Origin of the sequence: Aquimarina hainanensis, from assembly GCF_042684685.1 — a bacterium.
Classification (GTDB): domain Bacteria; phylum Bacteroidota; class Bacteroidia; order Flavobacteriales; family Flavobacteriaceae; genus Aquimarina; species Aquimarina hainanensis.
On sequence record NZ_JBHULX010000004.1, the window covers coordinates 585,086 to 674,910 of the forward strand.

The 89,825-nt window shown below is 35.5% G+C and carries 72 protein-coding genes and 2 tRNA genes (1 of these 74 cut by a window edge); 45 read left to right on the forward strand and 29 right to left on the reverse strand.

All coding sequences use genetic code 11. The features are described 5' to 3' along the window. The 11 genes from ACFSTE_RS07815 to ACFSTE_RS07865 all read left to right on the forward strand — a co-directional run. Positions 1-1,600 carry the 3' portion of a cytochrome c oxidase subunit I gene (locus tag ACFSTE_RS07815; RefSeq protein ID WP_176028649.1) on the forward strand. 227 nt of this gene lie to the left of the window's left edge, so the window shows 1,600 of its 1,827 coding nt (coding positions 228-1,827); its start codon lies beyond the left edge, outside the window; it ends in the stop codon at positions 1,598-1,600. Positions 1,601-1,728: 128 nt separating this feature from the next. After that, positions 1,729-2,751, forward strand: a complete 1,023-nt coding sequence (ruvB, locus tag ACFSTE_RS07820) for a Holliday junction branch migration DNA helicase RuvB (RefSeq protein WP_176028650.1) — start codon at positions 1,729-1,731, stop codon at positions 2,749-2,751. Between the two features lie 53 nt (positions 2,752-2,804). Beyond that, positions 2,805-4,136, forward strand: coding sequence for a cytochrome P450 (locus ACFSTE_RS07825; RefSeq protein ID WP_378257204.1), 1,332 nt, complete (start codon positions 2,805-2,807; stop codon positions 4,134-4,136). Between the two features lie 24 nt (positions 4,137-4,160). After that, entirely contained in the window at positions 4,161-5,087 is a 927-nt protein-coding gene (gene queG / locus ACFSTE_RS07830) for a tRNA epoxyqueuosine(34) reductase QueG (protein WP_378257202.1), read from the forward strand. Positions 5,088-5,271: 184 nt separating this feature from the next. Continuing rightward, the gene (locus ACFSTE_RS07835; protein WP_176028653.1) at positions 5,272-7,578 is read left to right on the forward strand and encodes an NADP-dependent malic enzyme; all 2,307 of its coding nucleotides are present in this window, start codon (positions 5,272-5,274) and stop codon (positions 7,576-7,578) included. A 127-nt stretch (positions 7,579-7,705) separates the two neighbouring features. Then, positions 7,706-8,287, forward strand: a complete 582-nt coding sequence (gene ruvA, locus ACFSTE_RS07840; protein WP_176028654.1) for a Holliday junction branch migration protein RuvA — start codon at positions 7,706-7,708, stop codon at positions 8,285-8,287. A 45-nt stretch (positions 8,288-8,332) separates the two neighbouring features. Continuing rightward, on the forward strand, positions 8,333-15,364 hold the full coding sequence (sov, locus tag ACFSTE_RS07845) for a T9SS outer membrane translocon Sov/SprA (protein ID WP_449224261.1): 7,032 nt from the start codon (positions 8,333-8,335) through the stop codon (positions 15,362-15,364). A gap of 141 nt (positions 15,365-15,505) precedes the next feature. After that, entirely contained in the window at positions 15,506-15,886 is a 381-nt protein-coding gene (gene gcvH, locus ACFSTE_RS07850) for a glycine cleavage system protein GcvH (RefSeq protein ID WP_378257199.1), read from the forward strand. Continuing rightward, positions 15,858-16,265 (forward strand): VanZ family protein, encoded by a 408-nt coding sequence (locus tag ACFSTE_RS07855; RefSeq protein WP_378257197.1) that lies wholly within the window; start codon positions 15,858-15,860, stop codon positions 16,263-16,265. The genes gcvH and ACFSTE_RS07855 overlap by 29 nt, the downstream gene beginning before the upstream one ends. A gap of 151 nt (positions 16,266-16,416) precedes the next feature. Next, a complete protein-coding gene (locus ACFSTE_RS07860) occupies positions 16,417-17,142 on the forward strand; it encodes an energy transducer TonB (protein ID WP_176028657.1) in 726 nt (241 codons plus the stop codon). Positions 17,143-17,303: 161 nt separating this feature from the next. Next, the gene (locus ACFSTE_RS07865) at positions 17,304-18,038 is read left to right on the forward strand and encodes an energy transducer TonB (protein ID WP_176028658.1); all 735 of its coding nucleotides are present in this window, start codon (positions 17,304-17,306) and stop codon (positions 18,036-18,038) included. Positions 18,039-18,087: 49 nt separating this feature from the next. Here ACFSTE_RS07865 and ACFSTE_RS07870 read toward each other — a convergent pair whose 3' ends face one another. Continuing rightward, on the reverse strand, positions 18,088-18,966 hold the full coding sequence (locus tag ACFSTE_RS07870; protein ID WP_378257194.1) for an MBL fold metallo-hydrolase: 879 nt from the start codon (positions 18,964-18,966) through the stop codon (positions 18,088-18,090). 227 nt (positions 18,967-19,193) lie between these two features. On the opposite strand from ACFSTE_RS07870, the gene cyoE reads away from it, so the two are divergent. The 15 genes from cyoE (at position 19,194) to tsaB (ending at position 32,650) form a co-directional block, all read left to right on the forward strand. Continuing rightward, on the forward strand, positions 19,194-20,096 hold the full coding sequence (gene cyoE, locus ACFSTE_RS07875; protein WP_378257192.1) for a heme o synthase: 903 nt from the start codon (positions 19,194-19,196) through the stop codon (positions 20,094-20,096). Next, positions 20,087-20,668: a cytochrome c oxidase subunit 3 gene (locus ACFSTE_RS07880; protein WP_176028661.1), complete on the forward strand. Its 582-nt coding sequence runs from the start codon at positions 20,087-20,089 to the stop codon at positions 20,666-20,668. Before cyoE ends, ACFSTE_RS07880 begins: the two co-directional genes overlap by 10 nt. Positions 20,669-20,716: 48 nt before the next feature. Then, positions 20,717-21,808 (forward strand): cytochrome c oxidase subunit 3, encoded by a 1,092-nt coding sequence (locus ACFSTE_RS07885; protein ID WP_176028662.1) that lies wholly within the window; start codon positions 20,717-20,719, stop codon positions 21,806-21,808. 18 nt (positions 21,809-21,826) lie between these two features. Continuing rightward, entirely contained in the window at positions 21,827-22,186 is a 360-nt protein-coding gene (locus ACFSTE_RS07890) for a cytochrome C oxidase subunit IV family protein (protein ID WP_176028663.1), read from the forward strand. Positions 22,187-22,327: 141 nt separating this feature from the next. Then, positions 22,328-22,981, forward strand: coding sequence for a hypothetical protein (locus ACFSTE_RS07895; protein ID WP_176028664.1), 654 nt, complete (start codon positions 22,328-22,330; stop codon positions 22,979-22,981). Between the two features lie 6 nt (positions 22,982-22,987). After that, positions 22,988-23,719: an SCO family protein gene (locus ACFSTE_RS07900; protein WP_176028665.1), complete on the forward strand. Its 732-nt coding sequence runs from the start codon at positions 22,988-22,990 to the stop codon at positions 23,717-23,719. 1 nt (position 23,720) lies between these two features. Then, positions 23,721-24,263, forward strand: coding sequence for a DUF420 domain-containing protein (locus tag ACFSTE_RS07905; protein WP_176028666.1), 543 nt, complete (start codon positions 23,721-23,723; stop codon positions 24,261-24,263). 36 nt (positions 24,264-24,299) lie between these two features. Then, complete coding sequence (locus ACFSTE_RS07910; protein ID WP_378298053.1) at positions 24,300-24,503, forward strand: hypothetical protein; 204 nt, start codon at positions 24,300-24,302, stop codon at positions 24,501-24,503. A 236-nt stretch (positions 24,504-24,739) separates the two neighbouring features. After that, entirely contained in the window at positions 24,740-25,441 is a 702-nt protein-coding gene (locus ACFSTE_RS07915; RefSeq protein ID WP_176028668.1) for an ABC transporter ATP-binding protein, read from the forward strand. After that, the gene (locus ACFSTE_RS07920) at positions 25,434-26,681 is read left to right on the forward strand and encodes an ABC transporter permease (RefSeq protein WP_176028669.1); all 1,248 of its coding nucleotides are present in this window, start codon (positions 25,434-25,436) and stop codon (positions 26,679-26,681) included. Before ACFSTE_RS07915 ends, ACFSTE_RS07920 begins: the two co-directional genes overlap by 8 nt. Position 26,682: 1 nt before the next feature. Continuing rightward, positions 26,683-27,948, forward strand: coding sequence for an ABC transporter permease (locus ACFSTE_RS07925; protein WP_378257187.1), 1,266 nt, complete (start codon positions 26,683-26,685; stop codon positions 27,946-27,948). A 37-nt stretch (positions 27,949-27,985) separates the two neighbouring features. Further along, on the forward strand, positions 27,986-29,098 hold the full coding sequence (locus ACFSTE_RS07930) for an efflux RND transporter periplasmic adaptor subunit (RefSeq protein WP_176028671.1): 1,113 nt from the start codon (positions 27,986-27,988) through the stop codon (positions 29,096-29,098). Between the two features lie 53 nt (positions 29,099-29,151). Further along, entirely contained in the window at positions 29,152-30,600 is a 1,449-nt protein-coding gene (locus ACFSTE_RS07935) for a TolC family protein (protein WP_176028672.1), read from the forward strand. 54 nt (positions 30,601-30,654) lie between these two features. Beyond that, positions 30,655-31,932, forward strand: coding sequence for an efflux RND transporter periplasmic adaptor subunit (locus tag ACFSTE_RS07940; RefSeq protein ID WP_378257184.1), 1,278 nt, complete (start codon positions 30,655-30,657; stop codon positions 31,930-31,932). 52 nt (positions 31,933-31,984) lie between these two features. Next, a complete protein-coding gene (tsaB, locus tag ACFSTE_RS07945; RefSeq protein WP_378257182.1) occupies positions 31,985-32,650 on the forward strand; it encodes a tRNA (adenosine(37)-N6)-threonylcarbamoyltransferase complex dimerization subunit type 1 TsaB in 666 nt (221 codons plus the stop codon). Here the strand turns inward: tsaB and ACFSTE_RS07950 are convergent, their stop codons facing one another. The 5 genes from ACFSTE_RS07950 to ACFSTE_RS07970 form a co-directional block, all read right to left on the reverse strand. Further along, complete coding sequence (locus tag ACFSTE_RS07950) at positions 32,651-33,352, reverse strand: hypothetical protein (RefSeq protein WP_378257180.1); 702 nt, start codon at positions 33,350-33,352, stop codon at positions 32,651-32,653. It lies immediately after the preceding gene. A gap of 130 nt (positions 33,353-33,482) precedes the next feature. Next, on the reverse strand, positions 33,483-34,181 hold the full coding sequence (locus tag ACFSTE_RS07955) for a hypothetical protein (RefSeq protein ID WP_378257178.1): 699 nt from the start codon (positions 34,179-34,181) through the stop codon (positions 33,483-33,485). Positions 34,182-34,222: 41 nt separating this feature from the next. Further along, entirely contained in the window at positions 34,223-36,355 is a 2,133-nt protein-coding gene (locus ACFSTE_RS07960) for a thioredoxin domain-containing protein (RefSeq protein WP_378257176.1), read from the reverse strand. A gap of 93 nt (positions 36,356-36,448) precedes the next feature. Continuing rightward, complete coding sequence (locus ACFSTE_RS07965; protein ID WP_176028678.1) at positions 36,449-36,649, reverse strand: dodecin family protein; 201 nt, start codon at positions 36,647-36,649, stop codon at positions 36,449-36,451. A gap of 129 nt (positions 36,650-36,778) precedes the next feature. Then, positions 36,779-37,690: a NifU family protein gene (locus ACFSTE_RS07970; protein ID WP_176028679.1), complete on the reverse strand. Its 912-nt coding sequence runs from the start codon at positions 37,688-37,690 to the stop codon at positions 36,779-36,781. A gap of 374 nt (positions 37,691-38,064) precedes the next feature. On the opposite strand from ACFSTE_RS07970, the gene ACFSTE_RS07975 reads away from it, so the two are divergent. After that, positions 38,065-39,075: a PorP/SprF family type IX secretion system membrane protein gene (locus ACFSTE_RS07975; RefSeq protein ID WP_176028680.1), complete on the forward strand. Its 1,011-nt coding sequence runs from the start codon at positions 38,065-38,067 to the stop codon at positions 39,073-39,075. Between the two features lie 44 nt (positions 39,076-39,119). Here ACFSTE_RS07975 and ACFSTE_RS07980 read toward each other — a convergent pair whose 3' ends face one another. Further along, positions 39,120-40,274, reverse strand: coding sequence for a vWA domain-containing protein (locus ACFSTE_RS07980; protein WP_378257173.1), 1,155 nt, complete (start codon positions 40,272-40,274; stop codon positions 39,120-39,122). A 224-nt stretch (positions 40,275-40,498) separates the two neighbouring features. Between ACFSTE_RS07980 and ACFSTE_RS07985 the strand changes: the two genes are divergently transcribed. Both ACFSTE_RS07985 and ACFSTE_RS07990 read left to right on the forward strand, forming a co-directional pair. After that, positions 40,499-42,679: a histidine kinase gene (locus ACFSTE_RS07985; protein WP_378257171.1), complete on the forward strand. Its 2,181-nt coding sequence runs from the start codon at positions 40,499-40,501 to the stop codon at positions 42,677-42,679. Continuing rightward, positions 42,676-43,407: a LytR/AlgR family response regulator transcription factor gene (locus ACFSTE_RS07990; RefSeq protein WP_176028683.1), complete on the forward strand. Its 732-nt coding sequence runs from the start codon at positions 42,676-42,678 to the stop codon at positions 43,405-43,407. The genes ACFSTE_RS07985 and ACFSTE_RS07990 overlap by 4 nt, the downstream gene beginning before the upstream one ends. 15 nt (positions 43,408-43,422) lie before the next feature. Here ACFSTE_RS07990 and murI read toward each other — a convergent pair whose 3' ends face one another. The 8 genes from murI to ACFSTE_RS08030 all read right to left on the reverse strand — a co-directional run bounded on the left by murI (position 43,423) and on the right by ACFSTE_RS08030 (position 51,512). Continuing rightward, entirely contained in the window at positions 43,423-44,211 is a 789-nt protein-coding gene (murI, locus tag ACFSTE_RS07995; RefSeq protein ID WP_378257169.1) for a glutamate racemase, read from the reverse strand. Between the two features lie 126 nt (positions 44,212-44,337). Then, on the reverse strand, positions 44,338-44,847 hold the full coding sequence (locus ACFSTE_RS08000; RefSeq protein ID WP_176028685.1) for an OmpH family outer membrane protein: 510 nt from the start codon (positions 44,845-44,847) through the stop codon (positions 44,338-44,340). A 79-nt stretch (positions 44,848-44,926) separates the two neighbouring features. After that, entirely contained in the window at positions 44,927-45,748 is an 822-nt protein-coding gene (locus ACFSTE_RS08005) for an OmpH family outer membrane protein (protein ID WP_176028686.1), read from the reverse strand. A 36-nt stretch (positions 45,749-45,784) separates the two neighbouring features. Further along, positions 45,785-48,421: a BamA/OMP85 family outer membrane protein gene (locus ACFSTE_RS08010; RefSeq protein ID WP_378257166.1), complete on the reverse strand. Its 2,637-nt coding sequence runs from the start codon at positions 48,419-48,421 to the stop codon at positions 45,785-45,787. A 4-nt stretch (positions 48,422-48,425) separates the two neighbouring features. Then, positions 48,426-49,163: an isoprenyl transferase gene (locus tag ACFSTE_RS08015; protein ID WP_176028688.1), complete on the reverse strand. Its 738-nt coding sequence runs from the start codon at positions 49,161-49,163 to the stop codon at positions 48,426-48,428. Positions 49,164-49,166: 3 nt separating this feature from the next. Next, positions 49,167-49,844, reverse strand: a complete 678-nt coding sequence (gene porG, locus ACFSTE_RS08020; RefSeq protein ID WP_176028689.1) for a type IX secretion system protein PorG — start codon at positions 49,842-49,844, stop codon at positions 49,167-49,169. 100 nt (positions 49,845-49,944) lie between these two features. Continuing rightward, the gene (locus tag ACFSTE_RS08025; protein WP_176028690.1) at positions 49,945-50,829 is read right to left on the reverse strand and encodes an NAD kinase; all 885 of its coding nucleotides are present in this window, start codon (positions 50,827-50,829) and stop codon (positions 49,945-49,947) included. Between the two features lie 26 nt (positions 50,830-50,855). Beyond that, positions 50,856-51,512, reverse strand: a complete 657-nt coding sequence (locus ACFSTE_RS08030; protein ID WP_176028691.1) for a CBS domain-containing protein — start codon at positions 51,510-51,512, stop codon at positions 50,856-50,858. Positions 51,513-51,606: 94 nt separating this feature from the next. Here ACFSTE_RS08030 and ACFSTE_RS08035 point away from each other — a divergent pair, with 94 nt between their 5' ends. From ACFSTE_RS08035 to clpX, 8 genes are all read left to right on the forward strand, one after another. Then, positions 51,607-52,320, forward strand: coding sequence for a pyridoxine 5'-phosphate synthase (locus ACFSTE_RS08035; RefSeq protein WP_378257162.1), 714 nt, complete (start codon positions 51,607-51,609; stop codon positions 52,318-52,320). Between the two features lie 8 nt (positions 52,321-52,328). After that, positions 52,329-53,096, forward strand: a complete 768-nt coding sequence (locus ACFSTE_RS08040) for an alpha/beta fold hydrolase (protein ID WP_378257160.1) — start codon at positions 52,329-52,331, stop codon at positions 53,094-53,096. Positions 53,097-53,218: 122 nt separating this feature from the next. Further along, positions 53,219-54,481 (forward strand): OmpP1/FadL family transporter, encoded by a 1,263-nt coding sequence (locus ACFSTE_RS08045; RefSeq protein WP_378257158.1) that lies wholly within the window; start codon positions 53,219-53,221, stop codon positions 54,479-54,481. A gap of 46 nt (positions 54,482-54,527) precedes the next feature. Next, positions 54,528-56,054, forward strand: a complete 1,527-nt coding sequence (locus tag ACFSTE_RS08050) for a G-D-S-L family lipolytic protein (protein WP_378257156.1) — start codon at positions 54,528-54,530, stop codon at positions 56,052-56,054. 199 nt (positions 56,055-56,253) lie between these two features. Further along, on the forward strand, positions 56,254-56,595 hold the full coding sequence (locus tag ACFSTE_RS08055) for a phage holin family protein (RefSeq protein ID WP_176028696.1): 342 nt from the start codon (positions 56,254-56,256) through the stop codon (positions 56,593-56,595). Positions 56,596-56,687: 92 nt separating this feature from the next. Next, positions 56,688-58,010: a trigger factor gene (tig, locus tag ACFSTE_RS08060; RefSeq protein ID WP_176028697.1), complete on the forward strand. Its 1,323-nt coding sequence runs from the start codon at positions 56,688-56,690 to the stop codon at positions 58,008-58,010. A 103-nt stretch (positions 58,011-58,113) separates the two neighbouring features. Then, positions 58,114-58,788 carry an ATP-dependent Clp endopeptidase proteolytic subunit ClpP gene (gene clpP / locus ACFSTE_RS08065; protein WP_176028698.1) on the forward strand — a complete coding sequence of 225 codons (675 nt, stop codon included), beginning with the start codon at positions 58,114-58,116 and terminating at the stop codon, positions 58,786-58,788. 81 nt (positions 58,789-58,869) lie between these two features. After that, a complete protein-coding gene (clpX, locus tag ACFSTE_RS08070; protein WP_176028699.1) occupies positions 58,870-60,102 on the forward strand; it encodes an ATP-dependent Clp protease ATP-binding subunit ClpX in 1,233 nt (410 codons plus the stop codon). Between the two features lie 325 nt (positions 60,103-60,427). On the opposite strand, the gene ACFSTE_RS08075 is transcribed toward clpX, so the two are convergent. Both ACFSTE_RS08075 and ACFSTE_RS08080 read right to left on the reverse strand, forming a co-directional pair. Continuing rightward, a complete protein-coding gene (locus tag ACFSTE_RS08075) occupies positions 60,428-60,781 on the reverse strand; it encodes a hypothetical protein (protein WP_176028700.1) in 354 nt (117 codons plus the stop codon). Between the two features lie 254 nt (positions 60,782-61,035). Further along, positions 61,036-62,556 carry a GH3 auxin-responsive promoter family protein gene (locus ACFSTE_RS08080; RefSeq protein WP_176028701.1) on the reverse strand — a complete coding sequence of 507 codons (1,521 nt, stop codon included), beginning with the start codon at positions 62,554-62,556 and terminating at the stop codon, positions 61,036-61,038. A 128-nt stretch (positions 62,557-62,684) separates the two neighbouring features. Here ACFSTE_RS08080 and ACFSTE_RS08085 point away from each other — a divergent pair, with 128 nt between their 5' ends. Continuing rightward, positions 62,685-63,479, forward strand: a complete 795-nt coding sequence (locus ACFSTE_RS08085) for a DUF2797 domain-containing protein (protein ID WP_176028702.1) — start codon at positions 62,685-62,687, stop codon at positions 63,477-63,479. Positions 63,480-63,557: 78 nt separating this feature from the next. On the opposite strand, the gene ACFSTE_RS08090 is transcribed toward ACFSTE_RS08085, so the two are convergent. Then, complete coding sequence (locus tag ACFSTE_RS08090; protein ID WP_378257151.1) at positions 63,558-65,876, reverse strand: trypsin-like peptidase domain-containing protein; 2,319 nt, start codon at positions 65,874-65,876, stop codon at positions 63,558-63,560. Between the two features lie 606 nt (positions 65,877-66,482). Here ACFSTE_RS08090 and ACFSTE_RS08095 point away from each other — a divergent pair. Then, the gene (locus ACFSTE_RS08095; protein ID WP_176028704.1) at positions 66,483-67,277 is read left to right on the forward strand and encodes a hypothetical protein; all 795 of its coding nucleotides are present in this window, start codon (positions 66,483-66,485) and stop codon (positions 67,275-67,277) included. A 197-nt stretch (positions 67,278-67,474) separates the two neighbouring features. On the opposite strand, the gene ACFSTE_RS08100 is transcribed toward ACFSTE_RS08095, so the two are convergent. The 11 genes from ACFSTE_RS08100 to ACFSTE_RS08150 form a co-directional block, all read right to left on the reverse strand. After that, on the reverse strand, positions 67,475-68,779 hold the full coding sequence (locus tag ACFSTE_RS08100; RefSeq protein ID WP_176028705.1) for a hypothetical protein: 1,305 nt from the start codon (positions 68,777-68,779) through the stop codon (positions 67,475-67,477). A gap of 2 nt (positions 68,780-68,781) precedes the next feature. Further along, on the reverse strand, positions 68,782-70,230 hold the full coding sequence (locus ACFSTE_RS08105) for a glutamate-cysteine ligase family protein (RefSeq protein ID WP_378257148.1): 1,449 nt from the start codon (positions 70,228-70,230) through the stop codon (positions 68,782-68,784). A gap of 348 nt (positions 70,231-70,578) precedes the next feature. Further along, positions 70,579-71,940: a hypothetical protein gene (locus tag ACFSTE_RS08110; RefSeq protein ID WP_378298055.1), complete on the reverse strand. Its 1,362-nt coding sequence runs from the start codon at positions 71,938-71,940 to the stop codon at positions 70,579-70,581. Positions 71,941-72,136: 196 nt separating this feature from the next. Continuing rightward, complete coding sequence (locus ACFSTE_RS08115) at positions 72,137-73,261, reverse strand: hypothetical protein (protein WP_176028708.1); 1,125 nt, start codon at positions 73,259-73,261, stop codon at positions 72,137-72,139. A 496-nt stretch (positions 73,262-73,757) separates the two neighbouring features. Continuing rightward, a complete protein-coding gene (locus tag ACFSTE_RS08120) occupies positions 73,758-74,354 on the reverse strand; it encodes a collagen-like triple helix repeat-containing protein (protein WP_378257144.1) in 597 nt (198 codons plus the stop codon). A 222-nt stretch (positions 74,355-74,576) separates the two neighbouring features. Then, positions 74,577-76,031 (reverse strand): pyridoxal phosphate-dependent decarboxylase family protein, encoded by a 1,455-nt coding sequence (locus ACFSTE_RS08125; protein ID WP_176028710.1) that lies wholly within the window; start codon positions 76,029-76,031, stop codon positions 74,577-74,579. 601 nt (positions 76,032-76,632) lie between these two features. Further along, positions 76,633-77,904, reverse strand: coding sequence for a hypothetical protein (locus ACFSTE_RS08130; protein WP_176028711.1), 1,272 nt, complete (start codon positions 77,902-77,904; stop codon positions 76,633-76,635). A gap of 679 nt (positions 77,905-78,583) precedes the next feature. Next, positions 78,584-79,021, reverse strand: coding sequence for a hypothetical protein (locus ACFSTE_RS08135; protein WP_176028712.1), 438 nt, complete (start codon positions 79,019-79,021; stop codon positions 78,584-78,586). Between the two features lie 42 nt (positions 79,022-79,063). Continuing rightward, positions 79,064-80,338: a hypothetical protein gene (locus tag ACFSTE_RS08140; protein ID WP_176028713.1), complete on the reverse strand. Its 1,275-nt coding sequence runs from the start codon at positions 80,336-80,338 to the stop codon at positions 79,064-79,066. A 261-nt stretch (positions 80,339-80,599) separates the two neighbouring features. After that, positions 80,600-83,230 (reverse strand): AsmA-like C-terminal region-containing protein, encoded by a 2,631-nt coding sequence (locus ACFSTE_RS08145; protein ID WP_378257140.1) that lies wholly within the window; start codon positions 83,228-83,230, stop codon positions 80,600-80,602. A 153-nt stretch (positions 83,231-83,383) separates the two neighbouring features. Then, positions 83,384-84,091 carry a queuosine precursor transporter gene (locus ACFSTE_RS08150; RefSeq protein WP_176031075.1) on the reverse strand — a complete coding sequence of 236 codons (708 nt, stop codon included), beginning with the start codon at positions 84,089-84,091 and terminating at the stop codon, positions 83,384-83,386. 205 nt (positions 84,092-84,296) lie between these two features. On the opposite strand from ACFSTE_RS08150, the gene folK reads away from it, so the two are divergent. The 6 genes from folK to ACFSTE_RS08180 all read left to right on the forward strand — a co-directional run. Then, positions 84,297-85,430 carry a 2-amino-4-hydroxy-6-hydroxymethyldihydropteridine diphosphokinase gene (gene folK, locus ACFSTE_RS08155; RefSeq protein ID WP_378257138.1) on the forward strand — a complete coding sequence of 378 codons (1,134 nt, stop codon included), beginning with the start codon at positions 84,297-84,299 and terminating at the stop codon, positions 85,428-85,430. Between the two features lie 215 nt (positions 85,431-85,645). Further along, complete coding sequence (locus tag ACFSTE_RS08160; RefSeq protein ID WP_176028716.1) at positions 85,646-86,188, forward strand: TrmH family RNA methyltransferase; 543 nt, start codon at positions 85,646-85,648, stop codon at positions 86,186-86,188. Positions 86,189-86,346: 158 nt separating this feature from the next. Continuing rightward, complete coding sequence (mutS, locus tag ACFSTE_RS08165) at positions 86,347-88,938, forward strand: DNA mismatch repair protein MutS (protein WP_378258948.1); 2,592 nt, start codon at positions 86,347-86,349, stop codon at positions 88,936-88,938. A gap of 100 nt (positions 88,939-89,038) precedes the next feature. Next, positions 89,039-89,110, forward strand: a tRNA-Gly gene (locus ACFSTE_RS08170). 25 nt (positions 89,111-89,135) lie between these two features. After that, positions 89,136-89,221 (forward strand) — tRNA-Leu (locus tag ACFSTE_RS08175). Between the two features lie 355 nt (positions 89,222-89,576). Continuing rightward, positions 89,577-89,825 (forward strand): hypothetical protein (locus tag ACFSTE_RS08180; protein WP_378298057.1); only part of this gene is annotated, 249 nt, incomplete at its 3' end.

Consider the following 89,825-nt stretch of genomic DNA (forward strand, 5'->3'; position numbering starts at 1 on the left):
AATTTTCTTAGGAAAATTTGGTGTGGATGGAGTGATGGATCCTAGTATGTACCTGTCATTGGTTACGATACACGGTACGATCATGGTATTCTTTGTTCTTACTGCAGGGTTGAGTGGTACTTTTAGTAACTTATTGATTCCGTTGCAAATTGGAGCTAGAGATATGGCTTCTGGTTTTCTGAACATGGTTTCATACTGGTTGTTCTTTTTAAGTGCTGTGATCATGGTGTTATCTCTTTTTGCAGAGGCTGGACCAGCAAATGCAGGATGGACAATTTATCCTCCTTTAAGTGCATTGCCTCAAGCGATCGGTGGTTCTGGAACAGGAATGACGTTATGGCTGGCTTCTATGGCTATTTTTATCGCGTCTTCATTGATCGGTTCTCTGAACTATGTGGTAACAGTAATAAACTTAAGAACTAAAGGGATGTCTATGACTAGACTTCCATTGACAATCTGGGCATTTTTTGTTACAGCAATTATTGGTATTATTTCATTCCCGGTTTTATTATCAGCAGCATTGTTGTTGATTATGGATAGAAGCTTTGGAACATCTTTCTTTTTAAGTGATATTTATATTCAGGGAGAGGTATTGCATAACCAGGGTGGTTCACCGGTATTGTTTGAGCACTTATTCTGGTTCTTAGGACACCCAGAGGTATATATTGTATTATTACCTGCACTGGGAATAACATCAGAAATTATAGCAACAAATGCAAGAAAGCCAATTTTCGGGTATCGAGCGATGGTTGCATCAATTCTTGCAATTGCATTCCTTTCTACAATCGTATGGGGACACCATATGTTCGTATCAGGGATGAATCCTTTCTTAGGATCTGTGTTTACATTTACAACCTTATTAATTGCAATTCCTTCAGCGGTAAAATCGTTTAACTATATTACCACTTTATGGAAAGGAAACTTGCAATTTAATCCGGCTATGTTGTTCTCTATAGGTCTGGTATCTACCTTTATTACAGGAGGACTTACAGGAATTATCTTAGGAGATAGTACCTTGGATATTAACGTTCATGATACGTATTTCGTAGTAGCTCACTTCCACCTGGTAATGGGTATTTCAGCACTGTACGGTTTATTTGCCGGAGTATATCACTGGTTCCCTAAGATGTACGGTAGAATGATGAATAAGAATTTAGGATATGCGCATTTCTGGATTACAGCAATCGGAGCATATGGAGTATTCTTCCCTATGCACTTTGTTGGAATGGCGGGATTACCTAGAAGATATTATACAAATTCTAATTTCCCATATTTTGATGATTTACAAGATACAAATGTGTTGATTACTGTATTTGCTATTATCACAGCAGCAGCGCAATTCATTTTCTTGTATAACTTTATCTCTTCTATGTATTATGGTAAAAAGGCAGAAAAGAACCCTTGGAATTCTAATACATTAGAATGGACTACACCTGTAGAACATATTCATGGTAACTGGCCAGGAGAATTACCAACAGTATACAGATGGGCATATGACTATAGTAAGACAGATGAGAATGGAGAGTATGTGATTCCTGGACAGGATTTTGCGCCACAAACACATCCAATGCAGGACGGAGAAGAAGTATTACATCATTAATTTGGTGATAAAACAATATAAAGAAAGCCTTTTCATTATGTGAAAAGGCTTTTTCTTTTGAACTATCTTTGTGATAGCAAAATTAATTGCTTATACTAGTCTATATAAAATAAGAAGTTTGGTAGCTTATGAATGATAATTTGAATCCGTCCAATGAACATTTTACTCCAGAGGAGATGGATGTAGAAAAAGCCTTACGCCCCTTATCCTTTGAGGATTTTGCAGGGCAAGATCAGGTGTTGGAGAACTTGAAAATTTTCGTTAAAGCAGCTAATCTTAGAGATGAAGCTTTGGATCATACATTGTTTCACGGTCCTCCTGGTTTGGGGAAAACAACTTTGGCACATATTGTAGCAAATGAGTTAGGTGTAGGTATAAAAGTAACATCCGGACCTGTACTAGATAAGCCAGGAGATTTAGCAGGGTTACTTACAAATTTAGATGATAGGGATGTGCTGTTTATAGATGAGATCCATCGTTTAAGCCCTATAGTAGAAGAGTATTTGTATTCTGCCATGGAAGATTATAAAATAGACATTATGATTGAAAGTGGTCCAAATGCTAGGACAGTTCAGATTAATCTAAATCCATTCACCTTAGTTGGAGCAACAACGAGATCGGGATTGTTAACCTCTCCAATGAGAGCCCGTTTTGGAATACAATCCAGATTACAATACTACACAACAGAATTATTAGCCTCTATAATAGAAAGAAGTGCTTTTATCTTAAAAGTGCCGATTAATTTAGAAGCGGCTATTGAAATTGCAGGGAGGAGTAGAGGAACTCCTAGAATTGCGAATGCATTATTGCGTAGAGTACGTGATTTTGCCCAGATAAAAGGAAATGGACGAATTGATATAGAAATTGCAAAATATGCTCTAAAGGCGCTAAATGTTGATGCACATGGCTTAGATGAAATGGATAATAAAATTTTGACTACGCTAATAGATAAATTCAAAGGAGGTCCTGTCGGGATTACCACTTTGGCAACAGCAGTTAGTGAAAGTGCAGAAACTATTGAAGAGGTATATGAACCTTTTCTGATTCAACAAGGGTTTATAATGAGGACCCCTAGAGGGAGAGAAGTTACAGAATTAGCGTATAAGCATCTTGGGAAAACTAAAGGAGGTATTCAGGGAGGATTGTTTTAGACGTCAGTATGCATGTGAGCTAGTTCAGATTATTACAGAAAATTAGGAAACAGATGAAGTATAATGTCCTTGGAGAAGTATCTTTTCTCGAGCTGATAAAGAATGCTAGAAATATCCTGCTAAATCCATTGCCTTTTCATAGACGTAATTTTGCTAAACATGGAGATGTATTTAGAGTCCATTTAGGAGGTGGAAAAAAAGTACTTTTTACCAGAGATCCGAATATGGCACGTCACATGCTTCAAAAGCAACATAGGAAATATCACAAATCATCACTGCAAACTAAAGATTTAGCTAAGTATATAGGAGAAGGGCTTTTGACATCAAATGGGGAGAAATGGCTACAACAACGACGACTCATTCAGCCAGCTTTTCATAGGAAAAAACTAAAGATTTTGGTGGATACGATGCGGGACGTTATAGAAAGTAGCGTTATGTCTTTTCCGAAAAATAAAGAAATAGATGTATTGCCATTGATGAGTGATCTGGCATTTGAAGTAGTAGCAAAATCTTTGTTTGGATACGAGGACCCGGATACCATTTCACGATTGCAATATATAACGGAAAAAGCTCAACATACACTGATAAAAGAGGTACGGCAACCATACAAAAAATGGTGGTTTTATTTGACAGGAGTAACACAAAGAACATTGCGTTTGACAAAGGATGCTAGGAAATTGCTAGAAAAGATTATTCAAGATAGAAGAGCTTCCGGAGAAAAAAAAGATGATTTATTAGGGATGTTGCTGGAGTCGAGGTATGACAATGGGAACGCTATGAGTATGGATCAGCTGATTGATGAAATTTTGATTTTGTTTGTCGCAGGGCATGAAACTACGGCCAATGCCTTGGCATTTTCACTTTTTCTGTTAGCTAAAGACCAGAAAATACAACAAAAAGTATTTGAAGAGGTGAGTAAGGTAGATCCAAAAGGTGCAATTTTTGAAAGCCTGAATGAACTATCTTATACCAGGCAGTGTATTGAAGAAACGATGCGACTGTACCCCCCGGCGTATTTTTCAGATAGAGTGTCAATAGCAGATGATACATTCGAAGGAATGGAGCTCCCGGCAGGAACTCAGGTTTTGATTTCATTTTATGAAATTCATAGGAATTCGCAATTTTGGGAACAAGCAGAAATCTTTAATCCAGATCGCTTTGATCCAGTAGCTAAAAAAGACTTTTCTAATTGTTATTTTCCTTTTGGTTCCGGTCCGAGAATGTGTATCGGAAATAATTTTGCGATGTATGAAATGGTAATTGCCTTATACTCGATTGTTAGAAGTTATAAAATAACAACTAATGAAACTAGTATTGAAGTAACTCCATTGATAACGTTGAAGCCTAAAAATGCACGATTGACTTTTGATAAAAGAACGAATTGAAACCTGGGGAAGATAATAATAACGGTGAATAATAAAGCAAAATATAGTGCCCTGATTAAAGAAGAAGCAAAACGACTTGGTTTTTTATCATGTGGTATTAGCAAAGCCGGTTTTTTAGAGGAAGAAGCACCGCGCCTGGAGAAATGGTTGACTAAAAATATGAATGGAGAAATGTCATATATGGAAAACCATTTTGATAAACGACTCGACCCTACAAAACTGGTAGATGATGCAAAAAGTGTTATCTCTTTATTGCTGAACTATTATCCTTCCGAAACCCAAAAAGATGATACGGCTCCTAAATTATCAAAATATGCATACGGTAGAGATTACCATTTTGTAATTAAAGATAAACTAAAGCAGTTGTATGAATATATAACAGAAACCATAGGGGAGGTTTCCGGAAGAGCATTTGTGGATTCTGCTCCTGTGTTGGATAAGGCATGGGCAGCAAAAAGTGGATTAGGGTGGATCGGGAAAAACAGCAACTTGATCACCAGGAAAGTAGGTTCTTTTTATTTTATAGCTGAGTTGATCATAGACTTGGATCTGGAGTATGATACAATTGTTTCTGATCATTGCGGAACTTGTACGGCTTGTATCGATGCTTGTCCTACTCAGGCAATTGTAGAACCGTATGTGGTTGATGGGAGCAAATGTATATCGTATTTTACGATAGAATTAAAAGACGAAATACCATCTGGTTTCAAAGGACAGTTTGATCAATGGATGTTTGGATGTGATGTGTGCCAGGATGTGTGTCCGTGGAATCGCTTTTCAAAACCGCATAATGAACCATTATTTAATCCTAAACCAGAATTGCTGGAGATGACCAAAAAAGATTGGGAAGAGATTACCCAGGAGGTGTTTTCCAAAGTCTTTCAGAAATCGGCAGTAAAAAGAACAAAATTTTCTGGTTTAAAACGAAATATTGACTTTTTAAGCTCTTAATGTGTTAAAAAATAATTGGAGACTATTTAGTGAATGAGCTTGAAATTGCTCTTAGCTATAGAGAAAGAGTCGTTTGGAGAGCTTATAGCAACAAAAATGGGGAAGCTCTTCTTTTATACCTTTAAATTTTTCTATCTCAACCAGACTTGTACCTTTGTAATGTACATTTATATCATGATTACAGATGAGTATAGAAAGTAAAAGAAGAGAGGCCTTAGTGTATCACGCTAAACCTACACCAGGAAAAATCAAGGTAGTTCCCACAAAAAAATATGCAACACAAAGAGATTTGTCATTAGCATATTCCCCTGGAGTTGCAGAGCCTTGCTTAGAAATAGAAAAAAACACCTCGAATGTTTATAAATATACAGCAAAAGGAAATTTAGTTGCTGTTATCTCTAATGGAACGGCAGTATTAGGGTTAGGAGATATAGGTCCTGAAGCATCAAAACCAGTAATGGAAGGAAAAGGGCTGTTATTTAAAATTTTTGCAGATATCGATGTTTTTGATATAGAAGTGGATACTAAAGATGTAGATGCTTTTGTAGAGACCGTAAAAAACATAGCTCCTACATTTGGAGGGATAAATCTTGAGGACATTAAAGCTCCTGAAGCTTTTGAGATAGAAAGAAGGCTCAAAGAAGAACTGGATATTCCGGTAATGCACGATGATCAACACGGAACAGCGATAATCTCTGCGGCAGCATTATTGAATGCCTGTGAATTGGCAGGAAAAGAGATTAGCCAAGTGAAGATAGTGGTAAGCGGAGCAGGAGCAGCAGCTGTTTCCTGTACGAGACTGTATAAAGCATTTGGAGCAAAATCGGAAAATATCGTTATGACCGATAGTAAAGGGGTAATTCGAAAAAGCAGAACAAATCTTACCCCCGAAAAAGCCGAGTTTGCTACAGATAGAGAATTAGATACTTTAGAAGATGCACTAAAAGGAGCTGATGTTTTTATCGGTTTGTCAATGGCTAATCTGGTTTCTCCAGACATGCTTTTGTCAATGGCTGATAATCCAATTGTTTTTGCGATGGCAAATCCTGATCCTGAAATAAACTATAACTTGGCAATAGAGACAAGAGATGATATTATCATGGCTACAGGCCGAAGTGATAACCCTAATCAGGTAAATAACGTTTTAGGATTCCCTTTTATATTTAGAGGTGCATTAGACGTACGGGCAACTGGGATTAATGAAGAAATGAAGATGGCGGCAGTAAAAGCATTGGCAGAACTAGCAAAAGAACCTGTGCCAGAGCAAGTGAATATTGCATATGGAGAAACGCGTCTTAACTTTGGGAAGGATTATATTATTCCCAAACCATTTGATCCTAGGTTAATGAGTAAAGTACCTCCTGCAGTGGCAAAAGCCGCAATGGAATCAGGAGTTGCGACAGCTCCGATTACCGATTGGAAGAAGTATGAAAATGAGCTGTTAGAGAGAATGGGGAATGATAATAAGTTAGTACGCTTATTGGCTGATAGGGCAAAAACAAATCCTAAAAGAGTTGTATTTGCAGAAGCAGATCACTTGGATGTTCTGAAAGCAGCCCAAACAGTAAAAGAAGACGGAATAGGGTATCCAATACTTTTGGGAAGAAAAGATGTGATCGCCGAGTTAATGGCTGAGATAGACTTTGATAAAGAAGGAGTAACCATTATCGATCCTAAATCAGATGATGAAATTGAAAGGAAAAATCATTACGCAAAGAAATATTGGGAAGTAAATAGTCGAAAAGGAATTACACTGTTTGATGCCCAGAAATTGATGAGGGAGCGAAACTACTTTGCTGCAATGATGGTTAATGAAGGTGACGCAGATGCTTTGTTGTCCGGATATTCCAGAAGTTATCCTACTGTTGTAAAACCGATGCTAGACCTGATAGGGTTGGCAAAAGGAGCTACTAGGATTGCTACCATGAATGTAATGATGACAGCAAAAGGACCTTTGTTTATAAGTGATACTTCGATTAATATAGAGCCATCTGCAGAGGATTTGGCAACCATTGCTCAGATGACAGCAAGAACAGTAGAGATGTTCGGTGTGGATCCGGTAATAGGTATGATCTCATATGCGAATTTTGGGTCGTCTAAACACCCGAATGCTTCTAAGGTTAGAGAAGCGGTAAATTACCTTCACCAGCATCACCCAAATATTGTAGTAGATGGAGAGTTGCAAATGGACTTTGCTCTTAATAGAGAAATGAGAAAAGATAAATTTCCATTCTCTAAGCTTAACGGGAAAAAAGTAAACACATTAGTGTTCCCTAGTTTAGATTCAGCGAATAGTACCTATAAGTTGTTAAAAGAATTAAATGAATCAGAATCGATAGGTCCTATTATGATGGGAATGCGCAAACCGGTCCATATTTTACAATTAGGAGCTAGTGTAGAAGAAATGATAAATATGGCTGCAGTCGCAGTTATTGATGCTCAACAGAAAGAAAAGAAAGAACGAGAAGGCGCATCTTTTGTAACTGCTTAAGAAAGCTTTTCTGGTTTTGGAATGCATTATACAGCTTGGAAAACATGTTGTTTTTCAGGCTGTTTTTTTTAAAATCATTTACTAATATAAATTTAGTACTTTTGATGGTTTAATATCTGAGCATATAATGATCACACATATCAAAGGGCGATTGGTAGAGAAAAATCCTACCGATGTTATTATTGACTGTAATGGAGTAGGATACTTTTTACATATTTCATTACATACTTTCTCATTACTCCCGGAAGGAGAAGTTATTCAGCTGTATACCCACTTACAGGTAAAAGAAGATTCACATACTTTATTTGGCTTTGCTCAGAAGTCCGAACGAGAGATTTTTAGGCTATTGATCTCAGTTTCAGGAATTGGTGCCAGTATTGCAAGAACGATGTTATCCTCTATGGATCCCAATCAAATTAAAGAGGCGATTGCTTCTGGAGATGTAGCAGCGATTCAGTCGATCAAAGGAATTGGAGCAAAAACCGCTCAACGGGTAATTTTGGATTTAAAAGATAAGATATTAAAAGTTTACGATATTGGAGAAGTTTCTATTCCTCAGAGCAATACTAATGGAGAAGAAGCGTTATCTGCTTTAGAAACCTTAGGTTTTAATCGAAAACTAGCCAAAAAAGTGGTCGATAAAATCTTGAAAGAGTGCCCCACAGAAACAGTTGAAAATATAATAAAGCAAGCCTTAAAAAATTTATAAAAGTTGAAATTATCAAAGTGTTTACAGGTTGATTTTTTAAAAAAAATTATTTGTTTGATTGCACTTTATAGTGGCGTACTATATGGGCAGGAAACTGAAAAAGTAAGAGATTCTACTAGTACGACCTATTCGCTGGGAACAATTGCCTTGCCGGATCCTACTAGTATTATTTCTAAATACGAATACGACCCTGTAACCAATCGATATATTTATAGTCAGAAATTGGGAGAATTTAATGTGAATTACCCTCTTTTTCTGACGCCAAAAGAGTTTGAAGAATTAGTCGCTAAGGAACAACGAAAAGCATATTTTAGAGAAAAAATAGATGCATTTAGCGGGAAAAAGGATGGAAGTGAAGAAAAACGTAAAAATTTACTGCCGGTCTTTTATGTCAAATCAGGTCTTTTTGAATCTATTTTTGGAGGGAATGAAATAGAGGTAATTCCACAAGGTTCTGTAGAAATGGACCTGGGGATGTTATATACAAAACAAGATAATCCGGCTTTTTCTCCACGTAACAGGAGTAATTTTACTTTTGATTTTGATCAGCGAATCAGCCTTAGTCTGATCGGTAAAGTTGGGAAACGGTTACAAATTACTGCCAATTACGATACGGAATCAACGTTTGATTTCCAGAACCAAATCAAACTGGAATATACACCTACAGAAGATGACATCATACGTAGTATTGAAGTAGGTAATGTGAGTATGCCTCTGAATAGTTCTCTTATTCAGGGAGCCCAGAGTTTATTCGGTGTTAAAATGGGACTGCAGTTCGGAAGAACTTCTGTGACCGGTGTTTTTTCAGAGCAACGATCAGAGACAAGATCTGTACAAGTTGAAGGAGGAGGAACTATCGAAGATTTTGAGTTCTTTGCATTAGATTATGATGAAAACAGACACTATTTTTTGAGTCACTATTTTAGAGATAATTATGATCAGGCATTAGAGAATTATCCTTTTATCAATACAAATGTTCAGGTCACTAGAATAGAAGTTTGGGTAACTAACAGAGCGACAAGTGCACAGACGATTACTGGAGCCAGAAATATTGTTGCATTAGAAGACTTGGGAGAATCTCCGGTTGCTGGAAATTTTAATATCCCGGCATCATTGTTTAATACTGGAGCAGGAGCTTTTCCTGATAATGGAAATAATGATTTAGATCCTAGAGCAATTAGTGCGGCAGGACCTGTTACAGAAGCAGTTCGTCAGATATCAACAGTAAAACAGGGATTTATAGGTCCGATCGCTTCCTTTGCAGAAGGGACAGACTATTCTGTTCTGGAGAATGCACGTCAATTAACTCAAAATGAATTTACATTACACCAACAATTGGGATATATATCCCTAAATCAGCGATTAAATAATGACGAAGTGCTGGCGGTAGCTTTTCAGTTTACTGTAGGGGGTGAGGTTTATCAGGTTGGAGAGTTTGCTAATGATGGAGTAGAAGCGACGATTGGAGAAAACTCAGGAACTGATGTAGAAGCAGGTTCTAGTCAGAATTTGGTAGTGAAAATGCTAAAAAGCTCCATTACTAATGTGGGGCGACCTAACTGGGATTTGATGATGAAAAACATCTATAATACCGGAGCTTACCGATTAGAACAAAATGACTTTAGACTAAATATTTTGTATACCAATCCTTCACCGGTGAACTATATTTCTGAGGTAGAAGGATCTCCATTACCAGCGGATGTAGAACAAACAACCTTGTTGAAGGTGTTTAATATGGATCGACTGAATGTGAATAATGACCCGGTTGTAGGAGGAGACGGTTTCTTTGATTATGTTCCGGGAATTACAGTTGATTCGGAAAATGGGCGAATTCAGTTTACGACTGTGGAGCCATTTGGTAGATATCTCTTTGATAAATTGAGTGGTGGTACAGCAGGAGATTATAACAATCCAACAAGTTATAATCCTAATCAGGCGAAATATGTATTCCGGCAATTGTATACAGAAACCAAAGTGCGAGCAGAACAAGAAGCTGCTGATAAGAATTATTTTCAGTTAAAAGGGCGGTATAAATCTTCAGGGCAAGATGGGATCCCTTTAGGGGCATTTAACGTTCCTCAAGGTTCTGTGACTGTTACAGCAGGAGGAAGAGTATTACAAGAAGGGGTAGATTACACAGTAAATTATCAGTTGGGAAGAGTAACGATTCTGGATGAAGGATTAAAGGCTTCTAATACCCCTATAGAAGTTTCTACAGAAAATAATGCTGTGTTCGGGCAGCAAACCAAAAGATATACAGGATTAAATATAGAACATAAATTCAGTGATGATTTTATTATCGGGGGAACTTATCTTAATCTAAGAGAACGACCGGTAACCCAAAAATCAAGCTATAATTATGAGCCGATTAATAATACAATACTAGGATTTAACCTTAGCTATGCTACAGAAGTTCCGTTTTTGACAAGAATGGTTAATAAGTTGCCTAATATTGATACGGATGTTCCTTCTAATGTGTCAGTGAGAACTGAAGTAGCTAAGTTATTTGCAGGTGCTCCTAAAGGAGCAGATTTTGATGGAAAAGTTACTACTTATATTGATGATTTTGAAGGAGCGCAAACAGCTATTGATGTAAGTTCTCCGTTGTCATGGGAACTATCGAGTACTCCCGTAGGATTTGGAGATACTCAGGGAATTGAAGCAGGATATCGAAGAGCAAAATTATCATGGTATTCTATTGATCCTATTTTTTATAGTAGTGGAAGACCAAGTGGAATTTCTGTAGACGATTTATCGCAAAACGCGACCAGAAGAGTGTATAATGATGAGATTTTTCCAGAAACAGATATTGTATCAGGACAATCATTGGCTCTGTTTACATTAGACCTTAATTATGATCCGTTGACAAGAGGAGCGTATAATTTTAATCCAGAAGTATCTGCATCAGGGAGTGGATTTACCAGCCCACAAGATAATTTCGGTGGGATTATGAGACCATTAACCTCCACGAATTTTGAACAATCTAATGTAGAGTTTATTGAGTTTTGGTTGATGGATCCATTTGCATATGATGATGTAGATAATCCGGGAGGAACGATAGTGTTTAACTTAGGGAATATCAGTGAAGATGTCCTTAAGGATGGGAAAAAGCAATACGAAAATGGATTGCCTAAGATTGCAGATCCTAATTTTACGCCATCGACAGGAACTATCGGACAGGTTCCTGTAAAACAATCACTGATTTACGCATTTGATTCAGAAGGACAGGAACGAGTGGTTCAGGATGCTGGATTTGATGGATTAAACGATGCGCAGGAAGCTATTGCATTTCCAGGATTTGGAACAGAGGATCCGTCTGCGGATAATTATGAGTATTATCTTCAGGGAACCGGAGGGATTTTAGAACGATATAAGAAATATAATGGTACTCAGGGGAATTCCCCAACAGATGTATCAAATGATGATAGAGGGAATACCACATATCCAACGGTAGAGGATATCAACAGAGATAATACGATGAATACCATTGATAGTTATTACGTCTATGAAGTTCCTGTTTTCAAAGGGATGGATGTAGGAAACGATAGTGGTACCGGGTATATATCAGATGTACAGGAAATAGAAACAGAAGCGTTGAACGGAGGAGTGTTAAGAACCCGATGGGTACGATTTAAGATTCCTATTTATGAGCCAACTGATGCTCATAATATAAGTGATTTTCGTTCAATTCGATTTATGAGAATGTTTCTGACCAATTTTACTCAGCCAACGTTATTGCGTTTCGGAACATTAGATTTGGTTAGAGGAGATTATAGACGTTATGTCTTAGAAGGAAACTTTACCAATAACCCTACAGAAGGGATTAATATGTTTGGGCAGTCAGAAGTAGTTGTAACTTCCGTGAGTGAGGAGTTGACCCCTACATATGTAAGCCCTCCGGGAGTGGTTAGAGAAGAGTTGATCAACAATAACTCCACTATTAGAGAAGATGAGCAAGCATTGGCTTTAACAGTTAATAACTTGCGTCCGGAAGATGCGAGAGCAGTATATAAAAACTTTAATGTAGATATGCGTCAGTATGAGAATCTGGAGTTGTTTTTACATGCAGAAAGTCTTCCGAATCAAACATTGAATGATGGAGAGTTTGCTGCATTCGTAAGAATGGGGAATGATTTTACTGATAACTTTTATCAGGTAGAAATACCATTAGAAGTTACAGCGACAGGGGATAGAAGTCAGACAGGGGTTTGGCCGGATGCCAACCGCTTGGAACTTCCATTATCGATTCTTCAAGAAATAAAAGCTCGTGTTTTTGGTTCAGGAGGTCAGTTTGATGTGACACAACTGAATGAGTTTACAGAAGGAGGTTATAGAGTTGGGATTAAAGGAAACCCTAGTCTTGGTAATATCAGAGTATTAATGTTAGGGATAAAGAATAAAAGTAATTCTGCACAATCAGGAACCGTTTGGTTTAATGAAATGCGATTAAGTGACCTGAAAAATGGAGGAGGGATGGCAGTGGTCGGGAATGTCGATGCAAATTTGGCAGATTTTGCTACAGTGAGTGCTTCTGGTAGAATTAGTACTATTGGATTTGGAGGAATAGAGCAAGGACCTAATGAACGAAGTAGGGAAGACCTAAAGCAATACGATATGACTACTAATGTGAATTTGGGTCAGTTACTGCCTAAAAAATGGGGAATTCAAATACCATTTAACTATAGTAGAGGAGAAGAATTGATAACGCCTCAATACGATCCTTTCTTCGAAGATATTGAATTGCAGACCACATTGGATAATGCGGTAAACGAAACAGAAAGAAAAGCTATAGAACAACGATCTACTGATTATACAAAACGAGAGAGTTTTAATGTGATCGGATTGCGAAAAGAAAGAACCGGAGATTCTAGACCACAGCCTTATGATGTAGAAAACTTCTCTTTTTCTACTTCGTATAATGTTAAAAAACATAGAGATTATGAGATTAAGAGTTCACTGGATCAAAACGTGAGAGTTGGAGCTACTTATGACTTTAGTTTTCAACCAGTAGAAGTGGAACCATTTAAGAAAATGAAGCTGTTAAAGAAAAGTAAGTATTTTGATCTGGTAAAAGATTTTAATGTAAACTTGCTTCCTACTAGTGTTTCTGTAAATACGGATATTAACAGACAATACAATGAGCAGATATTTAGAGATGTTACACTAACTGAGGGGAGTATTGATGTAGAGCCTTTATATCAGCGAAATTTCTTGTTTAACTGGGGATATGGAATAAATTATAATTTGACAAAATCGTTGAATTTTAACTATACGTCGGCTAGTAATAGAATTGTTAGAAACTATATTGATGAAAACAATGTGGTGGATAATACCATAGGAGTATGGGATGAATTTTTTGATATAGGGGATGCGAACACCTTAAATCAAAAGTTACAGGTCAACTATGAGCTTCCTTTCTCTAAGATTCCTGTACTTAAGTTTATTAGAACAACGTATTCCTATACTTCGGATTTTCAATGGACAAAAGGAAGTGAAGTGTTTAGTACATTAGAAAATATTCCAGACTTGGGGAATACTGTTCAAAACTCAGGAGTACATAGTATTAATGGATCCTTGGATATGAATACGTTGTATAAATATGTGGGATTGACCAAGAGAAGAACCAGTAAGAAGCGGAAGTCTAAAAAGAAATCAAAAGCAGTTGCCGGAACACCTCCCGGGACTAAAAACTCGAGAACGAAAAAGAAACCAGGAGGGAGAAAACTAAAAGCCGGAGATAAAGCTTATAATACTTTGGTAGGGTTGCTTACGATGCTCAAGAAAGTAAATGTGAGTTATCAGGAGGATGGAGGAACTATGTTGCCAGGGTATCTGAGGGATCCGGGATTTGTCGGGACACTTAAACCAACCGCTGGTTTTACATTCGGATTCCAGGAAGATGTTAGACAGTTAGCGGCAAGAAAAGGATGGTTAACGATATTTGACAACTTTAATCAGCAATATACAGAGAAACAGGGTAAACAACTTAATGTACAGGCATCTTTGGGGCTTATCAAAGGGTTGAAAATTGATATTTCTGCCAATAGAAATTATCTGGAAACCTATACAGAAAACTATAGAGTAGATGAAGATGATTTAGATTATAATTCGTTAACACCAAATACTTTTGGGAATTATTCTACTTCTGCTTTATTGATTAAAACTGCTTTTAAGAAAAGTGATGCCTTGTCTTCTGAGACTTTTGATAAGTTTAGAGAGAATCGATTGGTCGTAGCAAGAAGACTGGCTCGGGATAGAGGTTTGGATCCTTCTAATGTAGACGATGATGGATTTCCTGTAGGGTACGGTAAAAATAATCAAGCGGTATTGTTGCCTGCCTTTTTAGCAGCTTATACCGGTACGAGTGCAGAATCAATTCAGAAAGGAGCATTTAGAGATGTGCCTATGCCGAACTGGGATTTGAAATATACAGGTTTAATGAAGTTAAAATGGTTTAGAAAGCGTTTCAAAAGATTTTCTGTAGCCCATGGATATAGAGCTAATTACACCATTAATCAATTCCAGACGAATTTGGATTTTAATGAAGAATTGGATCAGGCAGGAAACTTTAAAAACCCAATATTATATGCGAATGTGAATTTGACAGAGCAATTTAGCCCATTGGTGAAGTTTGATTTTGAAACCAAAAGCTATGTGAAACTTTTATTGGAATGGAAAAAAGATAGAGCATTGTCGCTTAACTTTGATAATAATCTATTGACAGATATCCAGGGGAATGAATATATCATAGGGTTAGGATATCGTCTAAAAGATATTTCGTTTGTAACCAGAATTAGTGGTAAGAAACAAGTGATAAAAAGTGATTTGAATTTTAGAGCGGATTTGTCTTTACGTCAAAATGAAACAGTGATCAGGTATTTGGATTTACAAGATACGCAGGTAACTGAAGGACAAGATATATACGGGATCAAGTTTACAGCAGATTATGCACTAAGTAAGAATTTGACAGCTTTGTTCTTCTACGATCATACGTTTTCTACATATTCAGTGTCAACCGCTTTCCCACAAACAACAATTCGTGGAGGTTTCACTTTGCGATATAACTTCGGGAATTAATGATCAAAATGTAGTCGCAAAATGAGGATAATAATGCTTTTGTAACAAATTATCGTTTTTTTTTAGTTGCATTTTTAATTAATTAGTAAAATAAATTTATTTTCGTCATCAAAATAATAACAAATTAAAATATTTTTTCGGATGAATGTTCCTGTAGAATTAAAATACACTAAAGACCACGAGTGGGTTAAAGTAGAAGGCGATATCGCTACTGTTGGGATAACTGATTTTGCACAAGGAGAATTAGGGGATATAGTATATGTAGAAGTAGAGACTGTCGATGAAACACTTGATAAAGATGAAGTGTTTGGAACGGTAGAAGCTGTGAAAACCGTTTCGGATTTATTTATCCCGATAACAGGGGAGATAGTGGAGTTTAATGAAGCGTTAGAAGATGAACCGGAAACTGTAAATAACGATCCTTATGGAGAAGGTTGGATGGTAAAAATAAAAGTAAGCGATGCTTCAGAATTAGACGGGTTATTATCTGCAGATGATTATAAAGCACTTATTGGCGCATAAATATATAATTGCGCTGGTGTTTTTATATACTAGCGCAATTACTTGGCTTTCTTTGACCAAATTTATCCTTCCTGAGCCAATAAGAGTTGAAGGAAGTGATAAACTAGGGCATTTTTTAGCCTATTTTTTATTCGGTTGCATTTGGTTTTCTCTTTTCTTTTTTTCAGAAAAGTTGTCTAAAACTTTTATATATAGTGTAACCATCGCTTCAGTGATTGGAATAGCGTATGGAGCTCTTATGGAAATTCTTCAGGGAGTATTAACTGATTATCGCTCTCCAGACTGGTATGATATCGCAGCAAACACCACTGGCATTATTCTTGCTGCCTTATTCTTGAATTTAATCAAAAAAAAACTAACTAAATTGAGAACTGAATAGCTGTTTAAAGATCTTTAATTCAGTTGTTTGGTTGTTGTTGTGTAATCAGGAAAACGTTAAAAAAATTAATTTTTGTTTTACATTTTCATGTTTAATTGGAAATTACAAAAGAAATTAGCTATTTTAGCAGTCCTTATAATAATAATGTAATATGGAACCAAAGAAAAACCCTAAAGCAGACTTAAGTAAGAAAAGTGTCTTCTTCTTACAATTAGGTCTTATTTTAGTTCTTTTACTTACTTGGAGAGGTATAGAATGGAAATCTTATAAAGATGATAATATCGATATTGGTCAGGTTAACCTTGATGAATTAGAGGAAGAGGATGTTCCAATTACTCAAAACCTTAATACGCCTCCACCTCCACCACCTCCACCACCAGCTCCGGAGATTATCGACGTAGTTGAAGATGAAGAAGAAGTAGAAGAGACAATTATCGAATCTACAGAGACTAATCAGGAAGAAGAGATTGTCGAAGTAGAAGAGGTAGAAGATGTTGAAGAAGAAGAAGAGATTGCTGATGTACCTTTTGCTGTAATTGAAAATGTACCAGTTTTTCCAGGATGTGAAAAAGCAGGTGGAAATGCAGCAAAGAAACAATGTATGAGTGATAAGGTTAAGAAATTTATTAACCGTAAGTTTAATACAGAATTAGGAAGTGAACTTGGACTTAGTGGAATCAATAGAATTTTTGTTCGATTTAAAATTGACAAAAAAGGAAATATTGTAGGAGTTCAGGCAAGGGGACCACACCCAAAACTAGAAAAAGAGGCACAACGTGTCGTGAAGCTACTTCCTAAAATGACTCCAGGAAAACAAAGAGGAAAAGCAGTTGGGGTATTGTACTCTCTGCCAATTGTATTCCAGGTGCAAGACTAAGAAGATTAATATTTAATATATAGAAAAGCCTTCCTTATTTGGGAAGGCTTTTTTGTTACGGTAATTTTTTAAATATATAGGGTTCTGAATCAGGATAGATGCAGAACCCTTTTGGTATGCTTGTTGATTTAATTTTAGTTGTAACGTTAAAATTAAATATTATGAGTAACAAGCACGATGCTAATGTACGAAAAAGTACATTTCTGAATTTTCAAATTGGGCTTATAGCAAGTCTTTTATTTGTGTATGTAATGTTTGAGGTTTATACAGCTAAACCTGTGATAAAAGAGCGAGTTGACTATGGGGATCTTTACGAAGAAACGGTGTTTACTATGGGAGATATCATTGTAGAGAAAGTTCCTGTAAAGAAAGTAGAAGTCAGGTCAAAACCGCAGAAAGTGGTAGATGTGTCTAAGGCTAAAGTAATAGATGATGATACCGCTAAAGAAATTGAGGAGTATGTAAATAAAGCTCCTGTAGAAGAAGAAGTGAAACCTGGGGATATTGTCGAAATACCAGAAGAGCCCGTAATTGAGAAAGTTCCGTTTTCAGCTGTTGAATTTGCCCCAGTGTATCCCGGGTGTGAAATACTCGTTACCAATGAAGAAAGAGCTGCTTGTTTTTCTGAAAAAATCAGTAAACTGGTGTCTAGAAAGTTTAATGGAGATTTGGGAGAGAAGTATGGGTTGTCTGGAATTCAGAAAATTTATGTGCAATTTGAGGTAGGAGCCGATGGAGAAATTCGCAATATAAAAGCGAGAGCGCCTCATAAAGCCTTGGCTGAAGAAGCAAAAAGAGTGGCTGGGCTATTGCCTAAGATGAAACCAGGAATGCAGCGAGATATTCCTGTTAAGGTGGTGTACAATCTTCCGATTACCTTTAGAGTTCAGGATTGAGACACTGTTGAAAAAAAGAAGAAAGAGCCTCGTTTGTGAGGCTCTTTTGTTATAATTGCTTTTGAGTTAAACTACTATAAATGGTTTCTCTGAATTTTTCTGAAGAGATGAAGCCATTTCCATATCCCAAGATGTCATACTTCTCAGTTAGTATGGAATTACTAATGATGTCTTTTTTCGGAACTCCATTTTTTATTTCGTTTTCAATGGAAGAGGTGATTGTTTCTAACATATTTAGGTAGGATTTGAGATCATTTTGAGATGCAATTTTTCCATGCCCGGGGATGATATGAGTGTCTTCATTACTAATGAAGATGCCTTTTTGAACAGCTTCAATGTATCCTTTAATATTTCCCCCTGCCGTAAGATCTATATAGGGGTATCTGCCGTTAAAAAATGTATCTCCCATATGTAGTACGTTTCCTTGATTAAAATACACTAAGGCGTCTCCGTCAGTATGAGCATTGTGTACATGAAATGCTTGAATGTCTTCATTGTCAAAATACAATTGTAAACCTTCATCAAATGTGATTACAGGAAGAGATGAAGTGGTGGGGCTGTTTGTTTTCTTTTGATTGTTTTTCATTCTTTTTCGAACATTTGCATGTGCAAAAATAGTGGCGCCCTGTTTGGTCATATTTGCATTTCCTCCGGTATGGTCTCTGTGGTAGTGTGTATTGATAACCATTGTTACTGTTTGATCACTTATGGTACTGAGCCGGGATAGGATTTTATCTGATAGTCTGGCGAATTGATCGTCTATAATAAAAAGACCTTTTTCATTTTTGAAAACACCTATGTTTCCCCCTTGTCCGGTAAGTAGATATATGTTATCAGTTATCGGAGTGATATCAATAGTGATTTCTTTTTTTTGAGCCGTGAGTATAGAAGAAAAAATAAAAAGAGGTAAAAGGAATATTGTTTTCATGAATGTTGTTTTGAAATTGGTCGAAATCAGTGGTGAATCATTACTGATCACTGTCTTTAGAGGTGAAATTAGAAATGTTATTGTGTCAAAAATTGAAGGTTTCTTGTTTGGTTTTAAGTGCTTTGGTGTTAAAAGTTGGATTATAAGTAGTTATAAGTTGTCTAAAAAGCATTTTAGGTATATCTTTGCACAACTTTTTAAAAAGATAGTCAGAAAACGTGCAAGATTTGAGTATTGATTCCGTAAATATTTCTAAAACATCCATTATTCAGGATTTTAAAGAAATTACTAAAATGCGATTAGCATTAAGTGTTGTTTTTTCTTCTGTCGCTGGGTATCTTTTGGGAGTAGAAACAATCTCTTGGTCTACATTAGTGCTGTTAGCTATAGGAGGATATTTAATGGTAGGAGCATCGAATGCTTTTAATCAGATAATTGAACGCGATTTAGATCAGTTGATGGATCGAACCAAGAATCGTCCGATCCCTTCTGGTAGAATGTCTGTCAATACAGCATTTATTATTGCGAGTATCTTTACGATTTTAGGGCTTACAGTTTTGTATATAATAAATCCTAAGACAGCGATGTTTGGAGCGATCTCCATATTTGTTTATGTGAGTTTGTATACACCGCTAAAAACCAAAACACCTTTGGCTGTATTTGTAGGGGCAATACCTGGTGCAATTCCCTTTATGTTAGGGTGGGTGGCAGCTACAAATGATTTTGGGATTGAGCCGGGGACGCTGTTTATGATTCAGTTTTTTTGGCAGTTTCCACATTTTTGGGCTATAGGTTGGTTTTTATTTGACGATTATAAAAAGGGAGGTTTTTTTATGCTTCCTACCGGAAAGAGAAATAAGGCAACGGCTACTCAGGTAGTGATGTATACTGTGTGGACCATAGCTACATCTTTGATTCCGGTATTTGGAGTAACAGGAAGTCTATATATAACACCTGTTTCAGGAATTCTGGTGTTTTTATCAGGGTTATTCTTGTTGAAATACGCAATACGATTATATAAAAATAAAGATACAAAAAGTGCTAGGCAGCTGATGCTGGTTAGTGTTTCTTATATAACATTACTACAGATAATCTACGTAGCAGATAAATATATTCGAATATGGATTTAACACAAGGTACGGTAGCTGAAAAAACAGCTAGAGCCAAAAAGACGATGATGTGGTTTGCAATGGCAAGTATGGTGATGACTTTTGCAGGGTTAACCAGTGCTTATGTGGTGAGTAAAAACAGAAAAGACTGGTTGTCAGACTTGGAGTTTCCTGTTGCTTTTGTGGTTAGTGTGCTGGTTATTGTAGCAAGTAGTATCACATTGTTTTTAGTAAAAAAAGCAATTTTGAATAATAATAGGAAGTTGGCAACAAGCTTGTTGATCGTAACACTAGCTCTTTCCATACTTTTTATTTTTTTACAATTCAGAGGGTTTGATCAGATTATTTCGCAAGGGTATTTCTTTACCGGAAGTGAATCAACTGTAATGACTTCTTTCATTTATGCAATTGTAGTAACGCATTTAGCACACGTAATAGGCGGTGTTATAGTGCTTTTAGTGCTAATTTATAATCATTTTAAACAAAGATATAAAACAGGGCAAACCCTTGGTTTAGAACTGGGTGCTATGTATTGGCATTTCGTAGATTTTTTATGGGTCTACCTCTTTTTGTTTTTATATTTCGTGAGATGATAAAATTGATTATTTTTGTAGAAATTTTAACAATACCAAATACTTTTTATGGAGACAACTGTTATTAAAACAGGTACAGAAGGTAAAGTCTGGGGAGGTAATAATAAGCCACTCAACGCGAGTTATGGTAAGATGATGATGTGGTTTTTTATCCTGTCAGATGCCCTTACTTTTTCAGGTTTTCTTGCAGCTTATGGTTTCTCAAGATATAAATTTATAGACTCTTGGCCTATAGCAGATGAAGTGTTCAATCACTTTCCGTTTTTACATGGGGTAGATGCTCCGATGTATTATGTAGCATTAATGACTTTTATTCTGATTTTTTCATCGGTAACGATGGTATTGGCAGTGGATGCCGGACATCAGCTTAAGAAAAATAAGGTTATTATCTACATGTTTTTGACCATCATAGGAGGATTTATCTTCGTAGGGTCGCAAGCCTGGGAATGGAAAAACTTTATAAAAGGTGAATATGGTGCTGTAGAGACAGCAGGAGGAAACATCCTTCAGTTTGTAGCGCCTGTTACATTAGAAGACGGTACAAAAAAGTTTCATAGAGTTGCCTTAAAAGATATTGCTGTAGTAAATACGCATAACGAAAGAGCACAACATCAGAGAAAAAACGGAATTTGGTACGATAAAGAAGGAGCACTTCCTTCGTTTACTGTTGCAGAGATAGCTGAAGGTTTTAAAGGGAATAAAGATCTTTATATCCGAACGCAGGAATTAGTACCGGATATTCAGGCGCTTAAGGCTTCTGGAAACCCTAAGGATATAGCGTTGGCGAATCGATTGGAAAAACAATTGGCGAACCCTACAGAAAGAGGGCATAAAGCAATTTATAAAAGAGAATTCTCTTTAGAAAGAATGAATACTGCTACAGGAGTAGTAGAAGGAGCAAATCTTCGTCATAATGAATATGGTGTTCCATTGTTTGCTGATTTCTTTTTCTTTATTACAGGATTCCACGGATTCCACGTATTTTCTGGAGTTATCATTAACATTATTATCTTCATAAACGTGATTCTTGGAACTTATGAAAGAAGAAAGAGTTATGAAATGGTTGAAAAAGTTGGATTGTATTGGCACTTCGTCGATTTAGTATGGGTGTTTGTATTTACATTCTTTTACTTGGTTTAATAAAAAAAATAAGAAACAATGGCACACGGTACAGGACATCACGAATCAAATACAAAAAGAATCTGGAATGTATTTTATATACTTTCTGCGATTACCATAGTAGAAGTATTCTTTGGTATATGGAAACCGGCATTCATGCTTGATACATATCTGATCAGTATGAAATTATTAAACTGGTTCTTTATTATCCTTACAATATGGAAAGCATATCTGATTACATGGGCATTTATGCACATGGAAGGAGAAACAAAAGGATTGAGAAGATCAGTAGTTTGGACAGCTGTTTTCCTGATATGTTACCTCGTATTTATTCTTCTTACAGAGGGAGATTATGTATACGAAGTTTTTAAAGGAGGGTACAAAAGCTGGGACTTCTAAAACTTAGCTGATAAGAGTATTAAAAATATATAAAGAGACGGTTTTTTAAACCGTCTTTTTTATTTTTGCATCATATTTACAGGTGATATAAAAAGAGCGAAACCCGCTGTTTATTTACCGGAAATCAATTCGTATAAAATAATGAAAAAATTTGTTGTTCTCGGGGTTCTGTTTGTCTTACCATTAGTCGCATATCTGTTTTTTGCTTCTGGAGTACATAACTTTGCAAAATTACCGATACTGAATGAAAATGTAAGTGATGTGGAAGCGTTCGAAGGACTCACGAATAAGCAAGTAAGTCTAAACGATAAAATTACAATTCTGGGCTTTTTAGGAAAGAATTTACACAATAAGCAAGGGAATGCTTTTAATTTAAATCAAAAGATATATAAAAAAAATCACGGGTTTAAAGATTTTCAATTTGTGATGCTTTTACCTTTTGGGAGTGAAGAAGAGGCTAAGAAGTTATTAGAAGAGTTGGGGAATATAGCAGATGTTTCCGGTTGGAATTTTATGTTTGGTACCGAAGAGAATATCAAAAAGGTGTTTAATAGCCTAAACACGAATCATGCGTTGGATGAAAACCTGGCAACAAACTACGTGTATATTGTAGATAAAAATCGATCTCTTAGAGGAAGAGATGAAGATCCGGAAAAAGGAGAATCAATGGTGTACGGATATCTTGCTAATTCAGTAGCTGATCTGGCGAATGTAATGGTGGATGATGTGAAAGTGATTTTAGCAGAATATCGTTTGGCATTAAAAAAATACAAAGCAGACAGGAAAGAAAAATAAATTGGAATGAAAAAATACTCTTACGTTGGGATATCATTTATAGTATTGATTTTTGGAATTATTTTTATTCCAAAAATTGTTAATAGGATTAAAGGGAATGCTGTTACTAAAAATAATAGAATGAGTGCGGATAATCCGGTGTCAAATGAAAAGCTAGCCTATTTAAAGATTAACGGAGAGGCTAAAAAAGTTCCGGAGTTTGCATTTCTGAATCAGGATAGTTTGATGATTACGAATCACGATTTTAAAGGCAAAGTGTATGTTGTTGATTTTTTCTTTACAAGTTGTCCTACTATTTGCCCGAAAATGAGTAGAAACCTAGTCTATCTCCAGAATAAATTAAAAGAAGAAGAAGGATTTGGAATTGCCTCATTTACTATAGACCCAACTAGAGATACTCCAAAAAAACTTAAACAATATGCGACAGCTTATGGAGTGACTAATCCTGATTGGCATTTCATGACGGGGGATATGGAACAATTGTTTGAGTTAGCGAATAAAGGGTTTAATATTTATGCAGAAGAAAATGAAAATGTCCCAGGAGGATTTGAACACAGCGGTTTTTTTGCTTTAGTCGATCAGGATGGATATTTGCGTTCAAGGTATGACAAAGCCGGAAATCCAATTATTTATTATAGAGGAACCATTGATGTAGAGGAGAAGATGGATGAAAAAGGAGAAGAAGAACAAATTTCTATATTGTTAGCGGATATTAAAAAATTATTGAAAAAGAAGTAAGATGGAAAAAAGTGATGTGTTGGAGAAAAAATATAACAAGTGGATTGTTATTCTTTCAGTAGGTATTCCGCTGGCGGTAGCAGCTTTGTTTGGGGTGAACCTCAGAAAAATGGGGTTTGATGTCGAACCTATGATGTTTCTGCCCCCTATTTATGCAGGAATAAATGGGGTGACAGCTGTGATTTTATGTACCGCATTATGGGCAGTGAAGAATAATAAAATTAAACTACATGAACAGTTGATGAAATTGGCAATAGGGTGTTCAGTGCTTTTTTTACTCATGTATATAGCATATCATATGACAAGTGATTCTACTGTATATGGAGGAGAAGGAGTAATACGCTATGTGTATTATTTTATTTTGATTACACATATTTTATTATCAATCGCAGTTATCCCTTTTGTTTTGATTACCTACGTTAAAGCATTGGCTAATCGTTTTGATAAACATAAAAAAATAGCCAAAATTACATTTCCCATTTGGTTATATGTAGCAATTACGGGGGTGGTTGTGTATTTGATGATTTCTCCTTATTATAATTAATTGGTTATGTTAAGAAAAAAGAGTCTTTGGAGCCTTGTGATACTACTTTTTTTCTTTAGCCTTCCTGTCGATGCACAATGTGCTATGTGTAGAGCGGTGCTGGAAAGTGAGGAAGGACAGAGTACAGCAAAAGGACTGAATAACGGTATACTGTATCTGATGGTGATTCCTTATATTCTTATAGGAGGAATCGGATATGTACTTTATAAAAATAAGAAAAGGAAAAAAGAAGAAAGTTAATTCATGTTTTTCTTTCCTAACATGAACTTGCATTTTTTTGATCTTAAATCCCTGATGAAATGAGAGTAATTGTATAAAAAATAATTAATATTAATTATTTTTTAACATATGACTTGTAACGAATGCGCTCTCTTTTAGTCTTATACTCAATACAAGACTTTAAATAGATCTTGTACATTTATTTCAATGCGATTGGGTATTGAGGTGTAATGGTAGTATAACTCTAATATATCGTTATGATAGAAATTAAAGATTTGCACAAATCTTATAAGATGGGGAGCAATTCTCTTCATGTTTTAAAAGGAATAAATTTTAATGTTCAAGAGGGAGAGTTAGTTGCTATTATGGGATCTTCCGGTTCTGGGAAATCTACATTACTTAATATCATTGGGATGCTGGATGAAGCAGATAGCGGGAGCTATTTTCTTGATAATGTTCCTATAAAAAATCTTAATGAGAAGATTGCGGCAAAATACAGGAATCAATTTTTAGGGTTTATTTTTCAATCATTTAATCTGATTACATATAAAAGTGCATTAGACAATGTGGCGTTGCCATTATACTATCAGGGGGCAAAGAGGAAAGAACGGACAGAAAAAGCGATGCATTATCTCGATAAGGTGGGCTTGGCTGATTGGGCAGGGCACCTCCCCAATGAATTGTCGGGAGGACAAAAACAACGAGTTGCTGTTGCTAGAGCATTAGCATCAGAACCAAAAGTATTATTGGCAGACGAACCTACCGGAGCATTGGATACTAAAACGTCTTATGAGGTAATGGAGTTAATTCAGGGAATTAATGATGAAGGAAAAACAATCTTGATTGTTACTCATGAACCCGATATAGCAGATATGACCAAACGGGTAGTAAATCTGAAAGATGGATTGATCATAGATGATACATTTGTAGAACAAGTAAGAGCTTCTGCCCATGTTTAGTTTAGAGCGTTGGCAGGAAATATTTGATACCATTCGCAAAAATAAATTGCGAACCTTCCTAACAGGGCTTTCAGTAGCATCCGGAATTTTTATTCTGGTAATTTTACTAGGCGTAGGACAAGGGATGCAAAACGGAATTTCCAGAGAGTTTGAAGATGATGCCTCTAATAGTATTTGGGTATGGACAAATGCTACTTCTGTGGAGTATAAAGGACTTAATCCGGGACGTTTTTTTAGTATGACTAATGAAGATTACTCGGTTATATATGAAAAAAATAAAGAATTAATAGATCAACAATCTCCCAGGGTACGAATTTGGGGAGCACTTGCTTCATATAAAAAAGAATCCGGTAGTTATAGAATAGAAGGAGTTGCGCCAGGTTTTCAAATTATTGAAAACCAAAAAATGGTCTCAGGTCGATTTCTGAATCAAAATGATATTGATCAAAAAGAAAAAGTTACCGTAATAGGACATAAAATTCAAAAAGATTTGTTCAAAAACGGAGAAGACCCTCTCGGAAAGTTTGTAAAGCTCAATAGTATTCTTTTTAAAGTAGTTGGAGTCTATTCTGATAAAGGTGGAGAACGAGAGGAAAATCGCTTTTTCTTGCCATCTACTACTACTCAACAAGTTTTTAATAGGGGACAGTTTATAAATAATCTATCATATACATTAAAGCCTGAAAAGGATTTTAAGACAGCAGTGGAGAAGTCAAAAGCTTTTGTAGCATCTATGACTTCTTACCTGAAGAAAAAACATATCATAGCACCTGAAGATGAACGAGCAATAGGAATCAATAATTCACTCGAAAGGGCAAAGCGATTTTATGATCTGATATTTATGATTAAAGCTTTTTTCTGGTGGGTTGGAGTATGTACGATTATTGCAGGGGTAGTAGGAGTTAGTAATATTATGCTTATCATCGTAAAAGAACGAACTAAAGAAATCGGAATACGAAAAGCTTTAGGAGCATTACCACTTTCGATTATAGGGATGATTTTGCAAGAGGCAATTTTTGTAACCACTTTTGCTGGTTTTTCAGGACTCATAGGAGGATTGCTATTGCTGGAGTTTGTAGGGCCTATGGTAGAGACAGACTTTATATCAAACCCGTCAGTGAATTTTAATATTGCAATATCAACTGTTTTTATCCTTATTCTGGCAGGAGCAATTGCTGGATTTTTCCCGGCTTGGAGAGCCGCCCGTATTAGACCTATTGTAGCACTTAGAGACGAATAATATGTTTAACAGAGATCGATGGAATGAAATATTAGAAGCATTAACAGCAAATTGGTTTAGAACCATTCTTACTGCTTTCGGAGTGTTCTGGGGAATTTTTATTCTGGTTATTCTGCTTGCTGCAGGAAAAGGGTTAGAAAATGGAGTTAAGCAAGGCTTCGGAGATATAGCAACCAATACTATGTTTATGTGGACACAAGTAGTGTCTAAGCCTTATAAAGGATTGCCTAAAGGAAGGCGGTATAATTTTAAAATAGGTGATGTCGTATCTATAAAAGATCAGGTTCCTGGATTATTGTATGTTTCTCCAAGAAATCAATTAGGAGGTTTCGGAGGAACAAATAATGTGGTAAGAGGACTTAATACTGGTGCTTTTAATGTATATGGAGACTATCCTGAGATTATAAAACAAGATCCAATTACAATTACCTCAGGGAGATTTATTAACTATGGCGATATTGAAAATAATCGAAAAGTAGCTGTTATTGGTCACGGAGTAGAAAAAGAACTGTTTAAACCAGGGGAAGTTTCAGTTGGAGACTATATAAAGATCCAGGGAGTGAATTTTATGGTTATTGGCACTTATAAGAAGAAATCAGGAGATGGAGATGGAGAAGAAGGACAAAAAGAGATCTATGTGCCCTTTACTTCCTTTTCTCAGGCATTTAATTATGGAGATAGAGTGGGCTGGATGGCTATCACAGCAACGGATCAGAATTCAATTACGAATTTGAAAAAAGATATTATTGATGTGGTCAAAGTGAATCATACGATTCATCCGGATGACGATAGAGCAGTTGGGAATTTTGATCTTTACGAAGAATTTAGCAAGATCAATGGTCTCTTTGTGGCTTTACGGGGAGTGGCATATTTTGTAGGGATATTAGTATTGCTTTCCGGGATTATTGGAATCAGTAACATTATGCTGATTGTAGTAAAAGAACGAACCAAAGAAATCGGAATACGGAGAGCCATTGGAGCGTCTCCATGGGCGATTCGTGGACAGATACTGCTGGAATCGATGTTTCTTACCATTATATCTGGAATGCTGGGCATTGCTGTATCGACTGGAGTAATTCTAATTATTAATAAAGTGTTGGATGGAATGCCAACCAATGACGATACCATGTTTGCAAATCCAAGTGTTGATCTCACAGTGGTATTTGTAGCATTGCTAATATTGATTACAAGTGGCTTGCTGGCAGGATTAATTCCTGCTCAGGTAGCTATAAAAACAAAACCTATTGACGCATTAAGAACAGAATAAAATAACATAATCATCAAGTGATAAAATTCATAGGACAATGAAGAAAACCATAACAGTTATTATTTTACTTATTATAGCCATTGTATTTTCAGGATCGTTGTATTGGTTGTATCAAAAGAACCAGGAAGATCCTGTTGTGTATGAAACAGAGCAGGCAACGACAGAAACAATTATAAAAAAGACGGTAGCTACAGGGAATATTGTTCCTAAAGAAGAAGTGTTGATTAAACCAAATATTTCTGGAGTGATCCAAGAAGTGTATATTGAGGCAGGGGATCAAATTAAGTCAGGAGATCTTATTGCTAAAATTCGAGTAATTCCTAATGTATCTACATTACAAAGTGCTAGAAATGGAGTAGAAACCTCCAAGATCGATTTGACAAATCAGGAAAAAATATACAATCGCCAGAAAGAACTTTTTGATAAAGGTGTGATTTCAGCAAATGAATTTGATGGAATTGATGTCGCTTTTAAACAGGCAAAACAAGCGTATCAGTCTTCTTTACAGAATTACCAGATTGTAAAAACAGGAAGTGCCAGAGGCTTGGGAACGGCTGCGAATACATTAATACGTTCCACAGTAGATGGAATGGTATTAGAAGTACCTGTCAAAGAAGGAAATCAGGTTATTGAAGCAAATAACTTTAATGAAGGAACTACTATTGCAACTATCGCGGATATTGGTAAAATGATATTCGAAGGGAAAGTTGATGAAAGTGAAGTAGGAAGAATAAAAGAAAATTTACCATTGGAGATCACTGTAGGAGCAATTGAAAACAAAAAATTCCAAGCAGTACTAGATTACATAGCACCAAAAGGAAAAGAAGAAAATGGAGCGATCCAATTCGAAATAAAAGGAACGCTAGATAAAAAGGATACTACATTTATTAGAGCAGGATTAAGTGCTAATGCGTCTATCATCTTGGCAAAAGTAGATAGCGTTATGGCTCTAAAAGAAGCATTAATTCAATATGATGTAAAAACACAAAAACCGTATGTAGAAGTAGAAACCGGAGAGCAAAAGTTTGAACATAGAGATGTCGTTTTGGGAATCAGTGATGGAATTAATGTAGAGGTTAAAGAAGGAATTTCAAAAAATGATAAAATAAAAGTTTGGAATCAAATCAAGAAATCAGAGTTTGATAACTAATTTTTACTCAAAATAATGTAACAACATCAGTCAATTACATACAAATAGGCATTATGAAGATTAAAATTTCAATTTTATTATACGTCCTCCTGGGAGTTTGGACTACCGAGGCTCAGCAAAAAAAATGGACATTACAAGAATGTGTAGAATATGCTTTGGAAAATAATATTACCATTAAGCAATCTGCTCTTAGTGTAGAAACTGCAGATATCGATAAGAATGATGCTTTTGCAAATTTTCTGCCTACTGTAAATGCAAGTGCCTCTAATTTTTGGAATACAGGACTTACTACGGATTTTTTGACAGGAACCTTAAAGACACAGACGTCAAGAAACTCAAATTACAGTGTTTCTGTAGGAGTAAATATTTTTAATGGATTAAAAAATATTCGGCAGTTCCAAAGAGCAAAAATGAATCAGTTGCTGAGTCAGTATAACCTGGGGAAATCAAAAGATGATATTGTGTTGTCTGTTGCGAATAGTTACTTGCAGATATTGTTAAATAGAGAATCTCTAAAAGTAATAGAAAAACAACATGAGATCACCCTAGAGAATCTAAAAAGAACAAAAGATCAGGTAGAGGCAGGGGTATTACCACAAGGAGATTTACTGGAAATAGAAGCTACTTCTGCCGATGAAATTACAAGAATAGTACAGGCAGAAAATGCTGTAAAAATAGCAAGAGTAGCTTTAGCACAGATATTGTTGATCAAGGATTATGAAAGTTTTGATATAGCAGAAAAAGATTATTTAGTCCCTACTTCAGAAATTTTAGAAAAACCTGTAGAACAGGTAATAGGAAAAGCAAGAGAAGCACGGTACGAGGTTCAGATTGCCGAACAAAACCAGTTGCTGGCAGAAAAAGATTTGCAGTTGGCAAGAAGTGATTATTATCCGACCTTGAATGGTTCTTTTTCATATGGTACAAGGGAATCAGGAGCTAAGGTTCCGGTACAGGTATTAGATCCAGATAATCCATTGAGAACAATGCCGGTAGGAGTTGTTCCAAGTACAGGAGAAGTAGTAACGACGCAAAAACCAAACCTGTTGACACAAGAACAAAATCCATTACCGTTTTTCGATCAATTATCTAATAATGACGGAATTTCGTATGGATTAAGTCTTAACGTTCCTATATTTAATGGGTTTTCTGTGAGAAATAATGTGAAAAGGAGAAAGGTAGCTGTAAAAGAGGCCGCTTTTAGATTAGAACAGGCTAAACTGGATTTGGATAGTAATGTATATCAGGCGTATTTGGATGCCAGAGGAACAGCAGAGGCTTATGAAGCATCAGAAGTTGCTGTAAAAGCACAAGAAAGAGCCTATGAATATGCAAAAGACAGGTATGATGTAGGACTTACCAATGCATTTGACTTTAGCCAGTCAAAATTTAGATTGGAAGATGCCCAGAGTAAAGCCGTAAGAGCTAAGTTTGATTATATTTTTAAATTAAAGGTATTAGAGCTGTATTTTGGTGTGAAGGTAGCTGATATAAAACTTTGATCAATAATTCTTTAATAGCGATATAAGAGACGTAATTTACAAAACAAAAGAGCTATGAGTAGAAAGACTATTATATTTATTTCGGTGTTGATTATTATCCTGATAGGCGGACTTGTCTATGGAAAAAAAGCAGGATGGTTCGGTAAAAATGGGAACTATAAGGAAGTAGAAATAACCAAGATAGAGAAAATTGATATTGTTGAGACGGTGGCGGCTACAGGGAAAATTCAACCTGAAGTAGAAGTGAAATTGTCATCAGAAGTATCCGGAGAGATTATCGAATTGCCTATCAAAGAAGGACAACAAGTTAAAAAGGGAGACTTGCTGGTTCGGATTAACCCGGATATTATCCAATCAGGCCTAAACCGATCTCAAGCTTCTCTACAAAATGTAAAAGCTAACTTAAGACAAACGGAGGCAAGCCTGAAGGAGGCAAAATATAATTATGATCGAAATAAAGCGCTTTTTGAAAAAGGAGTGATTTCTAAATCAGAATGGGATAGAGTGGTTTCTGCTTATGAAGTTGCTGAGGCGACTAAGCAATCTGCATTTTATAATGTAAGAAGTGCTCAGGCTACAGTAAATGAAGCAAAAGATAATTTGAATAGAACAACTATTTATGCTCCTATGTCTGGTACAGTCTCTAAGCTTAATGTAGAACTAGGGGAACGTGTGGTAGGAACTCAGCAAATGGCTGGTACTGAGATTATGAGGATTGCAGATCTCAATAACATGGAAGTAGAGGTGGATGTGAATGAGAATGATATTGTAAAAATTTCTGTTGGAGATTCTACAGAGGTAGAAGTAGATGCATATCTGAAAAAACAGTTTAAAGGATTGGTTACAGAGATTGCAAATTCAGCCGAAAACGCCTTGAGTTCAGACCAGGTTACTAACTTTAAGGTAAAAGTTCGAATTCTGGAAAAATCATATAAAGATTTATTGGAAGGAAAACCAGCACATTATTCTCCGTTCAGACCAGGGATGACTGCTACAGTAGATGTTATTACTAATAAAAGAGAATCGATTGTTGGAGTACCTATTAGTGCCATTGTTATAAAAAACGATACTTCTTCTACAAGAAAAAAGGTTACCAAGGAAAGCAAAGTTGACGAGGATCAGAAATTTGAGTGTGTCTTTGTTAAAAAAGGAGAAAAAGCGACATTACGCGTAATAGAAACGGGCATTCAAGATAATAGCAATATAGAGATTCTAAAAGGGTTATCAGAAGGTGAGGAGGTGATTACAGGACCATATAATGTAGTGACTAAGACATTAAAGACAGGAGATAAGGTGCAGGCGAAGAAAAAGGGAAAAGAATCTGAAGATTAAAAAATGAAGATTTGATTATAAGGCTGTATATTTGCCTAAATTTTTAGGGAATATGGCCTATATCCTATGTATTGAAACATCGACGACCAACTGCTCCGTTGCAATTGCAAAAGATCATCAGATTGTAGCTGTTAAGGAGGATTACAGCAACCAATACTCTCATGCAGAGCGATTGCATCTATTTATAGAAGATGTAATCGCAACAGCATCTATTTCTATAAATGCTCTTGATGCAATTGCAGTCAGTAAAGGTCCAGGGTCTTATACCGGTCTTCGAATAGGAGTATCTGCTGCAAAAGGATTAGCATATGCTTTAAATATTCCTATGATTTCTATTCCTACCCTAACATCACTTGCTAAACAGGTACAAGCTAATGAAGGTTATATCGTTCCTATGCTAGATGCCAGACGTATGGAAGTATATTCAGCAGTGTTTTCTGGTGTTTCTTATGAAGAAGTAAGAACTACAAAGGCTGAAATATTAACTACAGATTCATTTGTATCCTTTTTAGAGGAGGAGAATCAGGTAGTGTTTATTGGTAATGGTGTAGCTAAATTCAAAGATATCTGTACAGCATCCAATGCAACTTTTATCTGTGATAAACTTCCTTCTGCAAGAGAAATGTGTCAATTAGCCTATGATAAATATAAAGCAAAAGACTTTGAAGATATTGCTTACTTCGAACCGTACTATTTAAAAGATTTTGTAACAGGTTAATTAATTGCTTTTATTGACGATCAGACTTCGGTTAGAAGAGTCTTCACTGTTTTTTAATGCATTATACTTAGCTACAAGCTGAATTAAGTCTTCTTCTTTTTTTAGCTTAATCTTTTCTGACTTCATGTATTTTTTCAAGGCATCTCCATGGTCTTCTAAAGTTGCTAAAATTTCGGATTTATCAAGCGATAGCTCCATGATGACTCCGTTTTCTTCCAGATAATAAGTCCTGATAGTTTTGAGCCTTCCAGGTTCTGGAGTAGAGGTCATAATTCTGGAAGCGCTTTCAGGTTCTGTTATTTTAAGCGTAAATTTCTTATAAATACTATAATTTTCATTCATTTGAACTAAAACATAATATCCTTTTCTTTCTAACCCTCTTTGATTTACAAAATCACAATAGTAAAAATAATCCCCGTCTATTCGGGCATGAACTGTAGGAGATTTTGTTACGTGATATAGTTCGTCCTGAGATTTATATTCTAAAATATCCAGATAGATATTATATCGCAATTTGGTGTCAAAAGTACCGGATTTTTCATGTATAACACTTGCATCTTTAAAACTAGAGCTGGTAAAGATTGATCCGTTATAATCATCAAACATGGTTACTCTTTCGGAGGGTTCAACTAAGGATTTGGGGAGCTGTGCGAGGACAACTGTGGAGGTGAAAAAAAGTAGATAGGGTAGAAATTTTATCATAACATATTCAATTTAAGGTCTTTGAATATAATTAAATAATCTGTAAAATACAAAAAACACGTACTTTCTTTATGTGTTTTTCACCCAAGAAAGACGTGTTTTTCGAAAAAAAGTATAAAAATATACTTTATTAATTATCGCTTTTAAGCGTGTTATAGAAGGTAATTAATTTAACAATGTCATCTTCTTTTTTAAATTTTAATTTTTCTTTTTTTATAAAATCAGTCAATGTTTTTTTATGAGTAGAAGGAAATATTGCAGCTATTTTATTTTTGTTTAGGGTAATTTCTTTTGTTTTTCCATTTACTTCGAGAAAATAACTTTTAACATCTTTGAATTGCGCTGGTGTGTCAGAATAAAAAGGAGTAGTTGCTTTTTTAACAGGAATGTAATCTTTTTGCAATCTTGAATATAAATCGTTCTTTTTAGTTAAATATCCACTCTCAGCTTTCCCCTTTTCAGTAGTGAAGTCCTTAAAATGATATTCTTTGTCGTTAAGAGATATGTAGATGTTCTCGTTTTTGGTCACACTATTAATCTTAGTGCTTTTAAGGTCTTCTTTTAATTCTATCTCATCACTATAAGCATTATACCTAAGAAAAGCTTTTATCTTTTGAGAAGTAGCTTTATGTATAATAGTTCCTAGACTAAAACTATCATGTTCGTAAGGGGAGCCTTTGGTAGTTGATAGATCGATTCCATTGGGGATATTTTCAGTATAATTTCGAGAAACGATTTCAACCATTGGTCTTCTTCTTGTCTCAAAATCCTGCCCCTGTATATTGTTATAGCCGATTAACAATAAAAATAGAATGAATGTTTTTTTCATGTTTTTAATTGTTTGATAAGCAGAAATATAGTGATTTTTTGCTAATTGTTGTTTTCGATCAGGGAAACAGCTTCGTCTACACTCTCTACGGGTAATTTACAGGTGTTTTGTACACATACGAAAATAAAAGTATCTTCCCCTATATACCGGTCTTTTAAAAGAGGCATATCAGATGGAGAATCAGAAACAGCTAATAACTTATTAGGAATATAATGACGATTCAATACAGGGAGCTTATTCGATGCTTGTGGACCTGATATGACAACTTCGTAAAAGTCGTATGTGTAATTCAGCATTACATCTAACCAATTGGAATATCCAGAAGGGTATTCTTCTATTTTTGGTAAGATTGTCTGAATCATTTTGGTACTGATTACATTGTATTTTTTTTGATCTAAATAATGAGATAGTAAAAACAAATTCTTAGCCATAATGGAATTAGAACTTGGGATTACATTGTCTGTGTAGTCAATAGTTCTGGAGATTAGTTTTGGGTCTTTGTCAGACGTAAAATAAAATAATGTTGTTTCCGCATCATAAAAATGGGCCAGAGTATATTCAGCCAGTTTTTGAGATGTAAAGAGCCATTCGTTTTCTGCGGTTATTTGATATAATTGAATATATGCTTCGATAACTGAGGCGTAATCTTCTAAGTACCCGTTAATAGAACTAACCCCATTTTTGTAATTATGGAATAGAGAAAAATCTTTTTTTAGTAAGTGTTTTTTAATGAAGTTCGCATTTTTGACAGCAGCATCCAAAAACTTTTTTTCACCAAAAACACGGTAAGCATCCACATATCCTTTAATCATTAAAGCATTCCATGAGGTAAGTGTCTTGTCATCCAGACGAGGTCTTTTGCGTTTGTTTCGATAGGAGAGAAGAATACTTTTCCATTGCAAAACAGCTTGGTCGAGCTCTTGTATACTCATGTTTTGTTGTTGAGCAAACAAGGAATCATTTTCATTTTTGATCAGGACATATTTATTCTCTTCCCAGATTCCATAGGAGTTAATGTTATAGTACTTGGCAAAAATATCATACTCTTCTTTTAGAAGTGATTTTAGTTCATCTTTCTTCCATACATAGAAAGCCCCTTCTTCTAGTTCTTGCTGGGGAGTCATACTATCTGCATCTAATGAAGAGAAAAAGGCTCCTTCCTCATTTGTAAGTTCGTTTGATACAAATTCTAAGGTTTCATATACCACTGTTTTGTACCAGGAATCTTTAGTTGCCAGATACGCATCTGCATATAGACTCACGAGTTGTGCGTTGTCATAGAGCATTTTTTCAAAATGAGGTACATGCCACTTCTCATCCGTAGAATACCTGGAGAAACCTCCCCCTATATGATCATAGACTCCTCCATATGACATTTTGGAAAGGGTATTTAAGGTATACTTAAGTAGACTGCTGTCTTTTTTTTGGTGTGCATATCTCAATAAAAAATGATAGTTGTTAGGCATCATGAACTTTGGGCTTTTTTTAATCCCTCCCAGTGTATGATCAAATAAAGTGCTCCAGGAATCTACCGCTTTTTGTATAAAGGCTTTATCAAAGGTAGTATCTGTTGTGTTATCTGGGATCAGATCCATTGTTTTTATGCCCTGTTCTAATTTATCAGCATATTCATATAATTTAGCAGGCTCTTTTTGATAAACGTCGACAATCTTTTCCAGAGAAGTGAGCCAGCTTTCTTTGGGGAAATATGTTCCTCCCCATATTGGTCTTCCATCGGGAAGTGCAATTACATTTAGAGGCCATCCCCCGCTTCCTGTCATTAATTGTACTGCTTTCATATAGATTTGATCTATATCCGGGCGTTCTTCCCGGTCGATTTTGATAGCAATAAAGTTTTTATTCATGAGTTCAGCGACCTCTTTGTTTTCAAAACTTTCTTCTTCCATAACGTGGCACCAGTGGCAGGCTGCATATCCTACACTAATAATAATTAATTTGTTTTCTTCCCTGGCTTTGGTTAGTGCTGTATTGTTCCACGGTTTCCAGTTTACGGGGTTGTGCGCATGCTGTAGAAGATAAGGACTAGTTTCGTGTATGAGGTCATTAGTGTATAGCGGTTCTGTTATCGTACTCTTTTTCTTATCAGAGCAATTGCTTAACAGCATAATCAGAAGAATTAAAAAGAGTTTTTCTAGGAGAAGATTGATATTCATATGCCTTGGATGTCATTGATATTGAAATCCTCTAAAATATAAAAAGCATCTCAGACTATGAGATGCTTTTTAAAAAAGAAACAGTATCTTTTTTTATTTTACTTCAAAAGAAATCTTAAGATTTACTCTGAATTCAGTTACTTCATTATCATTAACAACAACACTCTGTTCCGCTACATATGCAGAACGGATGTTTTTAACTGATTTTGCAGCTTGTTTTACTGCTTGTTTGGTAGCATCTTCCCAGCTTTTTTCTGAGTTAGCCAATACTTCAATTACTTTAACAATTGCCATTATTGTCTTTTTTTTATGGTTAATAAACTAGTATACAGTTTCTAAGATACAACATACTGTGCTTTATTAAAAAAAAGGCAAGTGTTCTTTTTAGTATTTAATCGATGTAATGACGAATATGCCGTTTAATTACCCGTTTACAGCTTCGACATGAGATACTTTATCTCGTAACATTTCTTTTAGCATATTCTCAATACCGTTTTTTAGAGTAAAAGTAGAGGAAGGACATCCGCTACACGCCCCCTGAAGAATAACTTTTACAACTTTACTTTCCGGATTGTAAGAATCAAATAAAATATTACCCCCATCGTTTGCGACAGCAGGTTTTATATACTCGTCTATAATACTGATAATATCTTTTGAGGTTTCATCCAGGTTTTCGAAGTTGGTATCTTCTTTTTTCTCAATTTCTTTTTTGGAAATTGTAGCATTAGCAGTGAGTACTTCTTTTCCTTCTTCCAGATAATTTCTAATAAATTCCCGTAACTCCATTGTCACTTCATTCCAATCTGCTACTTCATATTTATTTATAGAAATATAGTTCTCATCTATATATACCTCTTTGACAAACGGGAAATGAAATAAAGCTTGTGCAAGAGGTGATTCACTTGTGTCGTCAATGCTCTTGAATTCATGGCCGGCGACGACTAACTTTTTATTCGCTACGAATTTCATCACTGAAGGATTCGGAGTACTTTCTGCATAGATGGAAACAGGGACTTTTTTCGCTTTCTTTTCTTGTTCTTCTATGATAACTTCCTGACCACTGTTTAAATATTTCTCAATTTGTTTAGCGACTTCATCCTGTATATCGATCCATTCTACGATGTTGTATTTTTCAATTGCCACAAAGTTTTGAGCGATGAATACTTTTTTTACAAAGGGGAGATAAAATAACTGTTGTGCTAACGGAGAGTTTTTTGCATGGTCAATGTTTTCAAATTCATGACTTGTATGCTGGGTTAAAAAATAATTAGCTTCAAACTTAACAATATTGGAATTTGATGTAGGTTCTATTGTTACTTCAAAATTCTTTTCCATAATCTAATTTTTTGCAAATTTACTAAAAAGAGCTGCGGTTTTTATATTTATAGGGAATTATGAATTTTAAGATTTATATAACATACTACTTTGCGCTATTTTGACTACTATTGTATTGAAAAAGAATATAATTGGTTTTTAATAGTATCTGTACAGGGGCTGTTTTTTAAGAAAAAGTAAGGACTTAAAATAGAACAGCTAATAGCGTTAGAATTAGTTGTTATTAAAAATTTATATCTTTATCGCGATCACATGATACTTTTTAAAAATAAATAATTTGTAATTGTCTGTTAATCAAAAGGGGTTATGCGCCTTTTGTTTATAGATGCCAAAAGAAATATTCTTACATAAAGTTAAAGAAGACACGTCCCAAAATGAATTTTAAAAAAACCTATTTATTTTTTGTATTGCTAGTTTCTCAAGTTGTGATTTCACAAGAGGGATTGCCAGTATATGCGGATTATTTATCAGATAATCTGTATTTAGTACATCCGGCAATGGCAGGAGCAGCAAATGCGAATAAGATACGACTAACAGCCAGAAAGCAATGGTTTGATGTTGATAATGCCCCTAATTTGCAAACAGCCAACTTTAATTTCAGAACCAGTGATAAAGTAGGTTTGGGAGGTACGATTTTTAAAGATGAAAACGGGAGGTTTTCCCAAACTGGTTTTTATGCTACTATGGCATATCATCTTCTTTTTTCTAGAGATAGGACAGACTTGAATATGTTATCTTTTGGTATGAATGCAGGGTTTATCCAATCGAATGTCGATTTGAGAGGACTAGATGATGTAACAAATCCAGATCCGGTAATTCTCGATCGTATTCAGAAAGATGCATATTTTAATGTAGATATAGGAATGTCATACAACTATTTAGAGTGGTATGCGCATTTTACAGTGAAGAATGTATTGCCAACTACCAGAAATATTTTTGATAATAATACGCCGATTAAGGAATCAAATAATCAAAGAAGATATTTATTTTCTTTAGGTAGGCTTATAAATATAGGGACGCTTTGGGCGGTAGAACCTTCATTTATGTATATGGCGACGGATGAAACAGATGAACGTTCTATTGATATGAACCTAAAAGGGTATCGCAGTTTTGATTTTGGAAAATTATGGGCAGGGATATCATATCGTAGAAGCTTGGATGGAGCTGAGTTTTCTCAGGATGGAGTTTTGGTAGAGAATCAGCAATTACAATATATAACTCCATTTGTTGGGGCTAATTATAAGAAATTTATGTTTGGGTATACATATAGTTATCAAATGAACTCTGTAGTGCTCACCGATGGAGGATTTCATCAACTGACATTAGGATATGATTTTGGTAAGAGAAAAGAACGCTGGAACTGTAATTGTCCGGCAGTAAACTAAATATAAAAAAGGAGGCTTAGAAATAGCCTCCTTTTTTATTGGATTTACCAGGTAAATGATTTTTTAGCCCCCTGCTTTTTTATAGCCTTAATCAAAGCTGTTTCCAAGCTTGTCTCTTTTGTGTTTTTATGGTTTTTGATATAAAGCACTCTTTTTTTATTTAGATCCTTAATTTTTTGTTGAATCTCTTTTCTTTCAGAAGCTTTTTTAGTGATATATTGTTTTAATTCTGCTGAAGATTTTTTTCTTAGGTTTTCTGGTAATGCTTCTGATTCAATAGTTTTTAATTCAAAAGCTTCATCTTCTGCGGCATCTACTAAGTCCCAACTTTTGTTTTTGTAGAATCCGGAGCTTTTACTGATTGTTCTGCTTACTGCATTCGCAGCACTATAAGATTGTGCATTTTTATCTTGTTGTCGTTGTAAGTGTTTTTTCTGTGCGCCTTCTGTGCCATAGTATATGTATGTTTCATTCAATTGTTGGTTAAGGCGTAGGATAATATCGTCATATGGAGTAATGATATGAACCGTTTCTCTATTGTGATTTATAGCTGTATATTCTCCGTGTGTAATATTAGCTCCATCTTTCCACATAGAATTAATCCCCTGATTATAATTACCACAAAAAATAGTATTAATTGTAATTCCTTTTTCCAAAGCATCTGTAGCGGCATCTTTATAATGTACAGGACCTTGAGTAAAAGGTTCATTTCCGGCAATAAAAATTAACTTTAAATGATCATCATTTTTTTTCCAATCCAATTGATTAATAGAAGAGGTAATAACTTTTCCACAAAACTCATTTCCTCCATTGGTAGTTAATGAAAAAAGCTCTTTAGAGATTTCGTCTAGATCGGTTGAGAATGGAAGTACTTGTCGGATATACCCTTCTTTGGATGCTAAGTTGTCGTTTCCGTATTCATATAAGGCAATTTCCAAAGCAATAGTATGATGACCACATTTAGCATAAGATAATTCGTTGACAATTTCCCAAAGCTGCGATTTTGCCTGTTCTATGAGACCGTCCATACTATTACTAGTATCTAGTAGTAAAGCCACTTGAATATTCTTGGTATTAGGGTCTGTTTTAGATGTGTGTACAACATGAGTGTTGTCAGAGAATAGTTGGTCATATGTGTTGGACTTGGCATTGCAGGAAAAAAGAAAGCTAATAAATAATATGGTGTATACTGTTTTCATAAGAATCGCTGTTTTTAATTATTAGTATAAATCTATGAGTAACTTTTTTTGATAAAAACAGCAAATGAGTATAGGTGACTTTTTAGTTAGGGAAAATATTCTTTTGTTTAGGGAGTGCATTGTTTGCTTCTTTGAAATCAATAGATATCGCTTGTCAAAGAAATAGGGGATTTTATTTTCTTGTGTAAATAGGTTAAGTTTACCTTGATATCAAATCAAAGAAGATGATGAGAACGTTTACAATACTTTTTTTATTAGTGGTTCCATTACTCACTTTTTCTCAAGAAAAAAAGATAACTATAAGGGGAACTGTTAAGGAGAAGAATACACTAAAGCCTATTCAAGGGGTTGAGGTGAAAACAATTATAGGTAGTGGTACAGAAACAAATGCTTTAGGAGATTTTAGAATACAAGCGGCTATAGGGGACGAACTTATTATCAGTCATGATAGTTTTCATACGGTACGACATGAAATAACAGATGGTCAAAAGATAGAAGTTTTGGTAGAGGAAAGTAGAGAGGGGAGAAAAAGAGAGTTTGAGAGGAAAAAACGAAGCCTGAGTTTTGAAAAAGAAATTAAGGCATCGTTACAACAGATGAAAAAAGATGCAGGAAAAAGCATAGGTCATGCAGAGAAAGCATTGGCAAGTATCGAAGCTGATGACCCTTTAGGGCATGAAAAGAAAGCTCGGTTGTATAAAATTTTAGGAGATGTGTATTTGTATTGGAAGCAAGCAGACTTAGCAGAAGCCAATTACCAGACAAGTTTGGATAATACTTATAGAGATGCTGTTAAGATTAAATTGGGAGAGGCACAATTGGCAAATAAGCAGTATGAAAAAGCGCTACTTACGTTTAATAGTCTGTTGTCAACCAGAATAAAAAAAGAAGAGAAAGTAATCTTATATGAGGGAAGAGGAGATGCATATGCTGCCTTAAACAGGTATAAGGAAGCAGAAAAGAGTTACAATCAGGCATTGTCCTTAAGTCGTAGTAAAAAGAAACTAGATGAAAAAGTTATCTTATTGAATGCTAAGTTGGCAGAGATATTGCAAAAGCAAGGAGAGTTATCAGCTGCTGCTGGGTATATGGATCAATCAGTGGAGTTAGCAGATCAAAAAGATAAGAAGACGGTGGCGAAACAGCGTGCTATAGCAGCAGATTTTTATAACAAGAGAAATAGCTTCGAAAAAGAGATTGAATTGCGAAAAGAAACCTTGGAAGATATAGAAGAACTGGAAGAAGCTGAACCGACAAATATGCTGGAAGATCAATCCCTATCTCCACAAGTACAGAATTATAAAATAGCCAATGCTCTTGCTTCCCAAAAAGATTATGATGTAGCAATTCCTTATCTGAAAGAAAGTATAAAAGAAGCTGCTTCTAAAAATGACTTAGTAGTGCAGAAAGATGCTACCAGAAAATTAGGGGAGGTATATAGAGAAAAAGGAGATCTAAAAAAAGCATCCGAAGCTTTTAAAGAATATGAAGTTATTATTGATAAGCTGTATATCCTAAAAGAACAGGAGATTTCTCAAGCTGCTCGGTTTAGTAGAGAATTAACTAAAAAAGCCAATCGTATTTCTACCCTGGAAAAAGACAGAGAATTAAGCGAAAGTAAATATAAACTAGCCTTAGCGGCTCAGGAATTATCAAAACAGCGTAGTCTCAGACAGCAGATAATTATCTATTCTTTAATAGGGCTGACGGTATTGTTATTGTTTATGGGGTATTTGATGTATAGGAATATGAAGCAACAACGTTATGCGAATAATATGCTGGCATTGAAATCACTTCGGTCTCAAATGAATCCTCATTTTATTTTTAATGCATTAAACTCAGTAAACACATTTATAGCAACCAATGATGAGCGGGCGGCGAATCGTTATCTGACAGATTTCTCATTATTGATGCGATCCGTTTTAGAAAACAGTGAGATGGACTTTATTCCTTTGGAAAAAGAAATAGAGTTATTAGAACTTTATACCCAATTAGAACATTTTAGGTTTCAGGATAAGTTTGATTATACGATTGAAGTGGATCCGTCAATAAAAATCGGGGATTATCAAATTCCTCCAATGTTATTACAACCTTATGTAGAGAATGCGGTATGGCATGGATTGAGATATAAGCATGAGAAAGGGGTTTTGCAGATCACATTTAAAAAGCTGGATATATCGACAATTGAAATTTCAATTGCTGATGATGGAATAGGAAGAGCAAAATCTAAAGAAATAAAGACACAGCATCAAAAAAAGCAGCAATCCAAAGGAATGAGTAATATCAAACAACGTATTCAGATTCTGAATAAGATGTATAAAAATCGAGTAGGAGTAGCAGTGTCTGATCTGACTGTTGATAAGGGAGGTACTTTGGTTGTGTTGAAATTAAAAAGAGACATATGAGTTTAAAAGCAATCATTACAGATGATGAGGTAAATAGTAGAAAAATTCTTCGTAATTACCTGAATAAATATTGTAAAGGAGTAGAAATTTTAGGAGAAGCTTCCAGTGTTAAAGAAACATTAGAACTCTTGGCGGATGAAGAACCTGATATATTGTTTTTGGATGTAGAAATGCCATACGGAAATGCATTTGATCTATTAGAGCAAGTTCCTGATAGAAAATTTGAAACTGTTTTTGTTACAGCTTATGATCATTATGCTATTGAAGCATTGAATGCACAGGCTACTTATTACTTACTAAAACCAATTGCAATTGATGACTTGATTAAAGCAGTCGAACATGTACAGTTTATAAAAGAAAAAGAGCAGGTATTACAGGATACGGTACTGGTTTCTAAAATGTCGGGAGTAGAAGGGAAAATTACTATTCCGCAGCAAGATGGTTTTGAGGTATTAGATGTATCGGATATAGTGTATTGCCAGGCAGATGATAATTACACAAAGATCTTCTTAAAGCAAGGACAGAAACTAGTCAGTAAGACATTAAAGTTTTTTGAAGATTCTCTGGCACAATTTGGTTTTGCCAGAATTCATAAGAGTTACCTGGTCAATGTGAATATGGTTGTAAAATACAAAAAAGGAAAGGGAGGAAGTGTGATCTTATCTACAGGTAAGGAGTTGATGGTTTCTTCTTCCAAAAAGAAAATGTTGTTAGATTTCTTTAAATAAACTTACAGAACGAGGCTAAAAATCTAAGTAGTCTACGGTATGACGAAAAGAAACTCCTGCTAGTATGTTTTTTAAGGGAGTAATTTCCTTATTTGTATAAAAAGAATGAGTGCCTTTTGTTGTTTGTGATGTTATTAACTGGTGTTTATCAAGGATGTTTTTGGTCTGTTTGGCAACTGCTTCTCCTGAATCAATAACCACAGTTGTTTGGGGTAATAATTCGTTTAGAATTGGGAGTAAATAAGGATAGTGAGTACATCCGAGAACCAAATGGTCGATATTTTTTTGTACTAGAGGAGTAATATAGGAATTTAGGAGACTACGCATTTCAGGACTGTCGATATCCCCGGATTCTATTAATTCTACTAAACCGGTTCCTACTACTTCAATGACATCTATTTCTTTAGCGTATAGATCCGAAGTTTCATTAAACAGCCTACTGGATAAGGTTCCCTGAGTAGCAAGAACACCTACTTTTTTTGTTCTTGTTTTTAAAGCGGCAGTTTTGATAGCTGGTTCGATACCAACAAATGGAATATCATAAGAATTTCTCAAAACGTCAATAGCATTAGTAGTGGCGGTATTACAGGCTACAATAATCACCTTTGCATTAAGGTTGAGTAGTTTTTCAGTGTTTTTGATGCTGAGAGAAATGATTTCTTCTTTGCTTCGTTTGCCATAAGGAGCATGTTTACTATCAGCCAGATAAATCGTATTTTCATTAGGTAGTACCGAAGCGACTTCTTTCCATATGGAAGTGCCTCCTAAACCTGAATCAAAAATACCGATAACTCCATTGTTCATTGTAGGTGATTTATTGTCAAATTTACAACGTTTATTTATTTCTTTTTAAAAAGAATACGAGTGCATATCAAAAAAAACAGCAGAGCAAAGCTCTGCTGTTTTTTTTGATATTGTGTGTTTATCGGATTAAATACCTAAATCCTTTTTTACGTCTGCCATCAGGTTTTTCCCATCAGCCATAATTACTCCAGTTCCAGTTGTAGAATCTAATACATATTGGAATCCTTGAGCTCTTGCTACTTTTTGGATAGAGGCACGTGCTTTTTCTAAAATAGGCTTCATTAATTCAGCTTCTTTTTTCTGAAGATCCTGTAATGCATTCTGTCTGTAGTCGTTTATACTCTTTTCAGTTGCTTGGATTTCTTGCTGTCTTTTTAAGTTCTCTTCGTCTGTTTTAGTTTCTGCTTCTTGAGAATATTTTTTGATCGTATTTTGAAGCTCTAACACCATATTTCTGATTTCCGCATCATATGTCTTGTTCAATTTTTGAATCTCGCTTTTAGCATTTTTAAAAGAAGGCATTGATTCAACAAGCTCCTGAGATGCTATATGAGCTACTTTGGATTGTGCGTTCATAAATCCTGATGTTCCTAATACTAATGCACAAGCTACTAATAGGGTTCTTAATTGTTTCATTTTCGAGTAATATTAAATGTGTATAAATTTTATATAATAATAGTTTTTAATTGCAGTGTTACTATCAGAGAGAGGGTTGCTATATACCTCCATCACTTTCTTCTTTTTTACTTTTTGAAGCGTTGATAGAATCTCTCTTTCTGTTTCTGGCTTCTATAAGTTTTGCTCTTCTTTCTTCGAATTCTTTTTTCTTCACTGCTCTTATAGAATCTCTAAGTCTTTTTCTTTCTTCTAATAATTGTTGTCTTTCGGCCTCCTTTTTTGATGCGTTTTTTTGTCTTTGACTTACTTCTTTTTCTTGCTCGACACTTCTTTTTTCGTTTCTTTCCAGTGCCTTTTTCTCTTTTTTGCTATTTAATTGTTTTCTCTTGGAAGTTCTGTTGATACGCAATAATACCTGATCGCTTATGTCATATCTGTCTGCAGAATACAACATAACAGGTTCTGCCGATTTGTCAAATATGAAATCATATCTTTTGTTTTTAGCAATTTCTTGCACAGCAACAAATACTTGATCTTGTACGGGCTGTACCAATCGTTTTTTCTGCAAGAATAAATCTCCGTTTGGTCCAAATCGCTTTTGTTGGTATTCCAGTATTTCCTTTTCTTTAAAAACAATATCTTCTTCGCGTTCTTCTATAAGTTCTTTGGTTAGTAAAACGCGTTCGTTATTTAAGTCCTTTTTCATCTGCTCCACAACTTTTAATTCCGCTTCTATCTCGACTTTCCATTTTTGAACTTTCGTCTCTAGTTCAGCAGAGGCTTCGTTGTATTCGGGAACGTTTTCCAGGATATAATCCATGTCGATGTATCCTATTCTAATTCCTTTTTGAGCATGCGCAGGAGCAATATAAAATAACCAACTTAATACTGTTACTGCTAAAAGAACTCTTTTTTTCATAATGCTGTTTTGTTAATTGAAATAATCATGCCAAAATTAAAACTGTTGCCCTATGATAAAGTGAGTTTCCCATCCGTTTGGTCCTGTATTTGTACCAGGGATAGGGTCTAACCCATAACCGAAATCGATTCCAAGTAATCCAAAGGCAGGCATAAATATACGTAAACCTAGACCAGCAGATCTATTTAATTGGAAAGGATTAAAGTCTCTAAAACTATCGTAAGAAGCTCCTCCTTCTAAAAACCCTAGCATATAAATTGATGCAGATGGTTTTAGTGTAATAGGGTAACGAAGCTCTAACGAATATTTATTGTAAATTGTTGCCCCATCGTCAATTAATTCTGGATTATTTGATCTACTTTGTGGAACCAGGGATTGATTTGGGTATCCTCTAAGACCTATAATTTCTCTGGAATCAAGACTACCTCCTCCGAGACCATCTCCTCCAAGTGCAAATCTTTCAAAAGGAATAACTCCTCGATCACTATTATATGCACCTAGGAATCCGTATTCAGCTCCGGTTCTTAAAACCAATGGTTTTTTTCCGATGTTAAATAAGGATGTGTACCAGTTTCCGTTGAATTTAATCTTGTAGTATTCCAGCCAGTTAAATCTTTCCTGGTCGATCGCTCCAATTTCATCAGTGATTTCCTGAGCTCTTAGCGATCCTGCGGTTGTATTTCTATCTAATTCACTTAGTTCTTCTTCTAGGGCACTTCTCTCATCAGCTAAAGCTTTATAATCAACTCCATCGAATAAAGAGTAAGGAGGTGAGAATTTAAAACTAACATTAAAATCAGAACCTGCAGTAGGGAATATCGGGTTAACAGAAGTGTTGTTTCGATTAATTCCGATGGTGTATGCTAAGTCGTTAGAGTATCCGTTTCCAAAAGTAAATAAACGGGTGTTATAATTTTTTAGATTAAAATGTTGAACACTTAATGCTTGAGAAAGGGTGAAATAATTATCAGGCCAGTTAAGTCGCTTCGCAATACCAATAGTTGCTCCTGTTCTAAGGAATCGTTGATCTTTTGCTACATCTCTTGTTCTGCTGTTAAACAGGTAGTTGATAGAGTGAGAAAAAGAGGTAGATAGCTGATAAGGTCTTTTCCCTCCTAACCAGGGTTCTACAAATGAGATACTGTAAATCTGAAATATTCTACTAGCTTGTGCTCTGATTCTGAAGGTTTGTCCATCACCCATTGGTAATGGGCGATATGCTTTTTTGTTAAAAATATTTCTCATCGAGAAATTGTTAAAGGCCAGACCGAGTGTCCCAACGAACCCTCCTCCTCCAAATCCACCTTGGAGCTCAATTTGACTGGCTCCTCGCTCTACTACAGGATAATTAATGTCAATTGTTCCGGCATTCGGGTCAGCGTTTAAGAATTGCGGATTTAATTGCTCTGCATCGAAAAACCCTAACTGACCAATTTCCCGAATGGTTCTAACTACTAATTCCTTACTGTATCGTTGTCCTGGTTTTGTACGAAGATTTCTGTAGATTACATGATCATTCGTCTTGTCGTTCCCAGAAACAGTTATATGATTAAAATGTACAAGCTTTCCTTCTCTGATTCGAATTTCAAAATCAATAGTATCGTTTTCTATTTTTGTCTCTACAGCATCAATATTAGAGAATAGATATCCATTGTTTTGGTATAAATTCGTAAGGTCATTAGCATCTGGTTTTGTCTGATCTTGTATTTGTTTTTCTAAAAGAACTCCATTGTACACATCTCCTTTCTGGATCACTAATTGCCGGGCTAATTGCTTATCTGTGTATACGCTGTTTCCTAAAAAGGTAATGTCACCGAAGTAGTGCTTGTTTCCTTCTTCAATAGCCAGTGCCAGTGAGACTGTTTCATCTTCATTAACAATTAGGGTGTCAGAAACAATTCTGGCATCACGGTATCCTTTTTCTTTGTATTTGGTAATGATGCTTTCTTTATCTTCCTGATATTTATCTTTTATATATTTCGATCGTTTCCAGAAGCGAAGTGGTTTTTTCTTCTTCGTATTTTTCATGGCAGCCAATACTTTTTTATCAGCCAACTGGGAGTTACCATTAATAACAATATTGTCAATTTTTACTTTCTCCCCTCTATCTACACGGATTAGCATATTAACTTTATTCGTGTTTGTAGTATCTTTTACGGAAGAAACATTAATGGCAACTTTGGTATTTAGAAATCCTTCTTTTTTGTATTTGTTAGAAATGTAGTTACGTGTATTGGTAATGAGGTTTTCGGTAACTTTTACTCCTTTGGTCAGTCCATTATCTTTAATGAGTTCTTCTCCTTTTCGTTTTTTAACTCCTTCAACGCGAACTTCACTTAATTCGGGAACCTCCTGAATATGTATTTCAATATCGGCAACTCCATTTTCTATTTTAGTGATATAAAAATTAATATCACTAAATAGTTCAAGGTTCCATAATTTTTTAATGACTTTTCGGATTCTATCTCCGGGTAGATAAATACGTTCCCCTTTTTTTAATCCTGTAAAAGTAACAACGGTACTTTCATTGTAACTACTAATTCCTGTTACTTTGATTTCTCCGAGGATGTACTGTTTTCCATTGGTACCAGGTAAATCTTGTGCTGTAACTGATACTGTGTTTAGTAAAAATGCAAAGATTGCAAAATAAGCAATTGATAATTTTCTTGTCATTCTTTTAACTAAGCTGTTCACTAGTTTTTCCAAATCTTCTTTCTCTTTGTTGATAATTTAATATGGCTTCAAATAAATCATGTTTTTTAAAATCAGGCCATAATATCTCAGTAAAATATAATTCAGCATATGCAATCTGCCATAATAAGAAATTGCTAATACGCTGTTCTCCACTTGTTCGTATTAGTAAATCCACATCAGGTAGATTTTTGGTATACAAATGCTCATTAATGACTGTTTCATTTATGAGATGTGGCGAAAATACATTATTTTTAATTTTAATGCTTATTTCTTGGATAGTTTTTATGATCTCTTCTCTACTTCCATAGCTGAGGGCCAGGGTCAAAGTCATACGGTCGTTAGATTTTGTAGAATCAATAACTTCCAGTAATTCTTTTTTTACTTTGGGCGGGAGGGCATCTAGATTGCCAATGGCATTGAGCTTGATATTGTTTTTTTGAAGGGTTTTAATTTCTTTTTTTAAAGAGCTGACTAAGAGTTTCATTAAAGTTTCTACCTCTAATTTTGGACGATTCCAGTTCTCAGTAGAGAAAGCGTATAGCGTTAGATATTTAACACCAATTTCTGCACTGGCTTCTACAGCTTCTTTTACAGCTTTAGATCCGCTTTTGTGTCCTGCCGTTCTGAATAATCCTTGTTTCTTAGCCCATCTTCCGTTACCATCCATAATGATGGCTACGTGTTTCGGTATGTTAGAGTTTAGTTGATCTTTTTCTGTCATATGTTAGAATACACACAAGCAAGGAATTCTACCCCAAGTGTATGACAATGTGATGCCTGTAAATACATACCAATCGTTATTATCGGTATTGCCAAAGCTATTTCCATACGCACTGTCGGGATTGCTGCCATCTATATTATCGGTAAAAGTATATCTGGCACCGATTTCTGCTCCAATTACTAAATTACGTCCTAAAGTCTTTTTTATACCTACGACCATTGGAATTGCAAAACTCCATTTGTCTGCGTAGGCAGTGATTCGATTGTTTGCATCTACTGCAGAAGCACCATAATTAAAAGTGGTAATACCTGTATAAAGATAAGGTGTGAACTGAGGTTTATCATTATATAAATACCACTCCCAAAAATTAAACTCCATTCCAGCAGAAATTTCTTTTACAGAATTTGTAAAAGTTAATCCTCTTTGTTTTCTCCTTTGATCTCCTTTGGCATCATCAGCACTTAGTTTAGCATATAGAAACGATGCTCTAAATGCATGTCGCTTGCTTCGGTTCCATTTTCCGATAGCACCAATGGCGAGCTTATTGGGAGAAATATAAGTAGTAGAACCTATATCTCCAATATAATTAGACCCACCAGCCATCAGTCCGATTTCATACGTTTGTGATGTGGCGAATTGCGCGAAAAATAAAACTACTACAAATGATGCTACGTACCTCATAGGTTTTCAAAAGTTTGCAAATATAACAATTAACTTTACTACACAAGAATTTGAGTAAAATAGTATGCTTTTAAAAACAGTTTTTACTCAGAATTATTGTTTAGTTCCTTTTATCTTCTCCCCAGAGCATTTTTTTTCTGAGTGTTTTCAAAAAGTTATTTCCTTCTAGAACAACCATGTTAATCTTGAATGGGGCTTTTTTTATAATTACAGTGGTGTCATTTTTTAATGTGTGAATTCTGGAGTCCAAAGAGACTAAATAAGTGTCTTCTCTTCCAGATGCTTTTAATTTTACTTCTTGGTTATCTGGGATAACCAACGGTCGTACATTGAGATTATGGGGTGAGATAGGGGTTAGTACAATGCTTTCAGTATCAGGAGTGATAACAGGTCCGCCACAGCTTAATGAATAACCGGTCGACCCAGTTGGTGTTGATACAATTAATCCGTCTGCCCAATAAGAATTTAGGTATTCATCATTTAGGCTGGTGTGTACGGTAATCATAGAGGTGGTATTTCGCCTGCTTACCGTTACCTCATTCATTGCGAAATTAAGTACTCCAAATTCATCATTCTTCGGGGAGGTTTCTATTGTTAAGAGACTCCTGGGGGAGATGTAAAACTTTTTATTAAGAATTAGTTCAATACTGTCTTTTATTTCTTCTTTTTGGATGGTAGCAAGAAATCCAAGACGTCCTGTGTTTATCCCAGCTATTGGGATGCCAAGGTCTCTTACATAAGTTACCGTTTTTAATATAGTGCCATCTCCTCCGATACTAAAAAAGAGATCATATGATTCATCCAGCTCTTCAAAGGTGCTGAAATGAGAATAAGATTTATCGATATCATCATGGAGGTTGATGAGCTCCAGAAATTTCTTTTCGATAACTACCTCTACCTTGTTCCTGTCAAGAGTTTCCAGAAGCTGTTGGATGTATATGCCAGAATTTTCATGATAAAATTGCCCATAAATTCCTATCTTCATTCGAATCAGTTTTTAAAATGTATTGATTATATGTTTAGGTATTTTTCCAAATATTTCGAACGCTCTTTAAGGTTGGTTAAAAAAGCATCTTCCTGATGGTGAGAGGTGATGTTGTAGCTATACCTTCTGAAAGTCTGAACTATGTTGTTCAAGTCACTGTCACTGATTTTTATGGTAATTTGAGCGACATCATTCTCAATCATAGAAATAAAAAGACCTAGTATTTTGGCATTGTTGGACTCAATGATTTGAGAAATTTCACTAAATGAATAATCTTGTACTCCCTTTTCTATTATAAGGATATTGCCCGGCTCATTGAGGAAAGGTGTTTGATTGAATAAATTCATAATGTCACTGAGTTCCAGGTATCCCAGATATGTATTGTCATCATCAAGAACAGGCATGATGTTAGTATTGTTCTGGGCAAAAGACTCAAGAGTATCCAGCCAATTGTTTTGTTCTCTGACAAAAAAGCCTTCTAATGCGTATCGGTAAGCATCTAATTTTTTTTCAGTTTCAAAACTTCTAATATCAGCTTCGGGGATGCAGCCTATATATATACTGTCTTTTGTAACAGGGAAATGTGTATAGGTTAATTCATTGAATAGTAGTTGTATGTCTTCTATTTTGGCGTCAACCCCCAGAGGTTCTATTTCATTTATTATATGTGGACTCGTCTTCATATGCGGCGGTATTTTATGCAAATTAATCAAAAATATGTAAGCAAGGCGTTTTCAAGTTCGTATTTTTGCTAATTGTAATTTGATAATATAATCTATGACAAAGTTAAGTGTTAACATTAATAAAATAGCAACGCTACGTAATTCTAGGGGAGGAAATACGCCAAACCTATTAAAAGTTGCTACCGATGTAGAAACTTTTGGAGGGGAGGGAATAACCATTCACCCTAGACCCGATGAGCGTCATATACGATACCAGGATGCCTATGACTTAAAACCTGTAGTTTCTACAGAGTATAATATAGAAGGAAATCCTATTCCAAAATTTGTAGAATTGGTTTTGGCAGTTAAACCAACTCAAGTAACCTTGGTGCCGGATGCAGAAGATGCAATAACCAGTGATGCAGGTTGGGATACAGTGAAGCATAAAGATTTTTTGAAAGAAGTAATCGCAGAGTTTAAGACTAATGGAATACGAACATCTATTTTTGTTGATCCCGTAGCAGCTATGATTGAAGGGGCGAAAGAAACAGGCACGGATAGAATCGAGTTGTATACGGAAAGTTATGCGGCAGCCTATACTTTGGGGAATGAGAAAGCAATCCAGCCATATGCAGATTGTGCACAATTAGCTTGTGATATCGGATTAGGAGTTAATGCAGGGCATGATTTATCATTGGATAATATTAAGTTTTTTAAAGAAAATATCCCAGGACTTTTAGAAGTTTCTATAGGGCATGCTTTGATTAGTGAATCATTGTATTTAGGACTGGAGAATGTGGTGAATATGTATCTTCGAAAGTTAAAATAGTAAAAGAGATGGAGCTATACGCTAATGTAATCGGAGAAGGGAGACCGTTTTTAATTCTCCATGGTTTTTTAGGAATGAGTGATAACTGGAAAACGCTGGGAAAACATTTTTCTGCAGAAGGCTATCAGGTGCATCTAATAGATCAACGAAACCATGGAAGAAGCTTTCATAGTGATGTTTTTAGTTATAAGGTGATGGCAGAAGATGTCAAGATGTATTGTGATGCGAATGATTTAAGTGATGTGGTCTTATTAGGGCATTCTATGGGAGGGAAAGTAGCGATGCAGTTAGGGGTTATTTATCCCGAGTTGATTAATAAATTGATTATTGCAGATATCGGTCCCAAGTATTATCCACTTCACCATCAGGATATATTAGATGGGTTGCAGTCATTAGATTTCGAGACTTTACAAACAAGAGGAGCAGTAGATAAAGAACTAAGTAGCTATGTTAGTGATCCTGGAGTTCGAATGTTTCTTATGAAAAATTTGTATTGGAAAGAAAAAGGACGATTAGGTTTGCGTATAAATCTGGATGCTTTGGTCAAAAATGTATCAGAAATAGGAAAGCCTCTTGATGAAAACGAACAATATAAGCAAGAAGTATTGTTTCTTAAAGGGGATCGTTCTAATTATATTCAGGAAAGAGATAAAGAAAATATTCTAAAACAGTTTCCTGCGGCTGTTTTCGGGGAAATCTCTAACGCAGGACATTGGCTTCATGCTGAAAACCCTAAAGAGTTTATGGTCAATGTGTTGAAATTTGTTAAAAATTGACATAAAAATACTATGTACGCATAATATTTTAGTTAAATCGTTGGATTATTCGTAATTTCCTTTAAATTTGAAATGTGAATATTACCAAATCCTTATAAAATAAATTAATTCTTTTTTTTATTATGAAAAAACTTTTATCATTAATTCTATTCATGTTAGTGACAGTGGTCACGTATGCGGGTGGATATAGAGTGAGTATTCAAGGACAGAGAGCGTTAGCTATGGGGCATACGGGTGTCGCAGTAGTTAATAGTGCTGAGCTGGTGTTTTTTAACCCGGCAGGTCTTGTGTACTTGGAGAGTAAAATAAATGTTAGTGCTGGAGCTAATGCCGTTTTCGGTCAGGTAGCATTCCAGAATGAGCTTACTGGTATTTCATCAGAGACAGATAATCCGGTAGGTACCCCATTAGAATTATATGGTTCTTATAAAGTCAATGATTGGATGACATTGGGATTAGGAGTGTATACTCCATATGGTAGTGAAGTAGTTTGGCCTACCGATTGGGCAGGTTCTCATTTAGTGAATAATATAGAACTTGCAGCCATATATATTCAACCGATCGTTTCTTTTAAGCTTTCGGATGTATTTAGTATTGGAGGAGGACCAATATTTGTAACTGGTTCTGTTAATTTTAACAGGAATTTATCCAGAACACTGGCAGATATCGATGGGAATCGTTCGAATGTTACACTGGATGATTCTGGTGTTAGTAACTGGGGATGGAGTATTGGAGCAATGTTTAATCCATCAGAACGCCTTCGGGTAGGATTCAATTATAGAAGTGAAATTATTATTAAAGCAGAAGGAGGAGAGGCGACATTTAGTAATGTTCCGAACTCTCCAGGAGTTCCGTTTTCTAATGGGACGACTACTTTCGATGCCAACCTGCCTTTACCGGCAGAATTAACTGTTGGGGTTTCTTATCAGTTAAATAAAAAATGGTTATTTGCCTTTGATTATAACCGACAGTATTGGAGTGTTTATAAATCATTAGATATTGATTTCGGTAATACGCCTACGGGACCTGACTCCAGAAACCTGAGAAATTATAAAAATTCATCTGTTTACAGATTTGGGACTCAATATGAAGCAACTCCAAAAATTACATTGAGAGCAGGGTACTATTATGATGAAACACCAGTTCGTCCTGGGTTCTTTGCGCCAGAGACTCCACGTAATGATTCACAAGGGTTCACAGGTGGGTTGAGTTTTGCGGTTACTCCAAAATTAGCAATTGATGCTTCTTTTCTTTACCTGAGATTTTCAGAAGTAGAAGCTTCTTATGATTATGCGACAGAATCTAATGGACAATTTTCTTCTTTTGGAGGAACGTATAAATCAAGTGTTTTTTCACCAGGTTTGGGAGTAACATATAAATTGTAATAGCAGAAAGAGTAGGTCTCTTTTTCTGTAATAAAAATATAATCAGATGAAAAATAACATAAAATATATCACATTACTGGCATTAGGAATGATTGCTTGTGAGCCAGAATTTGAAAATCCTATTGATGAATCAGGGAATTATGAAAGTGGAGAAGCGAATTTTTCTAATTATGTGGCACTGGGGAACTCTTTAACAGCAGGGTTTGCAGATGGAGCTTTGTATATTACAGGGCAGGAAAATTCGTATCCTAATATCTTGGCTCAGCAATTTAAATCTGCAGGAGGAGGTGAGTTTACTCAGCCTTTGATGAATGATAATGCAGGTGGAGCATTGTTGTCTGGGACTCAGATTTTGGACAATCGTTTCGTGTTAGCTTTTGGAGCTGATGGTAGTCCTAAGCCGGCGATTTATACAGGGGCAGCACCAACAACTGAGATATCAAACAACTTAGGGAATACTTTTAATAATATGGGGGTTCCGGGAGCAAAGAGCTACCATTTAGTAGCCCCAGGTTATGGAAATGTAGCAGGGGTGCCTGCAGGGACAGCAAATCCGTATTTCGCAAGGTTCGCTTCTTCTGCTACTACTACAGTAATAGCAGATGCAGTAGCACAAAACGCTACATTCTTTAGTCTTTGGATAGGTAATAATGATGTATTGAGTTATGCTACTTCTGGAGGAGAAGGAGAGGATCATAATACAACAGGAAATCTGGATCCAGCTACTTATGGAAGTCAGGATATTACCAATTCTAATGTTTTTGCCGGGGTGTATAGTCAATTAGTAGATGCTATGCTGGCAGGAGGAGCAAAAGGAGTATTGTTGAGTCTGCCTAGTGTGACATCAATTCCTTATTTTACTACTGTTCCTTATAACCCTGTTCCGATGGATGCGACTACAGCTGCGGGAGCAAATTTAGCCTATGCGCAGTATAATGGAGGTCTTCAGCAAGCGCTTGCTGCCTTGGCAGGAACTGGTTTATTAACAGAAGAAGAAGTGGCAAGAAGAACAATTACCTTTGTAGAAGGTCAGAATGCAGTAGTAATTGAGGATGAAGATCTGACAGATTTAGGGGCGATTAACCCTGCATTTGCAGCACTTCCTAAATTGAGGCAAGCAACAGCAGAAGATTTGTTGGTGCTTCCTGCTAGCTCGATTATCGGAACCTTGGCAGATCCTAATACACCAACATCTGTTATTGGAGTTGGGGTTGCGTTAGAAGATAAGTGGGTGCTGACACCAGAAGAGCAAACAGCGATTAGTACGGCACAATCTGCCTATAATCTTACAATAAAAGGAATAGCTGATGCTAAAGGTTTGGCATTTTATGATGCAGCAGCAGACTTAGAAAAAGTGGCTACAGTAGGAATTCCTTATGACGGAGGTGTGGTAACTTCTGAGTTTGTTAGAGGTGGAGGTTTTTCTCTGGACGGAGTACATCCAACTCCTAGAGGGCACGCTATTATAGCAAATGGAATCATGAATGCACTAAAGAGTACCTATAATACTAACTTGCCCAAAGTAAGACCGGGAGATTATGGTACGGTAACATTGAGTAATGATGTAAACTAAGGCTGAGGATAATAAATAAAAATATAAAAGACCTACTATGATTACATAGTAGGTCTTTTTTGTTACTTTTAATTTACATTGTACCGTTTCATTTTTGGTGTAAAGTTGCAATGGTAACGCTGTGGTTCCTGAAAATGACCCTTATCTGGTGCAATAGGAGTAAAGGTTTTGTGAATAATTTTACTAAAAAAATAGAAACGTGAATTTGATTTTAAAGATTATGTTAAGTGCCGTTGCAGTACTTATTTTAGCGAAGGTGCTTCCTGGAGTGGCAGTAGATAATTATATAAGCTCTCTTTTGGTAGCAGCTGTTTTGGCATTATTGAATACTTTTTTAAAACCCATATTGGTCGTGTTGACCCTTCCGGCAACAATTCTTACACTGGGGCTTTTTTTGCTGGTGATTAATGCTGCAATTATTTTATTAGCAGATGAGTTTGTTTCGGGTTTCACCGTAGATGGGTGGTTATGGGCCTTGATTTTTAGTGTTTTATTAGCTGTATTTCAGTCAATATTACATTCTGTTTTGAAAAAAGATTAAAGATATCTGTTTTTCAGAAAGTTAAAACTTTGTAGTGAGTTAAAAAAGTATTACTTTTGCAACCCGATTTTTAGTACTTAAAAGTAGAGATAATGAATATTTCAAAAGAGCAATTAGACGAATTAAATGCTGTAGTAACTGTAGATATCGCAAAAAGCGATTATAGTGATAAGGTTGAGAAAATCTTAAAAGATTATCGCAAAAACGCTAATATACCAGGTTTTAGAAAAGGTCATGTACCAATGGGATTGGTGAAAAAACAGTATGGAAAAGCTGTTTTGGTAGATGAGGTAAATAAGCTGTTGCAAGAATCATTGAATAAATATCTCACAGAAGAAAAACTAGACGTGCTAGGAAACCCATTGCCCAAGGAGCAAGAGAATTTTGATTGGGATGCCGAAGACTACTCTTTTGAATTTGAATTAGGATTAGCTCCTAAATTTGATGTGAAATTCAATGGTAAAAAAGCCATTACACACTATAAGATTGTTGCTTCTGATGAAATGATCGATAATCAGGTAACAACGATTCAAAAACAATATGGGAAGTTAACCTCTAAAGAAGAAGCAGACAAGAATTCTTTAGTAAGAGGAACTTTTGTGAATGAAGAAAAAGAAATTAATAAAGAAACAACTGTTTCTTTAGATAAGATAAAAGGAAAGAGAAACCTAGATAAATTTGTGGGGTCTAAAGTTGGAGATGTATTGTCATTGAAAACAAAAGGATTATTTACAGATGAGCATGATTTGATAAGTGCTTTAGGAGTTTCTCATGACGAAGGACATGGGTTAGAAACTGAAGTAACTTTTACGATTTCTGAAATCAATGAACAAGAATTAGCAGATTTGGATCAGGAGTTGTTTGATAAAGTTTACGGAGAAGGGAATGTAAAGACAGTTACTGAGTTAAAAGATAAAATCAAAGAAGACGCAGAGCGTCAGTTTGAGCAACAATCAGATAGCCGTTTGTTAAACGACATTACTGAGAGTGTTTTAGAGAATACTAAATTCGACTTGCCGGTAACATTTTTGCAAAAGTGGATTCGAGTAACAGGAGAGAAACCTTTGACGGAAGATGAGGCAAAAGATGAATATGAAAAGAGTGAAAAAGGATTGCGTTATCAGTTAATAGAAGGAAAAGTAATCAATGATAATAACCTACAGGTAACCTTTGAAGAGTTAAAAGGTTTTGCAAAAGATCTTATCAAAGGACAGATGGCACAATTTGGTCAGACAAATCCTGAAGATAAAGAGTTAGACGATATTGCAGCCAGAATTTTATCAAATCAGGATGAGGTAAAAAGAATCTCTGATCAGTTAATGAGTCAAAAATTATTAACCTTTTATAAGGAGAATGTAAAACTAAAGACGAAAGAAATTAGTTTTGATGACTATGTAAAAGAGGTGTATAAGTAAAAAAACTGCTTATAAATAAAGGAATTTATACTTATATTTAAGGCGTTGAACTATCAAAAGTTGACGCCTTTTTTATTTAAATAAAAAATTCAAAAAAAAATATATGGATTACGGTAAAGAATTCGAAAAATTTGCTACTAAACATCAGGGAATTAATAGCAACTATTATAATCAGATTATAAGTAGTATGTATCCTATGGGGATGACACCAAATATTATTGAAGAACGTCAGATGAATGTGGCGATTTTTGATGTGTTTTCTCGTTTGATGATGGATCGCATTATCTTTTTAGGAACAGGTATTAATGATCAGGTGGCGAATATAATTCAGGCACAATTATTATTCTTGGAGAGTGTGGATTCTGCCAAGGATATCCAGATATACATTAACTCTCCGGGGGGAAGTGTATATGCAGGATTAGGAATCTATGATACAATGCAGTTTATTAAGCCAGATGTAGCGACTATCTGTACAGGTATGGCAGCTTCTATGGGAGCGGTATTATTATGTGCAGGAGAGAAAGGAAAAAGATCTGGATTGCCACATAGTAGAGTGATGATACATCAGCCATTAGGAGGAGCACAAGGTCAGGCTAGTGATATTGAAATTACAGCAAGAGAAATCTTGATCCTAAAAGATGAGTTATATAATATTATTGCTAAACATTCCGGGCAGCCATTCGATAAGGTGTATGAAGATAGTGATAGAGATTATTGGATGAAGGCAGATAAAGCACTGGAATATGGAATGATCGATGAAATTTTAACAAGAGAATGATTTTAACACTTCAGATGTATGATTGTTATAAAAGTACAGCATACATCTGAAGCAGTTTTTTAGAAATAGAAAATACAAATTATGGCGAAAGAAGACTTAGAGTGCTCTTTTTGTGGAAGAAAGAAACCTGAAACCAATTTGTTAATAGCAGGATTGGATGCGCACATCTGTGATAGATGTATTGTTCAGGCTCATGGGATTGTACTGGAGGAGACAAAAGAAGAAGATAATGGAGAGTTGAGTAATGAGTTGATGCTACGGAAACCCATGGCAATTAAAAAGTTTTTGGACGAGTACGTAATAGGTCAGGGCTTTACAAAGAAAATAATGTCTGTAGCAGTATATAATCATTACAAACGATTATTGCAGCCACAAACTGAAGATGATATTGAAATTCAGAAAAGTAATATCATTATGGTTGGGCAGACAGGAACAGGAAAGACTCTGATAGCAAAAACAATTGCTAAAATGCTTAATGTTCCTTTGGCGATCGTTGATGCTACTGTTTTGACAGAAGCGGGATATGTAGGAGAAGATGTAGAGAGTATTCTTACCAGACTATTACAGGCAGCAGATTATAATCTGGAGAAAGCACAAAAAGGAATCGTTTTTATTGATGAGATTGATAAGATTGCCAGAAAAAGTGATAATCCAAGTATCACCAGAGATGTATCAGGAGAAGGTGTGCAGCAAGCGTTATTGAAACTGTTAGAAGGGACAATCGTCAATGTTCCGCCAAAAGGAGGAAGAAAACATCCGGATCAAAAATTCATTGAGGTAAATACAGAGAATATTCTGTTTATTGCTGGAGGTGCTTTTGATGGGATTGAAAAAATTATTCAGAAACGATTAAATATGCAGGCTATGGGATTCAGCGCTTCTAAAAGTGAAGATACCATAGAAAAAGATAATTTATTGCAGTATATCATTCCAAAAGATTTAAAAGATTTTGGACTGATTCCTGAAATCATCGGACGTCTTCCTGTACTATCATACATGAACCCGTTAGATGCAAAGACGCTGAGGGCTATTCTGACCGAGCCTAAAAATGCAATCATCAAGCAATATAAGAAGCTTTTTGAAATGGATGATATTGCGTTTTCTATTACTGATAAAGCGTTGGATTATATTGTAGAGAAAGCCATAGAGTATAAATTGGGAGCCAGAGGACTTCGATCTTTATGTGAAGCAATCCTTACAGATGCGATGTATGAGTTACCAGAAAGCGAAGAAAAAGAATTCGAGGTGACGGAAGAGTACGCGGCTCAAAAACTCAATAAGTCAACTATTAATAAATTAAAAGCAGTGTCTTAGAGCCTGTTTAAGTATTAGTAGCTAGTTTATAATAAAAACATAAAAAAGCTCTTATTGCTAATTAGTAATAAGAGCTTTTTTTATTTGAGCAAAAAAAGGTTTTTTTAGGGTATCTCGAGAATATATTTATATTCAAGTAGTACTATTTGCTTATAAACTAGGTTTTGCTGTATGATTGTGTGTTTTGTCAGTGTGTGATAAGAAAGCTTACAATAAAACTAAATAAGCTCCTAAATAAGATGTGTTTGTGTAAGAAATGAAGTTATGGATAAGAATAGATAGTGAAATAACCAAATAACTTCTCTATTAGTAATTGTGCAGTTAGTTAGTAGTCCGTCTGAGTTGGCTGATCTTCTTCAGAATATAATATTAAGCTTTTTGCTTTAGAAATGATCTCTTCTGTGCTTTTGATAGCTACACCTTTACTGTTTCTTAATTCGATATCGAAACCATTTTTATCAATTAGTGCTTCATAAAAAGCAACTCTAGAAGTCTCGCTATAGCATATATTTTCATCTTCAGATACATCAAAAGCCTTTGCTTTAGTGTTAGAGGTTGACTTGCTCTGTTTAGAAATAGTGTTCGTGGTGTTTTGAAATTTAGCAGATGTATTCGCCTGTTGCCCGAAAGTGATGATGGTGAAGAATGTGAAAATTAAGTTAAGAAATAAGTTTTTCATAATGTTGGGGCTTGGGTTAATCTTTTAACTATCTGGAAACAAATTTAATATGAAAAAATAGAATCAAGAACCTTTTTTTTAATTTTTAGACTAATAGATGCGTTTGTTCGATGAACAACACAAAATGTGCTTAAAAACTATTAATTTAACATCTATTTAATACGGTTAAACCGTAAAATAAAGGTAAAATATGCAATATTTTTACGTTAAAAACGTCAATTTCAGCTTTTTGTGTATGGTTGATTCAGAGGTTGTTACTGCCTTGTATTGAGTTCTAAGAGCTCTTCTATATATGTTCGTTTATTCGATAGACGAGGTATTTTATGCTGCCCCCCTAACTTGTCCTTTTTTTGAAGCCAATCGTGGAATAAGTTTTTCCTAGCAGTACGGATTTGAAGTATATTTAAGGTAGTATTATTGTATCTTTTGGCTTCGTAGTCACTATTTACCTGTTGTAAATTCTGATCCAGAATCGCTGCAAATTCAGAAATATCTTTAGGAGGTGTCTTGAATTCTATAATCCATTCATGAGCTCCTTTTTCCTTACCTTTCATAAAAATCGGAGCGACGGTGTAGTCAACTACTTCACTCGCTGTAACTTTAGAAGTTAAGCTCAAGGCCTTTTCTGTGTTTTCGATAATTAATTCCTCTCCAAACACATTAATGTGGTGTTTGGTACGACCAGATATTTTGATGCGATACGGAGTGATTGAAGTAAAGCGCACTGTATCTCCAATTTGGTATCTCCATAGCCCAGCGTTGGTTGTGATTACAATAGCATAGTTCTTGCCAATTTCAACCTCGCTAAGTGGAATTATTATTTGTTGATCAGTTCCGTAGGTATCCATAGGAATAAACTCGTAGAAGATACCGTAATCAAGCATGAGTAATAACTCTGAAGAGTAATTTCTGTCCTGTATTGCAAAAAAGCCTTCAGAGGCATTATAGATTTCATAGTATTTAAAAGAATCCCGGGGAAGAATTTTTTGATATTGATCCCTGTATGGATCAAAGCTGACACCTCCATGGAAATATACCTCGAGATTCTTCCAGATTTCTAATAGGTTTTCCTGTTGTTGGGTCTCCAGTACTTTGTTTAGTAAGACGAGCATCCAGGAAGGAACTCCTGCAAGACTAGTTACATTCTCCTGGATAGTTTCCTGTACAATGGCTTCCATTTTGATTTTCCAGTCATTCATCAGAGAAACTTCATTACTGGGCGTAGAGCTAAATTCAGCCCACAAGGGCATATTGTCAATAATGATGGCAGATAAGTCACCATAAGAAGTGCCATTTTGTTTGTTTAGTTTTTTGCTTCCTCCCAATCGAAGACTCTTTCCTGTAAAAAGCATAGAGTTTTCATTATTGTTCAGATACATACAGAGTAAATCTTTTCCGGCAGCGTAATGACAATCTTCCAGAGATTCCTGACTTACAGGAATAAATTTACTCTTGGCACTGGTAGTTCCACTGGATTTAGCGAACCACTTAATAGGTCGTGGCCAAAATATATTGTGCTCTCCTGATCGGGATCTTTCAATAAGAGGTTCATATTCCTCATAAGTTTTTATAGGAACCCGTTCTTTAAAAGTTTCATAACTGGTAATCGAAGCAAAATCATATGCCTTTCCTACCTCGGTGTTTTTTGCAACTTCCAGTAAATTGTGTAATAACTCGTGTTGTACTTCATTGGGATACTTTAAGAAAAGCTCCATTTGGTGAAAACGCTTTTTAAGAAACCAGCTGGCAATAGAGTTAACTAGAGGTATTGGCATTTTTTGATGTATATTTAGGCTGAATTTTTACCCTGGAGATACAAACTGTTCAAGTATCTCAATAAGGAACTAAAATAATAAAAATAATAACATTCCATTACGGGATTAGTGATATAACATGACTTTTTATGCAATATAAAGGAGTACTTACTAAAATGCAGACAGAGATTGCAGACCCCATTCAGTATTACCTGGTTTTTGAATCAGATTTTATCCATATGAATCAATTGTTAGATAAAACATTGACTATTTCGTTAGAAGGATACCAATGTCTGGCATGTGGCTTGGAAAAGAAGATTTTCAGACAGGGATTTTGCTATGATGATTTTTATAAACAACCTCAGGTAGGAGATTGGGTTATGCGTCCCGAATTAAGTAAAGCACATTTGGGGATAGAAGATCGTGATCTGGAGTATGAAAAAAAAGTACAACTACAACCTCATATTGTATACCTGGCAAATTCTAGTAATGTAAAGGTAGGAGTAACCAGAAAATCTCAGGTTCCCACCCGATGGATAGATCAGGGAGCTCATGAGGCAATAGAAATAGTAGAGGTTCCTAATCGATACCTGGCAGGAATTACAGAAGTTGCTCTCAAAGAACATGTGGCCGATAAGACTAATTGGAGAAAAATGCTGAAAAATGATATTGAGGATGAAAAACTTATTGATTACAGAGAGCGCTTAAAGCCATTTATACCTGAAGAAGCAAAGGAATATTTTATAGAGACCAATACAGAGACAGCATTGCACTTTCCTGTATTGCAATATCCGACGAAAGTAAAAAGTCTTAACCTTGAGAAAACTCCACACTATACTGGAGTGCTAAAAGGGATTAAAGGGCAGTACCTTATCTTCGAAGATGATACAGTGTTTAATATCAGGAATAATGAAGGAACTGTTGTCGCTTTATCAATTCAGTAATTGAATTAAATGTTTATCTTACAGAAATAGAAAAAGCTGCTCTTCTTGAGCAGCTTTTTTTATTTATAAGTGCTTTTTCTATTTCTTAATAAAACTAGCAGTATGTGTGCTACCAGAAACATGTATTTTGATCATGTATAATCCTGGTTTTAAGTGTTCCACAGGAATTGTTTTTTCAAAATTTCCTTGTTGAACAGTTTTACCACTTAAGTCTAGAATAGAATATGAAGTAGCAGTAGTTCGTTTAGCAGCAAGCTGAATTTGAATATGGTTGATTGCCGGATTCGGGTACAATGACATAGCAGCCGTTAGCGTTTCTTTTGCTACATCTGTACGTTCTAAAATAACAGTTTCTTCTGTTTCTGTACTTTCTCTTGCGCCACCTACACAGAAGTTTTTAGTTTCAGAAGCACCAAAGTTCCCTCCACTAGCCAGGGTTTGTCCATTTTGGTCTGTAAGTGTATAAGAACCATTTCCATAACTACAACAGATGCCGTCTCCATAGGAATCCTTAAATGTCAGACTATAACAACCAGCATCCAGGTTTTCAGAAATGCTGATAGAAGAACCATCAGGTTCTGATCCGTAAGTTCCTCCAGATGCGACAACCTGACCTGCACTGTTTTTGATATCCCAGCTTGTTTCTTCTGGGTAATTATCCAGAGTGATTGCCAATGTTACTTTGTACTGATTACCTCCAGAGGAGTCTGTAGATAGTTTGAAATTATCAATCGCCATATCTCCTTGCCAGGTAGTACCACTAACTCCGTTGAATCGCAGTTTTACAACCTTTCCAAGGTAGCTAGCCAAGTTAACAGAAGCATTGTTCCAGGCATTTCCTTGATTCCCGGATTTGGACCAGATTGAATTCCAGGTTTTCCCATCATCAATACTAGCTTCTAGTTGTAAACTTCCCATAGTATTAGCTCCATACATATGATAAGCAAAGCTCAGGGAAGCTGTATTTTTTCCTTTAAGGTCAAAACAAGGGGATGTTAAAATAGCTTTTTTGTTTGGATAGTTAGGGGAAGATGTCTCCATGTATACGTAATGGCTTCCTGCATTAGCAGCACTAGGTCCCGTGTCTCTGGATGGAGTTGCTCCTGTTTGCACTGACCAGTTAAAGTCATCTGTAGTGCTTTGTGTCCAATTACCAATAGTGTTTTCAAAACTTTGCACATAAGGGAAACTGTTAACTGTAGTTTTGCAATCGTCTATAGGAGTTCCCCCATTGTCTACTCCACAGTTAGGCATTCTATTTCCAATTTTGGCAATAATTGCATCGCTTCGTCCATATGATCCGTTAGGGCACCCTCCTGTATTGTGGATGGCTACAACCAAGTGAGAGTCATACTTGATAACAGGAGATCCTGAACTTCCTCCTTCAGTATCTGCATAGTAACGTACTGTTTGCCCTCCGGAATTTGATACAGCGTAGACTCTGGAGAATCCATTCGTATCTCCATCCCGGTCTGATTTTACAGAAATTTCTTTTCTTCTTCCTCCAGGGTGTTGCGGAATATAGATACGGTCTCCTTTTGCCGGAGCCACTGAACTCAGACTGAGATATCCATATTTTTGTGTTGGATTTACGGGAAGTTTTAATAAAGTAAAATCAAGCCCGGAATCTGTCATGATAAAGCTGGCCGAGGTAGCAACAGTTTCACTGGTTGCATTCGCAGAACCACTACAGCCATCTTTCCTGTAATTAAAGATAACATCTACGTTTTGAGCAGCAGAGGCACTACCAATACAGTGATTATTAGTCATTAGATTTCCTTCACATCCTAATAGCCATCCTGTACAAAGACTACGACCTCCAATGATCAGTTTACTTACAGCTTCTCCTTTGGCAAACATTTCGGTACCCTGATAACATGCAATAGGTTCTTTGTTATCACTATTGCAAATTGATTTTTGACCTAGAATTTTTTCTAATTTTTCGGAAGTATATCCATATGCAACCTTAGTAATATCAAACCCATAGTGCTTATCGGATTGCCCAAAGCTGTATAGTGTAACAATGATTTTATCTTCGAAAATAGCTTGTGTCCAGAAATCACTGATCATAGTCATCTGTTCATCAATGATTTTTCCTTTTTGTCCGTAGATTTTCGTTTCACCATTGTTAGGACTATATATTTCTACATAATCCCCGGGTGCCAGATCAAAATTCTTAAAGTATAGTTTTACATAAGAAGCCTTGGCAGAGTAAAATTCTTTTTGATAGAGAATTTGTTTTCCGGATTTTGCTGTTGTATACGGGTGCGAAGTCGATTCATCGAGTTTAAATTCATCTGCAATGATCATGGGTTTTTGCGCGTAATCTTCTTTGGGATTTTGTGCAGAAATTGTGACAGTCATGAGCATGACTATCAAAAGCAAATAGTTTTTCATTTTTTAGTGAGTTTGTAGATTATTAGTATAGTAAAAAATGATTCTATTACTTTTTTTCCGAACTGATAGTGTATTCCCCCAAATACAAGACAGGTGCAGCCATACGCTGTCTTTTACATATCGATATGACCAGAAAAAATGGCATGCTCTTTTTTTTCCAGCCCAACAAATCTATCATAATGTTTTGAGAAATAAAAATATAATGTATTGATTTTTAGTTGTTTTTGGTTGTTTTAGGAGGAGTGGAAGTCGCTTTTCTTGACGTAATTAAAAGAATCATAAGTAAGTATTTAGCCTAGTTGTCACAAGGGATAGCTAGTGATGAAAGAAGTGCATTTTTTCCAGAATCGTTTACATTTTGTTAAAATCAAAAAAACTTTTACAAGTTTTTATAGATTAGCCGCTTGGGATATTCGGATGCTTGTATCCGGAAAGGGGAAAATATTTGAAACATCTACTTATGAACAGGTCGACTTAGATAGGTGTTGTACGCTTTTTATTTTAGTGATCTTCTCTATAGAGATAATTGAAAGTATTGTAGCATGAATTTATCTTCTTGATAGCAAGTGTCTCAACAACAGTTTTGTCAATATATACCGTAGTTACATGATACATGAAATAAAAAAGTTTTTACTACTTATTAATCTTCAAACCATTATTATATCAGGCTTGGCAGTATTGTCTACAGCCTTGTGTATTTATTTTAAATTCGAGGCAGAATTTCCATTAACACTGGTAGCTACCTCTATCATTTTTCCGATTGTTTTTTCTATAGGAGGAGCGTATAAGCGCAGAGAAGCAGCCTTAAGAGAATACGCAGCAATCAAAGGGTATTTACGAGCAATTTATTTTGTGTCCAGAGATTGGTTAGAGACTCCGAAACCAGAGAATATAGCTAAGATGAATCAGATTATTTATGACTTTTTTAATAATTTCAGAATTATGTTTACCAGCTCTAAATCTGAACTTATGGAGAATGAAAAAAAGGTATATGATAGTTTTTCTGATTTTTCATTGTATATAAAACATGAACTAAGAGGAGAAGGACTTTCATCAGGAGAATGTTCCAGAACGAACCAATACTTACAAAAAATGATGATTTCGTTCGAATCAATTAAGCATATCTATCAATATAGAACTCCTAGGACATTACGCGCATTTAGCTCGTTATTCATAAAAGTACTTCCAGTTGTGTATGGACCATATTTTGCATATAAGGCAGAAGATATGTCATGGGGGTTAGAGTTTGTAATTCCAATTTTACTAACAATGATTCTTGTGAGTTTAGAGAATATACAAGAGCATATGGAAAACCCTTTTGATCAGGTAGGAGAAGATGATATTAAATTCAATGTAGAGAAATTTATGCAGCGATTAGAACACCAGTCCTCAGATGATTAGTACCTGTGTATGAAGTTAGGAAAATTCATATTTGTTATAAGATATGTGATCCCGGAGGAAGCCTATGAAGTACTTGTTTAAAGTTGACTTTTGGTTTCAGGGAATCCTCCGGAGTGTCAAAACATCACTTGATACATAAAATAGTATTGAGGTAATTCTTTTTTATAATGGTTTTGGTTATAGGGTAATACACTATGTTATTCAAAAATCAATACAGGACTAAAACCGTATCCTTTTTGGTTATTGTCTGCAAAGTGAATTTTGTAGAATACAGAACCGTCTGTGGTACGAACAACATGACCAATTCGTGCCATAGGAACAATAATACATTGGTCTTGATGATGCGCAGTCATAAATCGGAGTTCAATTATTTTTTCTTGTCCGTCATCCGTCTTGAATGTTGTATAAGCTATTTTTTTCTGAGCAATATATTGATGAGTGATTCCTTGTAACTCGGTAGCAGTTGCAGGTGAAGGAGATAAGAAAAGTCCTTTTCCGGCTGCTCCCCATTTGTGTTTCCATACAAAATCTTTGTATTCTAGTACCCCTTTCTCAAAAAGCGGGAGTACTTCCGTAAGTTCAAAACAAGGAGGGTTGAATGGATGTTTGATATAGGGGGATAAACGTTTTGATATATCAAACTGTTTACTGGGGTGATTTATAAATTTTAAGTGGTCATATCGACAATCAAACCTAAACTTCCAGCTTTCTTCATCTACCGGGTAATGTTGATCAAAAATAGCATCCGAAAGTAAAATTCTATTATAAAGTCGATGAATAGAGCTCGGAGAACTACTTCCCGGAGTTTGATGGTATAGACGATTTTCAGATTCAAAAATATCATTTCTGTCGGCAAGTTTTACGGAGATATCCAGTTCTTTTTGAGTAGCGAAAAACTCAAAATTAGTTTTTTGCGAATGGAGATTAATATCTGTAAGATACACCTCTTCCTGATGTCGTCCTCCAAGAATTCGTTGGTATATTTTTTTGAACTCTTCCCAGGTGGTAGAAGCGCTATCTGCAAAAATCGAAATATCCGGATTTTCTATTTTTTGTGCGAGAAAGCGATTAAGTCTGGCAGCACTGATAGGGTAGGTGGCTACTGCCTGAAATTCGATGTTGTGTAATCCGATATCAGAAACTGCCAGATCGAAACTTCCAAAGGAGAATCCATTGCCGTTTTTTTCCTGTGCCAGAAGGTTTCTGGGTACAGGTTTAAAACCAGGAGGGAGCTGATGTTGTGGGAATCGCCCTTCTGTCAGTTTATGCTGCATCTCTCTGATAAAAGATACGAAGTCATTAGCCAGCTTTCTGGAAATACCAACAAAATAATTGGCAATCCGCATATTGCCTCCGTTTTCTTCTCCATTAGAAAACTGATAGTCTTTAGAAAAATTAGTGACCATTTCCGTATAAACTTCCTCTGGAATTCGCTGTAAAAAAATATCCTGATTCGGGTGTTCGGTTTTTTGTATTTCATTAAGTTGTTCTGTCTTTATCATAATCAAACGGTATTAAGAGAAGTATTTAAAAAAGAATTACTGTGTTTAAGGTATTGATGCCATTCAGCTTGTTTGGGGATAGGAAATGCGTAATGAGATAAGAATGCCGACATGCCTCCATGGTGCATTAGGGCTAGGGCAATATCTGCCGGACTCTCTAATGTTTTAATACGATTATACAGAGGCTGTAGGAATTGTTCTTCCTGTTGACCTCGTTGTAATAATCCTATATATGCAATAGTGAGCACTTCTTTAATAATGCCGATCATATCATGAGAAGATTTTTTTAGAGCCATTCCGTGTTTAATAGCCTCCATTCGGAATTGCTTCCATTCTTGTAGTGATAAGCGCTGCATAAGTATTTTAGCAGCATCTATATTCTCAATGAGTCCCAAAGTAAGAGCAGCAGAAGTAAGTGTTTCTCCAGGAGGTTGTTGGCAGCACATTCGACTTTCTACAGTTCCGTATTTAGGGACGAGTCGCGCATTGAACCAACTAAAAGGAACAATGTGATGCAGGTCTTCGGGCTGTGGGGTGATGGGGATTTCTTTTTTATTTAGAGCGCGTCCTATAGCGACTCCTTTTTGTTGGTAATAAGTATTGAAATTTGTTTTGTTGATAACCTGATAGTAGGTGCCATCTCGGGGAATAAGTAAGGTAGAAATCTGACATAGGTGTTCCAGGTAGTCAGAAAGAGAAGTAAATTTTGGGGGTATACCAAGCTGTTGTGACAGGTTAGGAAAAGCATATTTCCATAATAGTTCTCGGTTTGCTTTATATTGGTCAGTATGTTGGTTATTCCAGATAGGGGAATTTGCTTGCATAGCAATAAGAGGACCTGAAAATGCATTTAATATATTAACAGCATCAATGGCTTCTGTTTCATTTACTTTGATATGGCATTGATTAGAAGCTGTAATGGCTAAATGGTCTGAGTCAAACCCTTTTGTAGGCGGTATGAAGTTGTGATATGAAAAATGCTTAAAAAAAAGATATCGTTCTTTAGGCATGACCAACTCATGACCAGGAGTGGCACATGGTTGTATTCCATAGCCGATTATATAACATTGATGTTTGAGCAGAAAAGGAAGTATATGATGAAGGATTTTGGTTAAGCGTGTTTCCAATTGATACAATGTATGTTGCGGGGCAAGTACAATCTCGAGAATGCTATAACCTACATCAGTCGTAATACTGTCTTGATAAAAGGCGGTAGAGGATGGCGAAGCTGCCATTTTTGTAGCAGTACAATAAAAACCAGTAAAAGAATCTCTTTCTAGCAGGAAACCTGCTTTTTCTAGATGGATGAAAAGCCTTTGAATTAGTGAAAAAGGGGGGGCTTCCCCTTTATGAGTTACAATTGGGAATTCACATTCAATTCCAATAGTACGGGGCGTTGGAGTAGGGCAAGTAAATTTTTTTACGAATTCTCGGTATAGTTGGTTGGTCATTCTGGTTGGTTTTAAGAAAGGAAAAACGCATGCATTTTTCCAATTGGTTTAGTAGTCAATACGCAAAGAAAGATACAAGGAGTTCCTGTAGATTGAAAATATTATTTTTCAACAGTCTTTTAATAAAAAAATAGAAGCTTGGTTATGAGTCGATTATTGATAGCAGGTTGGTTTTTAGCGTATTAATTTTGCTTTTTTACAATAATCTTTGCGGTTCAAAAAATGATAAAATTGATTTTTTGATATTGAGAATCTACATAAAGATAAAAAAAAAGAAAGTAGATATACAATAAAAGCCACCAAAATTAGGTAGCTTTTATTATATGTTTTTATGAGTTTTATCAAAGGTTAATGATTAGGTAGTACATCTCCTGTATGTGCATTTAGACATTGGTCACAATCATTAAAATTAATTCGGGTTCTTTTGATACGCCCGTTTATTTCCTGTTTGATGAAGAGTTGCTTTTTTCCTTCTATGATTTCCAAATAACAATCTCCGGTGAGGAGCTCTCTGGAATAGCCTATGTTAGAAACACAGCTGGGGTTGTAAAAATTGCTACTACAATGGTAAGGCGTATTCTGATTAGTGCTATTTCCGGTTGTTGTCAGATCTATTAGTTCAGAAACTATTTCTTCAGGGGAATGAGTGAAATTATCAAGACAAATGATTTCGGTATTTATTAGAAGACGGTATCCATTAGAGGTAATAGTTCCTTTTAGGTCTTCCAGATACCCTTGAGTAATTCGCTCAGCAGGAAGTGCCCAAAAATAATGAGCAGTTTCGCTATTGTAATTTTTTACAGGATGGCCATAATTTACACCTACAGCCCCTGTTGTTTTGACGTTAGATTTAAAAGAGAATCTCGCTTCTTCTTTGATGTTGAGAAAGGTGACTTTTAATACAGATCGAGGAGGGACAATAACGTTTTGAAATTCCTGACCTGTAGCGAATATGTTAACTTCTTCACTTCCTCTGATTTGCTTAAAGCCTATTTTGAGTCCTACAGTGGCAGTAATTTCTCCTTCTGCAATCATTTTGATCCCTGTACTGAATGTGGCAGAGGTCTTTAATTCGAACGCTTGTTCATATTCGTTGACCCAGCTGATTTTTGATTTTTTTTGCTGAGTAGCATATACTCGTGTTGCTAATGCTTGATTACTGGTATTGATAAAATATTGAATCGTATGAGTGTCTTCTTTAATTGTTCTGGAGAGTTCCTTGATATGAGGAGGGTTGATATCTATAGTAGGGCGAAGGTTTAGCTGTTGAGATACATTCGGGACAGGGATGTAATCCGAAGTGTTTTCTGTATATCCCCAGTAATCGATAGCTTCTGTCTTGTTAAATGAAATAGCATCAGGAACTACACCATCAGCTGAGGTGAACAGGTTAAATAAAGCAGTGCGTTTAGGGGAGGATTGGGTATTGTACAATTTATCGACGATTGCTCGTGAAAGTGGAGTAGAAACAGTGCTTTTTGCTATTTTGGCATTTCTTTTTAAAAAAGGGAGGTCCTCGGAGTTGAAAGATGTAAAAGTTTCCTGTTGTAACATTGTTTCTAAAGAAGAATACCCTTTTTTGATATGAAGGGGAGTTGTTGTTTCTACATTGTTTTTAGTAAGGTCGTCTTCTTGTTCATTCTGACAAGAAAAGAATACAATCGTGGCGGATATAATGTATGTGAATGGGGTCGTAATGATATTTTTCATGAGATGATTTTGTGCCATGTTAGATATGATTTAAGGAATTAGATATCACTATTAGTAATGAGAGTGATAATAAAAACAGGATCATTAGTTGAAAATAATAAAAACAGTATAACCTAAAAAAGTAACGGTTATACTGTTTTTTGTTTGAGAGAGTTATTTCTTTATACAATGCGTTATTTGTTTGTGCCTTGGTAGTTTATTGTTTCGATAGATCGATGATTTTACCGATAGCATCCTCTGCATTAAATTCGTCATAGGAGATTACATCAATCTGAGTCGCTAACATATATCCTTCAGTTTCAATATACCCTTTGTTATTTTCTATAAAACCATCAGTGATTCTACTGGCAGGTAATCCCCAAAAATAATGGGCAGTACTCGAATTGTTGTTTCGTACAGGGTGACCGTAATTAAGTCCTACCATTCCATTCATGGATACTCCGGATTCAAAACTCCATTTAGCAGTTTGTTTTAATTCGATATACGTGACTTTTAATACGGACCTTGGTTGTACAGAAATCCCTCTAACTTCTAACCCATTACGAGAAATAAAAGTTTCTTCTTTTCCACGGATCTGTTTAAAGCCAATTTTTGCACTGGCGGTTACTTTAATTTTTCCTTCTGCTATCATTTTAATACCAGTAGTGAAAGAAGCTTCTGCTCCTACAGTAAACTCTTGAGTGTATTCATTAGTAACAGTGATTTTGGATTGAGTTTCCTGATATTGATCCAGTTTAGCAGATAAGATTTGGTCTGTTTTATTTATCAAATATGCTACTCGATGGTTTCCGATATCATTTAAAGAAGATCGAGATTCAAGTTTTAGAGTTGGAGGATTTATCTGGGTGTAGGCTTTTAGCCCAAGTCGATGAGAGACGCTTGGAATAGGTAAATAATCAGACTCATCATCCGTATATCCCCACCAGTCAACTCCTTCAGTTTTATTAAAAGAGATTCCATCCGGTTCATATCCGTCATCCGAGGTGAATAAACGTAGTAATTGTTGTCGTTTTCTGGTTGATTTGGTGTTCCATAGCTTGTCGACGATGGCTCTTGTTAGTGGTTGCTTGATTGGAGCAGTAGTGCTCTTTTCTGATGACTGGTTTTCAGTGTTTGAGGATGTAAATACAGGAAGGTAAGTTCCGTCCTTTAGTTTTTCAGCGATAGTACTGGAGTCTTGTGAAATTTCTTTATTCTGTATCTCAAGTGTATCTTCTTCTGTTTGGCATCCGATAATAACAATACTGATTAATACTGCTGTAACTACCCTTAGATAGGAGCTATATCCTATTGATTTGGAATTGCTTTTTTTGATAGGCATAAAGTTGTGTTTTTTTTGTTAATAATTGGTTACCTGTATGTTAAGCGCTTACAACAAATAATCATGTCTAACTAATGAAAAAAACAAACGTTATTTTGTGTGTTAACAAAGTGTATAGGATAAATAATATGGAGAAAAGAGTTGTTTTTTTAAGGAGATTTGTTTTTTATGTGCTGATAATTAGTAGTTTATTTTTTTTATGAATGTTTTGTGGTGAAAATGACTGCTTTCAAAACTTTAACATGATAAGGGGGGAATACTGTTAATAAATTAACAGTGACATGCTCATTTTTTTTTAATAAAAGGAGATTTAACACAGGAAAAGAGTTATACATTTTAAAGGTAAATCGTATATAAATAACAATTTATATACGATAAAATAATATATAAATAACAGATTGTTGTTGGGTGATAGTTTAAAGAGGTGTTAAGGTGAAAAAAACAGTTCTCCGAATCAGGAGAACTGTTTAGGTGTAAAAAAGGGGTAGAGAATAATTTATTCTTTGAAATCAAAAAGCTCTTTGATTTCTTTATATGACATTTGGGTGTACTTTTTTCTTTTGGAGCCTCCTTCTGTATCTTGTACAGTATGCCCTCCAGGGATGATTACATATCTAAAATCACTGAAAAAAGTATACACTCTGCTTTCTCCATTGAGGGAGTTTACCCGTATTTGTAAACTATAGTAACTACCGTTATCGGATTCAAAAAGAGCAAATCCATAGTACTCTTCCTGTGGAGCATGAATATAGGGGAGCTGATAGACTGTATTGTCATTTCGTTTGCCATAAACAAGTATCACATCTGTATTCGTATTGACTTCACTAGTGTCTATGGTTGCGAGTCCTTGTGCATTTTGAGAAGAAGCATTAGGATTGAGAAAGTTTCTGCTAATCCAGTCAGAGTAGATGACATTAGCGGTTCCGGGATCTCCCTGATCTCCTTTTATACCTTGCTCTCCTTGTATTCCCTGATCTCCCTGGGGGCCTTGTGGTCCGAGATCTCCATCTTCTCCCGAACACCCGGTAAAACACCCTCCCAAACCTATCAAGGTGCTTATCATAACCAATACTACCATTTTTCTTGTTTTCATCTTTTTTAGTTTTTGATGTTGTTAGAATACAAACCTATTATAGCTAATAAGAATGCAGGTGTTACTTTTTTGATTTTCAATAATTAAGGACTTATTTCTGTGTGAATAAGAGAAGGGAATGATATTTTGAAAGGTAGCATTTAAAAAGAAAGGGTAGTATATTTATATGACAAAGCCTTGTAACAGAAGTACAAGGCTTTTTTATTTAGAAGAAAGAGGAGGTTATTTTTCTTGTATAGTTTCCATTTCTTCTGCTCCGTAAGCCTCACATTGATCCAGGGTATCCTGAATATGTTGTAAGGTGGTTCTGGGATTGATCAGACACATGCGAAGTACTACTTGACCTTGCAGAATCGTGGTTACTAATAATGCATCTCCTGAAGCGGTGATTTTTTTTGAGATGTTTTGATTGATTTTATCTAGCTGTTCTTCTGATAGTGTATGATTAATAGGGTGATATCTATAATTAATCACTCCCAGAGTTGCGGGAGAGATAACTTCCCACTTTGCACTTTTGCGAAGAATAGCCTCGGTTTTTTCTGCTAATTCGATGTTGTATTGTACAGCATTTTTAAAAGCGTCCAGCCCGAATGTTTTGAGTGACATATAGAATTTTAACGCCCTGAATCGTCTGGTTAGTTGAATTCCGTGGTCATAGAAGTTAATTTCAGATTCATTTCCTTCAATATCTCGTAAGTATTCCGGTTTTTCACTGAATGTACCACTTAACCAGCTATGGTTTTTTACCAATAAGCAACCCATTTCATAAGGTTGGAAAAACCATTTATGTGGGTCAACGGTCAAAGAGTCTGCTTTTTCAATTCCTTTGAGGAATTTTTTACCATCTTTTGCTAAGATGGCTGCCCCTCCAAATGCCCCATCTATGTGGAACCATAGATCTTCATTTTTGCAAATAGTAGCAAGTTCATCCAGTGGGTCTACCGTTCCTGTATTGGTAGTTCCTGCAGATGCAATCATGCAGAAGGGGTGTAACCCTTCCAGTCGGTCTTTGGCAATGGCATTTTTTAATTTGTTAATCGATAATTTGAATTCAATATCAGTAGGAATGATCCGTATTTGTTCCTTTTTGAATCCAATCACTTTGATAGCTTTGATGTTGGAAGAATGTGCCTGATCAGATAAGTAGATCACTGCTTTAGAAAAATCATCACCGCATTTTATTCTTCTGGCGGTTACTAATCCGGTAAGATTTGCCATGGATCCTCCACTAGTGAAAATCCCTCCTCCATTTTTTTTAGGGAACCCAAAAATTTCCAACAACCAGTTCATGGTTTGTATTTCTAATTCAGCTGCAGCCGGGGAAGCAGCCCACCCCCCTGAGAAAATATTAAATCCAGTGGCAAGGGTATCTGCCATAGCGCTTACGTAATTGCTGGGTCCCGGAACAAAAGAAAAGGATTTCGGATGGGAAACAATATTTCCATGCGGAATTACATGATCCATTACAAAATCCAATACATCATTGGCTGGAGTCGGTGTATGCGGAATATCTTCTGCTAATAATGCATCCATTTCCTGTCTAGAAGCCGATGTTACAGGCTTTTTATCGTTTTGATTCTCAAAATGATCAACGATATGTTCTATAATTCTGTATCCATATTGAAGCATATCTTCTTTGGATAACATTAATTTATTATTGAGATTATTGTCGTTCATTACAATATTTTTTTCGTCTTACTAGCACAAAGGTACTTCGATTATATGTAATTATACTTGTATAAATATTTTAAAAAATAGTAATCTGATTGTAGGTTATACTTGATCATTGAGATTTAAATGCTTTAGTACTTATCTCAAAATTAATAATCATTTCTTATATGATATCTCCTATGTCTGTTTCAGAGGAGTTTATGCACTGAAAAGATACTCATCCTGCTGGATATAAAGGGTGAAAATTCTAAAAAAAGAAAGCGGTCACATGACCGCTTTCTACCCTAAGTAATAATACTCATAATAGCACAATTAAACTAAAGTTGAGTTTGTGAAAAAAGTGTTATATCATTTTGTGGTTAACAAAATATGTTTGTGTGCTATTGGGTATGTATATCATTATTTTTTATTTGATTGTTATTTAGGTTTATCTTTTTTGGTAAAAAGCTTCATCTTTTTCGAATGGTGTTGTATAAATTGTAGGTTGCAAAAGATGAAGCTGTTGATTACCTGTTAATCTGTAGGTTATTTACTCAAGTGTTCTTGATGGATTCTCATACTTGTTTTTATTTTTGGAGCAAAAAAAGTAAGTGAGTGCAGTTTATTTCTATTCCTGCATAACCGTATAATTATTTAATGACTGTTTTAACTGGAATTTAGGGGCTATTATATTCGTGGGGTCTTTAAATAAATCTTCTGCACTAAGGAAATCCTTTGTGAATCGATTGTATTTTAAGATGTTTACAATACTAGTTTTTTCAATACTTCTAGATTCAACACCATCTCCGTGAATATTAAAAAAACTATTATCCATTTTAAAAGTCTTTTCGATAACGTCAACAGAGGAGTATGATTTATCAAATTTAATGACGTTAGAAAAACCGGATATTTTCGAGTTGTGAATATACAGAGTAGCCAGATTAGACGATTTGATCGCAGCTGTTGTATGTTGGTAGTTGCTGCTATCTGATAAATTGACTAAGGTGGCATCCGTTATAGTTACGTCAGTAACTGCGTTTGGCTTTATATATCCCAGTTCGTGGTTATACCCATTTACAGCCAGAGCATATGATCCGTTGGAACATGTAATGTAAGGATGTCGGATGGCTATAACGTTATTAAGGTCACCTTTAAATCCTTCAGATATATCATAGTCATTAGCTTCTGCTTTATAGGAAATAAGGTTTTTGGTATTATTTCGACCTCCTTTCCAGCTAAAAGACCCTAAAGCAGAATGACTGATCATGATATGATCTAGAATAGATGTGCTTCCTAGTCCGTATAAGGATAAAGCATGGGATCCTTTCCCTTTTTTGGTTTTGTTTCCTGCGTATTCAATTCTTAGGTACCTAAGAATAGTTGTTTGTTCATCGTGCTGATCTCCACCATAAATAGCAAATTGAGGATTAAAATTACCTTGTATAACCCCGCTACCTGATACGGTATTGATTTTTCCAGAACCAACAATAGTGATACCTCCCCAATCTCCACTAGTCCTTGATTTTGGAGATTTATTAGAAGTGAATACAATTGGATAGGCTTCTGTCCCTGCTGCAATAAGTTTAGAACCTCTGGTAATAATAAGATTTGCAGGATTCTCGTGGTCACAGCGAATTACAGTTCCTTTTTGTATTGTTAAAGCAGCTCCACTGGTTACATATACATCCCCTGATAATAAATATACGATGTCATTTCGTAAGAATGTATCGCTATCTATAATATTAGGTAGTTTTTCTTCTGCTTCCGGGTAGTTTACTTTATTAGGCTCAAAATTAGTCCAACCCTTAATCCATCGGTGTTCATTTTGATTGAAGTTTTGGGCTGAAAGTAGATTTGCTATTAAAAGTGTAAATAACAAGATCAAATTAGTTAATCTCATAATAGTACTATTTTGGGGTTCATAATATTAGGAGGAAAATTCTTTCTCCATATTTTTGGGATGTACAAGTTAACACACTTTGATAAAATGTGGTTACGTGTTTACCGTAAACTTTGTGTGTTGGTCGGTATTTTGGCTATATTTCACAAAAATTTAACAGTTTTATTCTTACTTATAGAGTTGTTTTTTCTGTCTAAATTGTTTTTTTGTCTTACTTGTATGAAAATTCTGATTTTTATTTAAAATATTGATTATTAGTTAATTATGGTTTTTGAGTATTTTTAGTGTGTGAAGTTTGTTTTTTGAGTGTGTTGGTTTTTAATGTATTATATGAGTAAAATTTGTTTTTTGTCGATATTTTGTGATTTGCTGTAAGAATGTAAATGAACTGCTTGCAAAAGCAAAACTATAAATCAGGAGAGATGCTGTTTGTTGTAGGGTGATTTTGCTGATATTTTAAATTGGGTATAAAAAAAAGTAGCTTGTTTCGACAAGCTACTTTATACTTATATGATAAACGGTTATATTCTTAATCCAAGAACTCTTTTTATATAGGTTTTATTTATTGATGGAGAGGCTAGGCTGTTCAGTAAAGGAACTTTCTTATGATGCGAATTGTTTCTCCAACAGATACGAATAAACTAAATAGATAGGATCAAACTAAAAGAGAGGTCTGGTGTTAGAAGTTTCCGTTGGCACCTATTCTTATCTTTTTGATAATTTCTTCAAAGTACAGGATTGACCAAACTATTTTTTCGGTATCAGCATAAGGAACAAATTCTGAAATCATATTATTAGTAACTTCAAAAGCCTTGGTGGTGGCTTCGTGATGTTTCCCTAATACTTTGAGGTTTTGACTATCTTCCTTAATTCCATTATCTCCCAAAGAAACATCTGCTTGATTTGCTAATGCCAAATATGGGATAATGGTAAGTATCTCCCTTACTCTGTATTTATATAAACTGATAAGTTCCCCTTTTTTTAATTCTTCTAACTCGTCAATGGTATGAAACTTATTGATCAATGTTTTTTGATCAAAGAAGATGTTATCTTTAGATTGGGCAAAGCTGATGTTTATAAATAGGATAGCAAAAAGCAGTGTTGTAATCGATTTCATTCTTAATTGGTATTGATAGTTAATGTTCGTACATACCCAAATTTACTGCATTACGGTGTAATTGCCAAGAGATTCTTTCAAAGTAAATTTAGGATGTTTAATATTCATTGGGTCTGTAAATAAGTCTTTTGCACTTTTGAAGTACGTTGTGAACATATTATACTGTAGTAGTTTTTTAGTGGTTGAATAGGGCTCATCATAGCTAACCAAAACAGATTTATCATGTACATTAAAGACACTATTGTCTAAGGTAAATGACTTTGATATATCTGCAAACGATTGAAATGACTTGTCAAACTTTATTACATTGGCGAATCCAGATATTTGAGAATTGGTTAGGTCCAATTGTGCCATGTTTTTAGCAGCAATAGCTGCAGTAGTATGTTGATAGTTGGTTCTATCTGCAAGATTTATAAAAACAGCATTCTCTATTTTTACTTTTGATAAGGATGATTCAGATATAAAACCAGTGTTTTTGTCATATCCATCTATTTCGATTGCATATGATCCGCTGGAATCAGAAATGTAAGGATGTCTTATAGCCACAATGTTTTTCATACCTCCTTTGTATCCCAGGGTGAAATCATAATCATCATCTTTTGCTTTATAAGAAATAAGATTGTTCATTTTTACATTCCCCCCAAAACATTCAAAAGAATCATCAGCAGAATGGCTAATCATAATATTATTAATGACGGAAAGTTTCCCCAGTGCATATAAGGTAAGTCCGTTGAGTTCTTTAGAGCGATTGATTTTCTGACCTGCATATTCTATACGTACATAGGTCATAATAGTAGTGATATCATCATCTTTGTCTCCTCCAAAGATAGAATATTGTGGAGCAAAGTTCCCTTCGATAATGCCTGTTCCTGTCGGAGAGTTAATAGTTCCGGTTCCTACGATGACAATACCTCCCCAATCCCCTGCTTTTCTTCCTTTGGCAGATTTGTTAGAAGTGAATACAATTGGTTGCGTTTTGGAACCTTGCGCAATTAATTTGGCCCCCTTGGTAATGACCAGTGAGGTTGATTTTTCTGAGTCACATCGTATAATGGTTCCTTCTTCTATAGTTAGTAAAGCATTTTTAGTGACATATACATTTCCCGACATTAAATAAGTAATGTCATTACTGAGAAATATATCGCTATCGATGATCGTTGGTAATGTCTCCTCTGCTTCGGGATATACTTCATGGTTAGGGTCAAAATTTGTCCACCCTTTCATCCATTTCATTTCGTGATCCTTAAAGCTGTTTTGAGAAAAAACAAAGATTGGCAACAAAAATAACGTGACTTGTGATATGATACTTAGTTTCATGACTTTTAGGGGTTATCAGTTATCGAATTGTTGCAAAATTATAACTAATGTAATCAGTAAATTGAGATATCAGTTTACGAAATAGTTAAGTCATATTTGTGTGATTTATTGTGTAGGAGGTTTACTTTTTTTTAACAAAAACTTAAATCACTTTGATTCTCAGGGGGGTAAAACCCCTATGTTTTGTAGGAAAACAATAGGGGTTTTAGGAGATTTTTAATAAGTTTTTGTAAGATATATGGAATTCATTTTATGAAAATGTTAATTCTTAGTTTTAGTGGTGTCTTTTTTCTTTTTGCGTCCAAACATTCCTCCCAGAATATCTTTTGCAGCATTTTTTAATTGTTTTTCAGGAGTATTAGTTGTGTTTGTTTTAGTGGAATCACTTTTAGACTTGGCGCCTCCTAAAAGATCTGTAATAACTCCTGTTCCTGTATTGAGAAGTTGATCTTTTACCTTTCCTTTTTGTTTGTCAATAATACGTTGGGTTACTTCTTTTACTGCTCCGGAAGTGTTTAATTTTATTTGTGGGTTTGTGAAATTACCTGCGATTCCGATGGGGACTCCAATTGTCATGTTTTTTGCTTCTTGAGGGCTCAATTGAGAAAGCAAACTAGTTACATCTTTTCCCAGATACTTAGCAGGAACGTCCATGGTTACCTTGTAATCCATGTTTTTGTCCAGACCGTGACTACCTCCTGCAGTAAATTTTACCCCTTTAATATCAAAATTAAAAGGTTTGACATTTACCTTTCCATCATTAAAATCCAGATGAGTTTTGATGTTTTTGATATTGAGTTTGTCTAGCTTCAGGAAATCCAGTTTCCCATCCAGTTTACTTATCAGTGGAGCTTTGCTGGAGTTGACTTGAGCATTCAGTATTTCTGCTAATGCACTTCCTTTAATAGAGGTTAGTACGGGAGTAAGGTCGTCATTTAGGTCTCCGTTTAGTTGTAATTCTGTTGTGAGTAAGCCTGTTAATGCTTTTGCGATAGGAGCATAACCTTTTAATAGATCCAAACTGCTGAATGATTGTGCAATGTTTATCTTATTTAATTGGAGAGCCATATCAAAATTTGGTTTTTTCTCTTTAGTAGAAACTTTCCCGTCAAAAGCAATGCCTCCATCAAAAATAGAGGAAGTTACTTTTTGTAAATAGGCGGTTTCATCCTTTATTTTTACGGTTCCTTTGGCATCTTTAAGAGTAAGATTGTCGTAGATTACTTTTTTAGCATCAAAAGTTAGAGTTGCATCTAAAAAAGAAGGAATCTGTAGGGCTTCTTCTGTCGTTGATGTGGTTTGTTGTAGAGAATCTGCAGCAGTATCTTCTACCATAAAATCATGAACATCAAAAACAGTAGAGGAAACATCAAAGTTTCCTTTAAGATCCTGTTTGGCAAAAAGAAAGCCCATAAGGTTGTGAATGCTACCTTTTGCTTCCATATCAGAAGCTCCGGTAGTGGCTTGTAAATTTTCCAATGTAATCGTTTCGGGTTGGAAAAGAACATTGGCTTGCTGAATGTGGATTTCATTAGGGAGTTCTTCGGAGGTATATGCAAAATCTTTGATGCCGGCACTTCCACTACTTTTGATGTGTTGATATTGTTCTTTTTCTAAAGCGTTCATGTCAAAATTCACCTGAACATTGGCATTCGCAATTCCATTTAATTTTTGTTCCAATTCCAGTGGATATGCCTGGTTTACATTAGCCAGATTGACAGTTCCGTGTAACCCCATGGAAACCAGCATATTTTTGGTGATGTTTCGCAGGCTTCCCTTGGCAGCGAAAGCATCCTGATCAATTTTGAAAGTAAAATTGTCGATAGTAATATAAGTGTCATCAGGATTTCCGGTATCGTTCTTTACCTTAGTGTCTATATTGATTCCTGTAACACTTTTGGGAAGATCGGGATATTTGAAAGAAGCATTATGCGAAAGAATTTTAATGTCCATGGTCGGGATCTGCGTGTCGCTAATGTGTCCTTTGACCATTCCATCAACCGAAAAATCCCCCGATGTTTTTACCCCATTGAGATCCTTGGCATAAGAGGCAGGAATAACTGCCAGTAAATTTTTAAAATCAGAGGTAGGTGTTTTAAAACTGAGATCCAATAAGGTACTTTTCTCTAATAGCTGAACAAATCCTGCAAATTCTAAAGGGAGTTGATTAAGTAATAGTTTATTTTCTCTAAAGGAGTATTTCTGATTTTCCAGATCCAATTCTAATTCAGCGTCTAATTGTAGTTTGTTTTTGTCGAGGTAATTAGAGCCGTCCATGTCTAAGGAAGCTGCTACAGATGATTGGGTGTCTAAAATGATTTTTTGTCCTGAAACAGAACCTTCTCCAACATGGTTGATGGTAGTAAGATCCATTTTAATTTTGCTTACATCATCCTGATAGCGGATATTACTATTGTTTAATTCATAGTGTTTTAGGTCAAAGGTGAAATCACTGGAAGATGTTTCAGGTGTCGTTTGTTCTTTTTCGGTAGTTTTTGCAATATCTAAGTTAGAATTCCCAAGACTATCCGTTTTAATAGTGATACTGGCTTCATCAATAATCACTCGAGTAACATTGACTGCCTGAGAAGATGTTTTAAAAAGTTGACTCATTCCCATAGCCAATTCAATTCGTTTGGAATAAGCAAGAGTGTCTCCCTCAAAAGGAGTGTGATTCGTAACTGATAAGTCGTTGATTACTACGGTTGCCTGTGGGAAATTTTGAAATAAGCTGATATCTACATCCGAGAAGTGAACAGTCGCATTTACCTGTTCATTGATGAAATGTAGTACTTTATCCTGAATGCTTCCCTTGAATAAAAAGGGAAGAGCAATCAGTGCGAGAATGCATACTAAAAGAAAGGCTCCGATGATTTTAACTATTTTTTTCATTTGCTTCTTATTTTGTAGCGATACTATTTTTTAGTGTTATTTGGGGATTTTGATTCTGTATTTCTTTGTAATCAGTGTTGCTGATTTCAAGAGAATAAAATAACGATTTTGAATTGATATTTTATTGTTTTTATAGATTAAAAATTTGTTAGTTTATACTGTAAGTGCTAATTCTTCTCCTTGTTTTAGAGAAAATCTTTTTCGAAAACAATAAACTCCTAGGTAAATCAAAGGAGTGTCCAGAACAGCGACCAGCATTTTGAACAAAAAACCATTGAGTAATAAAGCACCGAAACGATCCCATTCTATAATATGACTAGCACATAGTAATAAAAGTACGGTAGCAGTATCAATAAGTTGCGAGAAAAAAGTGGAAAAATTATTACGAAGCCATAAATGCTTTCCTTTGGTAATCCGTTTCCAGAAATGAAATACCTGAATATCGATGTATTGAGCAAATAGATAAGCAAGCATAGATGCTAATACTGCAATAGTAGTCGCTCCGAATACGGTTGAGAATACCGTATCGGTAATGGGAGACCAGGAAGTTGCAGGAACGATATCAGCTACAAAAATAATAAGGAGCGAAAATAAAGAAGCAAAAATTCCGGCAGTTACAATCTGATTCGCTTTTTGCTTTCCATAAATCTCGCTGATAATATCTGTAATAAGAAAAGTAATTGGATAGGGGAGTATCCCGACCGAGATTTCAAAGGTATAGACTCCCAGAAAATCCCAGTAAAAAAACTTTTGAAAAATTAGATTAGATACGACAAGTGATGCAATAAAAAGAGCTCCCAGAATTAGATAGGTTCGATACGCAATATATTGGTCTTTGGAAGAAAGGTGAGTAGTTGTCAATGTTTCGTTTTTATATGTAAAGATAGGCAAAAGTACCAGTGTTTTACATTTGTAGCCTGGAAGAATATCCGAGTAAAAAATAGGAACTAATATGATTTTGTCAAGAATGTGAACAACATTTTTTTTACTGTGGTTTTAGTTTAGCTACTTTTGTCGGATGGTTCTGAGACGAATGAGGTCAGAATGTATAATACAAGGTTTTTTTATGGAGAGAGCATCTCATCTGGTACATATATCATTAGGGAGTAATATCGGAGATAGGTTGGCATATTTGCAAAAAGCAATTGATGTCATCTATGAAGAAGTTGGAGATGTGCTTTGTATATCCGGAGTGTATGAGACCCCTGCGTGGGGATTTTCCAGTGATGATTTCTATAATGCATGTATATCCGTTAAAACAAGGTATACGCCAGAACAGGTATTGGATATCTTGATGGGAATAGAACAGGAATTGGGACGTCATCGAAAAGAAGGGGAAGGCTATGAGGCACGGGTAATTGATCTGGATGTTATTTTGTCATCTTGTGGAGTAGTAGCTACTAAAAAATTAAAAGTACCACATCCTTCGATGCAGGAGCGAAAATTTGTATTGGTTCCTTTAGAAGAAATTGCAGCCCAAGAGCTCCATCCTGTTTTTGATAAAACTATAGAAGTATTATTGAGAGAAACGAAAGATACTGCCGAGATCAAAAAAGCAAAGGAACAATTGATCAATCCTAAAGAGAATTTCTCATTTAGTGATTTTAGCTATCTGGCGATTGAAGGAAATATTGGAGCAGGAAAAACAACTCTGGCAACTATGATTGCAGCAGAATTTAATGGAAAACAGGTGTTGGAGCGCTTTTCTGATAATCCATTTTTGCCAAAATTTTATGAAGATAAAGAACGATATGCTTTCCCATTAGAAATGTCTTTCCTGGCAGATCGCTATCGCCAATTTACAGAAGATTCTTCTCAGTTAGATTTGTTTAAAGATTTTATGGTATCTGATTATGATATCTATAAGTCGTTGATTTTTGCACAGGTAACCCTTCCGGAAGAAGAATTTAAACTATATCGTACACTTTTTACCATTATGTATAAAGAGGTGGTGAAACCAGATCAATATATTTATTTGTATCAAAATACAGATCGCTTGTTGCAGAATATTAAAAATCGAGGCCGTACATATGAGCAGAATATTCCTGCTGCGTATTTAGAAAAAATACATCAGGGATATATTGATTTTATAAAAACACAACCTGATCTCACCGTAAAAATAATTGATGTGTCTGCTATTGATTTTGTGAAAAACAGAAAAGATTATTGTTGGCTGTTGCGGGAGATTATAAGGAAGTAGTGTGTGTATTCTTTGATAAAAGAAAAAACTCCCAACAAGTTTGTTGAGAGTTTATAAAGGTTGTTATACTATGTAAAAGTGTTAATTCTTTATTGTGATATCACAAAGCAAATAATTGTTAAGAAGCAGAGAGATTTCCTGTTTTTTTTGAAGAAGCTATAAAGAGCTTTGGTTTTGGTAGGAACCATTTTATAGAAAACAATATTTTTGCAGATATGGAAAAAAACCGAAAACTAAAGAATAGTGAGTTGGAGCGGAAGTCTATTGGAGAGTTCAAAGCTTCGGATAAAACACCATTGATTATTATTCTGGATAATATAAGAAGTCTTAATAATATAGGATCTGTATTCAGAACCGCAGATGCTTTTTTGATAGAGAAGATATATCTATGCGGTATTACAGCGGTTCCTCCACATAAAGATATTCAGAAAACAGCTTTGGGAGCTACTGATACAGTCGATTGGCAACATGTAGAAAGTACAGATGAACTGGTTCGTCAGTTACAGGAAGAAGAAGTGGTTGTGATTTCAGTGGAACAAGCAGCAGATGCAGTTATGCTGGATGAGTTTACACCGCTAAAAGGAAAGAAGTATGCACTGGTATTCGGTAATGAGGTTAAAGGAGTACAGCAATCTGTAGTATCTAAAAGTGATACCGTCATTGAAATTCCTCAGTATGGGAGTAAGCATTCTTTGAATATCTCCGTTAGTGCAGGAGTAGTGATATGGGATATTTTTACTAAAATGAAATACAAATAAGCCCTAAGTCCCCTTGTCCAAAATGTGTTTTGTGGATAAAAAGAACTAATTTATAAAGCGTTGAATTTCCATAAAAAACACAGAATATATACTTTAGCATAAATCATAAAAAATAAATCCCTTTGGCAGCAAAAAACAGTAAAAAGGTAACTCCATTGATGAAACAGTATAACGCAATTAAAGCAAAATATCCAGATGCTTTATTGTTGTTTAGAGTAGGAGACTTTTACGAAACTTTTGGAGAAGATGCGATTAGAAGCGCTGCTATTCTCAATATTGTATTAACTAAACGAGGAAACGGAAGCGATCAGGAAACTGCCTTAGCAGGATTCCCTCATCATTCCTTAAATACCTATTTGCCAAAGTTGGTAAAAGCAGGAGAGCGCGTTGCGATTTGTGATCAGCTCGAAGACCCCAAACAGACTAAGACAATTGTAAAAAGAGGAGTTACAGAATTAGTGACGCCTGGAGTAGCATTAAATGATGAGGTACTCCAAAGTAAGACCAATAACTTTTTAGCTGCAGTACATTACGGGAAAAAAAATCAGGGAGTAGCATTTTTAGATGTGTCTACAGGAGAGTTTTTAATTGCTCAGGGCGATGTAGCACATATTGATAAATTATTACAAAATTTCAGACCCAGTGAGATTTTGGTGTCCAAAGCAAAAAAACAAACATATGAACAGGACTTTGGTACAGAGTACCATGCCTTCTATATGGAAGATTGGGTATTTAAGCCGGATTATGCTAACGAAACCTTGCAGGAACATTTTGAGACTGCTTCTCTCAAAGGATTTGGAGTAGATCACCTACCTGAAGGAATTATTGCAGCCGGGGTTGTATTGCATTATCTGGGAGAAACCCAACATAAGAAACTAGAACATATAACCAGTATACAGCGAATCGCAGAAGATGAGTATATCTGGATGGATCGGTTTACCATTCGCAATCTGGAATTATATGGATCCACTTCTTTTCAGGCAGTGACTCTATTAGATGTGATCGATAAAACGATTTCTCCGATGGGAGGACGAATGCTAAAGCGCTGGTTAGCATTACCATTAAAGAATAAAGAGGCAATTGATAAACGACATGAAGTCGTAGAATACTTTATAGAACAAGAGCAACTCCATCAGAAAATACGACATCAGATTAAGCAAATCGGGGATATCGAACGTCTGATTTCTAAAATTGCAACAGGGAAAGTAAACCCAAGAGAAGTAATTCAGTTAAAAAATTCTCTAGAAGCAATTGTACCTATAAAAGCGCAGGCACAGCATAGCGAAAATACGGCCTTAAAGAAGATAGGAGAGACGTTACACGATTGTGAAGTATTGCGCAGCAAAATAAAAGAAACTCTAAATGAAGAAGCTCCGGTTAATATCCTGAAAGGAAATGCGATTGCCGAAGGATACCTTGATGAGTTAGATGAATTGCGAAATATTGCATTTTCTGGAAAAGATTACCTGGACAAAATGTTAGAACGAGAGACAGAAGCTACAGGAATTACCTCCTTAAAAATTGCATCTAATAATGTCTTTGGATATTATATAGAAGTGAGAAATACACATAGGGATAAAGTACCTGAAACCTGGATTCGCAAGCAAACATTAGTCAATGCCGAGCGATATATTACTGAAGAATTAAAGGAGTACGAAGCAAAGATTTTAGGAGCCGAAGAGAAGATTCTGGAATTAGAGCAACGTTTGTTTCAGGAGTTGATCGTATGGATGAATTCATATATCAAACCAGTACAGGAGAATGCTATTCTGATTGGGCAATTAGATTGTTTGAGTTCTTTTGCACAATTAGCAATAGACAACTCTTATGTGAGACCAGTTATGGAAACGTCCTATGACCTGGAAATTAAAGATGGGCGCCATCCGGTTATCGAAAAACAACTGCCGATCGGAGAACCTTATATTTCAAATGATGTATTTCTGGATCGAGAACAACAACAAATTATTATGATTACAGGTCCGAATATGAGTGGTAAGTCAGCCATTCTACGTCAGACAGCATTGATTGTACTACTGGCACAAATGGGAAGCTTTGTGCCTGCAGCATCTGCCAGAATAGGAATTGTAGATAAGATCTTTACTCGAGTGGGTGCCAGTGATAATATTTCTATGGGAGAGTCTACCTTTATGGTCGAGATGAATGAGACAGCCAATATCCTTAATAACATATCTGATCGCAGTTTGGTATTGTTAGATGAGATCGGAAGAGGAACCAGTACCTATGATGGAATTTCTATTGCATGGGCAATTAGTGAATTCTTACATGAACACCCTACCAAGCCCAAAACACTTTTTGCAACACATTATCATGAATTAAATGAGATGTGTGAGACTTTTAATAGAATCAAGAACTTTAATGTATCTGTAAAAGAATTAAAAGATAATGTCCTGTTTGTACGTAAGCTTGTACCAGGAGGAAGTGAACATAGTTTTGGAATTCATGTAGCAAAAATGGCAGGGATGCCACAGCAGGTTTTACACCGGGCCAATAAAATGCTTAAGAAATTAGAGAAGTCACATAGTAGTGAGGAATTGACAGATAAAATAAAGAAAGTACAAGAAGACGATGAAATGCAGTTGAGCTTTTTTAATTTAGATGATCCCTTATTAGAAGAAATTAAAGAAGAAATCATCGATATTGATATCGATACCCTTACTCCGGTAGAGGCATTGATGAAATTAAATGAGATTAAGCGCTTGTTAACCAGTAATAAAGCATCTAAAGTATAGTTTTTTTTAAAAAAACTTAAAAAAAAGCTTTGTTAATCCTTTAATTGTATTAAATTTGCAACCGCAATAAAGAAAACAAAAAACGTTCTTTGTAATTATTGCGAAAGTAGCTCAGGGGTAGAGCATCACCTTGCCAAGGTGAGGGTCGCGGGTTCAAATCCCGTCTTTCGCTCTGAGCATACAAAATACCAATATATGCTGAAGTGGTGGAATTGGTAGACACGTTGGACTTAAAATCCAATGGGCAGTAATGCCCGTGCGGGTTCAAGTCCCGCCTTCAGTACGAAAGCCTGATAAACATTGTTTATCAGGCTTTTTTTGTTTTTAGATATATTCTGCTATATCCTAAAGTAAATTTCTAACCCTACTAACGAATTACACCTTTTATTCTTTTCTGAAAGAACGGAATGATTATGTACATGCTTATTTTTAGTTGTTTGCAAACTATTTACTGCAAAGACAGGAAAAAGAAATAAAAAAGGATACTTTTTTTTAGGTGGATATTAATTTTGATGACTTTAAGAATCGTTAAAGAATTTTTAATCAGTTGATTGCTTTTTGCATTGATCAATCTTTCATTAGAAGGTTCTTATCGAGGGTATCGTTTAATCAATCGTTCACACTAAAAAGGAGTATTCATGGGAAAAAGAATTCATCATCTATTTGTCTGTTGTATCTTTTTATTCTTTATAGATTCGGGTTATAGTCAGTATAAAGTTATTTATGATCCGTCAGTTATCGCTGGAGCAATCAATTCAGGCACTGGATTAGAGTTTCGCCCAAATCTGAGTATGTTCAGTAGTGGAGTTACGGTCTCTTCCGGTACTGATTTACGATTATCTGTGGCTTCGGATCAGCCTCCTTATGGATGGTTTAGTTATGAGGTT

Bases quoted from the DNA above. Each gene is read 5' to 3' on its own strand.
- ruvB (WP_176028650.1), top strand. From the start codon at position 1,729: ATGAATGATAATTTGAATCCGTCCAATGAACATTTTACTCCAGAGGAG.
- ACFSTE_RS07825 (WP_378257204.1), top strand. From the start codon at position 2,805: ATGAAGTATAATGTCCTTGGAGAAGTATCTTTTCTCGAGCTGATAAAG.
- ACFSTE_RS07835 (WP_176028653.1), top strand. From the start codon at position 5,272: ATGAGTATAGAAAGTAAAAGAAGAGAGGCCTTAGTGTATCACGCTAAA.
- ruvA (WP_176028654.1), top strand. From the start codon at position 7,706: ATGATCACACATATCAAAGGGCGATTGGTAGAGAAAAATCCTACCGAT.
- gcvH (WP_378257199.1), top strand. From the start codon at position 15,506: ATGAATGTTCCTGTAGAATTAAAATACACTAAAGACCACGAGTGGGTT.
- ACFSTE_RS07855 (WP_378257197.1), top strand. From the start codon at position 15,858: ATGATTATAAAGCACTTATTGGCGCATAAATATATAATTGCGCTGGTG.
- ACFSTE_RS07860 (WP_176028657.1), top strand. From the start codon at position 16,417: ATGGAACCAAAGAAAAACCCTAAAGCAGACTTAAGTAAGAAAAGTGTC.
- ACFSTE_RS07865 (WP_176028658.1), top strand. From the start codon at position 17,304: ATGAGTAACAAGCACGATGCTAATGTACGAAAAAGTACATTTCTGAAT.
- ACFSTE_RS07870 (WP_378257194.1), bottom strand. From the start codon at position 18,966: ATGAAAACAATATTCCTTTTACCTCTTTTTATTTTTTCTTCTATACTC.
- ACFSTE_RS07880 (WP_176028661.1), top strand. From the start codon at position 20,087: ATGGATTTAACACAAGGTACGGTAGCTGAAAAAACAGCTAGAGCCAAA.
- ACFSTE_RS07885 (WP_176028662.1), top strand. From the start codon at position 20,717: ATGGAGACAACTGTTATTAAAACAGGTACAGAAGGTAAAGTCTGGGGA.
- ACFSTE_RS07890 (WP_176028663.1), top strand. From the start codon at position 21,827: ATGGCACACGGTACAGGACATCACGAATCAAATACAAAAAGAATCTGG.
- ACFSTE_RS07895 (WP_176028664.1), top strand. From the start codon at position 22,328: ATGAAAAAATTTGTTGTTCTCGGGGTTCTGTTTGTCTTACCATTAGTC.
- ACFSTE_RS07900 (WP_176028665.1), top strand. From the start codon at position 22,988: ATGAAAAAATACTCTTACGTTGGGATATCATTTATAGTATTGATTTTT.
- ACFSTE_RS07905 (WP_176028666.1), top strand. From the start codon at position 23,721: ATGGAAAAAAGTGATGTGTTGGAGAAAAAATATAACAAGTGGATTGTT.
- ACFSTE_RS07915 (WP_176028668.1), top strand. From the start codon at position 24,740: ATGATAGAAATTAAAGATTTGCACAAATCTTATAAGATGGGGAGCAAT.
- ACFSTE_RS07920 (WP_176028669.1), top strand. From the start codon at position 25,434: ATGTTTAGTTTAGAGCGTTGGCAGGAAATATTTGATACCATTCGCAAA.
- ACFSTE_RS07925 (WP_378257187.1), top strand. From the start codon at position 26,683: ATGTTTAACAGAGATCGATGGAATGAAATATTAGAAGCATTAACAGCA.
- ACFSTE_RS07930 (WP_176028671.1), top strand. From the start codon at position 27,986: ATGAAGAAAACCATAACAGTTATTATTTTACTTATTATAGCCATTGTA.
- ACFSTE_RS07935 (WP_176028672.1), top strand. From the start codon at position 29,152: ATGAAGATTAAAATTTCAATTTTATTATACGTCCTCCTGGGAGTTTGG.
- ACFSTE_RS07940 (WP_378257184.1), top strand. From the start codon at position 30,655: ATGAGTAGAAAGACTATTATATTTATTTCGGTGTTGATTATTATCCTG.
- tsaB (WP_378257182.1), top strand. From the start codon at position 31,985: ATGGCCTATATCCTATGTATTGAAACATCGACGACCAACTGCTCCGTT.
- ACFSTE_RS07950 (WP_378257180.1), bottom strand. From the start codon at position 33,352: ATGATAAAATTTCTACCCTATCTACTTTTTTTCACCTCCACAGTTGTC.
- ACFSTE_RS07955 (WP_378257178.1), bottom strand. From the start codon at position 34,181: ATGAAAAAAACATTCATTCTATTTTTATTGTTAATCGGCTATAACAAT.
- ACFSTE_RS07960 (WP_378257176.1), bottom strand. From the start codon at position 36,355: ATGAATATCAATCTTCTCCTAGAAAAACTCTTTTTAATTCTTCTGATT.
- ACFSTE_RS07965 (WP_176028678.1), bottom strand. From the start codon at position 36,649: ATGGCAATTGTTAAAGTAATTGAAGTATTGGCTAACTCAGAAAAAAGC.
- ACFSTE_RS07970 (WP_176028679.1), bottom strand. From the start codon at position 37,690: ATGGAAAAGAATTTTGAAGTAACAATAGAACCTACATCAAATTCCAAT.
- ACFSTE_RS07975 (WP_176028680.1), top strand. From the start codon at position 38,065: ATGAATTTTAAAAAAACCTATTTATTTTTTGTATTGCTAGTTTCTCAA.
- ACFSTE_RS07980 (WP_378257173.1), bottom strand. From the start codon at position 40,274: ATGAAAACAGTATACACCATATTATTTATTAGCTTTCTTTTTTCCTGC.
- ACFSTE_RS07985 (WP_378257171.1), top strand. From the start codon at position 40,499: ATGATGAGAACGTTTACAATACTTTTTTTATTAGTGGTTCCATTACTC.
- ACFSTE_RS07990 (WP_176028683.1), top strand. From the start codon at position 42,676: ATGAGTTTAAAAGCAATCATTACAGATGATGAGGTAAATAGTAGAAAA.
- murI (WP_378257169.1), bottom strand. From the start codon at position 44,211: ATGAACAATGGAGTTATCGGTATTTTTGATTCAGGTTTAGGAGGCACT.
- ACFSTE_RS08000 (WP_176028685.1), bottom strand. From the start codon at position 44,847: ATGAAACAATTAAGAACCCTATTAGTAGCTTGTGCATTAGTATTAGGA.
- ACFSTE_RS08005 (WP_176028686.1), bottom strand. From the start codon at position 45,748: ATGAAAAAAAGAGTTCTTTTAGCAGTAACAGTATTAAGTTGGTTATTT.
- ACFSTE_RS08010 (WP_378257166.1), bottom strand. From the start codon at position 48,421: ATGACAAGAAAATTATCAATTGCTTATTTTGCAATCTTTGCATTTTTA.
- ACFSTE_RS08015 (WP_176028688.1), bottom strand. From the start codon at position 49,163: ATGACAGAAAAAGATCAACTAAACTCTAACATACCGAAACACGTAGCC.
- porG (WP_176028689.1), bottom strand. From the start codon at position 49,844: ATGAGGTACGTAGCATCATTTGTAGTAGTTTTATTTTTCGCGCAATTC.
- ACFSTE_RS08025 (WP_176028690.1), bottom strand. From the start codon at position 50,829: ATGAAGATAGGAATTTATGGGCAATTTTATCATGAAAATTCTGGCATA.
- ACFSTE_RS08030 (WP_176028691.1), bottom strand. From the start codon at position 51,512: ATGAAGACGAGTCCACATATAATAAATGAAATAGAACCTCTGGGGGTT.
- ACFSTE_RS08035 (WP_378257162.1), top strand. From the start codon at position 51,607: ATGACAAAGTTAAGTGTTAACATTAATAAAATAGCAACGCTACGTAAT.
- ACFSTE_RS08040 (WP_378257160.1), top strand. From the start codon at position 52,329: ATGGAGCTATACGCTAATGTAATCGGAGAAGGGAGACCGTTTTTAATT.
- ACFSTE_RS08045 (WP_378257158.1), top strand. From the start codon at position 53,219: ATGAAAAAACTTTTATCATTAATTCTATTCATGTTAGTGACAGTGGTC.
- ACFSTE_RS08050 (WP_378257156.1), top strand. From the start codon at position 54,528: ATGAAAAATAACATAAAATATATCACATTACTGGCATTAGGAATGATT.
- tig (WP_176028697.1), top strand. From the start codon at position 56,688: ATGAATATTTCAAAAGAGCAATTAGACGAATTAAATGCTGTAGTAACT.
- clpP (WP_176028698.1), top strand. From the start codon at position 58,114: ATGGATTACGGTAAAGAATTCGAAAAATTTGCTACTAAACATCAGGGA.
- clpX (WP_176028699.1), top strand. From the start codon at position 58,870: ATGGCGAAAGAAGACTTAGAGTGCTCTTTTTGTGGAAGAAAGAAACCT.
- ACFSTE_RS08075 (WP_176028700.1), bottom strand. From the start codon at position 60,781: ATGAAAAACTTATTTCTTAACTTAATTTTCACATTCTTCACCATCATC.
- ACFSTE_RS08080 (WP_176028701.1), bottom strand. From the start codon at position 62,556: ATGCCAATACCTCTAGTTAACTCTATTGCCAGCTGGTTTCTTAAAAAG.
- ACFSTE_RS08085 (WP_176028702.1), top strand. From the start codon at position 62,685: ATGCAATATAAAGGAGTACTTACTAAAATGCAGACAGAGATTGCAGAC.
- ACFSTE_RS08090 (WP_378257151.1), bottom strand. From the start codon at position 65,876: ATGAAAAACTATTTGCTTTTGATAGTCATGCTCATGACTGTCACAATT.
- ACFSTE_RS08095 (WP_176028704.1), top strand. From the start codon at position 66,483: ATGATACATGAAATAAAAAAGTTTTTACTACTTATTAATCTTCAAACC.
- ACFSTE_RS08100 (WP_176028705.1), bottom strand. From the start codon at position 68,779: ATGATAAAGACAGAACAACTTAATGAAATACAAAAAACCGAACACCCG.
- ACFSTE_RS08105 (WP_378257148.1), bottom strand. From the start codon at position 70,230: ATGACCAACCAACTATACCGAGAATTCGTAAAAAAATTTACTTGCCCT.
- ACFSTE_RS08110 (WP_378298055.1), bottom strand. From the start codon at position 71,940: ATGAAAAATATCATTACGACCCCATTCACATACATTATATCCGCCACG.
- ACFSTE_RS08115 (WP_176028708.1), bottom strand. From the start codon at position 73,261: ATGCCTATCAAAAAAAGCAATTCCAAATCAATAGGATATAGCTCCTAT.
- ACFSTE_RS08120 (WP_378257144.1), bottom strand. From the start codon at position 74,354: ATGAAAACAAGAAAAATGGTAGTATTGGTTATGATAAGCACCTTGATA.
- ACFSTE_RS08125 (WP_176028710.1), bottom strand. From the start codon at position 76,031: ATGAACGACAATAATCTCAATAATAAATTAATGTTATCCAAAGAAGAT.
- ACFSTE_RS08130 (WP_176028711.1), bottom strand. From the start codon at position 77,904: ATGAGATTAACTAATTTGATCTTGTTATTTACACTTTTAATAGCAAAT.
- ACFSTE_RS08135 (WP_176028712.1), bottom strand. From the start codon at position 79,021: ATGAAATCGATTACAACACTGCTTTTTGCTATCCTATTTATAAACATC.
- ACFSTE_RS08140 (WP_176028713.1), bottom strand. From the start codon at position 80,338: ATGAAACTAAGTATCATATCACAAGTCACGTTATTTTTGTTGCCAATC.
- ACFSTE_RS08145 (WP_378257140.1), bottom strand. From the start codon at position 83,230: ATGAAAAAAATAGTTAAAATCATCGGAGCCTTTCTTTTAGTATGCATT.
- folK (WP_378257138.1), top strand. From the start codon at position 84,297: ATGGAGAGAGCATCTCATCTGGTACATATATCATTAGGGAGTAATATC.
- ACFSTE_RS08160 (WP_176028716.1), top strand. From the start codon at position 85,646: ATGGAAAAAAACCGAAAACTAAAGAATAGTGAGTTGGAGCGGAAGTCT.
- mutS (WP_378258948.1), top strand. From the start codon at position 86,347: ATGAAACAGTATAACGCAATTAAAGCAAAATATCCAGATGCTTTATTG.